The sequence below is a fragment of the Luteimonas sp. BLCC-B24 genome, from assembly GCF_028550595.1.
Classification (GTDB): Bacteria; Pseudomonadota; Gammaproteobacteria; order Xanthomonadales; family Xanthomonadaceae; genus Luteimonas.
Window position 1 is genome coordinate 1 of the sequence record NZ_JAQQGN010000005.1, and the last position, 115343, is coordinate 115343.

Genomic DNA, 115343 nt, shown 5'->3' on the forward strand with positions numbered 1-115343 from the left:
TCTTGCGCATGTCCGTCCTCTCTCGGTGACGGACTCTACCTAGCTTCGAGTGGTACGGCTCAGTGGGGGCAGGTCAATCGTGGCCTCGCCGGAGCTCGACGCGCCCAGCGCACGACAACTGGTGAATCTATACGAGATCGAACAGGGGTCAGAGTCGAATTTTTCCGCAGATCGATAAAAGACCACTCCGACCCCTGTTCTCATTTGCGTGCTGCCGGAGCAATAGTTGAGCCCTCAAGAAAAACTGAGGCAATTCTAAGCGTGGCCGAAGAAGCCAGGCCAGAGCACTGATAACAAACCCCGCCATCGCGGGGTTTTATTTTTCAAAAATCGAACCTTAAAGATCTTCCTCACTGCCCGGCATTATCAATCCATTGATCACTCCGTATTCGTGAAAATATTTAGCTTCAACCGATATTGTGACTCCAGAAGGACTTTTGACTAACGACAAAGTACACTTTTCGGATAACTCGTCAGGCGTAGCGGAATGCTCTACAAATCCACGGTGACAGAAGACGATTTTGCTCGCGAAGTTCTCGACGAGACGCCAACTACCAAGATCATGAAGCATCGGCTTCTGATAGCCCCTGGCTTCCATCTCAGCACCCAGGGAAATCGTACCCACGACTGCCGCCTTAGAACGCCGCGAGAAATCCGATATCGACAAGGCTATTGCGCGCTCATCTGCGCCGTCGCTGAAGTATTCGATTCCATCAAGCAGAACCAAATCAAAGCCTCCAGGCTCGGATTTAGCAAACTTCGCATCCAACTCTGCTGATGACCTCACGCGCTCATCGTCAATTGTTATGTCAGAGTCTTTGAGCATCCGGATAGACGAGGCCACCCTTGACCAGTCCTCATCATCCAGCTCGCCCCTAATAAACCTAAATCTAGAAATTCTTCCCAAGCTACACAGCAGACGGTTTGTAAATTGATTCGCAGTCAGCCTCTGACTTAGAACTAAAACTTTTAGCCCTCTCTTCAAGGCAGCATCAATCACTAGGGCGTGAGCCAGTTCAACGTGCCCGTGATCGGGACGACTAGCTATCGCCATGAACTCTCCAGGCCAGACCCCGTCCACAAAATCATCGAACTTTTCAAGGCCGAATCCAAATCGCGGAGACCGATACGCGTCAGGATCAGAGTATCGCTTCTGCAGCTGGTCGAACGCATCTGCGAGATGCACCTTCATCCGCTTCGTCTCGATGGCTTGAGCTGACGGCTGATCAGCTGGCGAGGACTCGAGAAGCTTTCGCACGCCAGACGCTACGCTCAGCCAAGCTTCGTCCGCGTTCGGCCAGGTAGTTACTGGCCGAGCGTCAGCGGGTAGCATTAACAACCTCGAAAAAGGTGCCCCATGCAGTTCTGTAGGACGAACAACTACAGGCACTACAACCGAACGGCCGTTCTCATGCCTCTCTAGAGCAATCTGAAGCTCCTTCTTGTAGCAATATTCAGATTCGATGAAATCCGGAGACACTAGAAGAAAAACTATGTCGGCCTCTTTCAACTGCGCGGCTATATGATCGTCAATGTGCTGGCCGGGCAAAATTTGATGGTCCGACCAGATTTTAAGCAATCCCCTGCGCACCATGTTCGATAGTGCGGTATGTAGAGACTTTCTATGAGTCTCATCCGCATGGGAGTAGCTGACAAGCGCCTTCTTTGCTGTCATCACCGCATCAACCGCACTTCGAATACCCGCAATTCAAACACGTCGCACACCCATCCATCAGCACCAGCGCCTTCGTGCTGCACTTGTGGCACATGGTTGCAGACGGCGGGAAGCTCGCGCCGTCGCCGGTGACGGCGATGTCCTCGGGGTGCGCGTCTGCACTGCCGGGCGCCTGCGGCGCCGCACTTATATCAGCGTTTTTTTTTGAGCCTTCGCGCTGCTCGACTTGCCTGCGCTTCTCGGCGATCAGCGCCTTCTGGGCGTCGCTCATCTGCGGGTCGTGCATCATGCCGATGGACTTCAGGTGGTCCTCGACGATCATGCCCAGCTCGGCGACCAGCGACGGCATGTACACGCCGCCGGCCTTGAAGTAGCCGCCTTTGGGGTCGAACACGGCGCGCATTTCCTCCACCAGGAAGGTCACGTCGCCGCCCTTGCGGAACACGGCCGACATGATGCGCGTCAGTGCGACGATCCACTGGAAGTGGTCCATCGACTTGGAGTTGATGAAGATCTCGAACGGGCGGCGCTGCTCGTGCTCGGAGCCGGCGTTGAGCACGATGTCGTTGATGGTCACGTACATGGCGTGCTCCACCAGCGGGGATTTGATCTTGTAGGTGCTGCCGATCAGCACCTCGGGGCGCTCGATGCGCTCGTGCATGTGGATCACGTCGGCCTTGGGCAGCTCGGCCTCGACGGTTTCGCGCGGCACGGACTGGCCTTCGACGGCGGCCTCGTCCGGCTTGACGACGGCGTACCCGGTGATTTTGCGATCGATCTTGACGGCCATGACGGTGTCCTGCGTGTGCGGATGTGCGGGTATGGGTGGAGGCGAACGCGCCGCCCCCTCTCCCCCCAACCCCCCTACCCCGGCGGGCACGTCGTCCCGCACGGGGAGAGGGGCTGGAGCGGAGCGGGTCAGCTGCGCTTGGCGGCGCCCTTCTTCGCGGCGACCGAGCGCTTGGCGGTCTTCGCGGTCTTCTTGGCGGCGCCCTTGCGGGCGGCGACGCTGCGCTTGGCGGTCGCGGTCTTGGCGGCAGCCTTCTTGGCGACCTTCTTCACCGCCTTCTTCGCGGTTTTCTTGGCGGCGGTGGCCTTGCGCGTGGTGGCGGCCTTCTTGCCGGCGGCGCTGCGGCTGGCGGTCTTCTTGGTCGCTGCCCTCTTCGTGGCGACCTTCTTGCTGGCCGTCTTCTTGGTCGCGGTCTTCTTGCTCGCGGCCTTCTTCGCGGCGGCCTTCTTGGCCGGCGCCTTCTTGGCGGTGGTCTTGCCGGCGCCCTTCTTCTTCAGCGCGGCGATCTCGGCCGCGGCGGCGGACTTGGCGGCCTCGAGCGTCTTGCGCGCGGCACTGACGCGCTTGCTGACGGCCTTGCTGGCCTTGGCGACGGTCTTGCTGGCGGTCTTGCTGACACGGGTGGCGCGCTGGGTCACCGATTTCTCGGCCTCCTGCGCGCTCTTCCTGGCCGACTGCACCGCGGCGCTGGCGCGCTCCTTGACGGTGGCGACGATGTCTTTGGCGGCTTCGGCGATGTCCCCTGCGGCGTTGCTCAGGGTCTCCGTGACCCCGTTCCCGTTGCTCATGGTGGTGTCCTCGTCAGTGATCGTGCGGAGCCCATCGCCCGCGGGCGAAATGTAGCGCGAAGAAAGTGCGTTGGTGCGAACCGGTTGCAGCCTGGACGCCGCGGCGGACCCGGTGTGCCGGCCCCGCCGCACGGCGTGCTCAGAACTTGCCGTAGTAGCCCTCCTTGAGGGCGTCGAACAGGTTGGCGGCGGTGTGCAGTTCGCCGTCGTATTCGATCTGCTCGTTGCCCTTGACCTCCAGCACCTCGCCGCCTTCGAGTTCGAAGCGGTAGGTGGTGTTCTCCAGGTCCGATTCCTTGACCAGCACGCCCTGGAACGCGGCGGGGTTGAAGCGGAACGTGGTGCAGCCCTTGAGGCCCTGGCGGTAGGCGTAGGTGTAGATGTCCTTGAAGTCCGCGTAGGGGTAGTCGGTGGGCACGTTGGCGGTCTTGGAGATCGAGCTGTCCACCCAGCGCTGGGCGGCGGCCTGCACGTCGACGTGCGCCTTGGGCGTGATGTCGTCGGCGGCGATGAAGTAGTCCGGCAGCTGCGCGCCGGGCTCTTCGGAGTACGGCATGGCCTTGGGGTTCACCAGCTCGCGGTAGGCCAGCAGCTCGAACGAGAACACGTCCACCTTTTCCTTGGTCTTCTTGCCCTCGCGGATCACGTTGCGGCTGTAGTGGTGCGCGAACGAGGGCTCGATGCCGTTGGAGGCGTTGTTGGCCAGGCTCAGGCTGATGGTGCCGGTGGGCGCGATGGAGCTGTGGTGGGTGAAGCGCGCGCCGGTCTCGGTGAGCTGCTCGACGAGCTCGGGCGCCACCTCGGCGATCTTCTGCATGTAGCGCGAGTACCGGGCGTGCAGCACCTTGCCGGGAATCTCCTGGCCCACCTTCCAGCCATCGGCCGCCATTTCCGGGCGCTTGCGCAGCATGGCGGCGGTGACGGTGAAGCGCTCTTCCATGATCGGCGCCGGGCCTTTTTCCTGGGCCAGCGCGAGGCCGGTTTCCCAGCCGGCGACGGCCATTTCGCGCGCGATGCGCTCGGTGAACTCGCAGCTGTCGGCCTCGCCGTACTTCATGCGCAGCATGGTCATCGTGCTGCCGAGCCCGAGGAAGCCCATGCCGTGGCGGCGCTTGCGCATGATCTCGTCGCGCTGCTGCTGCAGGGGCAGGCCGTTGACCTCGACCACGTTGTCGAGCATGCGCGTGAACACGCGCACGACTTCCTTGTATTCCTCCCAGTCGAAGCGCGCGCGCTCGGTGAACGGCTCGCGCACGAAGGTGGTGAGGTTGACCGAACCCAGCAGGCACGCGCCGTAGGGCGGCAGCGGCTGCTCGCCGCAGGGGTTGGTGGCGCGGATGGTCTCGCACCACCAGTTGTTGTTCATCTCGTTGACCTTGTCGATCAGGATGAATCCCGGCTCGGCGTAGTCGTAGGTGGAGACCATGATCATGTCCCACAGATGCCGTGCGCGGACGCTGCCGTAGACCTTGCAGGCCACCAGGCCGTCGTCGCGGGTGACGTAGCCCGCCGTCTGCGGCCACTCGCGCCAGACCACCTGGTCGGCGTTGTCCAGATCCACCTCGTGGGCTTCGGCCTCGGCCAGCGGAAACACCAGCGGCCAGTCGGCATCGGCGTCGACGGCCTGCATGAAGCCGTCGGTGATCAGCAGCGACAGGTTGAACTGGCGCAGGCGGCCGTCCTCGCGCTTGGCGCGGATGAAGTCGCGCACGTCGGGATGGCTGACGTCGAAGGTGCCCATCTGCGCGCCGCGGCGGCCGCCGGCGGAGCTGACGGTGAAACACATCTTGTCGTAGATATCCATGAAGGACATCGGGCCCGATGTATATGCACCGGCGCCGGCGACGAACGCGCCCTTGGGCCGCAGCGTGGAGAACTCGTAGCCGATGCCGCAGCCGGCCTTCAGCGTGAGGCCGGCCTCGTGGACCTTCTGCAGGATGCCGTCCATCGAATCGGTGATGGTGCCGCTGACGGTGCAGTTGATCGTGCTGGTGGCCGGCTTGTGTTCCAGCGCGCCGGCATTGGACGTGATGCGGCCGGCGGGAATCGCCCCGCGGCGCAGCGCCCAGAGGAAGCGCTCGTTCCAGTACTTCTGCTTCTCGGGCGTGGCCTCGGCCTCGGCCAGCGCGCGTGCCACGCGCTGGTAGGTGCCGTCGATGTCGGCATCCACGGCCGCGCCCTGCTTGGTCTTGAGGCGGTACTTCTTGTCCCAGATGTCGGTCGATGCGGGCTGCATCGGAATCTGCGGACCGGTTTCGCGTTTCACCGCCTCGAGGCGCACCGTGCTCATGCTGTCGGAATCTCCGTGGTGGTCACCGCCGGGCCGTGCCGGCAGCAGTCGATCGTGTGGGATGTGGGGCTAGTGCACGCCGCGGCGATGGCGGGAATGCGCGAATGTGCGGCGCGCATGGGCCGTGGCGGCAGGCAGGGGGACATGCGGCTCGTGCGCGCCTGCTGGCGGATCGTGCTGGAACAGCATCGTGTGCATCCCCTTTGCGTCGTAGCCTGCGGACCGTAAAGCCCTATCGGTAGGGCCGGACGGATTCACGTGCCCTAGATGTTGTGTCGAACGCGGGGCACAACGCTACGCCCGGGCCCGGTGGGTGTCAACGGCATGACAGGCCCGCGTGGGCCATCCTCCGCGGTGATGCCGCCCCGCTGCCGGCGCGCCCCTTGACGCCACGCCGTGCGGCCGCACATGAATGCGAACTTCAACACCGATTCAAACGGCGGCGGCGACACTGGCCCGCCCGCGCGGCGCAGGATTCACGGCCACGGCCGCATCGTGTGCGCAGCGCCGCCCCTTTCCATGCCGTCGTTGGTGACGGCCCCAGCCCAGGACTGCCTCCGATGCGCGCCAAGACCACGCTCCTCGCCCTGACCTGCGCCGCCGCGTTCGGCGGCTTCGCCGCCACCGCCCTGCGCGACGTGGTGCAGCAGCCGGCCGGCGCCGTCACACCCGCAGCCGTCGTGCCCATGGCCGCCGCGCTGCCCGCGAACGTCGAAGGCCAGGCGCTGCCGTCGCTGGCGCCGATGCTGCGCACGGTGACGCCGTCGGTGGTGTCGGTGCAGACCAAGCAGCGCGTGCGGGTGAGTCCGTTCGGCAACGACCCGTTCTTCCGCCGCATGTTTCCCGAGCTGTCGCAGGAGCGGATCAACGAATCCCTGGGCTCGGGCGTGATCGTCGATGCGCGCCAGGGCTACGTGCTCACCAACCATCACGTGATCGAAGGCGCCGACGACGTGTCGGTGACGCTGGCCGACGGTCGCACGGTGGAAGCGGAATTCATCGGCTCGGACGTCGACACCGACGTCGCGCTGATGCGCATCCAGGCCGACAACCTCACCGCGATTCCGCTGGCCCAGGACGCGAACCTGCAGGTCGGCGATTTCGTCGTCGCGGTGGGCAACCCGTTCGGCTTCGGGCAGACGGTGACGTCGGGCATCGTCTCGGCGGTGGGCCGCAGCAACGTGCCGGGCGTGGGCTTCCAGAACTTCATCCAGACCGACGCGTCGATCAACCCGGGCAACTCCGGCGGCGCGCTGGTGAACCTGCGCGGCGAGCTGGTGGGCATCAACACCGCCAGCTTCAACACGCGCGGCAGCATGGCCGGCAACATCGGTCTGGGCTTCGCGATTCCGATCGGCCTGGCGCGCAGCGTGATGACCCAGCTGGCGACAACCGGCAGCGTGCAGCGCGGCACCCTCGGCGTGGACACGCAGACGGTGGATGCGCGCATCGCCCAAGGCCTGGGCCTGGAGACGGCGCGCGGCGCGGTGGTCACGCGGGTCTACAGCGGCTCGCCCGCGGCAGGCGCGGGCCTGCGTCCGGGCGACGTGGTGGTGTCGGCCAACGGCCAGCGCATCGACAACAGCGAGGCGCTGCGCAATTTCCAGGGCCTGCAGACGCTGGATGCGCCGGTGACGCTGGAGGTGCTGCGCGACGGCCGCACGCTCAAGGTGGAGACGCGCCTGCGCGCACTGCCGCGCGACGGCGCGAGTTTCGATCCGCGGCTCACCGGCGCCACGCTGGCGGACATTCCCGAGGCGATCCGCCGGCAGAACGCACGCGCCGGCGGCGTGCTGGTGGAGCGCGTGGAGGCCGGCAGCCGTGCACACACGGCGGGCCTGCGCGACGGCGATCTGATCATTGCCGCGAGCAGTGGCGAGTTCCGTGATCTCGCCGGCTTCCGCGACGTGCTCGGCAACCGTCAGGGCGAGCTGCTGCTGCGCATTTCACGCGGTGGACGCATCTACAACGTGATCATGCGCTGACGCTTTTTTCCGCCATCGCTGTTCCGGCGAGGCGCGCCACCCCAACAGGAGCAAGCACCATGACCCCCACCTCGACCGATGCGGTGAAGAACAATCTTGGCGAAGCCGGCGCGCACCTGGCGCAGGCCGCACGTGACGCGGGCACCGCGGTGAAGAACGCCGCCAGCGTGGCGGGCGACGAGCTCAAGCTCGGCCGCGCGACGGTCAAGGCGGACCTCGCCGATTCGGCGATGGCCGGTCTGGCCGCAGTCGAGGACGGCCAGGCGGCCGCGAAGGAACAGTACGACGTGCTGCTGGACAAGGGCCGCGATCTCATCGACAGCGCCGCCGACCTGATCCGCGAGCGCCCGATCGCAGCCTTCGGGACCGCGTTCGCGGCCGGCTGGATCATCGCCAAGCTCGCGCGCAGCAAGTAAGCGTTCCGATGACCGAGCGCGTGACCGGGGATGACCCGCGCGAGGACGAACCGGCCGGCAGCGCGGAACGCGCGCCGGGCGAGACGCCGCATCTCGACGAGAGCATCCGCCGCATCCGTGCGGCGGCGAAGGAAACCGCCTCGTCGGGCCTCGACAGCGGACGCGCACTGCGCAAGCTGATTTCCGCCGATTTCGCGCTCGCGCGCAGTGCGCTCGGCCGTGGCCTCGCCTGGGCGGCGGTGTCGGTGGTCTTCGGCGCCTCGGCCTGGCTGCTGGCGATGGGCGCGGCGATCGCGCTGCTGCAGTCGTTCGGCCTGTCGTGGCTGGTGTCGATCTCGATCACGATGCTGGTGAGCCTGGTGGTGACCGGGCTCGCCGCGTGGCGCGTCTCGGTGTTCTTCGACTACGCGGGCATGCATGCCACGCGTCGTCAGCTCACCCGCCTGGGCCTGTTTTCCGAGACCAGTGGCGACGACGACGAGGATGACGACCTTCCCGCCCCGCCGCCGTCGGTGGCCACGACCGCGCCGGTCCCCGGCGGGAGCGTGCCGCGATGAATTTCGAAGGCCTGAAGAACCGCGTCGACCGCGCCGAAGCGCTGGTCGAAGGCCGGCTGATCCAGACCGGTGACCGCTACAGCGCGCTGAAGTCGAGCTGGCGCCAGGCGTGGACGCCGTCGCGGATCGTCATCGCCGGCCTGGTGGCCGGTCTGGTCGCCGGCGCCACCCAGCCCCAGCGCGCGCTGCGCCGGCTCGGCAAGCTCGGCGGGCCGAAGTCGTTGCAGATGATCAGTGCCGTGTCCGGCCTGATGACCTCGATCCAGGCCACGATTGCCGCGGCCACCGCGGAGAAGGCGGCCAAGACCGCCGACGAGGCCGCCGACACGGCGGACGATGCGGCCGAGACCGCCGGGGTCGCCGCGACCCAGGCGCAGACGCAGACCGCAGCGCCCGCCGCGGCCGGCACGCCGGCCCCACCGGCGGCCGTGGCGGCCCCGGCGGCGCCGGACGATGTCGCGGTGCCGGCAGCGGACCGGCGCCGCCCCGAGCCGGCCTATGCCGAGCAGCCCCGCCCGGCCGAAGCGGCCACCGAACTGTCCGAATCCGGTCGCTGAGCGCCGCGGCGCACGCCACCGGTCCCCAGCCTGCGTCGAGACGCCCCGATGAGTGTCCCCACCACTGCGCCGCCGGCCGACGACGCGCCGCTGCCGACACCCACTCCTGTCGAACCACGGCCGCGCGCGTCCACGGCGCTGGTCGTGCTGACCACGCTGGCGGTGCTGGTGATCCTGTGGGCGGCGCAGGGCGTGTTCCTGCCGGTGCTGCTGGCGATGTTCTTCGCGATGGTCGGCAACCCGGTGCTGCGCGGCCTGCGCCGGCTGTACGTGCCGCGTTTTCTCGGCGCGCTGCTGGTGCTCTGCGCCGGGCTCACGGCGGCGGGCGCCCTGGGCGTGCAGCTCTACGGACCGGCCAGCGAATGGGTGCAGCAGGCGCCCAAGCAACTGCGCACGCTGGCACCGCGGCTCAAGGCGATGACCCAGCCGGTGCACCAGGCCAACCAGGCCGCCGAATCCTTTGCGCGGGCCACCGAGAGCCGGCCGCAGCGCCGGGTGCAGCTGGTGGAAATCCAGGACAACGCCTCATGGCGCACGCTGGTCGCCACGCCGAAGATGCTGGCCTCGGTGCTGGCGGTGGTGCTGCTGACGTTCTTCTTCATGGTCTACGGCGAAAACCTGCAGCGCAATGCGATCGCGCTGTTGCCCGACCGCCAGCGCCGCAAGCTCACCGTCGACATCATGCTGTCGATCGAACGCGAGATCTCGCGCTACGTGCTGACGATCTCGATCATCAACACGCTGCTCGGCGCGACCTTCGCCGGCGTGCTGATGTGGATGGGCTTCTCGCTGCAGGACGCCCTGCTGTGGGGCACGCTGGTGGCGCTGCTGAACTTCGCGCCGTACGTGGGCCCGCTGATCGGCCTGCTGCTGATGCTGCTGATGGGCTTCATCAGTTACGACGGCGCCTGGCCCACGGCGGCCTGGGCGCCGCTGGTGCCGGCGGCGATCTACCTGCTGCTGCACACGATCGAGGGCCAGTTCGTGACCCCGATCGTGCTCGGCCGGCGCATGGCGCTGTCGCCGCTGCTGCTGGTGCTGGCGCTGCTGGTGTTCGGCTGGATGTGGGGCATCATCGGCCTGCTGCTGGCAGTGCCGCTGCTGGTGTGCGTGAAGCTGGTGCTGCAGCGCGTGGAAGGCTTCGAGGGCTGGGCGCGGCTGCTGGGCTGAGGCGATGCACGCGCCGCGCGCGGTTCCCCCCGGTCGCGGGCCGACGGGGCGCACTCGCTACAATGCCGCGATGACATTTCCGGTCCGCGCCATCACCCTCGATCTCGACGACACCCTGTGGCCGTTCGCGCCGATCGGCGCGCGGATCGAACGCACGCTCGATGCCTTCCTGCGCGAGCACAGCCCGCAGACCGCGGAGATGTTCCCGGTGGAGGCGATGCGCCGCCTGCGCGAGCGGGTGTTCGCCGACAACGCGCACCTGATCCACGACCTGTCGGCGCTGCGCCAGCTCACGATCGAACACGCCCTGCGCGAGAGCGGCGGTGACCTCGCCCTGCTGAACGCGGCCTACGAGGTGTTCTACGCCGAGCGCAACCGGGTGGAGTACTACCCCGACAGCCTGGCCGCGCTGGAGCGCATCGCCGCGCGCGTGCCGGTCGCCGCGGTGACCAACGGCAACGCGGATCTCGAACGCGTCGGCATCGCGCATCTGTTCGCCTTCAGCCTGGGCTCGCGCGAGCACGGCGCGGCGAAACCGCACGCGAGCATCTTCCGCGCGGCCTGCGATCGCCTCGGCTGCGCGCACGGCGACGTGCTGCACGTGGGCGACCACATCGAGGCCGACGTCGCCGGCGCCGCGCGCGCGGGCCTGCGCAGCTGCTGGATCAATCGCGAAGACCGCCGCTGGGAACATCCCGAGCTGGCGCCCGATCTCGAATTCGACACCCTGACCGCGCTCGCCGACTGGCTCGACACCGTGCCGACCGTCGCCGACCGCACCTGACCCGGGCCGACCTGCATGACCGACACCACGACCGATCTCTTCTCCACCGACGCCGCCGCGGCCCGCACGCTGCACGTGGTGACACGCGACGGCTGCGCCGCGTGGCGCGATGCACAGCCCGACGCCGTGCGCGCCTGGCTCGAGGCCCAGGCCTTCGACGCCGCGCCGGGCGCGCTGGTGCTGTTGCCCGGCGACGACGGCGTGGCCGGCGCCGCGATCGGCATCGGCGATCCGCGCGACCCGGACAGCTACGCCCACGCGCCCCACGGCCTGCCCGAAGGCGCCTGGCGCGTGACCGGCGCGCACGAGGCCGACGCGCTGCAGCTGGGCTGGGGCCTGGGCGCCTACCGCTTCACCCGCTACAAGGCCGCCGCCCGGCGCCCGGCGCAGCTGGCCGTCGACGCGGTCGATGCGGAGATCGTCGACCTGATCGCCGCGACCACGCGCGTGCGCGATCTGGTCAACACGCCGACCGAGCACATGGGGCCGGCGCAGATGGAGGACGTGGTGCGCGACATCGCGTCCACGCACGGTGCGCGCTTCGCCAGCGTCGTCGGCGATGCGCTGCTGGAGCAGAATTTCCCGGCGATCCACGCCGTCGGCCGCGCCTCGCACCGCGCGCCGCGCCTGCTGCAGCTGGCCTGGGGCGAGGCGGCGCATCCGCATGTCGCGATCGTCGGCAAGGGCGTGTGCTTCGACACCGGCGGGCTCGACATCAAGCCCGGCGACGGCATGCGCAACATGAAGAAGGACATGGGCGGCGCCGCGCACGCCATCGCGCTGGCCGAGCTGGTGATGGCGCGGAAGCTGCCGCTGCGCATCACGTTGCTGGTGCCGGCGGTGGAGAACGCGATAGCGCCGAATGCGTATCGCCCCGGTGATGTCATCGCCACGCGCAAGGGCATCCACGTCGAGATCGACAACACCGACGCCGAGGGCCGGGTGGTGCTGTGCGATGCGCTGGCCTATGCCGGCGAGCAGTCGCCGGACGTGATCCTGGATTTCGCCACGCTCACCGGCGCGGCGCGGATCGCGCTGGGGCCGGACCTGCCGGCGCTGTTCGCCAACGACGACGCCCTGGCCCGGGCCTGGATCGACGGCGGCGACTCGACGCGCGATCCGGTCTGGCGCATGCCGCTGTGGCGGCCCTACCTGCGCTATCTGGCCAGCAGCGTCGCCGACCTCGCCAACGCCGGCTCGCGCATGGCCGGGGCGGTGACCGCCGCGCTGTACCTCGAGCGCTTCGTGCCCGAGGGCACGCCGTGGGCGCACCTCGACACCTACGCCTGGAACGACAGCAGCCGCGCCGGGCATCCGCAGGGCGGCGAGGCGCTGGGCCTGCGCGCGGCATGGGCGATGCTCAAGGCACGCGCGGGCTGAGGCCGCCGCGGCGCGGCGGCCGGATCAGTCGGCGCCGGGCAACGCGAGCCCCAGAATCCAGTCGCGGACCTCGGCGATCCAGGGATCGCCGGCGCGGCGCTGCGGATACACCAGATGGAAGCCCGGGGCGTCCATGACCGGCCCGAAGGGCTGGACCAGCGCCCCGCTGCCGAGCTCGTCGGCGATCAGGGGCAGGCTCATCAACGCGATGCCCTGGCCGCCGAGCGCGGCCGAGATCACGTGGGTTTCGTCGGAGAACACCGGGCCCGCGCCCGCGGCCTCGTCCGGCAGGCCTGCGAGCCGGTGCCAACGGGGCCAGTCGATGACGCCCGACACCGACCCGGTGGGCGCGAAGTGCAGCAGCGTCACGGCGCGCAGATCCTCGATGCCGGCGATGCCCAGTGTCGGGCTGCAGACCGGCGCGAAGACGTTCGTGAAGAGCAGGTGCGCGGCGAGTCCCGGCCAGTGCCCGTCGCCGTAGCGGATGGCCAGGTCCGCGCCTCCGCCATCGAGCGCGACCGGGGCGTGCGAGACGTGCAGATGCAGGTCGAGTTCGGGGCAGGCCGTGGTCAACAGGTGCATGCGCGGCACCAGCCAGCGGGACGCGATGCCGGGCGTGACACTGAGCGTGAGCGCGCGCCTGGCGGGGGCGCGCAGACGCGCCACCGTGTCGGCGATGCCGTCGAAGGCGGAGGCGAGGGCGTCCTGCAGCTCGCGGCCCTCCGCGGTCGGCTCGAGCTGACGCGGCCGGCGCACGAACAGGCACAGCCCGAGTTGCTCTTCGAGGTTGCGGATCTGGTGGCTGATCGCGGCCGGCGTGACCGAGAGTTCGGCCGCCGCCCGCTTGGCACTGCGCAGCCGGGCGGCGGCTTCGAAGGCGCGCAGCGCGGACAGCGAGGGCAGGCGTCTGGACATGCGGTCTCCGGTTCGCACGGATGAATCCATTTCATCCATTCGGCAAGAAAACATCGTTTGTCAGCGTACGGGACGGTTCCCAGTATGTCCGACACGGCCTCTCGGCTGAACCTGACTCACCCGGAGACAACCATGACGACGCTTCTGCACCTCGATGCCAGTGCCCGCCCGGGCCTGGCCGGCCTTCACGTCCACGGCTCGCATTCGCGCGCGCTCAGCGCCCGCTTCGTCGAGCGCTGGCGCCACGCCGCGCCCGGCACCCGGGTGTTGCGTCGCGACGTCGGGCAGTCGCCGCCCGCCCACGTCGACCACGCCTGGATCGAGGCCGCCTTTACCGCACCGGCCGATGCCACCGACGCCATGCGCGCACGGCTGGCGGAAAGCGACCGGCTGATCGACGAGCTGTTCGCCGCCGACGTGATCGTGATCGGCACCGCGCTCTACAACTTCGGCATGCCGTCCACGCTCAAGGCCTGGGTCGACAACATCGTGCGCGCCGGCCGTACCGTCGACATCGACCCGTCCCAGGCCGACCCCTATACGCCGCGTCTGGCCGAGCCCGCGCGCACGGCCGTGATCCTGGCCGCGCGCGGCGGTCACGACCAGGACCCGGGCGGCGCCTGCGCGCACATGAACCACCTCGAGGCGCATCTGCGGACGGCGCTCGAGTTCGTCGGCATCCGCGACGTCCGTTGCGTTGCGGTCGAATACCAGGAGGCCGGCGGCACCTTGCTGGAAGAGTCGGTGGCGGCGGCGCAGCGCGCGGTCGATGCGCTGGTGGACCAGCTGGTGGCGAGCCGGCCGATGGCGCGGGTCGCCTGAGGCCCGCGCCGCGTCAGCGCAGCCAGCCGCGCCGCGCGGCGGTGCGCGCGAAGGCCCAGATCGCGAAGATCATCAGCAGCAGCACGGCCGACATCACCAGGCCGGCCATGCCGCTGACGGCCCACACCGGGGCCAGCGCATAGCTCGCGAGCGTCTGCACCACCGCGGCGAGCAGCGAGACCAGCAGCATCGGCGGTGCCCAGCGCCGCGCGATCAGCAGCGCGATCGAACCGGCGGTGCCGGCGATCACCGCCAGCCCGAACACGCCGTCGACCCAGGCCGGCAACGCCGCGTCGAGCACCTGCTGCTCGGGTGGCAACAGCGCGGCCTGCTCGGGCGTGACCGCGATGCGCAGCACGAACACCAGCAGGCCGAACAAGTTCCACAGCAGCGCGGTCAGCGCGATCACGCGGGCGCCCAGTGGCATCGGTGACGACATGGCAGCGGCCCGCGACGTGCCCGAGCGGCACGGCACGAGGGTAGCAGCCGCGCGCGCGCGGGCCGTGCGGCGGCGCGGCGCGCGTGATTCCCGGCGCCCGGCGCCGATGCCGTCGCGGCTCCGGTTTCCGCGCGGACGCGCGGCAGGCGAAAATGCACGGTCCGCCGGGCCGCGCCCGGTGCCAGCCCGGTTCCGATGTCCGCCTCCCCGCACCTGCACCTGCACCCCGACGAGATCCGCCATCTGTTCGCCCAGGCCATGTCGCGCATGTACCGCGACGAGGTGCCGCTGTACGGCGATCTCATGGACCTCGTGGCCGAGGTCAACGCCGCCACGCTCGGCGCCGATCCCGCACTCGCGGCCCGCCTGCAGCGCAGCGATGCGCTCGACCGCCTCGACGCCGAGCGCCACGGTGCGATCCGCGTGGGCACCGCGCGCGAGCTGGCCACGCTGCGCCGGTTGTTCGCGGTGATGGGCATGCAGCCGGTCGGCTATTACGACCTGGCCGTCGCCGGCGTGCCGGTGCACGCGACCGCGTTCCGTCCGGTCGAGGACGCATCGCTGGCGCGCAATCCGTTCCGGGTGTTCACCTCGCTGCTGCGGCTGGAGCTGATCGAGGATGCCGCGCTGCGCGAGACCGCCGCGGCGATCCTGGACGCGCGCGAGATCTTCACCCCGCGCGCGCTGGCCTTGATCGAGCGCTTCGAGCAGGCCGGCGGCCTGACCGCCGACGAGGCCGCCGAGTTCGTCGCCGAAGCACTGGAAACCTTCCGCTGGCACAGCGAGGCGACCGTGTCGCATGCGACCTACCAGGCGCTGCTGGCCGCGCACCGGCTGATCGCCGACGTGGTCTGCTTCCGCGGCCCGCACATCAACCACCTCACGCCGCGCACGCTGGACATCGACGCCGCGCAGGCCGCGATGCAGGCGCGCGGCATCGACGCCAAGGCGGTGATCGAAGGCCCGCCGCGGCGCCGCTGTCCGATCCTGCTGCGCCAGACCAGCTTCAAGGCGCTGCAGGAGCCGGTGCGGTTTCCCGCCGGCGACAGCGCCGATGCCGGCACCCACACCGCGCGTTTCGGCGAGATCGAACAGCGCGGCCTCGCACTGACGCCGAAGGGCCGTGCGCTCTACGACACCCTGCTCGCCCGTGCACGCGAAGCCGACGGCGCCGGCAGCACCGGCGATTACGCATCGCGTCTGGCGGCGGCGTTCACCGCGTTTCCCGACGACGACGACACGCTGCGCCGCGAGGGCCTGGGCTATTACCGCTACGCGCTGACCGAGGCCGGCCGTGCCGATCCGTCGGCGGTGACGCGCCTCGGCATCGACGCTGCGATCGCCGCCGGCCTGGTGAGCGCCGACCCGGTGGTCTACGAGGATTTCCTGCCGGTGAGCGCGGCCGGCATCTTCCAGTCCAACCTCGGCGGCGACGAACAGCGCGCCTATGCCGCGCAGGCGAACCAGGCGGCGTTCGAAGCGGCGCTGGGCGCGCCGGTGCAGGACGCTTTCGCCCTGTACGCGCAGATCGAACGGACATCGCTCGCGGCGGTCGGGCCGGCGCGCTGACGGGGCCGGGTCCGGGCCGGGCATGCGACGCGCCCGCCTGCGCGTTCTCGCTCCTCCCCGGTGCTTCGTTTGCGGGCGGAACGGCCCGATGCGGCCGGGCGCGGCATGCTGCGCCCGTCTACAGCCAGCCCTTCTGGCGCGCCAGGCGATAGGCCTCGATACGGTTGCCCACGCCCAGCTTGCCGATCGCCTCGGAGAGGTAGTTCCGCACCGTGCCGTGCGAGAGGTGCAGCTGCGCGGCGATTTCGCTGGCACTCATGCCCTGCCCCGCCAGGCGCAGGGCCTGGCGCTCGCGATCGCTGAGCGGGTCGGGTTCGCTCCAGGCATCGAGCGCCAGCTGCGGATCGATCGCGCGCCCGCCCGCATGCACGCGCCGCAGCGCATCGGCCAGCTGCTCCACCGGCGCGTCCTTGAGCAGGTAGCCGGCAACGCCCGCATCCAGCGCGCGGCGCAGGAAGCCGGCCCGCGCGAACGTGGTGACGATGACCACGCGCACCTGCAGTTCGTGGCGCTGGATGCGTTGTGCGAGTTCGAGCCCGTTCAGCCCGGGCATCTCGATATCGGTGAGCAGAAGATCGGGCGACAGCCGTTGCAGCTCGCGCCATGCGGTTTCGCCGTCGCCGGCGCTGCCGACCACGGTGAGATCGTCCTCGAGATTCAGCAGCGCGGTCAGCGCGCCGCGCAGCATGGCCTGGTCCTCGGCGATGAGGATGCGCAGGGGCGCGTCGGCAGTGGGCATGCGGGACATCGCGGCGACGTTAGCAGCCGCACGCGCGGATGGCGACGCCGCTCAGACCGGTCGCCCCTGCGCCGGTACGAACGCCTCGAGGCAGGTGCGTCCGGGCCGACCGTCGATCTGCAAGCGGCCCTCCAGCGCGGCCAGACGTTCGCGCATGCCGGCGATGCCGGTGCCCGGCACCATCGCGCCACCGCGTCCGTCGTCGACGACGCGCAAGCGAACCCCGCCGCCGTCGCGTGCGAGTTCGATCCGGGCACGGCGCGCCCGCGCGTGGCGCTGCACGTTGGTCACCGCTTCACGCAACACCAGCGCGAGTGCGCTCTCGGCGTCGGGGGCGAGATCCTCGCCCAGCGCGTCCTGCGCCACGGCGACGTCGAGCTCGATGCCGTCGGTCTCCAGCAGCAGACGCGCGGCGGCGAGTTCGGCCGCGATGCGCGCGGCACGGATGCCACTGACGGCCTGGCGCATCTGCGCGAGGGCATCGCGTGCGATGTCGCCGACCTCGCCGATCTCGCGCCCGGCCGCTGCCGCGTCGCGGTCGACCAGCTTCGCCGCCAGGTCGGCCTTCAAGGCCACCATCGCCAGCGTGTGGCCGAGCAGATCGTGGAGGTCGCGCCCGATACGCTCGCGCTCGGCCACGGCCGCCAGCCGCCGCACCTCGTCGTGCGACAGCCGCAGCGCGGCGTCCTGGCTCTGCTTCATCCGTTCCACGTGCACCAGCACGCCGATGACGAGCGTGGTCACCGGCATCCACGCCAGTGCCGTCCAGGGATAGCCCAGCCACCGGGCCCAGACCACCAGCAGCAGGTTGAGCGCGGCCAGCATCAGGAGATAGCGCCACAACGCGTTGCGGGTGACCGCGCCGAGAAACACGCACCCGAACACGAAATAGCTCAGGCCCGAGACATACCAGGGCAACAGCACGATGCACAGCGCGATCATCGCCAGCGCGCACCACGGCGCGCGCCGCCGCGGCCACAGCAACGCGCCGCAGAACAGCGCGAGGAAGACCGGATACGACAGCAACGTCAGCAACGCCCAGCGCAGGTCGTAGCCGTACGGCGAGAACATCGGCACGACGAACACCCACACCGACCACAGCGCGTGGATCAGCTCGCCCCATGCGGGCCGGCCCTGGGCGAGGGCCAGGCCGAGCACCGAATCCGGGGCAGGCCGGTGCGCGCGTGCCCACCACGTGGCGACGTGGCGATTCATTCCACCGCCACGTCGTCGAGCGCGAACTCGAATGCACCGGCCGGCACGCCCGCCGTCCATGCGATGCCGCGCACCCGGGTCAGATCGGCACCGGCGAAGTCCGCGAGCGACAGACGCACCTGCGTCCATTCCGGACCGGCGACGAAGGCCTGCACGGCCGGCATCGCAGCGTCCGGCGCGCCGGAGAACAGCATCGCGCTGTACGTGCGCCCGTCACCGCGCACGCGGAACACCAGCGTCTCGCGTGTCGACAGATCCACCGGCTGCATCGGCTGCGCGGCCGGGAAGAACATCATGCCCGACCACGGAAACGCGAAGCCCGGTCGCACCTCGCCGCGCACCTGCAGCGCGCCGTCGACGACGGTGTGGGCGACGATCGAGGCACCGCCGGCCATCTGGTCGGTCGTCGGCGTCCAGCTGCCGAAGCGCGCGGACAGGCCGTCTTCGAAATCACTGACCCGCCCGTGCGCCGATGTGACCTCGGCCCCGGCGGCCTCCGCGGCCGGTGCGTCGAGCGCCACCGCATGCCCGTTCTTCCACACGCCGGCGATGCGCCGCGTGGCGGTGATGTCCTGCAGCGGGTCGCCGTCGACGAGCAGCAGATCGGCACGCTGCCCGGGCGCGATGCGGCCGCGGTCGGTCAGGCCGAAGCGCTCGGCCGGCCAGGTGGTCGCCGCGGCCAGGGCCTCTTCGGGCGCCAGGCCGGCGCGCACCAGCAGGTCCAGCTCCGCGTGCAGGCTGGCGCCCTGGGCCGTGCCGGGGTTGGGCGCATCGCTGCCGGCGAGGATCGTGATGCCGGCGCCGTGCAGGCGGCGCACGCTGGCGATCGCGTCGTCCAGCCGCCGCGGGGCCGCGGGCAGCGGAAACGCCGCGTCGAGCGTGCCGCGCTGGGCGACCGAAAGACGGGGGGCGATCGCCGGATCGGCGCCGAGACGCGCCGCCTCGCCGGCGCCTGCCACCGAAGCGATCACCACCAGCGTCGGCACCACGAAGACATCGCGGCGCGCGAGCGCCTGGACCAGTCCGGGCTCGACCGGCGCATCGTCGAAGATGTGCACCAGGCCGTCGACGCCGGCCGCGACCACCGCCCGCGCACTGTCCTGCGTGGAGACGTGGGCGACGGCGAGGCGATCACGCGCGTGCGCCGCCCGTACGGCGGTCTGCACCTGGTCGGCATCGAGCGTGGGAATGCGCCGGTCGCCGTAGCCGCGCATGTCCTCGACGATGAGCTTGATGAAATCCGCACCTTCGTCGATGCGCTGCGCAGTGAACGCCTCGACATCCGTCTCGGCCGTGACCGCCGGCACCGCGAAGCCGTACTGCGTGCCGTGCCCGCCCTCGGCGGTGACCGCCGTCCCGGCCGCCCACAGGTCGGCGAGGCCCGCGTTGCCGAGGTCGTCGCGCTGCGCGCGCAGTGCAGCGAGCCGGTCGGACACGCCGTGCATGTCGAAACCGCTGGTGACGCCGAAGCGCAGCATGTCGGCCTGCGCCTCGCCCCAGGCGTGCACGTGCGCGTCGATCAGTCCGGGCAGCAGGGTGCGGCCGCGGCCGTCGATGCGGTCGATGCCGTCCGGCACGGCGACGTCCGCGTCGACCGCGGTGATGCGGCCGTCCTGCACGAGCACGGTGCCGCGTTCGATCACATCCGTGCCGTCGAAAATGCGCACGTCGCGAATCGCGAACTGCGGGCCGGCCCCGGCTCCGGGGGCCGCGTGTGCGTCCATCGCGGACGCCCCGCCCAGCAGCGTGACCAGGACGCCGGTCACGATGCTGCCCAGCACGTGCCGCCGTGCACGCGTCGTCTGTCTGTGCATGTCCGTCTCCCTTCCGTTGATGCGCGTGTGCGGCACGCGCGGCCGTCAACCCGCGCGCGTGAGTCGCCGCATCGCCAGCGCGGCAGCGCCGACGCCGACCCCCGCGAGCACCCCCGCATGCGCCCAGATCGCGCCCCCGCTGCCCTGCCCCACCACCTGCAGCGCGATCTGCGCCAGATGATAAGCCGGCCACACCGGCGCGAGCCGGGCGAACACGTCCGGCAGCATCGACAGCGGCAGCCACAACCCGGACAGGAAGGCCATCGGCAGGAACAGCAGGTTGACCCAGGCCGGCGCCGCGTTCGCGCTGGACACGCTGCCCAGCAGCAGGCCGATCGCACAGAACGGCAGCGCGCCCAGCACCGTCACCGTCCACAGCAGCGCCCACTGCGCCGCGGGCAGCGACACGCCGCCGAAAACGCTGGCCAGCAGCGCGAGCTCGAGCACGATGCAGAGCGCGAACAGCATCGCGATCAGCATCCGCGCCACCAGCCATGCGCTCGGCGGCGCCGGCAGCGCGCGGCGCAGGGCGAAGAAGCCGCGTTCGCGATCGATCGCCAGCGTGACCGAAAAACCGAACAGGCCCGCGCCCATCGCCCCGAAAACGCCGTAGGTCGCCAGCAGGTAGCGCGCCGCCTCGGCGCTGCCGCGCGCACCGAGCAGCAGGCCGAACATCGCGTAGAACAACGCCGGGAACACCAGCGTCGGAATGATGTACATGGGCTCGCGCAGCAGACGCAGCAGCTCGCAGCGCGTGTCGAGCAGATAGCAGCGCCACAGGGCGACGCGTGCGCCGGTGTCGATCGTCGCGTCCATCAGGCGGCCTCCCGGTCCGAGGTGGGCATGGTGTCGGCGGGCGCCGTCATCGCGACGAAGGCGTCGGCGAGACCGGCACGCTGCACGTCGAGATCCGCAAGCTGCGGGTCGGCGTCGAACAGCCGGCGCAGCACCGGCTCGGCCTGCTCCACGAGCGCGACGAGATGCCCGTGGGCGGTCTCGGCGCTGCGCACACCCGGCCAGCCCGCGACCACGTCGGCCGGCAGGTGCGTGACGCAGCGGATGCGCCGGTGCGCGACTTGGGCACGGATCGCGTCGACCCGGCCGTCGGCACACACCCGGCCTGCATGGAGCACGACGACACGATCGGCCAGTGCCTCGGCTTCTTCCAGATAGTGCGTGGTCAGCAGGATGCCGACGCCGTCGGCGACCAGGCTCCGGATCGCGCGCCACACCTGCCGGCGCGCGGCGATGACGAGGCCGGTGGTGGGTTCGTCGAGAAACAGCAGCTGCGGCCGTCCGCACAGCGCGAGCGCGAACTGCACCCGGCGCTGCTGTCCGCCCGAGAGCCGGCCGTACCGCCGGTCGAGCAGACCGTCGAGCCCGGCCAGCGCCACGCAATCGGCCACGCTGCGCGGCTGCGGATACCAGCTGCGCGCCAGCGCCAGCAGTTCGCCCACCTGGAGGCGCTCGGGCAGCTGCGCCTGCTGCAGCATCACGCCCACCCGCCGACGTGCCTGCAGTTCCGTCGGCGCGCGGCCGAACAGCGTGGCCTCGCCGCTGTCGGCCGGCTGCAGCCCGAGCAGGATCTCGATGGCGGTGGTCTTGCCGGCACCGTTGACACCGAGCAGCGCGGTCACGACGCCGGGGGCGAGGGTCAGGTCCACGCCGCCCAGCGCCTGCACGGTGCCCCGGCGGCGGTGGACGTCCCGCAGCCGCGCGAGCGGTTGCGGGTGGGCATCGGGACGGGATGTGGCTGGATGCATATCGGGTCCTCCGTGTGTGGCGGCCAGTGTCGGCAGGCGTGCGCGGCCCGGGCAGTCGCGGGTGTCATTGCGCTGGGGTGACAGTCGTCAGATGACCCCCGAAGCGGATGCGCGCAGACTGGCCCTCACCCGGCCGGCGCCGGCCGACGAAGTTGACTTCCGGCAGGTTGGATCGCCCGCAGCGCACGGTCACACTCGTGCCCGTTGTCCCGTCCTGCTCGACATGGAACCCATGAACACCAAGGCCGACCTGCTCAACGAACTCCGCATCGACCGGAAGGCGCCGCCCGAACCGCCGCGGCGGCGCGGCCTGTGGCTCGTGCTCGCAGGCGTCGTGCTGCTGCTCGTGCTGGTGGCCGGCTGGGCGCTGCTGGGACGCGACGGCGGCGTCGAGGTGCGTACCGCGCCGGTCGTCGCCCTCGGGGCCGGCGGCGCGAACGCCTCGGTGCTCGATGCCACCGGCTACGTCGTCGCCCGTCGCACTGCGACGGTGTCGGCGAAGATCACCGGCCGCGTGCGCGAGGTGCGGATCGAGGAAGGCCAGCGCGTCGAGGCGGGTGACGTCATGGCCACACTCGATCCGATCGATGCCGACGCGCAGCGCGCGCTCTCGGCCTCGCAGCTGGCCGCCGCGCGCAGCCAGACCGGCAGCGTGCAGGCGCAGCTGGCCCAGGCCGAGGCCGATGCGGCGCGGCTGGCGTCGCTGGTCGACCAGCAGCTGGTCTCGCGCGCCCAGTACGACCAGGCCGTCGCCCAGCGCGACGCGCTGCGCGCGCAGCTGGTCACCGCGCAGCGCAACGCGCGCGTGGCGGCGGATTCGCTCGCGATCGCGGATCTCGGTGTCGACAACACGGTGGTGCGCGCGCCGTTCTCCGGCGTGGTCACCGCCAAGGCCGCGCAGCCGGGCGAGATCGTCTCGCCGCTGTCGGCCGGTGGCGGTTTCACCCGCACCGGCATCGGCACGATCGTCGACATGGATTCGCTCGAGATCGAAGTGGACGTCGGCGAAGCCTTCATCGGCCGCGTGCAGCCGAAGATGCCGGTCGAGGCGACGCTCAACGCCTATCCGGACTGGAAGATTCCCGCCGAGGTCATCGCGATCATTCCCGCCGCCGACCGCGGCAAGGCGACGGTGAAGGTACGCATCGCGATCAAGGAAAAGGACGCGCGCATCGTGCCCGACATGGGCGTGCGGGTGAGCTTCCTGGAGGCGCCGAAGGCCGAAGCCGCCGAACAACCGCGCGGCGTGCGCGTGCCCGGCGCGGCCATCGTGCAGCGCGACGGCGCCGAAGTCGCCTTCGTCCTCGGCGAGGACAACACGGTCGCGCAACGCGCGCTCGAGACCGGCATCGCGCTCGGCAACGACCGCCAGGTGCTGTCGGGCGTCACCGCCGGCGAGACCGTCGTGCTCGACCCGCCCGACACGCTGGCCGACGGCGCGAGGGTGCGCATGGCCGACACCGCCGGCCGCTGAATCCACACATCCACCGAGCAGCATCCATCCGGAGTGCGCCATGTCGTCCCTCGTCAGCATCCGCAACCTGCACAAGACCTACCAGCGCGGCCCGGAGAAGGTCGACGTGCTGCACGGCATCGACCTCGACATCCCGCGCGGTGATTTCGTCGCGCTGATGGGCCCGTCGGGGTCGGGCAAGACCACGCTGCTGAACCTGATCGGCGGGCTGGACACGCCGACGTCCGGCGAGATCGAAATCGAAGGCGAGCGCATCGACCGCATGAGTGCCGGTCAGCTGTCGAACTGGCGCAGCCGCCACGTCGGCTTCGTGTTCCAGTTCTACAACCTGATGCCGATGCTCAACGCGCAGAAGAACGTCGAGCTGCCGTTGCTGCTCACGTCGCTGGGCGCGGCCCAGCGCAAGCGCAACGCCGAGATCGCGCTCACCCTCGTCGGCTTGGCCGAACGGCGCACGCACAAGCCCAACGAACTCTCGGGCGGCCAGCAGCAGCGTGTGGCGATCGCCCGCGCGATCGTGTCCGACCCGACCTTCCTGATCTGCGACGAACCCACCGGCGATCTCGACCGCCAGAGCGCGGAGGAGATCCTCGGCCTGCTGCAGGAACTCAACCGCGAGCACGGCAAGACCATCGTCATGGTCACCCACGATCCGAAGGCCGCCGAGTACGCCACCCACACGATCCATCTCGACAAGGGCGAGCTGGTCGACGCACCGCTCGGCGCGCACTGACCCGCCGCAATCCGGAGACGGCACGATGAAATACCTGTCGCTGGTGTGGGCCCAGCTGTTCCGCAGCAAGACGCGCACGCTGCTGACGCTGTTGTCGGTGGTGGCGGCGTTCCTGCTGTTCGGCATGCTCGACTCGGTACGCGTGGCGTTCAACTCGGGCGGCAGCGTCGACGGCGCCAACCGGCTGATCGTCGCCTCGCGGCTGTCGATCACCCAGTCGCTGCCGGTGCGCCTGCAGGCGGAGATCGAGGCGATCCCCGGCGTGCAGCAGGTGACGTACGCGATGTGGTTCGGCGGCATCTACCAGGACCAGCGCAATTTCTTTCCGAACTTCTCGGTCGCGCCGAATTTCTTCGACGTCTACGGCGAGTACGAGGTGCCGCCCGACCAACTGCGGGCCTTCCGCGACACGCGCGCCGGCGCGGCCGTCGGCGAGGCGCTGGCGAAGAAGTTCGGCTGGAAGATCGGCGACACGATTCCGCTGCAGGCGACGATCTTCCCGCGCGGCGGCAGCAACGACTGGCCGCTGGAGCTCAAGGCGATCTTCCGCGTCAAGGACCGCAGCAACGTCGGCGCCGAGAACCAGCTGATGATGAACTGGGCCTACTTCGACGAGTCCAACGACTACATCAAGAACCAGGTCAGCTGGTTCACCGTGCAGCTGGCGAACGCCGACCAGGCATCGCGCGTGGCCCAGGCCATCGATGCGCTCTCGGCCAACTCCGACCGCGAGACCAAGTCGCAGACCGAGTCGGCGTTCCAGCAGGCCTTCGCCAAGCAGTTCGCCGACATCGGCCTGATCGTCACCGCGATCATGGGCGCGGTGTTCTTCACCCTGCTGCTGCTCACCGGCAACACGATGGCGCAGGCGGTGCGCGAGCGCATTCCCGAACTGGCCACGCTCAAGACGCTGGGCTTCAGCGATGCGACGGTGCTGGTGCTGGTGATGGTGGAATCGGTGCTGCTGGTGGTGATCGGCGGCCTGGTCGGCCTGGGCCTGGCGTCGGCGATCATGCCCGGCGTCAGCGCGGCCAGCGGCGGCGTGATCGCCCTGCCCACGGTGCCGGCGCAGACCTGGCTGATCGGGCTGGCGCTGATGATCGGCATCGGCATCGTCGTCGGCGTGCTGCCGGCGCTGCGCGCGCAGCGGCTGAAGATCGTCGACGCGCTGGCGGGGCGCTGACGCCATGACCCTGCGCATTTCCTTCCGTGGCACGACGAACCGGATCGGACCGACATGAAAAGCCCGTGGCTCTGGAATCTGCTGTCGATCGTCGCGCTGATCGTCGGACTCGTGGTGTGGGTGCTGCTGCCCTGGTACGGCGTGCTGGCGATCGCGGTCCTCATCGCCCTGTGGCTGGTGCTCACGCGCGGCGGCCGCCTGGCGCTTGCGGCGGCGCGCATCGGGATCGGCAGCCTGCCCCAGCGCTGGGGCGCATCGTCGGTGATCGTGGTCGGCATCGCCGGCGTGGTCGGTGTGCTGGTGGCGATGCTGGCGATGGGTGAAGGCTTCAAGGCGACACTCGACAGCACCGGCGACGACACCTCGGCCATCGTGCTGCGCGGCGGCTCGCAGGCGGAAACCAATTCGGTGATCACCCGCGACCAGGTGCCACTGATCGGCACGCTGGCCGGCATCGCGCGGGATGCCCAGGGCCGTCCGCTGCTGTCGCCGGAGCTGTCGCAGGTGGTCAATCTGCCGTCGAGATCCGACGGCAGCGACGTCAACGCGCAATTCCGCGGCGTGGGCGAGGCGGCCTGGGCGGTGCGCGAGCGCGTGCGGGTGATCGAAGGCCGGCGGTTCTCCCCGGGCCTGCGCGAGATCGTCGTCGGACAGGGGGCACGCGGCCAGTTCCGCGGGCTCGACGTCGGCAGCACGCTCAACCTCGGCAACCAGCAGTGGACGGTCGTCGGCGTGTTCGCCTCGGGCGATGCGCACGACTCCGAACTGTGGACCGATGCCGAGACCCTGGCCTCGACCTACAACCGCAGCGCCTACCAGTCGATCACGGTGCGCACCGAGGGCACGGCCGGCTTCGCCGCGTTCAAGGCTGCGATGGATGCCGACCAGCGCCTGAAACTCGACGTCTCGACGACGCGCGCCTACTACGCCAGGCAGTCCGGCCAGCTCGCCACGCTGATCAACGTGCTGGGCACGGTGATCGGCGCGATCATGGCGGTGGGCGCGGTATTCGGCGCGCTCAATACGATGTATGCGGCGGTGGCGGGCCGCGCGCGCGAGATCGCGACGATGCGCGCGATCGGCTTCCGTGGCCTGCCGGTGGTGGTGGCCGTGATGCTCGAGACGATGCTGCTCGCGCTGCTCGGCGGCCTGCTCGGTGGACTGCTCGCGTGGAGCATCTTCAACGGTTACAGCGTCAGCACGCTGGGCAGCAACTTCAGCCAGGTGGTGTTCCAGTTCAAGGTATCGCCGGAGCTGCTGTGGAACGGGCTGAAGTGGGCGCTGGGCATCGGCCTCGTCGGCGGTCTGTTCCCGGCCCTGCGCGCGGCGCGTCTGCCGGTCACCGCGGCCCTGCGCGCGACATGAGCGGCGCAGCGCCCGAGACCCTGTCGAACGCCGAGATCGCGCGCGAGATCCAGGCGCTGCAGGCGCGTGCCTTCGAGCGTTACGAAGACGCCGCGCTGCAGGCCGAGGCCGATCCCGCGCGGTCCGAGGCCATCTACGCCCGCGCCGAACGCGAGACCGCGCCGTGGATCGCCCGCGCGACCGCGCTCAACGACGAACGTGTGGCCCGCTACCGCCGCCGCGCGCAGCGCTGGCGCAGGGCCGCGCTGTCGGTGGGGATCGTAGGCGCGTGCGTCGTGGTCTGGATGCTGTCGCGCACGGCCTGAGCATCCCGTGGCGCGCGCGCATCGGACGCGTGCGATTTCGCGGACAGCCCATCGCGCCTGCCCCCCGCTGCAGCGAGGCAGCCCGACATGCGATGCCCGGTCCGCGCCCCGGGCGACCGGGCGCGGGCGTCACCGCAGGCGCGGGCTTGCGCGCGAGCGCATGCCCGACAGGGCGATCGGACGCGACGCAAGGTGCGTCCACCGCCTCGCGCACCGGCGCACGGCCCCACACGGTGGCATCGACCGACGCCGCGACGCGATGGCGCACGGATGACGACGGGCCCTGCCCTCCCGCCATCCGCGAACGGGCGCGCGCGCGACGAGATGCGCGCACTGTCACGGGATGCGGCAACACCTCGCCGATCCCGCATCGCGGCGGACGCCCCGGCGCCTTCCGCCGCCGTGATCGCTCGGATCACCCGACGCCATCACGGGTCGCGATCGAGCAGGCCGTCCACCTGCGCCGCGCGCAGTGCCTCGGGCGTGTCGACATCGCGCGCCAGCGCGGGTTCGCGCAGGCGGAACAGCGCGTTCTCGGGCAACGCGGCGAGCAGCGCGCCGAACCCGCGGTCGCCTGCCAGCGCCTCCACCTGCGCGAACAGCGCCGGCGACAGCACGGCCGGTGCGCCGGGACGCGCGCCGTGCATCACCGCCCCGCAGCCGGACGGCGCGGCGCCTGCGCCCTCGAGCAGTGCGCGCAGATGGCGTGCATCGAGCGCCGGCTGATCGATGCCGGTGACCAGCACCGGGCCGCGATGTCCCCGCAGCGCGCGTCCCGCGGCGCGCAGGCTGGCCGACAGCCCCGTGTGCCAGTCCGCAACCGCGTGCAGTTCGGCATGCGGGGGCCACGCAGGCCGCGCGGCCGCCACCGCGTCGCGCGATGCGCCGAGCATGACCAGCAGCCGGCAGGGACCGGTGTCGCCGACCAGGCGCACGGCGCGTGCGACCAGCGTCTCACCGTCACGCCGCAGCAGTTGTTTGGGCTGCCCGAGCCGCGTGCTGCCGCCGGCGGCGAGCACGATCGCCGCATGCGGTGCGGTCACGTTCGACGACCGTGGCGCCAGGCCTGCAACTGCGCGGCGATGCTCAAGGCGATGGCCTCGGCGCCCCGTCCGCCGAGATCCAGCCCGACCGGCGAATGCAGGCGCGCACGCAGCGCCGCGTGCGGCGCGCTGGTCAGCAGCCGGAACAGATCCTCGCAGCGCCGTCTCGGCCCGAGCAGACCGACGAAGGGAACGTGCGTCGCGGACAAGGCGTCGAGTGCATCGAGATCGAGTTCGAAGTTGTGGTGCATCACCAGGGCAGCGTCGTAGGACGGCCCATCGACGAGTGCAGCCGCGACGCCGTCCGCGCGGTGCGTGTCCGCGAGCGCAGCGAGGGACTGCCAGCGTGCGCGCGCTTCGACGAGGGTGGTGCGCCATCCCAGGTCGCGCAGCAGCGGCAGCAGCATCGGCGTCTCGGGGCCACCGCCGCACAGCAGCAGCTGCGGCCGCGCGGCGGACGACAACGTCCAGGTCTCGACCGACATCCATCCGGGCGCGGCGGCGTCGAGGCGCCAGGCCTGGGCCTGCGCCCCGGCGCCGAGCGCGACGCGTCCGTCCTGCCCGATCGACCACCGCATGTCGCCGTCGCCGTCCAGCCACGCCTGCAGCGGCGCCTGCACACCCGGCAGCTGCGCGACCGGCAGCAGGGCCAGGCGCAGGCGCCCGCGGCAACCGAGCGCCGAGCCCGACAGCAGCGCGGCGTCGTCGCGGGTGTCGATCTCCATCCAGCCGATCCGCCCGCTGGCGGCCACCTCGCCGGCGCAGCGTGCGATCTCCGGCTCCAGGCATCCGCCGCTGAGCCAGCCCAGCTGGGTCGTCCCCGGCCCGAACCGCGCCATCGCCCCGGCCCCCGCGTAGGTGGACCCGTCGGTCTCGAGCACCAGCGCCAAAGTGGCGGGGCTGCCCGCGCCTGCGGCTGCGCAGACGGCGGCGGCGACGACGTGGGCGGGCGCGGGGCGTGGCTGCGGTTCGCCGAGCGAGTCGGCGTCGGGCGCGTGCGGATCGGCGGAGGCAGGCATCGCCGCACTCTGCCAGAGACGCCGCCCCGGCGGTGCCACGACGGCCCGGTCCGGCACTCCGATGAACGGCGCCCGGCTGTCATGCCACTGTCATTCGCCTGCGATAGCGCGGCCGCCGCCCCCGTCGTTAGCCTGCCCGGCCCTTCGCTGCCCCCGCCCATGCGCCGCCTCGCCGCCCTCGCCCTTCTCTGCCTGCTGCTGGCCGGTTTTTCCTCGTGGCCCGGGCTGCCCAACACGCTGGCCGCGCACCTGGTCGCGCCGTCGGGCGCGTCGCCGTTGCTGCCGGTGGATCGCATCGAAGCCGCCTACGCGCGCCTGCCCGCGCGCAGCGGCCACGTGACGACCTCGGCCGGCGTGCGGCTGTTCTGGCGCGCGCTCGATCCCGGCGACTACCGCATGCGGTACACCTGGTCGCGCCCGGCCGACGATCCGCACGGCATCGCGTTCGACCTGGATTTCGACACGCCCACCGTTCCTGCGCCGGCGCCGCGCGGCACGGTCCTGCTGCTGCACGGCTGGATGATGGACGGCGGCTCACTGCTGCCGTGGTCGCTGGCACTGGGCCAGGCCGGCTATCGCACCGTCGCGATCGACCTGCGCAATCACGGCCACTCCGGCCGGGGGCCGTCCGGCTACGGCACGCGGGAAGCACACGACGTCGTCGATGTCGTGGCCGCACTGCGCGCACGCGGCGAGATCACCGGGCCGCTGCATGTGTTCGGGGTGTCGTACGGCGCCGCGACGGCGCTGTTCGCCTCGGCCGATCCGCGCCTGGGCGCCGCGCGCATCGTCGCGCTGGAATCCTTCGACAACGCCGGCGCGGCGATCCGCGCCATGGTGCCGCACATGCTCGACGAAACCGGCGGCGCATGGACCGCCCGGCTCACCCGCACCTGGCTGCGCTGGCGCATCGATGCGCAGGTGGTGGATGCCGCCGTGGTCCGCGCAGGCGAAACGCTGGACCTGCCGCTGGACCAGGTGGACGTGGGCGCCGCCCTGGCCGGCACTCCGGCCTGCGTCCTGCTGGTGCACGGCAGCGCCGACCGCCACGTGCCGGTGGCCCACGGCCGCGCCCTGGCGGCGGCGGTGCCGGAGGCGCGCTATCTCGAACTGGCCGGCGAGGATCATCTCAGCCTGCCGATGCAGCTCGAGCGCCTGGCGCCGTCGGTGATCGACTGGTTCGGCGCGCCGGCCTGTCCCACCACGGCACGGGTGGCCGCCGGCTGAGGGCGCCGGCCTCAGGCCTGCTGCGCGACGATCCGGCGACGCGACTGCAGATAGCCGTCGACCGCGAACACCACCAGCCCGGCCCAGATGAAACCGAAGCCCGCCGCGCGGTCCACGCCGAAGGCCTCACCGAAGAAGAACACGCCCAGCAGCAGCTGCAGCGTCGGCCCGATGTACTGCAGCAGGCCGATCGTGGTCAGCGGCACGCGCCGCACCGCGTAGGCGAAACAGATCAGCGGAATCGCGGTCAGCGCCCCGCCCATCACCAGCAACAGATCGGTGACGCCGCCCCAGCGCAGCGAGAAAAACCCGCCGCCCCCCTGGCTCTCGAACCAGACCAGCGCCAGCACCGCCGGGCCGAACACGAACAGGTTCTCGACGCCGAGTCCCTGCACCGCTTCGACGGCCGCGAACTTGCGGATCAGGCCGTACAACGCGAACGAGGTCGCCAGGCACAGCGCGATCCACGGAAAGCTGCCGTAGTTGAAGGTCAGCCACAGCACGCCGCAGCCGGCCAGCACGACGGCGATCCACTGTGGCGGCGAAAGCCGCTCACGCAGGAACAGCACGCCGATCACCACATTGAGCAGCGGATTGATGAAGTAGCCCAGGCTGGCCTCGACCACGTGTCCACTGTTGACGGCCCAGACGTAGAGGCTCCAGTTCGCCGCGATCAGCACGCCCGACATCGCCAGCATGCCGGCCAGACGCGGCTGGGCGAGGATCTCGCGCAGCCAGCCGCGGCCCTGGCGGAGGGTGAGAAAGGCCGCCACCAGGATCGCGCACCAGATCGAGCGGTGCAGCACGATCTGCAGCGACGGCACATGCCGCAGCAGATGCCAGTACAGCGGCATCAGACCCCAGATGACGAACGCGGCGACCGCGATCCACAGCCCGCGGCGGCTCTGCGCAGCGTCGATCACGCCTCCTCTCCGGCGACCGCTGCCGCGGGCGTCGGTGCAGCTTTCCTGGCGCGTGCGCGGCCGAGCGTGATCGCGACCACCGCGAGCAGGATCACCGCCATCGCGCCGAGATCGTTGACGTGGAAGCGCTCGGCCGCCAGCCATGCCCCGAGCAGCACCGCGATCGCCGGATTGACGTAGGCGTAGCTGCCGGCCAGCGTCGGGCGCACGTTGTGCAGCAGCCAGACATAGGCGGTGAAGCCGATGATCGAACCGAACGAGGTCAGATAGGCCAGCGACAGCGCGCCCTTGAGCGTCGGCCACGCATGGAAGCGCTCACCGATCAGCAGCCCCGCGGCGAGAATGATCACTCCGCCGGCCAGCATCTGCGCCGCCGCGGCCATGAACGGCGACGGCAGATCACGGCCCCGGCTCCACACCGAGCCGAACGCCCAGGCCAGCGGCGCGATCAGCAGTGCGACCAGGCCCACCGGCGTGCCGGTCAGCGAGCTGCCGGCGTTGAGCCACAGCACCCCGACGAAGCCGATGGCCAGGCCCGCCCATTCGATCCTCGAAGGCCGGTCGCCGCGCATCGCCGAGAACAGCGCGATCCAGATCGGCGCCGAGGCGACCGCCACGGCGGCCAGGCCCGAGGACACGCTCTGCTCGGCGATGCAGACCATGCCGTTGCCCAGGCCCAGCAGCAGCACGCCCATCGCCAGCAGCGTGGGCCATTGCGCGCGTGTGGGTGCGGGCACACCGCGCAGGCGCAGCGCCGCATACATCAGGCCGCCGGCCACCACGAAGCGCGCGCCCGCCATCAACAGTGGCGGATACCCGCCCTCGAGCGCGAAGCGGATCGCCAGATACGTCGACCCCCAGACGAGATAGACCGCCCCCAGCGCCAGCGCGATGGACAGAACCGAGGCGGAACGGGACACCGGCGCGACGCTCATGGGGATTCCGGGGGAAGACGAGACACCCGCGCACGCGGGAGCGGAATTCTACGCCTGCGCCCTGTTGCACGGCTGGAACGGTGGTGTTGCAGCGGGATGGCGACGGGCGGGGTCGCGGCGCCGCCGCGCGCGCCGGACATGGAGACCGTTCCCTGCGAACGACGGCCCGCCGGTGGACGCGCGCACGCGCGAGGGGACCGGACATGCGCCATCCGTGGGAGCGCGCGCCCCTGCGAGGAGGACGTCGGGGCTCGGCGCGCATCGAAGCGACGGGATCGATGGGCGTTGCACACGCGATCGACTGCGTCCGACGCCGTGCCCCGCACCGCAGGAGCGCCCGCGGACCTCGGCTGAAACGCACCCTGGCGCACGCGGGGCCCGCCGGAGCGCGCGAGGGCGTTCCTGCGGGAGCGGGCATGGCGCACGAAAAAACCGCCGCGATCGCTCACGGCGGTTTCGACGTCACACGGCTGCTCGCTTCAGCGTGCCCAGCGTCCCGGTGCGGTCGACACCGGCAGCACCGTCGCCGACAGCTGGCGATCCGCATTGAGCAGGCGCACCGCGTCGGCCAGGATGGCGGCCGATTCCCGCAGCAGCGGGTCCGGGCGCTCTTCGGCGGCCTTCTCCAGCCGGTTCTGCTGGGCGATCGCACGCTCGCTGGCCTGCAGTCCATCGTCGCTGGAGTCGTCGGCCAGCGGATCGAGCTCGAGTCCCAGCGCGCGACGCTCTTCCTGACGCGCCTGGCGCCGCTCGGCCTGGCGGTCGCGCTCGGCGCGGCGCTCGGCCTCGTTGAGCGAGACGTACTTCTTCTCGCGCTCGGCGCGGAACTCGGCGATGTCCTCGGCCCACCACACGAACTCGCGGTCGGTGGCGACCCGCGCCTCGTGCGAGGCCTCCAGCTTCGGCAGCAGCGAGGAGAAATCGCCGTACTGCGTATGCGGCACCGCGGCGATGCGGGTCCACGGCAGCGCGTTGTCGTAAGTGCTTTCGCCGAACTCGGTCGCGTCCACGGTCACCGGGAAGTGGATATCCGGCTCGACGCCCTTGTTCTGCGTGCTGCTGCCGCCGGGCAGGAAGAACTGCGCGATCGTCAGCTTGACCTGGCCGTAGCGCTGGGTCTCGTTGGCGGGCCAGCGGTCGAGGTCGACGAGATTCTGCACGGTGCCCTTGCCGAAGGTGGTCTCACCGATGATCAGGCCCCGGCCGTAATCCTGGATCGCGCCGGCGACGATTTCCGAGGCCGATGCCGAGCCGCGGTTGATCAGCACGGCCAGCGGACCGTCCCAGGCCACGCCCGGATCGCGATCGGCCTGCACGCCGACGCGGCCGCCGGATTCGCGCACCTGCACCACCGGGCCCTGGTCGATGAAGAGGCCGGTCAGCTCGACCGCCTCGTTGAGCGAGCCGCCGCCGTTGTTGCGCAGATCCAGCACCACGCCGTCCACGCGCTTGGCCTTGAACTCCTCGAGCAGGCGCGCGACGTCACGGGTGGCCGAGGCATATTCGCCGTTACGGCTGCGACGGCCTTCGAAGTCCTGGTAGAACGCCGGCAGCTTGATCACGCCGATCTGCTTCTCGCGTCCGCCCGCCTCGTCGGCCGGCAGAGTCAGCGTCTGCGCCTTGGCGGCCTGTTCTTCCAGGCGCACGCGCGCGCGGGTGAGCGTGATGCGCACCGGCTCGCTGTCGAGCGTGGCCTCGGCCGGCACCACGTCGAGACGCACCTGGGTGTCCTTGGGGCCCTTGATCTTCTCGACCACGTCGTCGATGCGCCAGCCCACCACGTCTTCCATCGGCCCGCTGGTGCCCTGGCCGACGCCGACGATGCGGTCGCCGGGCTTGAAGCGGTTGCTCAGCGCCGCCGGGCCGCCGGCGATGACCTCTCGGATCACCACCACGTCGTCCTGCTTCTGCAACTGCGCGCCGATCCCCTCCAGCGACAGCGACATGTTCTGGTTGAACAGGCGCGCGGCACGCGGATTGAAGTAATCGGTATGCGGATCGATGGCACCGGTATACGCGTTGAGGAAGCTGCTGAACGCGTCCTCTTCATTGAGCGAGGCGACCGTATTGCCCATGTTGAGATAGCGCCGGTCGAGCGTCTTGCGGATGTCCTCCGGCGTCTTGCCGGCCAGCTGCAGGCGCAGCCAGTCGTTGCGCACCGACTGCCGCCACAGCGCGTCGAGCTCGGCCGGATCGGATGCCCACTCGGCATCCTTGCGGTCGTACTCCCAGCGGTCGTTTCCGGAGAAGTCGAAGATGTCCTGGCCGAGCAGGTCGCGCGCGTACTGGGTGCGTTCGGCCACGCGGGTCTTGTAGAGCGCGAAGATTTCCAGCGCCGGCGCGATCTCGCCATTGCGCACCGCGACGCCCATGCGCGAGCGCAGCGGCTCGAAGCGGCTCACGTCCTGGCGGGTGAAGAACAGCTTGCCCGCATCGAGGTTCTCGAAATAACTGTCGAAGATCTCGCTCGACATCGTCGCGTCCATCGCCCGCGGGCGGTACGCGTAGCGGCTGTCCGACAGCAGGCCGTAGACCAGCTTGGACGCGGCCACCTGGTCGGCGCTCGGTGCCGCCGGCACATCCGTGATCGCGTCCGGGCGCGCCATCAGGGCAAGCGGCACGGCCAGCGCCAGGGCGATCACGGAAGCGGAAACGACGCGGGAAGCTTTCATTCGGGATCCTGGAAAACGGCTGCGGTGATCATGCGACATGCGATCGAGCCTGTCGCGTGAACAGACTGCATGACAGTGCCGAAAGTTTCAGATCGCACGCATCCGACTCTACGGGCGCGGCGGGGCCGGGGTATGAACCGTGCCGATCCGGCCGACCGGCCGGCCCGCGTCGCGGCCGCCCTCAGGCGGCGACGCCGGCCCCGATGGCCTGCTGGTCGGCGTGGTAGGACGACCGCACCAGCGGACCGGACGCGACGTGGCTGAATCCCAGCGCCATGCCGTAGTCCTCGAGGGCCTTGAACTCCTCCGGCGTCCAGTACCGCAGCACCGGATGGTGGTGCGCGCTCGGCTGCAGGTACTGGCCGATCGTCACCATGTCGACGTCGTGCGCCCGCAGGTCGCGCAGCGTGCCCTGCACCTGCTCCATCGTCTCGCCGAGGCCGAGCATGATGCCAGACTTGGTCGGCACGTCCGGATGCTGCGCCTTGAACTTCTTCAGCAGATCGAGCGACCACTGGTAATCCGCACCCGGGCGCACGTTGCGGTACAGGTCCGGCACCGTCTCGACGTTGTGGTTGAACACGTCGGGCGGATCGGACTTGAGGATCTCCAGCGCGCGCTCCATGCGGCCCTTGCCGCGGAAGTCGGGCGTGAGGATCTCGATGCGGATGTGCGGCGACCGCGCGCGGGTCTCGCGGATGCAGTCGACGAAATGCTGGGCACCGCCGTCGCGCAGGTCGTCGCGGTCGACCGACGTGATCACCACGTACTTCAGACCCATGTCGGCGATGGTGTTCGCGAGGTTCAGCGGCTCGCGCGCGTCGGGCGGCTTCGGCCGGCCGTGGGCGACGTCACAGAACGAGCAGCGGCGGGTGCAGACCTCGCCCAGGATCATGAACGTCGCGGTGCCGTGGCCGAAGCACTCGTGGATGTTCGGGCAGCTCGCCTCTTCGCAGACCGTGACCAGGCGGTTTTCGCGCAACTTGGCCTTGAGCGCGGCGACCGCGCCGTTGGACGGGATGCGCACGCGGATCCACGAGGGCTTGCGCAGCACCGGCGCGTCGGCGAACTGCACCGGCGAGCGCGCGATCTTGTCGCCGGCCACCTGTTTGACGCCGGCCTGCAACGACGGCGGCGGCGCGGCCACCACCTGCAGCGGAATCGATTTGTCGGCGGGTCGGGACATGGCGCACCAGGGGACGGGCGGAGGGTCATTGTAGGCGCCCGGTCCGGCACTGTCTTGCCGGCGCCGGAGACGCTGCGTGTCATTCAGCCGGCGCGAGCACCGGTGCGGGCGCGTCGACGAGCGCGAGTCCGAACTGCGCGGCCAGGTGATCGAGCAACCGGGGCGCGACACCCTCGAGCGAGGACGGACCGCCCAGATCGCCCAGCGACACCACCTGCAGGCCCTGATAGCCGCAGGGATTGATGCGCCGGAACGGCTCGAGATCCATGGCGACGTTGAACGCGAGGCCGTGGAAGCTGCGGCCGCGGCGGACGCGGATGCCGAGGGCGGCGATCTTGGCGTCGGCGACGTAGACACCGGGCGCACCGTCGCGGCGCACGGCCTCGATGTTCCAGTCGCCCAGGGTGTCGATGATCGCCTGCTCGATCCGGCACACGTAGTCGCGCACGCCGATCTTCAGCCGCGGCAGATCCAGCAGCGGATACACCACCAGCTGGCCCGGCCCGTGGTAGGTCACCTGACCGCCGCGATCGACCTGGACCACCGGGATGTCGCCGGGCGCGAGCACGTGCTCGGGCTTGCCGGCCTGCCCCAGCGTGAACACCGGATCGTGTTCGACGACCCAGAGCTCATCGGGCGTCGCGGCAGCGCGCGCGTCGGTGAAGCGCTGCATCGCCCGCCACACCGGGACATAGGGCTGACGGCCGAGCCGGCGCACGTGCGCGGGGCGGATGTCGGGCGCCAGGCTCATCGCGCGTGCACCAGGCGAAGGCCGCCGGCGCCGTGTGCGTCGACCGGCTCGCCGCCCAGGAATGCGCGCAGGCTGGCGGCCACCGGATCGGCGCCCGCCCCCTCGAGCGCGCGCAGCGCGGCGTGATCGGTCTCGATGCCGACGAAGGCCAGGGCCCCGTCGCCGAGCGGCGCCTCGGCCCAGGCCATGCGCCAGTCGGGCAACAGCCGCGTCGCCCGCTCGCGGCGGATGACCAGTTGCACGCCGCAATGGCGCGGGTCCTGGACGATGCGCGAGTACAACGCCTCGACGGCGGTCACCGGCCCTTCGAGCAGCTGCATGAACAGCCCGTCGCGCAGGAGCAGCACGCCGCCGACATCGCAGCCCGCGTTGTGCGCACGCGACTGGTGCAGCAGACGGATCATGTCGGCCGCGGTGAATTCGTACAGCTGGCCGCTGCGGTAGAGCAGCTGGCGGATCATGCTGCGTGCACGGCGCCTACAGCGTCCATTTGACCTCGGGGTGTTCGCGCAGGGCGACGTGCGCCGCGTCGTACTGCGCGCGCGATTCGGCCTTGAAACTCAACTTGATCGACACGTAGCGGCCGGTGCTGGAGCCGCGCGCGGTGACCGTCTCGTGCAGCACGGTGAGGCCGGCAGCGACCAGCAGGCGCGGGATCTCGGCTTCGAGGCCGGCACCGGCCGGCCCCATCGCGGTGATCTCGAAGACCCCGGGAAACTGGAAGCCGTGCTCGGGATTGTCGGAAGAAATGTCCATCGGCGGATTATCGGGGCGTTGCCGCGTGAACCCAAGCGGGCGGAAACGACGGAGGCCGGCGAATGCCGGCCTCCGGGTGCAGCACGGGCCGCGCGGGCGGTCAGGACTTCCACCACATCAGGAACTCGTGCCACAGCCGCTTGAAGAAGCCGGCCTCCTCCACCGCCTCCAGCGCGACCAGCGGCCGTTCGGCGATGACCTTGCCGTCGAGCTCGACGCGCACGGTGCCGATCTGCTGACCCTTCTCGATCGGCGCGACGAGGGTCTGCGGAATGTCCATCGACGGCTTGAGCTGTGCGTACTTGCCGCGCGGCATCGACACCAGCATCGGCTCGGCGACGCCCAACTGCACCTCGTTGGTCTTGCCCTTCCACACCTGCTGGGTGGAGACCGCCTTGTCGGCGTCGTACACGGCGTGGGTTTCGAAGAAGCGGAAACCCCAGTTCAGCAGCGCCAGCGAATCGGTGGCGCGCTGCGCCTCGCTGGTCGACCCCATGACCACCGAGATCAGACGCTGGTCGCCGCGCAGCGCCGAGGCCATCAGGCAGTAGCCGGCGCCGGAGTGATGACCGGTCTTGATGCCGTCGACGCTGTCGTCGCGCCACAACAGCCGGTTGCGGTTGTGCTGGGTGATCGGGCCGACGGTGAACTCGCGGATCTTGTTGTGCGCGTACTCCTCGGGAAAATCGCGCACCATCGCGCGGCCGAGGATCGCCAGATCGCGCGCGGTCGAATAGTGCTCCGGGCCGGACAGGCCGGTGGCGTTGGTGAAGTTGGAATTCTGCATGCCGATGCGCTTGGCATAGGCGTTCATCAGCTGGGCGAACGACTCCTCGCTGCCGGCCACGTGCTCGGCCAGCGCGATCGCGGCGTCGTTGCCCGACTGCACCACCATGCCGATTTCCATGTCCAGCAGGCGCGCGGTCTGGTTGACCGGGAAGCCGCTGTAGCTGCCGTCGGTACCGGCGCCGCCCTTGCGCCAGGCGTTCTCGGTCATCATCACCTGGTCGTCGACGGTGATCTTGCCGGCGGCCAGTTCGGCGGCGATGACGTAGCTCGTCATCACCTTGGTGATGCTGGCCGGCTCGACGCGCGCGTCGACATTGTCGCCCGCCAGCACCTGGCCGGTGGCGTAGTCCATGACCAGCCAGGCGGTGCCGGTGACCGACGGCGGCGGTGGCGTGGGCAGATCGTCGCTGAGCGCGGGCGCGGCGCCGGCCTGGGCGGCGGGCGTCGGGGTCGCCGGGCGAGGCGTCGGCGCGGGATCCTGGGCGACGGCGATCCCCACCGTCGCGACGGCCACCGCGGCCAGCAGCATGCGCGAAACGACTACAGACACGTTCATCGGGTAGAGCACTCCGGAGGGCCGGCCGATCGGGCCGGCGAATGACGGGATATCGAGGTTCAGTCGCGCACGACGGTCGGGGCGCCGAAGCCCAGACCGGCGACGCGAGACGAGAGTTCGGCCACGCGCGCGGCGTCCACCGGTCCCACGCGCAGACGCCAGACCGGCTTGCCGGCCGCGGAGCCGTCGTGCAACTGGGCGGCCGTGATGCCGGCGCCGCGCAGGGTAGCGAGCGCGCGCTCGGCATTGGCGCGCGCACCGAAAGCGGCCACCTGCAGAGTCACGCTGCCGGTCGCGGGCGCGGCGGCCGGCGCCGCGGCGGCCACGGCGACCGGGGTCTGCGGAACGGCCGCCGGCGACGCGCCCGGATCGATCGGCACCTGGCGTCCGTTCTCGAGCTTGAGCCCACGGGCGGCGAGCCAGGCATCGAAATCATCGGCCGTCATCACCCGGCCGTTCTGGTACATGTTGAAACGCCCGTCCGCGGCGCTGGCCTGGGCCGGCGACGGCGCGGGGCGCTCACCGGCACGCGCGCTGGCGATCGGCAGGGCCTCGACAATGGCATCGATCGCGCTGCCGGCCGGAGTGGGCGCCGGCGCCGCGGCCACGGGGGGCGACGCGGCCCGCGTGCCCGAGGTGCGTGCGCGTCGCGCGGGAGGGGCCGCGGGCGCCGCGGCGACCGCGTCCCAGGTCTGGCGTGCGTTCTCGCCGGGGCTCAAGGCACGTACCTCGACCCGACCGGTGCCGGCGGGATGGATGCCGATCTTGACCGCCGCCGCGTAACTCAGATCGACGACGCGGCCCTCGTGGAACGGGCCGCGGTCGTTGACCCGCACGACCACCGACTCGCCGGTGTCGAGGTTGGTCACCCGCGCGAAGCTCGGCAGCGGCAGCGACTTGTGCGCCGCGGTGAACGCATACATGTCGTAGACCTCGCGGTTGGAGGTCAGGCGCCCATGGAATTTCGCCCCGTAGTACGAGGCGGTGCCGGTCTCGACGAACTCGCTGTGGTCGTCGAGCACGTGATAGGTCTTGCCCAGCACCTGGTAGGGACTGCGATTGCCGATCGGCGAGCGCGGCAGGTCGACGACCTCGGGCTCGGGAATCAGATCGACGTTGGGCAGGTAGTCGGGCAGGCTGTCGGGCACGCCGGGGCGATACAGGCCGCCGGCCGTGTAGTGACCGCGGGTGCTCGGATCTTCCTGCGCGGGGGCATACGGCGACACGCGACGCTGGCCGGGCGCCGGCGTTCCGGCCGCCGGCGGCGCCGACACGCGCTCACCGCCCCCCGCGGTCGACCCGGCCTTCTTCGGCGCACCGGCACATCCGGCGAGCACTGCCACCGCGCACAGCGGCAGCAGCCAGCGGATCAACGGCCCACTCCCGCGCGGATCGCCTCGGCCAGCTGGTGCACCGACAGCGAGTACATCGGCGAGCGGTTGTAGCGGGTGATCACGTAGAAATTGCGATAGGCCAGCCAGTACTCCATGCCGGCGGCACCGTCGAGCGACAGCAGCGTGGCGCCCTCGGCGGTCGGCTGTCCCGGGACCGGCGTGTAGCCGCGCGCGGCAAGCGCCTGCAGCGGATACACCGGCTCCCAGTTTTCGGGCTTGAAGTCGACCGCATCGGCCGCGCGCTGTGCGCGCGCGACGACCGGTCCCCCGCGCTGCCAGCCGTGGACGACGAAGTAGTTGGCGATCGATGCGAAGACGTCGGGCGTGTGGGTCAGCAGGTCGCGCCTGCCGTCACCGTCGCCGTCCTTCGCCCACAGCCGGTAGCTCGACGGCATGAACTGGCCCATGCCCATCGCGCCGGCATAGCTGCCCTTGAGCTCGGTGAGCTGCAGTTGCGGCTCGGCCTTTTCCAGTGCGAACAGCTGGGCCAGTTCGCCGGCGAAGAACGGCGCGCGCGGCGGATAGTCGAAGGCCAGGGTGACCAGCGCATCGAGCACCTTCCAGGTGCCGGTCACGCGGCCGTAGCTGGTTTCCACGCCGATGATCGCGACGATGTACTCGGCCGGCACGCCGGTCTCGGCGGCCACGCGCTCGAGCGCGGCGCGGTGCTCGCGATAGAACGCCACGCCGCCGTTGATGCGCGCATCGTTGATGAAGATCGGGCGGTAGTCACGCCACGGCCGCACGGCTTCGGCCGGACGGCTGATCGCATCGAGGATGCGCTGCTGCACCGTGGCCTGGCCGAGCACGCGCCGGATGTGCGCCGGGTCCACACCGTAGGTCTGTGCGGTGTAGGCGACGAAATTCTCGACGCGCTGCGCGCGCGGAATCGAGGCGTCGGTGACCGATTGGGGCGCCACGGGGCGCTCGGGCGGCTGCGGCACGGGAGGCAGCAGGGCATCGGTGGGCCGCCCGGCCTCGGGCAGCGGACGGACCGTGCGGGCGTCCTCCACCTGGACGTCGGAAGAATTGACAGGAGTCGCGCAGGCCGCCAAAGCGAGCGGCAGCGCGGCCACGGTTAGTCGTAGGAACGGGCGTCGGCTCATCGGCGGCGAGGGTAGCATGCGTGCCGCAGCGCCCAACACCTGCGACGCGTGCGCGGTTGCACGGCGCTCAGCGTCGACGTCGTGCGCTCGCCTGGATGGCCATCACCACACCGAAGCCCGCGAGCAACGACACGGCCGCGGTCCCGCCGAAGCTCAGCAGCGGCATCGGCACGCCGACCACCGGCAGCAGGCCGGAAATCATGCCGCCATTGACGATGACGTAGACGAACAGGGCCAGCCCGAGACTGCCCACCAGCAGCCGCGAGAAGCCGTCGCGCGCCTCGCTGGCGATCCACAGGCAGCGGCCCACGACGAACAGGTACAGCCCCAGCGTGACGGCCACGCCGATCCAGCCGAACTCCTCGCTGAGCACGGCGAAGATGAAGTCGGTGGTGTGTTCGGGCACGTAGTTGAGATGCGACTGCGAGCCGTCGCCCCAGCCCTGCCCGGCGAAGCCGCCGGAGCCGATCGCGATCTTGGACTGGATGATGTTCCAGCCCTCGCCCAGCGGGTCGGACTCCGGATCGAGGAACATCATGATCCGTGCCTTCTGGTACGGCTGCAGGTACCAGAGCCACGCCGCGGGCGCGAGCAGTGCGACCGACGCCGCGCCGCCGATGAACCACCACCACGACAGGCCCGCGAGATACAGCGCGAACACGCCACCCGACGCCACCAGCACCGCGGTGCCGAAGTCCGGCTGCAGCAGGATCAGGCCGGTGGGCACGCCGATGATCGCGGCGGCGACCGCGATGGTGTCCAGACGCGGCGGCGTGGCTCGCTGGCCCAGCCACCAGGCGGCCATCATCGGCAGCGAGAGCTTCATCAGCTCCGCGGGCTGCACGTAGAACACGCCGAGGTTGATCCAGTGCTGCCCGCTGCGCCCGGTGCCGAGAAACAGCACCGCGACCAGCGGCAGCAGCGAGGCGGCGTAGGCCAGCGGCGTGAACCGGCGCAGCTGCACCGCGGGAATGCGCGAGAGCACCCACATCGCGCCCAGGCCGACGACGAAGCGGCTGGCCTGCGAGGTCACCATCGCCATGTTCTTGCCGCTGGCGCTGTGCAGCACCGCCAGGCCGATGCCCATCAACGCCACCAGCGCGCCGAGCAGCGGCCAGTCGATGGTGCGCGCGAAGCGCAACCACAGGTCGAGCAGCCAGCGCAGGATGGTCTTCAACGCGGCACCCCGCCGTTGCCGGGGCCCAGGCGTGCCGGCGCCATCACGCGCACGCTGTCGACGACGGCGTCGAAGGAGACGTCGGGGCGCAGCACGGCCTGCGGGCCGGCGGCGGCCACGGCGGCCGGGGCGCCGGTGACCGGATCGATCTCGACCTCCGGCATCTTGCCCAGCAGCCAGGCGTCGAAGATCTTGCGAGCGATCGGGCCGGCGGTGGTGCCGCCGTAGCCGCCGTGCTCGACCGTCACCGCGATCGCGATGGTCGGATTCTCGGCCGGCGCGTAGCCGACGAACAGCGCCTGGTGGCGCAGGTGGTAGGGCAGATTGCGCGGATCGGTGCTTACGCTGCCGCGGCGGCTCACGCGCTGCGCGGTGCCGGTCTTGCCGGCCATGCGGTACTCGGCGCCGATCGCCATACGCGTGCCGGTGCCGCGGCCGTGAATGGTATTGACCATGCCTTCCTGCACCGCGCGCAGATGCGCGGGGTTGTCGGTGATGCGCGTCGGCGCCGGGCGCTCCACCGCGCGCCAGGGCGCGTCGAAGCCGTCGCGCCGTTCGGCGGCCAGATGCAGCGTGTGCAGGTCGCCGCCGCTGGCGATCGCCGCGGTGCCGCGCGCGAGCTGCAATGCGGTGGCGATCCAGTAGCCCTGGCCGATGCCGGCGATCACGGTCTCGCCGGCGTACCAGGGCTCACGCGAGCGCGTGGCCTTGAAACGCGGCGACGGCACGATGCCGGCGGTCTCGCCGAGCAGGTCGATTCCGGTCGGCTGGCCGAACCCGTAGCGCGCCATGTACTGGTCGAAGCGCTCGATGCCCATCTCGTAGGCGAGCTGGTAGTAGTAATAGTTGATCGAGCGCGCGATCGAGTCGCGCAGATCGGTCCAGCCCGCACCGCGCGCGGCGTCGCGATAGCCGCGGCGCTGGCCGGGGATGAAGAACTCGCCGGTCGAGAACACCCGCGATTCGGGCGTGCGCAGGCCGCTGTCGACACCGGCCAGCGCCACCAGCGGCTTGATCGTCGACCCCGGCGGCCCGCCGCCGAGCACGTTGCGGTTGAACAGCGGCCGCGCCGGATCGTCCATCAGCCGGCGGTAGTCGGTGTGCGAGATGCCGTTGACGAACAGGTTGGGGTCGAAGCTCGGCAGGCTGACCATGCCGAGAATGTCGCCGGTGGCCGGATCCACCGCCACCGCCGAGCCGTGCAGGCCGCCGAAGGCGAGCACCATCGCCTGCTGCAGGTCGGCGTCCACGCTCAGGCGCAGATCGGTGCCCGCGGTCGCCGGCTGCAGACCGAGCCGGCGCAGCGCGCGGCCTTCCACGTTGGTTTCGACCTGCTCGTAGCCGATCTTTCCGCGCAGCAGTTCGTCGTAGTAGCGCTCCAGACCCGTGCGCCCGGTTTGCGGAAACAGCAGGTGCGAGGCGCCGAAGCGGTCCACGTCGCCCTGGTCGGTCCGCCCCACGTAACCGACCACGTGCGCGAACAGGTCGCCGTAGGGGTAGTGCCGATTGAGGTACGGCACCACTTCGACACCCGGAAAGCGCCAACGGTCGAGCGCGAAGCGTGCCATCTCGTCCTCGCTCAGGCGCAGCTTCAGGGTGACCGCACGGAAGCTGCGCTGGCCCTTGCGTTCGCGGTCGAAGCGGGCGATGTCGTCGGGCGACAGCGCGATGATCCGCGCCAGGCCCGACAGCAGCTGGCGGATGTCGCCGGCCTCCTCGGGGGTGACGTCGAGGCGGTAGGCCTGCTCGTTCTCGGCCAGGATGCGGCCCTTGCGATCGAGGATCAGCCCGCGCCCGGGCACCACCGGCCGCGGCTTGATGCGGTTGGCTTCCGAGCGCTTGGCGTAGATGTCGTGGTCGACGACCTGCAGCTTGAAATACCAGCCGGCGAGCACGCCCAGTGCGACCACCACGACACCGAATCCGATCAGCGCACGCTGGCGGAACGCGGCCGCCTCGCCGGCGGTGTCGCGGATGTCGCTGCGTCGGCGGCGTCTGGCCATCCGGCTGCCGGCCTCAGGTCCGGCGCCCGAAGCGCAGCGCGTCCATCACCAGGAACAGCGGCACCCACAGCAGCATGCCCAGCAGCGGCGCCAGCCAGTACGTCCACGGCAGCTGCGGCACGCCGAGCGACAGGTGGATCGCCGCGCTGACCACGCGATCGTTGAGCAGCAGGCCGCCGATCGCCAGCGCCTGCTGGGCCACGGGGAAGAACCGCAACTGCGAGCGGAAGCGCTGCAGGATGAAGGTCATCACCACCAGCCGCAGCGCCTGCTCGCCGAGCAGGCCGCCGAAAGCGAGATCGGCCACCACGCCGACGCCGAAGGCGAACCCGAGGCCGGTGCGGTCCGGCGTTTCGATCACCCAGTAGGCGACGACCAGCGCCAGCCAGAACGGGCGGTAGGGCTGCAGTTCGGCAGGCAGCGGCAACAGGCCCAGCAGCAGGGCGACCAGCACGCTGGCCGGCAGCAGCCAGCGGTTGTGACGACGGCTCATCGCACAGGCTCCGGCGCCGGTGTCGGCACGGCTCCGGGGGCAGGTGACGGCACGGCCCCGGGCTCGCCGGCGTCGTCCGCCGCCTGTTCGCCGGCAGCGGCGGCCGCCGCCTCGGCTTCGGCTCGCTCGGCGGCCTCGCGCTCGGCGGCGGCGGCTTCGAGATCGGCCGTGGTCACCGGCACCACCACGTCGCGCAGCAACAGCACGTCGCGTCCGCGATCGACCTGCGCTGCCGGCGTCAGCCGTCCGGTCAGGAAGGCGCGGCTGTCGTCGGGCGCCAGCTCCGCGATCGTGCCGACCGGAAATCCGGGTGGGAACCGCCCGCCCAGGCCCGAGGTCACCAGCACGTCGCCCACCTCCACATCGGCCGACAGCGGCACGCTGCGCAGCGTGAGCCGGTCGGGATGGCCGCTGCCGTAGACCACCAGGCGCACGCCGTTGCGGGCGACGATCACCGGCACGGCGTGGTCGAGATCGGTCAGCAGCAGCACGGTGGCGGTGGACGGCGTCACCGCGATCACCTGGCCCAGCAGGCCGCCGGCATCGATGACGCCCTGGCCCTCGCGCACGCCGTTCCGGCTGCCGGCATCGAGCAGCAGGCGCTGACGCGTGGGGTCCTGGTCGACGTCGAGAATCGGCGCCAGCTGCACCTCGAGATTGCCCTGCTCCACCGCACCGAGCAGCCGGCGCAGGCGCGCGTTCTCGGTGGCCTCCACGCGCAGCCGCGCCTGGCCGGCGGTGAGCAGCAGCAGTTCATTGCGCAGGCGGCGGTTGTCCTCGGCCAGCTGGCTGCGGGTGGCCGCGTCGTTGCGCATGCTCGTGCCCAGCCGCGACGGCAGGCCGGCCAGCCACCACAGCGGCTGCACCGCCACACTGGCCTGGTGGCGCACCTCGCTCAGCCAGCTGCCGCGATGGTCCATCACCAGCATCACGCACGAGAGCGCCAGATACGCCAGCAACCGCAACGTGCCGGCGACATCGCCGGGGCGTGAGGGCGGAGAACTGGCAGAGGAGGACACTGGAGAGCCGGGATTCGGGATTCGGGAGTAGGGATTCGAAAAAGCCGGTGTCTGTACCAAGCGGGCCGGCCCTGGGCGACCGGGTCGCGACGCTAGACGGGCGCCTCATCGACCACGAACCACCCCATCTCCGCGAACCGGCTCACTCGGCGGCGAAGAACTCGTTGCCGTGCAGGTCCAGCAGCTCCAGCGCGCGGCCACCGCCGCGGGCCACGCAGGTGAGCGGGTCCTCGGCCACCTGCACGTGCAGGCCGGTGGCTTCGCTGAGCAGGCGGTCGAGATCGCGCAGCAGCGCGCCGCCGCCGGTGAGCACGATGCCGCGCTCGGCGACGTCGGCGCACAGTTCCGGCGGAGTCTGTTCGAGTGCCTGCTTCACCGCTTCGACGATGCCCGACAGCGGCTCGCGCAGCGCATCGAGCACCTCGGCCGAGCTGATCGAGACGATCTTCGGCACGCCCTCGGCCAGATGCCGGCCCGAGACCTCGATCTCGATCACCGGGTCCTGCGGGTAGGCGCAGCCGATCTCGAGCTTGATGCGCTCGGCCGTGGCGTCGCCGATCAGCATGCCGTGGTTGCGGCGCACGTAGTTGATGATGGACTCGTCGAAGCGGTCGCCGCCGATGCGGGCCGACTGCGAGTAGACGATGCCGTTGAGCGCGATGACCGCCACTTCCGTGGTGCCGCCGCCGATGTCGACGACCATCGACCCGCGCGCCTCGGTGACCGGCATGCCGGCGCCGATCGCGGCCGCCATGGGCTCCTCGATCAGCGAGACCTCGCGCGCGCCCGCCTCCAGCGCCGAATCCTTGATCGCGCGCTTCTCCACCTGGGTGGAACCGGCCGGCACGCAGATCAGCACGCGCGGGCTGGGCCGCAGGAAGCGCGACTTGTGCACCTTCTTGATGAAGTACTTCAGCATCTCCTCGGTGTAGGTGAAATCGGCGATGACGCCGTCCTTCATCGGGCGATGCGTGGTGATGTTGCCGGGCGTGCGACCGAGCATCTGCTTGGCCTCGGTGCCGACGGCGGCGACCACCTTCTGCCCGGCGCTGCGGTCCTGGCGCACGGCCACGACCGACGGCTCATTGAGCACGATGCCCTGGCCGCGGACGAAGATGAGGGTGTTGGCGGTGCCCAGATCGATGGACAGGTCGTTGGAAAACAGGCCGCGGAACTTCTTGAACATCGGAAAGGGGCGTCCGTCAGGGAGGCTGAAACAAGCGCGCTAGCCTAGCAAAAAAGCCGCCGCCCCGCGGCTCGGGGGCGCCCCGGATTGCGGCGGCCCAACGCGCCCCGATGCGGCGCCGGCCCGCCCCAGCGGGCGCCCGGTCCGGGCCGCCGGCCGGGGTGCCGTAAACTACCCGGCCATCTTCAAGCACGAGCCTCGCGCGATGTCTGCACTGATCTGCGGTTCCCTGGCCTACGACACCATCATGGTGTTCCCCGACCAGTTCAAGAACCACATCCTCCCGGACAAGGTGCACATCCTGAACGTCTCGTTCCTCGTGCCGCGCATGCGCCGCGAGTTCGGCGGCTGCGCCGGCAACATCGCCTACAACCTGAAGCTGCTGGGCGGCGACCCGATTCCGATGGGCACCGTGGGCCAGGATTTCGGCCCCTACCGCGAGTGGTTCCAGGAGCACGGGATCACCCTCGACCACGTGCGCGAGATTCCGGAACTCTTCACCCCGCAGGCCTTCATCACCACCGATCTGGACAACAACCAGATCACCGCCTTCCATCCGGGCGCGATGATGCGCAGCCACGAGAACCATGTGAAGGACGTGCCGGGCGTGACCATCGGCCTCGTCGGCCCCGACGGCCGCGACGGCATGCTGCAGAACGCCCGCGAATTCCACGAAGGCAAGATTCCCTTCATCTTCGACCCCGGCCAGGCCATGCCGCTGTTCAACGGCGAGGAGCTGCGCAATTTCATCGAGCTGGCCGACTACGTCGTCGTCAACGACTACGAATCCAACCTGCTGCAGGAGCGCACGGGCTGGGACGAGCGCGTCATCGCCGGCAAGGTCAAGGCCTATATCTGCACGCGCGGCCCCGAGGGCGTGGTCATCCATGCCGACGGCACCACCCACGACGTTCCGCCCGCGCACGAGCGCCGCGTCACCGACCCCACCGGCTGCGGCGACGCGTTCCGCGCCGGCCTGATCTTCGGCATCGAGAAGGGCTACGACTGGCTGACCATCGGCCGTATCGGCAACCTGATGGGCGCGCTGAAGGTCGAGCACCCGGGCACGCAGAACCAGCGCTTCGATTACGCGGAGTTTTCGCTGCAGTTCAAGCAGCAGTTCGGGTATTCGCTGGAGAGCAAGACCGTCTGATCCGCGCTGGATTGCGGAGTGTCGAGAACAGGGCGTCCTTCGGAGCGCCCTGTTTCGTTTGACCTGTCCAGCGCGAGCAGGAACCGCGGCCGGGATCGACACCGAGACGCGCCAGCCACCTCTCACTGCGTACGAACGCACGTGTCAAAAGGGAACGGAGTCCTGTTACACCTTCAAATCAGCGGGTGTAACTGTTACACCCGTATTTTCGTCGGATAACGCCGGACGGGCGGCCAGCTCGTTGCGACGCAAGCCATTGATTTCGCCGGCTGCCCACCCTTTTCACTTCGCCCAGCTTGCCGGATACTCGGTGCAACGCCGCGTTTTAGCGGTCCAATAGTTGTTAGGGCTCACAACGAATGGCATTGCAACGCCGAATTCTTCTTTCAGGCTGCGTCGGATCGATCCTCTACGCTGGGTTGTTGCTCTTGATTCTTGTATCGGGGAAGGCAAAACCTTTCAATCAAGCAGCCCCTGCGGCGTTGCTCGGGATAGCCATTGCGTTTTCGGCTGGCGCTCTTGTATTTGGTCTAGTCCCGCACTTTCTTGGCAAGTTCATGGAGCACTTTGTGGCAAACGCATCCAGCACCTTTGACATCTTAAACAAGGCGTCACTTGCTATAGCTCTTGTATCAATCCTAGTTGGAGTTTTTGCATCATTGCTGCTTATTTTTGGCATCTCACAGGGAGCCAAGCCATTGCTAGTCGCAATTACGCTATTCCTCGGCTCGGCTGCGACAATGTGCTCACTCAAGTTTTTCTTTGCCAACCGCAATAGCGAGTGAGCCCTAACAATTCATTCAAGCCGAACCCGCTTCGCGGGTCGGCTTAATTCTGGCGTTAGGCGGCTATGGAAGCACTTCTCTATCTGGCAGCATTTTTAGCAGCAACTCTCGGCGTCGCTCACTCCATTCTTGGCGAGAGATACATTCTTGTGCGGCTCTTTCGCCGGAACAATTTGCCCAAGCTCTTTGGCGGCACAGAGTTCACCACCCGCACGCTGCGCTTTGCATGGCATATCACCCCGTTGCGTGGTTCGGCTTCGCTTCGCTGCTTATCCACGCGGCTCGCGGCGACCTCAGCACATCTGGAGTGCTGAGGATCATCGGGGCCACCTTCATCATTTCCGGCCTTCTTCCCCTTTTCATCACTCGTGGCAGACATCTGTCTTGGCTGGTACTGTTCAGTATCGGCGGCATTGCATTCTGGTGCGCCGCCTAACAATTCATTCAAGCCGACGCCGCTTTGCAGCGCGGCTTAATTCAGGCGTTAGCCCTATGTCGCTGATTGCCGAAATTGAAACAGCCTTTTCCGACGCACGCCGTCCATCGGATGAAGAATTGTTTTCGTATGACGACGAAGGAGCACTTGACATTCTTCGTGGCCGACGTTGGCAAGATGTCCCCGACGACGAGTTGGACTATCACTCTTGCGCACTAGCAACGCTTTCTGCGCACGGGTTCGCGTACTTTCTTCCTGCGTTCATGCGCGCCGCGCTGCGACATCCTCATTTGGGAGTCTCAGACGCAGTAGTCCAGGCGCTGACTCCCCCGAACGACGATCCCGCGCGACCGAGCTTTGCTGCAAGATGGACGCTACTCTCCGTACCGCAGAGGACTGCAGCAGTTGCGTTCCTGCACGCTCAACAGTCCAGTCATCCCTTTGATCTGGGCCCAGCCATCTCTGCATTAGAACGGTCGTTGCGCATTGACCCTACTTACAACCACGCGGACCGAACGCCCCATGCGTAGGTCCAACGTTTGGTCTAACTTCGCGTTTCAGCGGAAACCGCTGCGCGGTTCCGCTGAACTTGGGTGTTAGGCCGCTAGGGAAAGCCCATGGATGTCGAAACGGTCAAAGAGCTTTGCTCCGCCTACCCAGGTGCCTCTTCAAAGCTTTACGGGCCGCCGAGCAACATCCTCGTGTACTACGTTGGTGGGAAGAAGTTCGCTTACTTCAAAACCAGCGAGCCCGAGCAGTGGCGCTTCAGCTTCCGCACATCGGTTGAACGCTTCCTTGAGCTCACCGATGTTCCCGGGTTCAAGCCGGCACGCTATATGGCTAGGTTCCACTGGGTCACGGTCGTCAATGTGGCTGCCGTCCCTGATGCAGAGCTCCGCGAGCTGATCACCTCTTCCTACGAGCTTGCGCTCACTAGGCCAAAGGGTCGGCGGTTCGGCATCAGCGGGTCGCGGCCTAACAATTCGTCCAAGCCGACGCCGCTTCGCGGCGCGGCTTAACTCAGGTGTTAGGCCGCACCGAACCTATGCTCAAGATCGTTACTGTAATCACCACTATCGCAGTCTCCATCATCCTCGTACCGCTTGGATTTCGGTTCTCGCCGCACCCGCTTTACTTAATGGTCTGTCTTGTCGCATCGCTGGTTACCCTAGGTCCCTTTCACCGGCATCTTTTGCGCTACTGGAATGCACGCATGGAAGTCCGAAAAGCGACCAGAATAAGGCCTTGGAATGTACTTGCTCAGGCGATTGCATTATCGGCTTGCGTATTTTTTCTATCTTGTTTTGCCATCGGTATCTTCTTCACTATGGCACTTGGCACCACTTCTGTAGAGCACGGTAAGGTGATCTCTTCATGGTCCTCGCGGCACTGTACAAACTTGACGGTCCAAACCGAAACGGCGGGCTTTGTGAGACTTTGCACTAGATCGCCCTTAGGGCTAGGTTCCTTTGCAACTGTTCGGGTCCGGCATTCCGTCCTTGGTCACTACGTTGAGTAGCGGCCTAACAATTCATTCAAGCCGACGCCGCTTCGCGGCGCGGCTTAATTCAGGCGTTAGGCGACTAATGGAAAAGGTTCCCTGCTTACAGTGTGGAGTCTGCATCTTGCCGATAACGGCAGAGAAGAATGGTGGGCTGTGCATGCCTTGCACAACTGGCATCCGCGCCAACCTTGAGAAGAGTAGGCAGTACTACAAAGCGCAGCGAGAACTTGATAAGACTGACCCTGTGCGCATTCACTGGCGCTCACTTCTAGATCGTTTACGCGCTGATAATGGCTACTCCGGGCTAAGTATTGCAGAGAAGCGCTACTTCGCTGTCACTGCTTTGAGTGGAGAAGTCCATAATGGGGGCTTTGGTCAGTATTTCTACAACACTGCTTCTGACCATTATCAGGATGCAGTTGAGGGTCTTGAGGAGATTGGTGCTTTAGCGTCGCTAGATCTTCTGTTGCGCGCAAAGCAGGTGCTTTTTGGCTTTGGTGAGGTTCCTGTCCTTACGTCTCGACGGCGTTTAACATCAGCGCGAACCTCGGATTCAAAAGCTAGTCGTCTCGATAAGCTGGATCGACTGTTCTGGACTGATCCGGATGGTCTCAGCAGCCGATTGGAGGCGCTTCTACTCAGGCACGGGCTTGTCTCGCACGTCGCCTAACAATTCGTCCAAGCCGATGCCGCATCGCGGCACGGCTTAACTCAAGCGTTAGAGCTTGCATGATCAAGCGTTTTCTCGGCTGGTTGTTCAAGTGGGACAGCTCTAGTTTCGTTGGCTCAAGGCGATTCTGGCTAATGGTCTCATTCGTCTTTCTGGTGAGTGCTTGGTTGGCCGTTTATTCTTCCTTGGACTTGCTCCAAGGCTGGCAGCACGGAGAGATCAAGCTGTGGTGTCGTGGTTGCGGGGGTCGTCCGCCAGTAGATGAACAGGATTATCCAGTTGTTTACTGGTTCAATATGATCAAGCGTGCTATCGCAGCTTTGGCTGGATCTGTCCTCTGTGCTGTCTGTGGGTGGGTGTACGTGAATCGCAGCAAGCTCTAACAATTCATTCAAGCCGACGCCGCTTCGCGGCGCGGCTTAATTCAGGCGTTAGGCCGCAGCAGGAGATAACCGCGAGCATGGACAAGCAGCAAGCTGAAGCAGTCGCCCAGGCGATCCTCGAGCCAGACTTACGGACGCAGGATGATCTGCGCAGGAAACGCGCCCTGGAAGCAGCGCGCCAGTCTCGAAAACGCCGAGTTGCTTGGTTCACTCTCATCGGTAGTGGCATCGGAGCTGCCATTGCTCACCTCCTTGGCGAACGCTTCACAAGCGGCGTGATCTGGCGCGGACTAGCAGGTTCCGCTATTGGTTGGCTGATCATGCGCCGGGCATGGGCCTAACCGAGAAGAGTAGGATCAGAGTGCAACTCCCGCGTATTCTGAGATTGCGCGCGGCTCAGGCGGCAGCGCGCTTGAACGATGCGTGCAGGCGCACTCGATATGGTGTCCACGCTTGCGTTGCCATTACCCACCGACCATCGCCCTCATGCGCCTGATCGCCGCCCTGATCGCCGTGTCTCTGCTCACCGGCTGCCTGCCCCGGCAGGTCGTCGTGCACGACGGCATCCGCGCGTCGGTGGTGGATGCGGAGTCGAAGGCGGCGATCGCCGGGGCCTTCATCTACGACCGTGTCGAGGCGGGGCGGCCGCGTGTGTTGGCACGGAGCGACGCCGATGGGCGGCTCGAGCTTGCGCCGAAGACGCGGCGCAGGATGACGCCGGTGATGGGCGAAGCCCAGGTCGTCCAGTCGCTGTGGATCTGCAGCGCGGGCTACGAGCCGACGCGCGTGTCGCAGCGTGCGGGCTGGAATGCGGACGTCGCCGCGGCCCGGGTGCATGCGCTCGGAACGGTCGAGCTGGCGCCTTCCGCTGTACGTGACGAGAACGGCTGTGCGCTCACGCATTCGGTGTCGCCGGACCGCGCGGATGACGGACCGCCGCCCGCACGCTGAGCGCGCGTTCCGGCGTCATGCGTCGGGCTGGGCCGCAAATGGGGATGCCGTATCCGCGCCTGTGCCCGTGGAGCGGGGAGACGCGGGGCATTGCTCGCGGCCGGGCACGAAGCGGCGTCGAATTGCGCGCCGTCACCGGTTCTGGTGTCATCCCGGCCTGCGCCGCTGACCGCGGGCGCGAACGTGGTCGCTGCGATCCCGACGCCGCTGCCGTCATGCGCGTCCGCGGTGTTGTCTCGACCACACCGCGGCGCGCGCGTTCCTTCCACACAGGTCCACTGATCCGATGACACGCTGTATGTTCGCCGTTCTGCTGCTCGCCTCCGGTCTGGCGACGGCCCAGCCGTCCGCGTCCACGACACAGGAGATCACGCAGCTGTTCGCGGCGCTCGAGACCTCGGGCTGCCGGTTCCAGCGCAACGGCAGCTGGCACGAGGCGCCCGAAGCGAAGGCGCATCTGCAGCGCAAGTACGACTATCTGCTGAAGAAGCGCCAGCTCACGACCACCGAGTCCTTCATCGACCTGGCCGCCTCGCGCAGCAGCGTGTCGGGCCGCGCATATCACGTGCAGTGCGGGCAGTCCGCGCCCGTGGACAGCGCGGCGTGGTTCACCGGGCGACTTTCGGCAATCCGCGCCGGCCGCTGACGCCACACGTGCCGACGCAGATGCGGCACCTGCCTCGCGTTCCTCACCGCACCGCGATCGGCATCCGGCTTGAATGCGCGGATGCCACGACGCCGCCCCGAGCCCCCTACCGCGCCCCGCGACCTCACCCGCGGGCCGATCGCTGCCACGTTGCTGGCGTTCGCGCTGCCGATCCTCGGCGGCAACGTGCTGCAGTCACTCAACGGCTCGATCAATGCGGTGTGGATCGGCCATCTGCTGGGGCCCGATGCGCTGGCGGCGATCGCCAATGCCAACAACATCCTGTTCCTGCTGCTGGGCGCGGTGTTCGGCGTGGGCATGGCGGCGACGATCCTGGTGGCGCAGGCGATCGGCCGCACGGACCTGCCCGGCGCGCGGCGGGTGATCGGCACCAGTGCGACCGTGTTCCTCGGCGCATCGGTGCTGGTGGCGCTGGCCGGCCTGCCGCTGTCGGGACGGATCCTGGCGTGGATGGACACGCCGGCCGAGGCGCTGCCGCACGCCGAGGCGTATCTGCAGATCATCTTCCTGGCGGTGCCGTTCCTGTACGCGCTGGCGTTCCTGTCGGCAATCCTGCGCGGCGCGGGCGATTCGCGCACGCCGTTCCTGTTCCTGCTGCTGGTGGTGGCGCTGGACATCGTGCTGGTGCCGTTGCTGCTGCTCGGCGTGGGGCCGTTGCCGGCGATGGGCATGGCCGGCGCCGCGGCGGCGAACCTCGTCGCCAATGCACTGGGTGTGGTGGCGATGCTGGCGTGGCTGCGGCACCGCAACCACCGCTTGTGGATCCATCGCGGCGAGCGCGCGTTGTACCGGCCCGACTGGACCATCGTGCGCGCACTGCTGACCAAGGGCCTGCCGATGGGGCTGCAGATGGTGATGCTGTCGGCGGCGATGATCGCGATGATCGCGATGGTCAACCGCCACGGCATCGTCACCGCCGCGGGCTACGGCGCCGCGCTGCAGCTGTGGACCTATGTGCAGATGCCGGCGATGGCGATCGGCGCGGCGTGCTCGACGATGGCGGCGCAGAACGTCGGCGCCGGGCACTGGGGCCGGGTGTCGCGCGTGGCCGGCACGGGGGTGGTGTTCAACCTGTTGATGACGGGCGTGCTGATCGCGGCGCTGATCCTGTTCGATCGTCATGTGCTGGCGCTGTTCCTGCCGGGCGGCGGCGAGATCCTGGAAACCGCGCGCCACTTGAACCGCATCGCCATCTGGTCGTTCCTGTTCTTCGGCGTGACCTTCGTGCTGTTCGGCGTGGTGCGCTCGACCGGCGCGGTGCTGCCACCGCTGCTGATCCTGGCGGTCACGCTGTGGGGCGTGCGCGTGCCGTTCGCGACGTGGCTGCAACCGGTACTCGGCGCGGACGCGATCTGGTGGAGCTTTCCGGCCAGTGCGATCTGTGCGATGGCGCTGGCGATCGGCTATTACCGCTGGGGCGGCTGGCGCAGCGCGCGCATGCTGCCGGACGCGGAGCCCGTGGCGATTCCGTCCGAAGTGCCGGCGCAGCCGCCGGCACCGATCGCGGGACTGTGCCCCGCTGATGAGGCATCGGAACGCGGCGCATCCGCGGCCGCGTTGCGCGGCGTCTGAGTGCCGAAGGATGAACCGGTGGCCAGCGCGCACGCACGTCCGCCTTGAACCTGGTCACCGGCGCAGTCATTTCTTCCGTTCCCGACATGCGCCCGCATGTGGCTCGATGGAGGTCTCATGCGCCGTGCCCTGCTGATGATCGGAATGCTCGCACTGTCCACGGCGACCACGGTTTCCGCACAGACGCTGCGCAATCCGGCCGACCCTCCGCCGCGCTCGAGCCTGCGGGCGGTCGAGCCGCCGCGTGAGCTTTCGCCCGATGTCACCCGCCCGGCCGCGCCGCTGCCGGCGCTCACCCCGCGGCAGCGCTGCCTGCAGAGAGCGGAGCGCATGGTGCAGCCGACATCGGACCAACGCATCGCGGCCGCGCAGCGGCGCCTGGCCGCGACCGATACCCGCCGCGCTGCGACGGGCGCCGATGCGGCCGACGTGACCGACCGCTCCGGGCTGCGTGCGCAGCGCGACATGCAGCAGCGCGCGATCGCGCGCGAGCGCAACGCCGCGGCGCAGCGGCTGGCGGTGGCGCAGGCCAACTGTCGCTGAAAGCACGCACGAGCCGCATCCGCGCGTCCTGGGGCGGATGTGCTCCCTGCAGACGGCCCGCCGGACGCGCCACGCCGGTCGCGCTTGCGCGCTTGCGCGCTTGCGCCCAAACGGGCTTGCACGCGAATGCGTCGTCGCGCGCCGCACGCCCCCTATGCCGATGCGCGCGAGCGCGCGTCGACAGGGGCCTCAGTTCCAGCCCGGCATGCGTGCGCGGTCGAGTCCCGCGACCTCGAACACCGCGGTGCGGGTGCCGCCGGCCTTGACCGGGAATTCGATCGCGACCGTCGTCGCGCCGTCGAGCAGCCGCCACAGTGCGCGCTCGTCGTCGATGAACATCGCGATGGCCTCGTCGGTCTGCGGGCGGTTGGCGGCCATGCGCCGCGGCTCGCCGTCGTCGACCCGCACCCGGACGCGGCAGCTCGGATAGCAGTCGAAATCGCCAGCGTCGAGCACGAGGTAGCTGCTGCGGCCCCACTCGGGGTGATCGCGGAAGATCAGGCGCACGCGCTTGGCGCCGCTGCCGTCGACGTCGACCGCGTCGCGGGCGTAGAGCATCGCCGACACCTGCTGGCCGCCGCCCGCCGGGCGCGTGTCGTAGCTCCACAGCGCGGCGGTGCGTGCGGTCTCGCGTTCGGCGTCGCCCTTGGCCTTGACCGCATCGAACTGCGCACGCACCCGGTCCGCCGCATCGGTGCCGGGGTGACGGGCCAGCAGCACGTCCGCCTGGGCCTTGGCCAGCGGCCAGTTCTCCGCGGCGACGGCCGCCTCGAAATCGCGTTCCGCGGCTTCGGCCGCCTGCTCGGCCGCGGCGGCCTGGGCCTGCGCCTGGGCGGCGGCCTGGGCCTCGCGGTCCTGGCAGCCGGTCAGGGGCAACAGCGCGCTGAGCAGCGCGGTGGCGAGCAGGGTGCGGGATGTCATGCAGGCGTCCTCGTTGGAAACGGATCAGTCGGCGGCCGCGGGCGGAATCGCGCCGGGCGCACGACGGTGGAGATCGCCAGCGTAGCGCGTGACGCCGCACGATCGAAGGAATGCGCCTCGGCGCCTGCGGATGGTGCGCGCCGCGCCGGCGTCATCGCGCGATGCGGATACCGCCGAGCGCCGTCATCGCAGCGCCCGGGACGATGCCGCCGTGGCCGCGCATGCGGCGGTGTGGAACGCCGCAGACCGGCGAGCACGCACGCACAAGACCCGACGCCCGAGCATCCGACGCGGGCAGCAGTGCGCTCGGTCATTGCCCTCCCCTGCACAACCGAGGCCGGCGAAGCGCGCATCGCTCGACCCGGCGCGCCGGCGCGTCGCGTCCGGAACGGGCTGAACGCGTGTCTTCGATGGAAGCGGCGTCCGCCTGACGCGCGGCAGGCCACGGCGAGCGAGGCCGCGACCACGACCGCTAGGCCGGGTGGAACCGGCCCGGCGTCCCGGCAAGGCCCCGATGCCCGGACTGCGAAACGGCCGCCCGGGGGCGGCCGTTCGCGTGCTGCATCGACGTGCGATCAGTTCGCGGGCGCAGCCGCCGCGTCGTCGGCCGGCGGCACTTCCGTCGGCGCGGGCGCCGGTGCCGGTGTCGCCCCGGCGATCACCGCTTCAACGGAGGCAGTCGTGATCGGGTGATAGCCCGGACGTGCGCGCGCGAAGATCTCCTTCGCCATCGCCAGACCGGGCTCGGTCTGCACCAGCGCGGTGTAGATCGGCATGATCAGCTTGCGGCGGCCGACACGAGCGGTGAACTCCGCCAGCGCCTCGTTGGCCTGGGTGTAGCCGCTGCGCACGGCCAGCGGATACCAGCGCATCGCGATCTCGCCGTTGTCGGTGCCGGTGAATCCGTAGGCGGCGTCGAGCTGGGCCAGCTGCTCGACGGTCAGCGTCTGCGGCAGGCTGTCGAGGAAATGCAGCCACTCCTGCGTGGACCACGCATCGGTGATCTGGCGCGGCGGCAGGTTGGGGCTGCCGAGCCAGGCCAGGCGCGCGGAGTCGACGATGCCGAAGTTGCGCGACATCACCTGCGGCGCATACGACGGGATGCCCGGTGCGTACACCCACTCCTGGATCTCGGCGTCGGTCACGGTGTCGGGATACGTGTCGAACAGGTTGGCCTTGGCGTAGTCCAGGAACTGCTCGGTGGTGATGCTCTGGAACGCGAAGTGGTCGAAATAGCCGCGCAGGAACGCATCGAAGTTCTCGCGGCCGAAACGCTGCTCGAGGAACTGCAGGAACCAGGCGCCCTTGTCGTAGGCGACCGCGCTCAAGGCGTCGTCGGCATCGAGCTCGGTGCCCGGCTTCACCGCCAGCGCCTGCGTGGCCTCGGGCATGCCGGCGATGCTGTCGCGCAGCGCGTTGCGCGCGATCACGTACTCCATGTCGCTGACGTCCTTGCCGTACACCGATTCGACGATGCGGTTCTCGACGTAGCTGGTGAAGCCTTCATTGAGCCAGCCGTGCTTGGCGCTGGCGAAGGTGACCAGATTGCCGGACCAGCTGTGCGCGAGTTCATGGGCCACCAGCGACACCAGCGACTTGTCGCCGACGATGACGGTGGGCGTGATGAACGACAGGCGCGGATTCTCCATGCCGCCGTAGGGGAACGACGGCGGCAGGATCAGCAGGTCGTAGCGCTCCCAGCGGTACGGGCCGTAGAGCTGCTCGGTCACCTCGATCATCTTCTCGGTGTCGGCGAACTCGGCCACGGCGCGATCGACCATCGCCGGCTCGGCCCACACGCCGGCACGGCCGGAGATCGGCTTGAACACCAGGTCGCCGGCGGCGATCGCCATCAGGTAGGACGGGATCTTCTGCGGCATCGAGAACGTGTATTCGCCGGTGCGCTGCGCGGCCGGATCGTTGTCGGCGCTCATCAGCACCATGACGTCCGGGCGCGAGGTGACGCGCGCGGTGTAGGTGTAGCGGATCGCCGGCGTGTCCTGCAGCGGCACCCACGAACGCGCGTGGATCTGCTGCGACTGGCTGAACATGAAAGGCAGCTGCTTGCCTTCGGTCATCTCCGGCGTGAGCCACTGCAGGCCCGACGCCTCCGGCGAGGTGACGTAGGTCACGCGCACCCTGGCATTGCGCTCGGGGGTCTCGATGGTGAGCTTGCTGCCCAGCGTGGCGTCGGCATCGGCCAGCGTGTACTGCAGCGGCTGCCAGCTGCCGCCGGCTTCGCCCTCGACCTTCGAGATCGTCAGGTCGCGCGTGTCGAGCACCAGCTGCGTGGCGGTCTGGTCCTTCCACTGCAGCGTGTAGGTGGCGGTGCCGGCGATGGTGCGGGCATCGAAGTCGAGCGCGAGGTCGAGCGCGAGATCGTCGGTGACGACCTTGGCCGGTTCGGCATAGGAGTGCTCGTCGCGGTCGCCGACCTCGGCCGGCGCGCCACCGCCCGCAGCGGCGGCCGGTGCGGTCTCGGCGTCGCGCTGGCAGCCGGCGACGAAGATCGAGAGTGACAACAGCAGCAGGGGGGCCAGCTGCGGAAAACGGAACGGGGAAACGCGCATCACGGGCCATGCTCCCGGGGGAAGGACATCCGCGCAGTCTACCGCGGCGGCGCATCTGCACGGCGCCGGCACCGCGCACGCGGCAGGATCGGCCGATGACGACGGACTTCGATTTCGACGGCTGGGATGGCAGCGTGGCTGACGCGCGGGCGCGGCAGACGCACCTGGCGGCCGGGGTGGTGCTGGAGGACCGGCTGCCGCCCGAGGTGCGCATGCTCGCCGGCTTCGACGTGGGCTTCGAGGACGAGGGCCGGACCACGCGCGCGGCCGCGGTATTGCTGGACGCGGACAGCCTGGCGCCGATCGAATGCCATGTCGCGCGGGTGCCGACGTCGATGCCCTACGTACCGGGCCTGCTGAGCTTCCGCGAGCTGCCGGCGCTGCTGGCGGCGCTGGCCGCGCTGTCGCAGCCGCCGGATCTGGTGTTCGTCGACGGTCAGGGCATCGCGCATCCGCGGCGGCTGGGCATCGCGGCGCATTTCGGCGTGGTCACCGGGCTGCCGAGCATCGGCGTGGCAAAGAAGCGCCTGCACGGCCGGTTCGAGGCACCGGGGCCGGCGCCCGGCGAGCGCAGCCCGATCACCGATCGCGGCGAGGTCATCGGCTGGGCACTGCGCAGCCGTGCCCGCTGCAATCCGCTGATCGTCTCGCCCGGGCACCGGGTGTCGGTGGACGGCGCGCTGACGTGGACCCTGCGCTGCCTGCGCGGTTACCGGCTGCCCGAGCCGACCCGGCTCGCCGACCGGCTGGCATCGCGGCGCGGCGCGATCGACGTCGCGCCGTCGCTGTTCTGAGGGCCGGGCCGGATCGCGCGCCCATCCAGCGCCGTACATACAGGCACTCAGGTCGATCGGCTTCCGCGGGCGCGCGCCAGCGCGCTCCTGCAGCGGCGGCGAGGGAACGACGGCGCGCGCGGCGGCCGACGCCCGCGCCGCGGGCACTCAGGCCTTGAAGCCGTCGTGGATGGCGACGATGCCGCCGCTGAGGTTGCGGTACCTGCAGCGCGCGAAGCCCGCCGTTTCCATCATCGCCTTGAGTTCGTCCTGCGGCGGATGCTTGCGGATCGACTCGGCGAGGTACTGGTAGCTGTCGCTGTCGCGCGCGAACAGCTGGCCCAGCCGTGGCAGGATCTTGAACGAGTGGAAATCGTAGATCGGCTTGAACCAGTCGGCCTTCACTTCCGAGAACTCCAGCACCCGCGCCTGACCGCCGACCTTGAGCACGCGCAGCATCTCGCGCAGCGCGGCGGCCTTGTCGGTCACGTTGCGCAGGCCGAAGGCGATCGTCACCAGGTCGAAACTGGCATCGGGGAACGGCAGCGTCTCGGCATTGCACTGCACGTACTCGAAGCCGCGCACGTGGCCGCGGTCGGTCATGCGGTCACGGCCCACGCGCAGCATCGCGGCGTTGATGTCGCCGAGTACCAGTTCGCCGGATTCGCCCACGCGATCGCGCAGCAGCGCGGCGATGTCGCCGGTGCCGCCGGCCAGATCGAGCACGCGATCACCGGTACGCACCTGGGCGGTGGCGACGAAGTAGCGCTTCCACACGCGGTGGATGCCCAGGCTCATCAGGTCGTTCATCAGGTCGTAGTTGCCCGCGACCGAGGAGAACACCTGACCGACGAGCTTCTGCTTCTCGCCCGTGGGCACGTCGCGGAAGCCGAAATGGGTGGTGCCGGACTTGCTGGAATCGTCGTTCATGGGCCGATTATCCCTCATCCGCCCGCCGGCGCCGCGTGCATGCGGCTCGACCGCACGGGCCGCGACGGTCAGACTCGTCGGCCGTCCCCCGCTGCGCCCGCCCATGATCGCCACGCCCGACTATCGCGCCCTGCTCGACACCGCCATCGCCGAAGCCCGTCAGGGCCTGGCCGAAGGCGGCATCCCGATCGGCGCGGCGCTGTATCACCGCGACGGCCGACTGCTCGGCTGCGGCCACAACCGCCGCGTGCAGGAAAGCGACCCGTCGATCCACGGCGAGACCGACGCGTTCCGCAAGGCCGGGCGCCAGCGCTCGTATCGCGACACGATCATGGTCACCACGCTCGCGCCGTGCTGGTACTGCAGCGGCCTGGTGCGCCAGTTCGGCATCGGCACGGTGGTGGTGGGCGAATCGCAGACCTTCCAGGGCGGCATCGACTGGCTGCGCGAGGCCGGCGTCGAGGTGATCGACCTGCAGAGCCAAGCGTGCATGGACCTGCTCGGCGGCTTCATCGCCGCGCATCCGGACGTGTGGAACGAGGACATCGGCGAGGACTGAGGCCGGCCGCTGCGCGACAGCCGCCCCCTGCCGGGCTACACTGCGCGTCCTGCACGCGCCGCGATCCCCGCGGCCTGCACGCCCGAAGTGCCCATCTCGATGACGATCACGCCGCCCTAGCACCCGACGCCTGCCGCTGAGGCGGCGGTCTCCTGCTGGCTGCTGTTCGATCTCATCCCCCCGGATCCGTGTCCGGGCGACTCAAGGGTATTGCTGTGATTCGTTCTCCCACGCTGCGCCAGGAATGGTTCGGCAACGTCCGCGGCGATCTGCTGTCCGGACTCGTCGTCGCGCTGGCGCTGATTCCCGAAGCGATCGCGTTCTCGATCATCGCCGGTGTCGATCCGAGCGTCGGCCTGTACGCCTCGTTCTGCATCGCGGTGGTCATCGCCTTCACCGGCGGCCGGCCGGGCATGATCTCGGCCGCCACCGGCGCGATGGCGCTGGTGATGGTCACGCTCGTGCGCGACCACGGCCTGCAATACCTGCTGGCGGCCACATTGCTGACCGGCGTGCTGCAGATCGTCGCCGGCGCACTGAAGCTCGGCGCGCTGATGCGCTTCGTCTCGCGCTCGGTGATCACCGGCTTCGTCAATGCGCTGGCGATCCTGATCTTCATGGCGCAGATTCCCGAACTGATCGGCGTGCCCGCGCTGGTCTATCCGATGGTCGCGCTGGGGCTGGCGATCATCTACGGCCTGCCGTGGCTGGGGCGGCGGACGTTCCCGGGCGTCGGACTGGTGTTGCTGGTGATCGGCTTGGCGCTGACCTTCGGCAGCATGGACGCTCGCCTGCTGTATCCGGTGGCGATCGTCGGACTCGGCGCTGCGGCCGTGCTGTTCCGCTGGACCCGGAATCTGGTGATTCCCGCGCCGCTGGTCGCGATCGTGCTGCTCACGGGCCTCGCGCTGTATTTCGGCGCCGTGGTGCCGACCGTCGGCGACAAGGGCGCGCTGCCCGACAGCCTGCCGGTGTTCCTGTTCCCGGACGTGCCGCTGACGCTCGAGACGCTGTGGATCATCCTGCCGGTCTCGGCGACGCTGACCGTCGTCGGCCTGCTGGAATCGCTGCTGACGGCGCAGATCGTCGACGATCTCACCGACACGCCCAGCAACAAGAACCGCGAATGCGCCGGCCAGGGCGTGGCCAACATCGCGGCGGGCTTCCTCGGCGGCATGGCCGGCTGCGCGATGATCGGGCAGTCGGTGATCAACGTGAAGTCCGGCGGCCGCGGGCGGCTGTCGTGTCTGGTCGCCGGTGTGGTGCTGCTGATGCTGGTGGTGTTCGCCGGCCCGTGGGTGGCGACGATTCCGATGGCGGCGCTGGTCGCGGTCATGATCATGGTCTCGATCGGCACCTTCAGCTGGAGCTCGATCCAGCAGCTGCGCACGCATCCGGGCACGTCGAGCATCGTGATGCTCGGCACCGTGATCGTCACCGTCGCCACCCACGACCTCGCCAAGGGCGTGCTGACCGGCGTGCTGCTGTCGGCGCTGTTCTTCGCGCGCAAGGTCAGCCGCGTGCTGCATGTCGGCTCGCATGCGCATGCGGAGGGCACTGCGCGCACGTACATGGTCACCGGCCAGGTGTTCTTCGCCTCGGCCGAGCGGTTCGTCTCGGCCTTCGATGTCCGCGAGGCATTGGAGCGCGTGACCATCGATGTTTCGGCCGCGCACTTCTGGGATCTCAGCGCCGTCGGCGCGCTCGACAAGGTGGTGCTGAAGTTCCGCCGCGAAGGTGCGCAGGTCGAGATCGTCGGTCTCGACGCGGCCAGCGCCACGATGGTCGACCGCCTCGGCGTGCACGACAAACCCGATGCCGAACGCCTGATGGGCGGCCACTGAGGACATGCCGATGACGTCACCTCCCCTGATCCCCGCCGGCGGCCGCGTGCTGGCCGCCATCGACGGATCCGCACACGCCCGCGGCGTGGCCGACCTTGCGGCGTGGGCCGCGCAGCGGCTCGGTGTGGGGCTCGACGTGATGCACACGATCGAGCGCGACGCCACGGTCGCGCCGCCGGCCGATTTCAGCGGCAGCCTGTCACTGGGCAGCCAGGAAACCCTGCTGGCCGAACTCGCCGCGCACGACGCACAGCGCGGCCAGCTGGCCCAGCGCCACGGCCGGGCGCTGCTCGACCAGGTGCGTGCGCACCTGCGCGAGACGGCCGGCATCGAGGCCGAGGCACGCCTGCGTCATGGTGCGCTGGTGGACGCACTGACCGATGTCGAACCGGATGTGCGCCTGTTCGTTCTCGGCCGACGCGGGGCGGACGACGACGGCGCACCGGGCCACCTGGGGCGCAACCTGGAGCATGCGATCCGTGCCGTGCGTCGCCCGGTGCTGGTCGTGACCCGGCCGCAGACCACGGTCGCCGCATTCGCCGTCGCCTTCGACGGCAGTGCCACGGCGCAGCGCTGCGTGGACCTGGTCGCGGCCAGCCCTCTGCTGCGGGGACTGCGCTGCCATCTGGTGACGGTCGGCCACGACGACCGCCACGCCGCTGCACACGCGGCTGCGGTGGCCACGCTGGAGGCCGCGGGCTTCACCCCGCAGGTGATCGCGCTCGCCGGCGCGCCCGACGAGGCCCTGGTCACCCACGTGACGGCCGAGCATCTCGACCTGCTGGTCATGGGTGCCTACGGCCACTCGCGTATCCGTCATCTGCTGGTCGGCAGCACGACCACCCAGGTGCTGCAGACCACACGCGTGCCGGTGCTGCTGCTGCGCTGAGCCGTGCACGCGCCGACGCGTGCGGCCGGCTCGGGTCAATCGGCAGTGCGCCAGAGGCTCGGCCAGTCGCCCGGCGCGGCGCCGCCGCAGCGGCGCAGCGCCGCGTAGCTCGCCAGATGGAAGGCCTGGCCGTCGTAGCGCCAGGTGGCGGCTTCGCCGCAATCCCCGAGGCCCCGTCCCTTGGCCAGGTGCGACAGCGTGCCGGTGGCCGGGACGTAGCCGGCGTTGGTGAGCAGCGTGAACCCCGACGCCGCAACCACGGCATCGAGGCCGGGCGGTGACGGCAGGACCAGCGCCTCGGCCGCCCCGTCGGCGCGTGCCACGCGGAACGGCATGCTCGCGGTCTGGTAGGCGCCGCTGTAGCAGGCCACGAACACGAGCACGTGGTCCGCATCGAGCGGATGCGCATCGTCGTGGCGACGGATGTCGTAGGCGTCGCGCGGCGCGTCGCAGTCGCGCGCGCGCAGGGCGTCGGCCTGGCGTTCGCGCACGCGGTCGGCGAAGGTGCGCACCTCCTCGCCGGTCAGCGACGGCGGCGGTGCCGGCGCGGGCGGCAGACGGGGCAACGACGGTGCCCGTGGCACCGCGGCGGCGCTGCGTTCGCCGGGCCGCGCCCAGGCCTCGGGCGTGTCGAGGCGTTGCTGGTGGTCGTCGATGAGCAGCAGCGCGGCGGCGAGGCCCGCCAGCGAGACCTCGGCGCGGGCGTTGCCGGCGCCGCTCGACAGACGCGCACCGTTGCGGACCCGGGCGATCAACTCGGCGATCGCGGCCGGGTCGTCGAGCACCAGCGCGCCGGTGTCGGTATCGCTGCGCCACGGCAGGCCGCGCAGCGGCGCGGAGGCCTGGCCGTCGAGTTGCAGTGTGGCCGGGTCCATGCGCCCGTCGTACGTGCCCAGCCGCACACGCTGCGCGCCGTCCGGCCCGGCGCCGCGCGAAAGGCGGAGGGTCAATCCGAACCGCGCATCGTCGGCCACGCCGATCGCTTCGCAATGACGGCCGTTGTCGCAGGCGACGAGAAAATCGCGCAGCTCGCGGTACAGCGGCGCCGCCGCGGGGCCGGGCGCGGTGGCCGCGCTCGGCGTCACCGCATCGGAGGCCGTGTCCGGGGAGACGGGCGCCGCGGTGGGCGCGTTCGACGCCGAGTCGTTGCTGCAGCCTGCGACCAGCAATGCCGTCGCGAAAAGGGAAAGCAGCGCACGGGTCGGTCGGATCATCGGCACGTTCTGGAGGGGGAACCGACCTCCATGGTGCGGCACGCCGCGCTGCACGCGGTGAAGGGTCAGCCGCGCAGCGCGGCGCCGAGCAGCGGCTGCGCCCATGCCGGCGTGGCCTGCAGCGCGTCCGCGTCGTCCGCGGCCGGCCTCACCAGGCGGCCGCGGACCATGTCCAGCAGCAGGCGCGGATCCGGCACCGACGCGCCGCGGCCGACGTCGCGGCTGTTGTCCCAGACCTGCAGACGCGCGAGATGCGGCATCAGCACCACCAGGTTCTCGCGGGCCCGCACCCAGCGCGTGCGGATGGCGGTCTCGGGAATCGCGTGGCCGCCGACGGCGACCCGGGCCGCAACCCGCGCGATGTGCTGTTCCACCGAGGCCAGTCCGCAGAACCACATCAGCACGTCGTGCGTGCGTGCAGCCAGCGCGATCTTCGCCGGCACGGTGTTGCCGCCCAACGTGGTCTCGAAGGCGTGGTCGTGACCGGCGGCCAGCGCGACCTCGAGCCGGCGCATGCCTTCCTGCCACGCGGCGCCGTTGGCCTCGGGCATCGTGCAGCCGGTGCGCGCGGCGAGCGCGCGGGCGAAGTCATCGGGGTTGAACCAGCTCAAGCCGGCGCGGGCGAGCAGATGGCCGCCGACCGAACTCTTGCCGGCCCCGTTCACGCCCGCCAGGACGTACAACACCGGGCGGACTGGCGGCGCAGCGGCGCCGGATGCGGCGCGCGCCGCCGGGGCCGACCTGCGCCGGCTCAATGGGAGGCGCCGGCCTTGACCTTGCCGCGCAGTGCCACAGGGCCGTCCATGACCGCGCGCAGGCGCCCACCCGCGTCTGCGCTGCGCAGAGCGGCGAGCGTGTTGTCGAACTCGGTCTGCAGCGCCTCCAGTGCCGAGCGCTGCGGGGCGCTGGCCGCCTCCAGCGCCTGCAGGATCGCGGCATAGGCCTCGGCCGAGAGGATCACCGCTTCCGGCGTGTCGTGATGGGTGACCAGCACCTGGCCCTCGCGGGCGACCGACTTCATCACGCCCCGCCAGCCCAGCTTTTTCACATCGGACGCCGGGGTGCGCGGCAGCGCGTCGAGGGCATCGAGCTTGAGGGCGAGCGTCATGGCGAAGCCTCCGGAAAACGAAGGGCCAATATACCCAAATTGGCCCTTCGCCCTGTGAAGGCGCCGGTGCGGCCGGTGTGCGCTGCCCGCGCCGGTCAGAGGATGTAGCGGCTGAGGTCCTGGTCCTGGACCAGCTCGCCCAGATGCGCGTCGACGTAGGCACGGTCGATCACGACTGTCCCACCGGTATCGGGTGCCTCGAAACTCAGCGTGTCGAGCAGGCGTTCCAGCACGGTGTGCAGGCGACGCGCGCCGATGTTCTCCTGGCGCTCGTTGACGTGCGCGGCGATCTCGGCGAGCCGCTCCACGGCATCCGGTGCGAACGTCAGGTCCACGCCCTCGGTGCGCAGCAGCTGCACGTACTGCGTGGTCAGCGCCGCCTTGGGCTCGGTGAGGATGCGGACGAAATCGGCCTTGGTGAGTGCGGTGAGCTCGACCCGGATCGGAAAGCGGCCCTGCATTTCGGGAATCAGATCGCTGGGCTTGGCGAGATGGAACGCACCCGACGCGATGAACAGGATGTGGTCGGTCTTCACCGAGCCGTACTTGGTGCTGACCGTGCTGCCTTCGACCAGCGGCAGCAGATCGCGCTGCACGCCTTCGCGGCTGACGTCGGCGCCGCTGCTGCCGCCCTCGCTGCGCTTGGCGACCTTGTCGATCTCGTCGATGAAGACGATGCCGTGCTGCTCGCAGGCCTCGATCGCCGCCTCGCGCACGTCGTCCTCGTTGACGAGCTTGCCGGCCTCGTCCTCGATCAGCTGCGGGCGTGCGGCGCGGATCGTGAGCTTGCGCTTGTGGGTCTTGCCGCCGCCGAGGTTGGCGAACATCTGCCGCAGCTGCTGGCCCATTTCCTCCATGCCCGGCGGGGTCATGATGTCCATGCCCTGCCCGGCGCTGAGTTCGAGTTCGATCTCGCGCTCGTCGAGCTCGCCGGCGCGCAGCTGACGACGCAGCTTCTGCCGCGTCTCCGATTCCTTCGACGACGGCTCGGCGCCGATGTCGACGGTCGCGGTCTGCGCGCCGAAGCCGAATGCCGGCTGCGGGGGCTCGCGCCTCGGCAGCAGGGCGTCGAGGATGCGGTCCTCGGCGCGCTCCTCGGCCTGCGTGCGCACGCGGACCTTGGCCTGCTCGCGATACAGCTTGACCGCGGTGTCGGCGAGGTCGCGGATGATCTGCTCGACGTCCTTGCCGACGTAACCGACCTCGGTGAAGCGCGTGGCTTCGACCTTGACGAACGGCGCGTTGGCGAGCGTCGCCAGGCGGCGCGCGATCTCGGTCTTGCCGACGCCGGTCGGACCGATCATCAGGATGTTCTTGGGCATGACCTCGTTGCGCAGATCGTCACTGAGCTGTGCGCGGCGCCAGCGGTTGCGCAGCGCGATCGCGACCGCGCGCTTGGCCGCGGTCTGGCCGACGATGTGGCGGTCGAGTTCCTGCACGATCTCGCGCGGGGTCATGGTGGAAGAGTCGTGATTGGTCATTTGTGATTCGTGATTCGCAAAAGCGGAATTGAGCGGCGGGCAGGACTCGGCGGTGATCCGGCTGTTTCGAATCACGAATCACCAATCACGAATCACAGTTCTTCGACCACCACATTGCGGTTGGTATAGATGCAGATGTCACCGGCGATGTTCAGCGCCTCGGTCGCGACCGTGCGTGCATCGAGATCGGTATGCGCGAGCAGCGCGCGCGCGGCCGACAGCGCGTAGGAGCCGCCCGATCCGATCGCGATGATGCCGTCGTCGGGCTCGATGATGTCGCCGTTGCCGCTGATGATCAGCGAGGTGTCGGTGTCGGACACCGCGAGCAGCGCCTCGAGCTTTCCGTAGCGGCGATCGGTACGCCAGTCCTTGACCAGCTCCACCGCCGCGCGCACCAGCTGGCCGCCATGCTGCTGCAACTTGCCTTCGAACAGCTCGAACAGGGTGAACGCATCGGCTGCCGCGCCGGCGAATCCCGCGAGCACCTTGCCCTCGCCCAGGCGCCGTACCTTGCGCGCATTGCCTTTCATGATGGTGTGGCCGAGCGTGACCTGGCCATCGCCGGCGACGACCACCTTCCCGCCCTTGCGGATCGAGACGATCGTCGTGGCGTGGAATACGTTGGGATTCTGGCTGGGGTCCATGCGGCCTCCGTGGATCGAATCCACTGGATGGGGCCGGCCGGCGGCGGATCAAGCGGGGGCGGCAGGCCGCCGCTCAGGCTTTGCGCTTAGCCCGCGGATGCGCGGCGTCGTAGACCTTGGCCAGATGCTGGAAATCGAGGTGGGTGTAGATCTGCGTGGTCGCGATATCGGCATGGCCCAGCAGCTCCTGCACGCCGCGCAGGTCGCCCGAGGATTCGAGCACGTGGCTGGCGAAGGAATGCCGCAGCAGGTGCGGATGCACCCGCTTGAACAGCCCCTGACGCTGGGCCAGCAGCCGGATCCGCAGCTGCACCGCGCGCGCGGTGATCGGGCCACCCCCGCGCCCCGGGAACACGGGGGCCTGCGCCGCGCCGCCGCTGTCGGCGCGCCAGTCCGCCAGCGCCCGGCAGGCGTGGCTGCCCACCGGCACGCTGCGCTGCCTGCTGCCCTTGCCGAGCACGGTCACCAGCCCGGCATCGAGATCCAGATCGCGCCAGCGCAGCGCCACCAGCTCCGACAGACGCAGGCCGGAGGAATAGAAGAGTTCGAGCAGTGCGCGGTCACGCAGGCCGAGCGGCGCCTCGACCGGCACCTCGACCAGCTGGGTGGCCTCGTCGACATCGAGCACCTGCGGCAGATTGCGCGGCGCCTTGGGACCGCGCACGCCCGCTGCCGGATTGGCGGCGATATGGCCGTGCTTGAGCAGCCACTGGTAGAAGCTGCGGCAGGCCGAGAGCCGGCGTTGCAGGCTCTTGGGCGACAGGCCGCCGCGGTGCCCGGCGGCGACGAAGGCACGGATGTCGTCGCCCTGCAGCGCGCGCAGTTCACGGCGGCCGGCCGCCTCGGTCCAGGACACGAGCGCGGCCAGGTCGCGGCGGTAGGCATCGAGCGTGTGCGCCGACATCCGCCGCTCGACCTGCAGGTGCGCGAGGAAGGCGTCGACGTCGCCGTGCATGGTCGGGCTCAGGCGGCGAAACGCCGCATCGCGGCTGCGAAGGCCTCACCCATCATGCGCAGGAACAGCGTGCCCATGCCGGGATAGAAGCGATTGGCGTCGCGACTGCCGACGGCGACCAGACCGATGCCGGCCAGTGGCAGCAGTGCGCTCGACTGCACCTCGTCCACGCGCGGCCCGTAGAGCAGCGACTGCTTGTCCGGATGCAGGCGGCCGCACAAGGGCTCCTCGTCCTTGAGGCAGTCGGTGAACGGCTGCAGCGCGCGGTCGTCGCGCGCGACGATCTGCACCCAGTCCTCCTCCAGCCCGGGCACCGGCGCGAACAGCACGATGCGCACCAGATCGCCGTTGAAATCCTCCGCCAGCGTCGCGGCCAGTGCACGCACCGTGGACGCCGGGTCGGACTGGCGCATCAGCGCCAGCGTCAGCTGGTGCGTGCGCACGGCGAGGCGCTCGTTCTCCTGGGAAATCGCGTAGAGATCGCGCAGGCGCTTGGACAGCTCGCGGTTCTTGTCGCGCAGGACTTCCAGCTGGTAGCTGGCCAGCGAGGCCGCCGGCCCGTCCTCGCGCGGGACCACGAGTGTCAGCGCCAGGTCGGGGAACTGCTGCAGGAACTTCGGCTGGCGACGCAACCACGCTGCGACTTCGTGGGCACCGAGGGTCTCGGTCGTCTCGCTCATGCGTGCATCCTCATGTCCACCACTCCCCTTCGAAAACGAATGCCGCCGGCCCGGACATCGTCAGCGTGGCGGTGTCGGCCGGCCAGTCGATGTCGAGCGTGCCGCCCGGCAAGGCCACCGCGACCGAGCGCGCGCAGCGCCCCCGTCGCACCAGCACCGCCACCGCCGCGCATGCGCCGCTGCCGCAGGCCAGCGTTTCCCCGACGCCACGCTCGAACACGCGCAGGCGCACGTGGCCGGCATCGAGCACCTGCACGAAGCCGACGTTGACCGACTCGGGAAACCAGGCGGAGGCCTGCACGGCACGGCCGATGCGCTCGACCTCGGCGACCTCGATGTCGTCGACTTCGAGCACCGCATGCGGATTGCCCATCGACACCGCACCCAGGGCCAGCGTGCCGACACCGTCGACCGGCAGCGCGTACAGGGCCTGCGCCGCATCGACGCCGGCCATCGGAATGCGCGCCGGTGCGAACTCGGGCACCCCCATCGCGATGCGGAACGCATCGCCATCACGGCTCACCGGATGACGACCGGCGGGGCTGTCGAGCGCGAAGGTCTCGTCCGCGACGCCGTCGCGCACCAGCCAGGCCGCCACGCAGCGCGCGCCGTTGCCGCATTGCTGCGAGGCCGACCCGTCCGCGTTCCAGATGCCGTAGCGCGCGACCGCGCCGGCCGCCGACGGCGGCTCGATCGTGAGGATCTGGTCGCAGCCGACGCCGGTGTGGCGATCGGCCAGCGCGCGGCACAGCGCGGCGTCCGGGGCGGGCGCGCCGTGGCGCAGGTCCAGCACGACGAAATCGTTGCCGGCTCCGTGCATCTTGGTGAAGCGCATTGACGGTCGTGACGGCGACATCGGACTGCGATCGGGCGCGGGACGCGCGGCGCCCGCCTGCTCAGGGCGTGCCGGTGGCGGCGGGCACGTCGCGGATCAGCGGCACCGGCGGCGCGGCCGCCGGCTCGACGGTCTCGTCGGTCGTATCCGCGTCCTCGTCGTCCCAGCCCGCGTCCTCCTGGGCATCGAGCTGTTCCCGGGTCGGAATCGAGCCCTTGAAGATGTAGCGGCCCCGGTCCTCGGGCGGCACCTGGGAGGGCTGCAGGAGATCGGCCTTGTTGCCGCAGGCGGAGAGCAACAGCGCGGCGGCGAGGAGCATCGGAAGACGGGTATGCATGCGGCGGAGTGTACCCGGCGCCGGCGCGCAGGACATCTCCGCGCGCCGCGTCGCAGGCCGTGCGGAGGCCCGTGCACCAAGGGTCGCCCCCAGATTGTGGGCACGGCTCGCGCTGCCGACACTGGCGCCGTCTCCCCCGGCAGAACCGACGATGGGCATTCTCGATGGACTGGGCAACGCCGCCGCGCAGGCCGGCGGGTTCTTCAAGGGGGCCGGCGAGGTGCTCTGGGAGACCGGCGAAGGTGTGGTCACGCTCGGCGGCAACGCGCTCAAGGCCGGGTACGACCTGAGTCCGGCGGGTTACGCCGTCGACGGCGTGGCCGGCCTCTACGCACGCGCCACCGGCGATACCCTCGATGCGCCCGACTGGCTGCCTTCGGCCGCGCGCGGCGGCGAGCGCATGGAAGCGGCCGCGGAGGTGGTGGTCACGCTGGCCCGCAATCCGGAGCTGCTGGTGGACGCGGTGGTCGATCCCATCCAGGCCGACTGGCAGGCCGGTCACTATGGCGAGGCCATCGGCCGCGGCGCCACCGAGCTGGTACTGGCGCTGGTCGGCACCAAGGGCATCGACAAGGCGGCCAAGGGCGCGAAGGTCGCCGATGCGGCCGACACCGCCGCCGATGCCGCGCGCGTGGCCGCGCAGGCCGACGATCTCGGGGATGCAGGCCGCACCGCGGCACGCACCGCGGACGACGCGGACCTGGCGAAGATCGTCGCCGATGCCGAAACCGGCCGCACCGTCGGCGGCCGCCCGGTGCTGGCCTTCGAATCGATGGACGACTTCAACGTCGCGGCGAATGCGGCGCGTCCCGACACCGTCTACGAGTTCGGCACCTATCGCTGGACCACCGACGACCAGGCGCGCGTGATCCGCGCCGAGGGCCGGGTCGACCTCGAACCGGTCGGTCGCAACGATCCCGGGCTGCAGCGCGACATCGGCAACGAGGGCAGGCCCACCGACGTCGGCTTCCACGTGATCGCCGACCGTCTCGGCGGACCGACCAATCGCCTCAACGTCGTGCCGGGCAACGGCAAGCCGATCGGCGATGGCCTGCCCAACCTCAACAACGGCGACTACAAGCGCTTCGAAAACGAACTCGCGCGCCTGGCCGAGGCCGGGCACGAAGTGGATATGCGGGTATCGCCCCAATACAATCCGGGCAATACCAGCAACCGCCCCGACGCGTTCGTTGCCGAATACCGGGTGGATGGTGGCGACTGGATCGACCAGACCTTCCCCAACAAGTGATGCGACCGCCCCATGGATGATCTCAACGCCGCCTACGCCGACACCGTGCGGGAAGTCGCCGCCTGCGTGCGCGACGTGAACGACGGCGAATGGGGCACGCGCGACTGGCTGCGCCTGGTGGTGGACTTCGAGACCGAAGGCGGCGAATCGCCCCGCACCAGTAGCATCTCGTTCGCGATCGCGCGCGACGGCGATGGACCGCTCGAAAAGGTGGCCTTCCGCCTGTCACCCGCGGCCAAGGCGGGCTTTTCGCGGATCGCCCGCATCATGCAGGCCCAGAAGGGCCAGGCCTGGAGTACGAGCACGCTGGTGGTCGAGCGCGACGGCCGCTACGACTTCCAGTTCGCCTATACCCCGCCCTACCGGCTGTCGGGCCATCTCAACGACACGCGCTACCGCGATTATCTCGAGCGGTACAAGGCCGAAACCGGGACGCCCTGAGCCCGCAGGCGCCGCGCATCGCGCGGCGGGAACAGGCCGGAACGAGCAAACGCCAAGACGACCGCGTCGTGGGCGCGTGCCCACGCGTCACGTGCTGTGCCGGCCACACGCGCGCTCGCGCGTTTCCGCGCGGGCCGGTCGGTACACCCGATGCGCGTCGGTACACCCGATGCGCGCCAGCCTGCGCCGAGCCGCCGCACACCTACGGCGCCGGCGGCTCCGGCCGCAGCCACAGCCACGTCGCCACCGCCGCCATGCAGGCGATCGGCAAGGCGGTCATCCACCCGCGATGCGCCGGAATCAACAGCATCAGTGCGAGCAGGACGACCGCGCACGCGGCCATCGTGGCGGACGCCATCCACTTCGCGCGACGGCTGACCGCGCCGTGCGCCTGCCAGTCGCGGATCGACGGGCCGAAGCGCGGGTGATCGACCAGCCAGCGGTGCAGACGATCCGAACCGCGTGCCGCGGCCCAGGCGGCGATCAGCACGAACACCGTCGTCGGCATGCCCGGCACGAACACACCCACGATGCCGAGGCCGAGACTGGCATAGGCCAGCAGCCACCAGGCCCAGCGGAAGCGGGTACGCCCTTGCATGGCGCGCATTCTATGCGGCGGGGTGGCACGCGGCTGTGCAGCAGGCCGCGCCCCTGGACGCCCGCACGCCCCTCCACTCGCGGGATGGGGCGAGGTCGACGTCCGGGATTCTGCAGATCGGACGCGGCCTCAGGCGCCGTCGCCCGGGTCGGCCGGCCGCTCGACGCCTCCCGCGCGGCCTTCCGCCGCCCGGAAGGCCCCGGCTTGGGTCATTCGATGCTGCGCGCGTCCGGCACCCGCGACGGGTCCGCCGCCGACTGCGGCACGCGACGGATCTTGGAAATGTCGTAGCCCAGCGCCTCGATGCGCTGCATATGCGCGGCGTAATCCGCATCCGGAATCGACGGGGTGCGCGCCATCAGCCACACGTAATCGCGCTTGCTGCGGCCGACGATCGTCTGCTGGTAGTCGTCGTCGACGTAGACGATCACGTACTCGGCCTTGATCGGCCACACGAACTGCATGCCCCAGATCGCGTTGCCGGTGCCCTCGCGCACGGTGCCCGTGGGGTGCAGCGTCTTGATCTTCTCGTCGAATCCGCCGTCGCGATAGCGGAACGTGGTGTCGACCTTGCCGTCGTCGCGCAGGGTGTAGGTCTCGACCGAATCGTAGGCCTCGCGCTCGAGCCGGGTGGGGATCTGCGCGATCACGTACCAGTCGCCCATGAAGCGGGGCACGTCGACGTACGGCACGGGGGGAATCGGGTCTTTCACGTTGGCGCCTCCGCAGGCCGCGAGCATGCCGGCGGCGATGCCCGCGAGGATCAGGCCGGCGGCGTGTCGCCGGTTCGTTGTGGTCATGGAAACGCTCCTGTCGTGGATGCGACGTCGTCGACGACTCAGGCGTCGCGGGCGAAGCGGTAATGCGCGACCAGCCACTCGCGCCCGTGGTCGTAGCCGAACAGCTCCGCGCACGACATCCAGAACATGCGCCAGCGCTGGAACCAGAGCTTCGCGCCGTCGGTGCCGTACGCCTGGTCGAGCACCGCCATCACCGCGTCGCGGTGACGGTCCTGGTTGGCCAGCCAGTGGTTGGAGGTCTTCTCGTAATGGGTGCCGTCGAGCAGCCAGCGCTGCTGCAGCGACAGCCCCTGCTGGAAGTGCAGCAGCGTGTCGGCCGCCGGCATCAGCCCGCCGGTGAAGAAATGCCGGCCCATCCAGTTGTCCTCGCCCTCGGTTTCGTAGGGATACATCAGCGTGCGATGGGCGAAGATGTGCACGAACAGCTGCCCGCCCGGCTTGAGCCAGCTGCGGATGCGCTGCATCAGGATCTGGTAGTTGCGCATGTGCTCGAACATCTCGACCGAGACCACGCGGTCGAAACGCGCGGCGTCGAGCTCGAGCTGGTTCACGTCCCGGGTGATCACCGACACGTTGTGCAGGCCGCGCTCACGGCACTGGGCCTCGATGTGCTGGCGCTGCGGCGTGGAGTTCGACACCGCGGTGATGCGTGCGTTCGGAAAGCGTTCGGCCATCCACAGGGTCAGCGATCCCCAGCCGCACCCCAGCTCGAGAATCTCCTGGCCGTCGGCGAGCGCCGCACGCTCGCCGTACAGGGCGAGCATCGCGTCTTCGGCCTCGTCCAGCGTTTCCTCGCCCGTGGGGTAGTAGCAGCTGCTGTACTTGAACCGCCGCCCCAGGCACAGACGGAAGAACGCGGGCGGCAACTCGTAATGCTGGGCATTGGCGGCGTCGGTGTGGATCGCCACCGGGCTGGTGCGCAGCGATTCGACCAGCTGCGCATAGCGGCGCGATTGCGCCTCGAGACCGCCTGCGCGCTCTTCGGCCAGACGCTGCGCGCACAGCCGGCGGATGCCCTGCCGCAGCAAGGCATCGGGCACCAGCCCACGTTCGGCCAGGCCGAGGACACCGGGGGCGGGCGCGTCGTGCGCCAGTTCGGCGCGGGCGATCGTGGTCATGCGGAACGTCCTTTCGAATGCTTGGGAAACCACGGGAACAGCATCGGCGTGGTGCGCTGGTACTCGCGGTAGTCGTCACCGCGGCTGCGCACCGCCTGCTGCTCGGTATAGGGAATGCCGCTGACGTAGCGCAGGAACAGGTACATCACCACCGGCCCGGCCAGTGCCAGCCACCACAGCGGCGACCCCGCGGCCAGAATCACGTAGGTCAGCCAGTGCAGCCATTCGAAGAAATAGTTCGGGTGACGCGAGTAGCGCCAGAGACCGTCGCGACAGGTCTTGCCGCGGTTGCGCGGATCGGCGCGGAAATCGGCCAGCTGCCGGTCGGCCACCGCCTCGCCGCCGACGCTGATCAGCCACATCGCGATCGCACCCAGCAGCCACGGTGTGTCCGAGGGATTGGCGGCCACTGCGAGAAACGGCAGCGAGAACAGCGCGATCAACAGCGCCTGGGCCTGGAAGAACAGGAAGAACTTGCGCTGGTCGCCGTTCCAGTGCGCACGCAGGTACGCGTAGCGGCCGTCCTCGTCCTCGCGGCGGACGCGCTTCCACAGATGCACGGCCAGACGTGCGCCCCACAGCAGACCGAGCACCGCGAGCAGTGCGCGCGGCAGCGGCGCCCCGTCGCCCAGCGCCGCGGCCAGCACCGCCGCCACACCCACGCCGGCCGCCCAGACCACGTCGACGATGCCGGCATTGCGGCGCGTGCGCTGCCAGCGCCAGGCGAGCGTCATCGCGATCGCGGCCGCGATCCAGACCAGCAGCAGGGTCAGCCACGGCGTGCTCATGCCGCACCGCCAGGCGCGCGCACGTGACCGGGCTTGCCGAGCAGCAGATGGGCCACGCCGATGGAGCGCTCGCGAAACCCCCCCTCGCAGTACGCGAGATAGAACTCCCACATGCGCACGAAGCGCGCATCGAAACCCTGGGCGCGCACCTCGGGCAGACGCGCCAGGAAGCGCTCGCGCCAGAGCTGCAGCGTGCGCGCATACGACGGACCAAAGTCCTCGAGCTGCAGCAGTTGCAGATCGCTGGCTGCGGTCTTGGCCTGCAGCATGGCCGACACCGAGGGAATGAAGCTGCCCGGAAAGATGAAGCGCTTGATGAAATCCACCGAGTCGCGCGCCTGCACGTAGCGGTGATCCTCGATCGTGATCGCCTGCACCAGCGCGATGCCGTCGGGCTCGAGCAGGGCGCCGAGCTTGCCGAAATAGGTGTCCAGGTACTGCGCGCCGATCGCCTCGATCATCTCGATCGACACCAGCTTGTCGTAGGTGCCTTCGAGATCGCGGTAGTCCTGGAGCAGCAGGGTCACCCGGTCCTCGAGGCCGGCCTCGGCGATGCGTGCGCGGGCCAGGGCGTGCTGCTCGCGCGAGATCGTCGTCGTGGTGACGTGGCAGCCGTAATGCTTGGCCGCGTGCAGCGCGAAGCCGCCCCAGCCGGTGCCGATCTCGATCACGCGGTCACCGGGCGCCAGCGCGAGCGCGCGGCAGATGCGGTCCAGCTTGCGGGTCGACGCGACCTCCAGCGTGTCGTCCTCGTGCGCGAACAGCGCGGACGAATACATCAGGTCCGGGGAGAGAAACAGCTGGAAGAACGCATTGCCGAGGTCGTAGTGCGCGGCGATGTTGCGCCGGCTGCCTGCATGCGTGTTGCGGCGCATCGCGTTCCAGGCGCGCAGCGCGAGCCCACCGACGCGCGCGAGCCCGGTTTCCATGCGGTCGAGCAGGTCGCGGTTGCGCACCAGAAGACGCACCAGCCCCACCAGGTCGTCGCAGTCCCAATGGCCGTCCATGTAGGCCTCGCCCGCGCCCACGCTGCCGCTGGCCGCGGTCATCCGGTAGAAGGCGGGCGCGTGCACGCGCACGGTGACGGGACGCCCCGCGGACGCCTCGCCAAAGCTGCGCGTGCCCAGGCCGTCCTCGACCCGGAGGGCGCCCCCGCGCAGCTGCGCGAAGGTCTCCAGCAGGCGGGTGCGAAGCACGCGATCCAGCGCGCCGTAGGGGGAAGGCGCCATGTCGGCGACGAGGTCATTCATTGGGGGAAGTCCGAGCGAGGCGCGGGTGATCGTGCACCGGGGTGCGCTTGAGCCAGAGTTTCAGGGCCTGCCAGTGGATCGCGCCGACGACCTGGGCGGTCATCGCCGGATACCGCCACAGCACCCGCGCCAGCGACGCGCCGTCGAGCGGTCGCCGGCGCAGGCTGAGCGTGGCGTCGAACTCCGGCGCACCGTCGTGCAGCACGTCCATGTGCACGTGCAGGTCCTCGGCCGGCGCGGTGAAGCGCCAGCGGTACGCACGCGCCATGGCCATGAACGGCGAGACGTGGAAGCTCTTGTCGAAGTGCCACTGCAGGGCGCGCCCGCGCCGCTGGGCGGCGTCCACCGGCAGCACGTAGGCGTGGCGTTCCTTCCACGGGGTATTGGTGATTTCGGCGACCACGGTGTCGAGCGTGGTGCCGTCGGCGTGGTAGCAATAGTAGAAGCTGACCGGATTGAACACGTGGCCGAAATAGCGCAGATGGGTCAGCAGCCGGATCGGGCCGTCGGGCACACGCCCCGTCGCACTCTGCACGCGCCCGCGCACCGCATCGGCCAGCGACAGCGATGCGGGCCCCATGTAGTCGCTGCGCCGGAACTGGGCGAGGTTGGCGCGCCGGCTCGACCACAGCCAGCGGCGGTCGAACACGTGGTCCACCTCGTCGAGGTCGAGCCAGAGCTGGGCCATCCGGTAGCGGAACGCATGCGCGCGCGGCAGATGCCGGCGATGGCGCACGACGCCTTCGTACACCGCGCTGACGGTGGCGGTCGCGTCGCGATGGGGGGTCAGGCCGACGCCCACGACGCCTCCGGTGAAATTGCGGGCGGCGAGCGTGTCAGGGCGGCCGTCTGCACGGCGTCCACGTTCGGCCCGAGTCCGAAGGCCGCGGCCACCCGGGCCGCGCTGCGGATGCCGTCTTCGTGGAAGCCCCAGCCCCAGTACGCACCCGCGAACCAGGTATTGCGCACCCCCTGGATCTCGTCCGCACGTTGCTGGGCGGCGACCGCGGCGGCGTCGTGTACCGGATGGGCGTAGCGCATGCGGCGCAGGATCCGCTCCGGGTCGATCGCCTCGCTCCGGTTGAGGGTGACGATCAGCGGCTCGGGCGCATCGAGCCCCTGCAGCAGGTTCATGCAGTAGCTCACCGTGCAGGCCTGGGCCGGTGATGCCGGCACGTGTGCGTTCCACGCGGCCCAGGCCTTGCGCCGGCGTGGCAGCAGCCGCGCGTCGGTGTGCAGGACGACGTCGTTGGGCTGGTAGCGGATCGCACCGAGGATCGCGTGCTCGGACGCATCGGCATCGGCCAGCAGCGCCAGCGCCTGGTCGCTGTGGCAGGCCAGCACCACGCGGTCGAAGCGCCCGGTGCCGGCCGCGGTGGTGATCTCCACGCCGTCCGCGTCGCGGCGCACGGCCTGGACCGCGCAGCCGACGCGTTCCTCGACCCGCCAGCGCGCGCGCAGCGCGTCGATGTAGCGGGACGAGCCGCCCTGCACCACGCGCCATTGCGGCCGTCCCTCGACCTGCAGCATCTGGTGGTTGGCCATGAACTGCACCAGATACCGCGCCGGGAATTCGAGGATGCGCTGTGACGGCGACGACCACAGGGCCGACGCCATCGGCACCAGGTGCTCGTCGCGGAACGCGGCGCCGTAGCGCCGGGACTCGAGCCAGTCACCGAGCGACGGACCCGGGCCGGGACCGTCGAGCAGCGCCGGCGCCTCGCGGTAGAAGCGCGTGAGATCGCGCAGCATGCCGAGGAAGCGCGGCGAGAGCAGATTGCGCCGCTGGCAGAACAGGCCGTCGAGCGAGGTCGCGTTGTACTCCACGCCGCTCGCTTCGCTGTGGACCGAGAAACTCATCGTCGTCGGCATCGAGGCCACGCCGAGCGTGTCGAACAGGCCCGACAGCAAGGGGTAATGGTCCGGGTTGAAGACGATGAAGCCGGTGTCGACCGCGTAATCGCGTCCGCCGAGGTGGATGTCGTGGGTGTGCGTGTGCCCGCCGATCCGCGACTCGACCTCGAAAAGGGTCACCGCATGCCGTTGCGACAGCCACCACGCGCTGGCGAGACCGGCGATGCCGGAGCCGACGACCGCGATGCGCAGGCTCATGCGCGTGCCTTCGCGTGCACCCAGGCCGGCACGGGTTTGAGATCACGCACCAGTCCACACCAGGACAGCACGGTCAGGCCGTACCAGGTCAGGTCGATTTCCCACCAGCGGAAGCCCTGGCGCACGGTGCCGGGAAAGAAGTGATGGTTGTTGTGCCAGCCTTCGCCGAAGGTCAGCAGCGCCAGCCACAGGTTGTTGCGGCTGTCGTCCCCGGTGTCGAACCGGCGGCTGCCGTAGCGGTGCGCGAGCGAATTGATCGTCACCGTGGCGTGGAACAGCACCGTGGTCGAGATGAAGAAGCCCCAGACCAGCATCTGCGCGCCCGTCGTGCCGAGCCCGGGCGCGACGCGCTCGAGCAACGCGCCGAGCCCGTAGAGACCGAGTGCCAGCAGCACCGGCACCAGGGTGTCGAACCGGTCGAGCCAGCGCAGTTCCGGGTACTTCGCCAGGTCCGGGATACGCGACCAGTCGGTGCGGAAGCCCTCGCGCGTCAGGAACCAGCCCATGTGGCTGCGCCAGAACCCGTGCACGCGTGGCGAGTGCGGATCGCGCGCGGTTTCGGTGTGGCGGTGATGGTTGCGATGGTGCGCCGCCCACCACAAGGGGCCGCGCTGCACGCTGGCGGCGCCGATCAGCGCGGCGAGGAACTGCACCGCGCGCGAGGTGCGGAACGTGCGATGGGAGAAGTAGCGATGATAGAAACCGGTGATCGCGAACATCCGCAGCGCATACAGCGCGACCGCGACCAGCACGGCGACCGGGGACACACCGACCCAGAACACTGCAAGACAGGCCAGGTGCATCGCCAGGAACGGCACCGCACGCAGCCAGTCGATGCGGTCGTCCTCGCGTCCCTCGGGCACCGCCGCATCGGTATCGAACCAGCGGCGCACGTCGGCCCGGAGCGTACGCGGCGAAGACGGCGGGCTGCCGGCGTGCGGGTCGGGCATGGGGGTTCCTGCGGGGGGGCGTTGTGCATACCTTACGGCGCAGGCCGACATTCGGATGCAGCGGGCAGGCTGACCGGGTCGCCCCCCGGTACGCAGGCGGCGACGCGGACGCTCGCGGTCGATGCATCGATACGCGTCGGGCTTCAGGCATCGGCGACGATTGCCGCGCCGGCGGTCACCCTCGACAATGCGGCATGGATATCTTCAAGGTCTTCACCCTCGAGGCCGCGCACCGGCTGCCCAACGTGCCTCCGGGCCACAAGTGCGCGCGCCTGCACGGGCATTCGTTCCAGGTGGAGGTCCACGTCTCGGGCACGCCCGGCGCCGACAGCGGCTGGATCATGGACTTCGGCGACCTCAAGGCCGCATTCGCCCCGCTCCACGCACAGCTCGACCATCACTATCTCAACGACATCCCCGGGCTCGAGAATCCCACCAGCGAGATGCTCGCCATCTGGATCTGGGACCGGCTCGCCCCCACCCTGCCCGGCCTGAGCGCGATCGTCATCCGCGAGACCTGCACCTCGGGCTGCCGCTACACCGGCCCCGGCCAATCCGGCTAAGTCCCTGATCCGGAAGCGGAACTGGCCTGTTTACTGAACAGGCACCGACCGCTCGTCGGCATTTTGTTGCACTGCACCATGAGTGCATTATGCTGCACCGCACAAACCCGGCAGTCCGCCGGCCCACGCAGGTAACCGCCATGTCCTACCAGTTCAACGAGCAGTTCACCGCCGCGTCGCGCCAGTTCGCCGATGCCGCCGCTCACATCAACCACATCGCGCTGCAGAACGTCGAGAAGATCGTCGGCGTGCATCTGTCGACCCTCAGCGAGAACGCCAACGCCACGTTCGCGTTCGCCAACGAGGCGATCGACGTGCGTGACCTCGACGGCCTCAAGGCCCTGTGGCCGAAGGGCGCACAGGTCGCGCGCGAGAACGTCGAGCGTCTCGTCAGCGCCAGCCAGGAAGTCATGGGCCACACCGTCAAGACGCACGAGGCGATCGCCGAACTCGCCAAGGCCCAGATCGAGGCGACCACCGCCGACGTCCGCGCCGAGGCCGAAAAGGTCGCGCGCAGCGCCGCCAAGGCCACCAAGCGCTGAGTGCAACGCGGGGCATCGCCCCGTGGATCGAACAGCCGGGCGCTCCCTCCCTCGCCCGGTTCGAACCCGGCAGCCACGTGCTGCCGGGTTTTTTTATGCGCCGACCGGCGGCGCCGGCGGCCGCACCATCCGCGCCAGCAGTCGCTCGCACAGTCCGTCGGGATCGCGGGTCCGCCCGGTGTGCACCGGCGAGACCTGGATGATCGAGCTGCGCCGTGCGGTCAACCAGTGGAAGCGCGCACGCGCCGGCAGCGCGGCGATCGGCCCGCCGTCGGCATCCCCGCGACAGATCCGCACGATCGCGTCGAGATGGCGTTCCACCGTGTCGACGTCGACATGCGGATCGAGCGCGCGCAGGCGTGCCGGGTCCAGCGCCATCGCCGCGGCCAGCGTGCGCGTGGCCTGGCACGAGATCAGCACGCCCGCATTGATGAACTCCTCGCGCTCGACCCGGGGCACGACCCGGATCACCGCGTAGTCATAGACGACCGGCGTGCGCACGTCGTGCCTCCTCGACGAAGACGGCGCGCTGCGCCAGCCGCTGGCAGAAGAAACTGACGTAGGCCTCGCGGTGTGCCGCGCGGTCGGCGAATCCCGGCTCGCTGCCGAGCCAGGCATCGGGCACCAGGCCGACGATGCGCCGGATGTCGTCCTCGCCGATGCGCGCCGACAGCTCGGCGTCGGCCGATGCCAGTGCCGCGGCGAACGGCAGCAGCACGTGATCGGCGATCCGGGTGAACGGCGACACCGCGATCCGCGCCGCACTGTCCCAGTCGTGGTGGAAGTACAGCGCCGCGCCGTGGTCGATCAGTGTCAACCGGCGATGCCAGACCAGCAGATTGGTATTGCGCGGCGTGCGGTCGACATTGCAGGTGAACGCGTCGAACCAGACGATCCGCGACGCCAGCGCCGCATCGGGCGCATCGACCGCGGGATCGAAGTTGATCGCCCCGGGCAGATAGTCGAGCGCGAGATTGCAGCCGGCGCTGGCGCGGATCAGGTGCTGGATTTCGGAGTCGGGTTCGGTCGCGGCCATCGCCGGGTCGAGATCGATGAACACGATCTCCGGAATCGGCAGGCCGAGCAGGCGCGCGAACTCGCCGGCGACGAGCTCGGCGACCAGCGCCTTCGCGCCCTGCCCGGCGCCGCGGAACTTCATCACGTACATGCCGTCGTCGTCGGCCTCCACCACCGCCGGCAGCGAGCCGCCCTCGCGCAACGGGGTGACGTACCGCGTGGCCTCGACGCTGCGGATCACGTGGCGAGTTCCGAGCGCATCGGCAGCGACCAGTCGATCGGCGCGATCCCGCGCGTGCGCAGGAAGCTGTTGGCCTTGGAGAAGTGTCCACTGCCGAGAAAGCCGCGATGGGCCGACAGTGGCGAGGGATGCGTGGTGCGCAGCACGCAGTGCCGGCGGGCGTCGATGACCTTGCCCTTGGCCTGGGCGTAACTGCCCCAGAGCAGGAACACCAGATCCTCACGCTCGCGGCCGAGCACGTCGATGACGTGATCGGTGAAGCCCTCCCAGCCCTTGCCCTGGTGGGCGCCGGCCCGGCCCTCTTCGACCGTCAGCACCGCGTTGAGCAGCAACACGCCGCGCTGCGCCCACGGCATCAGCCAGCCGTGATCGGGACGCACGAAGCCGGTGTCGCGCTGCAGCTCCTTGTACATGTTGTCCAGCGACGGCGGCACACGCACGTCGGGCCGCACCGAGAAGCACAGACCGTGGGCCTGGCCGGCGCCGTGATACGGGTCCTGCCCGAGAATCACCACCTTGACCGCATCGAACGGCGTGGCCTCGAAGGCGGCGAAGATCTCCGGGCCCGGCGGGAAGATCCGCGCGCCGGCGGCCTTGCGTTCGCGCAGGAACGCCGACAGCGCGCGCATGTCGTCACGCAGCAGCCAGTCGCCGACGCGCGCCTTCCACGACGGTTCGAGCCTGATCTCGGACATGCGGATTTCCAGCGCGGGGGCGCACAGGGTACCGGCCGCGGCTTGTGCGCCCAAGCGCACCGGGCCGTCAGCCGGCGGCCTGCATCGCCGACAGCCGCAGCTGGAACAGGGCCTTGCTCGCCAGCACGCGCTCGTCGGCCGGCTTGACCACCAGATCGTTGGCGCCGGCGTGCAGCAGATCGATCTGGTTGTCGCGATTGCCGTCGCCGGTCATCACCAGCACCGGCAGCCGGCGCTTGCCGTAGCCGAAATCGCGGCGCACCGCGCGCAGCAGGTCGTGTCCGCTGAGATCGCCCTTCAGATAGACGTCGGTCAGCAGCAGATCGGCGCCGGGCGCGCCGGCCGTGTCGCGATAGGCGTCCAGATAGGCCAGTGCATCTTCCGCGCTCACGACGTGGGTGACACGCATCTGCTGCGCCTCGAGCATGCGCCGGGTGGCCAGCGCGACCGTGCGGCTGTCCTCGACGTAGAGCACGTGGGCGTCCGGAATCGGCGCCGGGTGCACGTAACCGCGCACGAATTCGGCCAGCGCCCGATGCCCGAGCGCCTTGTCGAAATGATCGGTGATGTCCTCGTTGAACCGCCGCGCTTCCAGATGCGCCTGGGCATCGCCCGACACCACGATCACCGGCACGTAGCGCTGGCCGGCGGCCTCACGCACCGCGCGTGCCAAGTGCAGCCCTTCGCCGTCGGGCAGCAGCAGCGAGGTGCTGACCAGATCGACCGGCGCGCGCGCCAGCGCGGCGCGTGCGTCCTCGAGCCCGCCGCATTCGACGATCTCGACCTCGCTCAGCGCCTGGCGCAGCACGTCGCCGATCAGGCGACGCACGAGCTTCGAGCCGTCCACCACCATGATGCGTGGCGACGCGCTGACGACGTGGCGGAAATCCTGCACGGGCATCGGAGGGCTCAGGTGTCGGTGGGGCGCGTCTGACGCAGGAAATGACCGGTCACCAGGCCCGCGCCAAGCCAGCCCAGCGCCGTCGCGCCGCCGAGCACCGCCGCCAGGCCCAGCGGCCCGAAGCCGCGCAGGGCGAAGCCGGCGCCGTAACTCGCGGCGAGTTCGGCCAGCGGCGCCTGCAGCGCGTAGGCGGCGCCGGCCAGCAGAGCCAGCGCCACCGCACCGGCGGACAGGCCGTACCAAGCGCCGAGGTAGAGGAACGGCCGCCGGATGAACCCGTCGGTGGCACCGAGCAACTGCAGCACGCCGAGTTCCTCGCGTCGCGCCTGGATGTCCAGACGCACGGTGTTGCCCACGACCAGCAGTGCGCCGAGCCCGAGCAGCGCGCCCAGCACCCAGACCACGCGCCCGCCGAAGCGCAGCCAGCCGTCCAGCCGCTGGCGCCACTCGGTGTCGTGCTGCACGAGTTCGGCCTCGGGCAAGGCGCGCAGCGCGTCGACGAGCAGGCGCTCGTCGCCCGACGGCGTGAGGATCAGCACGTGCGGCAGCGGATTGGCGTCCAGCGCGTCGATCGCATCGCCGAACTGGCCGCGTTCACGCAGCTCGGCCAGGCCCTCGTCCGGCGTGCGATGGACCACGCTGCCGACATCGGCGCGGCCGCGCAGTTCGCCGGCCAGCGCCTGCGCACGCCCGGCCTCCACCTCCTGGTCGAGAAACACGCTGATCTCGCGCGAGGCATCGATGCTGCCGCCGAGGCGGCCGAGGTTGTCGAGCACCAGCCACAGGCCCAGCGGCAGCGCGAGGGCGACCGCCATCACGCCGATCGTCAGCGCGGTCGACCACGGACGGTGGAACAGGCGGCCGAGGCTGGCGACCACGCTGTAGGCGTGGTGGTCGGCCCAGGTGCCGACCGGCGAGGCGGCGGCACGTGCCGGTGCGTTGCGGGGCGCCTCAGGCATCGGCGAGGTCCTCCGGCGCGATGTCGTCGGCCAGCGTGCCGTGATCGAGCACCAGCGTGCGCTTCTTCATGCGCTTGACCAGGCCCAGGTCGTGACTGGCGATCAGCACGCTGGTGCCGCGCTCGGGCAGCTCGGCGAACAGGGTCATGATTTCGGCCGACAGCGTCGGGTCCAGATTGCCGGTGGGCTCGTCGGCGACCAGCAAGGTGGGTTCGCCGACGATCGCGCGGGCGATACCGACGCGCTGCTGTTCGCCGGCCGAGAGCTGGGTGGGCAGCGCGCGCTCGCGGGCGCCGAGCTCCAGCCGCTCGAGCATCGCGCGCACACGCTTGCCGATCTCCGGCCGACGCATGCCGCGCAGGATCAGCGGCAGGGCGATGTTGTCGAACACGCTGCGGTCGGGCAGCAGCCGGTGGTCCTGGAACACCACGCCGACCTCGCGCCGGTGCAGCGCGACCTTGCGCCCGCGCACCTTCAGCAGGTTGCGCTCGGTGAACAGCACCGCGCCGCGGCTGGGCCGCTCGGCCAGATGGATCAGTTTGAGCAGCGTGCTCTTGCCCGCGCCGGAGTGGCCGGTGACGAACAGCATCTCGCCGGCGGCGACATCGAACGTCACATCCGACAGCGCGACGTGACCGCCCGGATACTGCTTGCTGACATTGTCGAATCGCAGAACGCTCATGCGCGCAAGTATCGCAGGGAATCGCGCATGCACGACGTCATCCGGCCCGTGCGAGCGGCGGAGTGCGACGCACCGCGCACACAAAAAGGCCCCGCCGGAGCGGGGCCTTCGTGCAACCGCCGCGCTCAGCGCGTGTTGCCACCGGAGACCAGACGGCGCAGGCCGCGGCCGATGCGGCTGAGCAGCGACGGACCGGCGTCCTTGGGCGCGGCGGCGGGCGCCGGACGCTGGCTCGGCCGCACCTCGCGTGGCCCGGCCTTCGCCGCGGTCCGCGCCGGCGTCGCGGGCGCGCCGGACGTCGCGTCGACGGTCGGCGTGGCGGCCGTCTCGCCGCCCTCGATCTTCTTGCCGCCACGCCGGCGACGGCGCTTGCGCGGCGGACGCGACTCGTCCGGCATCGCGGCCGCCACGGCGCCGGCCGCGTCGATGACCGGAGCAGCGACGGGCGCGGATGCGGCGACCGCGCCGGCGTCACCGGAGGCCCCGTCGGCCGCGCCGCGCGGCTTGCGCGGCCCGCGTCCCTCGCCGCCGCCCGACCGCGAACCACGCCCGCCGCCCGGACCACCGCGACCACTGCCGCTGCGGCCGCCGCCACGCTTGGCGTCCTCGGCCGCGCGCGCCTCGCGCACTTCCTTGAAGATCTCGCCGATGCTTTCGCCGTCCTCGGCCTCGGCCTCGACACCCTCGCGCGGGGCGCGCGGCAGCGGCGTCAGCAGCTCCTGGGTGACCGGCTCGGACGGAATCTTCTGCTCGATGTAGGCCTCGATGTCCGGCAGCGACATCGCGTAACGCTCGCAGGCGAAGCTGATCGCGTCGCCCTCGGCGCCCAGGCGCGCGGTGCGGCCGATGCGGTGGACGTAGTCTTCGGCGTCGAACGGCAGGTCGTAGTTGAAGACGTGGGACACGCCGTCGATGTGCAGACCGCGCGCGGCGACGTCGGTGGCCACCAGTAGTTCGAGCTGGCCGGCCTGGAACTTCTTCAGCAGGCTCTCGCGCTTCTTCTGCGGCACGTCGCCCGACAGCACGCCGACGCGGTAGCCGGCCTTGTCCAGCGCGCGGGCAACGCGTTCGACGAAGGCCTTGGTGTTGACGAACACCATCGTGCGCGCGCCCTCGCTGCGCGACAGCAGGCCGATCAGCAGTTGCAGCTTCTCGTCGTCGGCCGGGTAGTAGAGCTTCTGGCGCACACGCGCAGCGGTGATCGACTCGGTCTCGACGACCAGCTTCTCCGGCTCGTTCATGTGCTCGTAGGCGAGCTCGAGCACGCGGTGGCTCAGCGTGGCGGAGAACAGCAAGGTCTGACGCTCGGTGCGGATCGGCATGCGCCGCAGCAGGAAGCGGATGTCCTTGATGAAGCCGAGGTCGAACATGCGGTCGGCCTCGTCGAGCACGCACATCTCGCAGGCGTGCAGGCTGACGACCTTGTGCTGCTTGACGTAGTCGATCAGACGGCCGGGCGTGGCGATGATGACGTCGGCGCCGTCCTGGAGCATCTGGCGCTGCTTGTCGTAGTCGACGCCGCCGTAGACCAGCGCGAACTTCAGGCCGAGCTGGCTGCCGAATTTGACCGCGTCCTTGTGGATCTGGATGGCCAGCTCTCGGGTCGGCGCCAGGATCAGCGCGCGCGGGTCCTCGGGCTTGCGCTCGGCCAGCGCCGGTTTCGACAGCAGGCGGTTGATGACCGCCACCAGGAAGGCCAGCGTCTTGCCGGTGCCGGTCTGGGCCTGGCCGGCGACATCGCGGCCGTTGAGGGCCAGCGGCAGGGTCAGCGCCTGGATCGGCGTGCAGCGGGTGAAGCCCGCGCTCTCCAGCCCGGCGAGCAGCGCCGGATGCAGGTCGAACGATGAAAAGGTGAGGTCGGTTAAGGGTTTATCGCTCATGCGGAATATTGAGAACCGTGTCCGGGCGTCGCCGGGTGCGGGCGCCGCGTGCTTGCGTGGGCGGCATCCGCGACGCAGACTGCCTGGAGCGGGACGCGTGGGTCATCCCGCGGTGCGCCGCCTTGATTCCGGCGGACGATCCCCCATTTTACCATCCATCCCGGCGCCGCTGCCGATGCCGGCGCCATCCCCACCGGAGACCTCCGTGAGCAATGCCGTCATCCACGCCACCGATGCCGACTTCGAGACCACCGTCCTGCAGTCCGATGTGCCGGTGCTGGTCGATTTCTGGGCCCCGTGGTGCGGCCCCTGCAAGATGATCGCCCCGGCCCTCGACGAGCTGGCGGGCGACTACGCCGGCCGCGCGAAGGTGGTCAAGGTCGACGTCGACCAGAACCAGGCCACCGCGCTGAAGTACCACGTGCGCTCGATTCCGATGCTGCTCGTGTTCAAGGGCGGCCAGGTGCACGGCACCCAGATCGGCGCCGTCGGCAAGCCGCAGCTTGCCCAGCTGATCGACAAGGCGCTCTGAGCGCCGCGGGCGGCGCCGTGCCGACGCCGGCACGCACGCCGACGCCCGCCGCGTCGCTGCGTGGCTCGCTGCGCAGCGGCTGAATCGCAGGCCTCGCCCCGCTTGCCGGCGCCGGGCCGGCGGTGCTAGGTTTGCCCACTCCGGCATGCGTATCGCCTGCCGCACCCATCTGGTCGCACCTGCCGGGCGCTGTTTCCCGGCTCTGCCGTCTCCAACCTTCCGCCCGGTTCCGGGCGCTCGCAGCGAGCGAGGATTCTCCTCTTGTCCGACAACACCCCCGACGATTCCGGCGCGCCGACCGGCGATGCAGCCGTGAAACGCGTCCGCAAACCCCGCGTGGCGAAGAAGCCCGCCGATACCGCCTCCGAGACCGCGCCCCAGCCGCAACTTCAGCTTCCGCCGCAGGAGGCCGCCGCACCGCGACCGCCGGCCCCGCCGACCGAGCCGACGCGCGATGCAGGCAGCAAGCCCGCCGCCGATGCGCCGCCGCAGGACGGTGGCCAGCGCAGCAACAACGGCGAGCAGCGGCCGCCCCAGCAGGGTGGCCAGCCGCAGGGTCAGAACCAGAACCGTCAGGACCAGAATCGCCACGATCAGGGCCGACAGGACCAGGGCGGCGAGCGCGGCAACCGGCGCGACCGCTTCAAGAACAACCGCCGCGATCGCCAGCGCGGCCGTGACGACGGCCTGCCGCAGGACGGTGGCAACGACCATGCGCAGCGCCTGCCGCCGCCGAACGTCCCGGAAGGCTTCCCGCAGTATTCGTTGAGCGACCTCAAGCGGATGCCGGCGCACAAGCTGCTCGACATCGCCGACCAGCTCTCGATCGAGGGCGTCGCCCGCGCCCGCAAGCAGGACGTGATCTTCGGCCTGCTCAAGGTGCTCACCCGCTACGGCGAGGGCGTCGTCGCCGACGGCGTGCTCGAGATCCTGCCCGACGGTTACGGCTTCCTGCGTGCGGCCGAGGCGAGCTATCTCGCCGGCCCGGACGATGTCTACATCTCGCCCAGCCAGATCCGCCGCTTCAATCTCCGCACCGGCGACCATCTGTCCGGTCGCATCCGCTGGCCCAAGGACGGCGAGCGTTACTTCGCGCTGTCGGTGGTGGACACGATCAACGGCGAGCCGCCGGAGGCCAGCAAGGGCAAGGTGCTGTTCGAGAACCTGACCCCGCTGTTCCCGCGCAAGCGCTTCAAGCTCGAACGCGGTGACGGCTCCAGCGAGGACATCGCCGGCCGCATCCTCGATCTGATGGCGCCGCAGGGCAAGGGCCAGCGCGCGCTGATCGTCTCGCCGCCGAAGGCCGGCAAGACGATGATGATGCAGCAGATCGCCAGCGCGATCACCTACAACCATCCCGACGTGCACATGATCGTGCTGCTGATCGACGAGCGTCCGGAAGAAGTGACCGAAATGCAGCGCACCGTGCGCGGCGAAGTCATTTCCTCGACCTTCGACGAGCCGGCCGCACGCCACGTGCAGGTGGCCGAGATGGTGATCGAGCGCGCCAAGCGCCTGGTCGAGCACAAGAAGGATGTCGTCATCCTGCTCGACTCGATCACCCGCCTCGCCCGCGCCTACAACAACGTCGTGCCGAGCTCCGGCAAGGTGCTCACCGGCGGTGTCGACGCCAATGCGATGCATCGCCCGAAGCGCTTCTTCGGCGCCGCGCGCAATGTCGAGGAAGGCGGTTCGCTGACCATCATCGCCACCGCCCTCGTCGATACCGGCAGCGCGATGGACAAGGTGATCTACGAGGAGTTCAAGGGCACCGGCAACTCGGAAGTGCACCTCGACCGTCGCATCACCGAGAAGCGCGTCTACCCGGCGATCAACGTCAACCAGTCGGGCACGCGTCGCGAGGATCTGCTGATCGAGCCGGACCTGCTGCAGCGCATCTGGATCCTGCGCAAGCTGCTCCATCCGATGGACGAGATCGCCGCGATGGAATTCCTGCTCGACAAGATGAAGAGCACGAAGTCCAACGACGAGTTCTTCTCGTCGATGAAGCGCTGATTCCCTAGCGCGAGAAGGAAAAAAGCCCCGCGGATGCGGGGCTTTTTTCTGGGCGTCGCTCCTCAGCCCTCGATCGGCGTCAACAACTTGAAACGGGACGACTCGGGTGCGACCTCCCCTGCCATCAGGGTGTCGGGGCTGAAACCGGCCGGCGTCGGTGCAGCCCAGTCGGGATGGTTCTCGCGCCCCGGGTGGTAGGCCGCCCATTGACCGTAGGCAGGCTCACGCTGTCCTTGCAGAAAATAGGACACCGGCGTCCGGACAACCCAGTAGTCGCGAGCTGCCTCGTCCCCCTCGGTCGGAGGTACGAACCTCCACCGCTTTGCCCCGGCGATCGCGGACTTCGCCAGCGAGGACCGGATCGATTCCATCTGGCGCGCGGTTCCCAGCGCGGTGAGGTTGACCTGCTCCGCGATGACGTCTTCAGGCAGGCCATCGCGGTTGATCTTGAGGAGCAGATAAACAACCCCGGTCCCACCCATTCGAGCGACGTCGACCGGATAACGGGGCGGCAGCATCGAGTCCGCACGGACACGGCCCGGGTCGTCTGCATCGTTCTCGTCCCCGAAATGCGCGCTCGCGATCCGAACATTCATCGTCCCACCCTCGGAAGGCGTGGCGATCAGCCTCAAACGCATCTTCGCCCGAGCGAGCGCCGGCACGCCGTCGACCAGAATCGGATCGAATCGCATGCCGGACGCGGAGCGCTCGACCAGATCCACGACGTATGACGGCAGCTTTTCGGGCTGGTCGAGGACATGCCCGGTCACCGTGCCGTCGCGATCGATATCCACGTGCCCCGTCACCAGCATGGAGGCCTCGACCTCGTGACGCGCCTGACGCGCGGTCTGGGCGTCGGCGTCAGGCGCGGCGGCGGTCAGAAAAGCGACGGCGAGCAGCGCCCTGCAGAGAACGGGGCCCGACTGTGCCGGGTGCACGCCGCGGCGACAAGCCCCCGGGTATCCCCGAGATCAGCGCTCGCGCAGAAACCGCGCCATCGACACCCCGTCGCCGCCCGGCGCCGGGGCGAACTCGGCGGCGACGTCGACGAAGCCGCGCATCACCGCGATCTCGCGCGGCGTGCGGTTGAGCGTGTCGCGCAGGTCGGGGTCCGCGCCGGCGCGCAGCAGGCGACGGGCCAGACGCAGCTGGCCGTGCAGGCCGGTCAGGTGCAGGGGGCCGAAGCCGCGCGGGTCCTGGGCGTCGAGCGCAACGCCTTCGTCGAGCAGGTGCTCCATCGCCGCCAGCACCACATCCTCGTCGCAGGCGGTGCCGGGCTCGGCGCGCGCGCCCAGCAGCAACAGCAGCGGTGTCACGCCGCCCGCGGCCGGAGCATCGACCTCGGCGCCGGCCAGCAGCAACGTGTCGAACAGCGCCAGCAGACGGGGCCGATCGCGCGAGGTGAAGCCGTAGAGCGCAGCGCAATGCAGCGGCGTCAGCCCCTGGGCATCGGTGGCGTGGATGTCCGCGCTGGCCGTCAGCAGACGCGCGGCCAGATCCGGCAGGCCGAGCGCGGCCGCGAGCATCAGCACACTGACTTCGCCGGGCAGGCGCTGGTCGAGATCGGCGCCGGCCGCGAGCAGGCGCTCGACGACGGCACCGTGACGCATGCTGACCGCCGCCGACAGCGGCGTGGCCCCGGACTGCGCGGCGCGGGCGGTGTCCGCGCCGCGGGTCAGCAGCAGGTCGACCACGGCCAGATGGCCACCGCCCGCCGCACGCAGCAGCGCGGTACAGCCCTGGCTGTCGGCCGTATCGATCGGCAGGCCCAGATCCAGCAGCCGACGCACGGCCTCGGCATCGCCGGTCATTGCCGCGGCCGGGAGGTCGCCCGCTTCCAATGCACGCCGGGGCGGCGCCCAACCGCGCCAGTCGAGCCAGTCGGCCAGATCGCGTCGTCCCGCTGCCAGCGCTACGCCCAGCGGCGTCTGGCCGTCCGCAGCGCGCGCCGAGGCCGACGCGCCGTGGCGCACCAGGGTCTTCAGGGCGGCCTCGCGTCCGAGCGCAGCCGCCAGATGCAACGCGGTCATGCCGCGCGAATCGCGAGCATCGAGGTCCACCCCGATCGCGACCAGCTGCTCCAGCAGGCGCGGCCAGCCCAGCCGCACCGCGAGCGACAGCACGGGGTCGCCGTCGGCCGACGGCGCGAACGCATCCGCGCCGCGCGCGAGCAGATCCAGCGCGGTGCGCTCGAACACGCGCGCCGCCTGGTCGTGCTCGGCGCAGGCGACGAGATAGCGCGCCAGTCCGCCCGCGCCCGCCGGCGACGCACCGTGACGCAGCAGCGCCTGGAGGACGGGCAGCGCCTCGGGCGCGCGCGACAGCAGCGAGGCGAGCAGCGTGTCGCCCGCCTCGTCGCGCATCTCCGGATCGGCGCCGTGCGCGAGCAGCCATTCGACGCGCTCGAGCGAGGGCGGCCCGTCGGCATCGTGCAGCAGGCGACCCAGATCAGCCGGCGTGAGCAGGCGCAGCACGCGGTCGAGACCGTCGAACCGGCCATCGCGCAGGCTGTCGCGCAGCAGCACGAGGGGTGTCCGCGCATCGGTGTCGAGGGCGTCGTCGGCGCCGACATTGCCGGGCAGTGGATAGGCCGGATCGAGCGCGCGCACCAGCGCCCAGCGCCCGGCTTCGGCCGCGCGGTCGGCGGGACGCTTGCCGTCGGGGCCGGTCACGTCGGCGGGCACGCCGAGCGCGAGCAGACGCTGCACCAGCGCCACCGAGGGCGCATCCGCCGCGCAGGCGAGCACGATCGCATTGCGGCCGCTGATGTCGACAGCCGCGACATCGGCGCCCGCGGCCACCAGGGCCTCCACGGCCGCGAGCCGGCCGCCGCGCGCCGCATCGAGCAGCGGCGTGCGTCCGTCGTTGTCGCGGGCACGCACGTCGGCCCCGGCCGCGAGCAGGGCCGCGAGGATCTCGGTATGACCGTTGAACGCCGCCACGTGCAGCGCGCCGCGCCGGGCGGGATCGCGGGCGTCCACCCGTGCCTTGTGGCGGATCAGCAGTTGCACGCCGGCCGCATCGTCCTCGTCACCGCCGGCCGCGCCGAGCAGGGCCGGGGTGCCGCCCTCGGCATCCGCGCGCGCGCCGCGTTCGAGCAGGAACTTCGCCAGCCGCCAGTTGCCCGCGGCGCAGGCCACGCCCAGCGGGGTCAGGCCGTCGTGATTGCGTGCTTCGAGATCGGCGGCCGCATCGCCGAGCAGTGCGGCCACGCCCGGATCGGAACTGCGCGCGGCCAGGTGCAGCGGCGTGTTGCCGTCGCGATCGGTCACCCGCGGATCGGCACCGTTCGCGAGCAGGGTCATCACGGCTTCCGGACGCCCGTGCCAGCTGTCGCGGGTGGCCGCGAGCAGCGGGGTCATGCCCGCATGCGCGCCGTTGACGTCGACGCCGCGCGCGATCAGCGCACGCAGCAGGCGCAGATCCGGCAGGACCGCGGCGAGCACCGGCAGACTGCGCTGGTCGCGCTCGTCGGCGAGCGGCAACGCATGCACGTCCGCGCCGGCATCGATCAGCGCCAGCGCCCGATCCACCCGGCCGCCGCGCGCCGCGGCGTACAGCGCGACGTCCGGTGCCGCATCGGCGGGTTCATCGAACAGCGCCGCGGCCGGATCGCCCGGCATCTCCACCACCTGCATGCCGGTCGGCGCCGGCGGCGCCAGCCGTTGCAGGGCGACGTGCAGCGCGGGCCAGGCGAGTGCCGCGCCGGCGACCAGCACCGCGCGCAGCCCCGCGCCGACCGGCGGTATCCAGGCCAGCATCAACACCAGCGCCACCACCGCCGCGACGCACGCGGCGGCCGCGGCGCCGCGCCAGCGCCCGGTGTCGTGGTCGGCGAGCGCACGCCAGTGCTGACGCAGATCGCCGCCCTCGTGCTCCACCGCGTGCCACACGGGCCAGGTGCGCCAGAAGCCGATCACGGCCAGCCCGATGACCACGCTCGTCGCCAGTGCGGCGCCGAGTTCGCCCCCCTGGCGCAGGGCCTGCACGGGCCAGGCGATGCCCAGCCCGGCGAACACCACCGCCGCACCCCAGACGGCCAGCAGGGCCAGCGCATCGCGGCGCAGCGACGCCGGTTCGAGCGGCACGCCGGCGCGATGCGCTCGCACCGCGAGCGCGACGACCGGCTGGGCCAGCACGCCGGCCAGGGCCGCCACGAAGCCGCCGATCGCGGTCAGCGCCGTCAGCGCGAGCGCAACCAGCGCCAGACCGGTTGCCGAATGCAGCAGGACACGCGGCCCGCGACGCGCAGTCTCAGGCATCGGTGCCCCAGTCCCCGGTCAGCGGATCGGCGGCCAGCGTGGCGGGCAACTGCAGGTGGAAGCCGGTGCGCTGCAGGTGGTCACGCACCACCTCGGGATTCTCGCGGGCCAGGCGACGGCCCGGCACCAGCGCCACGTCGAGCACGAACGTCAGCACGCCGAGGCGCTCGCGCACGGGCGCGGGCAACACATCGAAGGCATCGCGCTGCGCCAGGTAGACGTAGGTGTCCGCCTTGCGCTGGCTTTTGTAGACGTAGGCGTGCATGGCCTGGAACACCGCGGAAACACCGGTGATTGTGCGGCAAAAGGCCGGCCGTGGGTATCGCGATCCTGCGCCCGCGCCGCGGCATTTCCACGCCCGGTTCAGTGATAGCCGACGTCGGCCGCCACCTTGCCGCGGAACACGTGGTAGGCCCAGGCGGTGTAGCCGAGGATCAGCGGCAGCAGCACGATCAGGCCGACCAGCACGAACCCCTGCGACGACGGCGGCGAGGCGGCCTCCCAGATGCTCAGCGACGGCGGCACGATGTTCGGCCACATGCCCAGCACCAGACCGGCGAACCCGAGCCCGAAGAAGCTCAGCGTCAGCAGGAACGGGCGGGCGTCACGCCCTTCGCGCATCGCCGCGCGCCACAGCAGCACCACGTTCGCCAGCGCCAGGACCGGCACCGGCGACAGCCACCAGAAATTTCCGTCTTCGAACCAGCGCGCCATGATCCGCGAATCGAGAAACGGCAGCCATGCGCTCACCAGCCCCATGAACGCGGCCACCACCAGCACCAGCGGCCGGGTCAGCGTGCGCGCAATCCGCTGCAGGCGGCCCTCGGTCTTGAGGATCAGCCAGGTGCTGCCGAGCAGCGCATAGCCGAACACCACGGCCGCGCCGGTGAGCATCGAAAACGGGCTGAACCAGTCCAGCGCCCCGCCGGCGTACTTGCCCTCCTCGAGCGGCATGCCCTCCACCAGCGCGCCGAGGATCACCCCCTGGGCGAAGGCGGTGAACATCGAGCCCAGCGCGAACGCGGCGCCCCAGAACCGCCTGCCGCGGCGGGCCTTGAAGCGGAATTCGAAGGCCACGCCGCGGAACACCAGGGCGATGAGCATCAGCAGCACGGGGAGATACAGCGCCGAGAGCACGATCGCATAGGCACGCGGAAACGCCGCCAGCAGGCCGACGCCGCCCAGCACCAGCCAGGTCTCGTTGCCGTCCCAGATCGGTGCGGCCGTGTTCATCATGTGGTCGAGTTGCTGTCCGTCCTCGGCGAACGGCGCCAGTACGCCGAGGCCCAGCACGAAGCCGTCGAGCAGCACGTACATCAGCACGCCGAAGCCGATCACGCCGAACCACGCCACCGGCAGTACGGTTTCCAGGTCCATCAGTCGTCTCCCACGGGGCCGTCGGCCGCGGAAATCGGCCGCATCGGCGTGCGCTCGCCTTCATCGTGATCCGGACCGTCGTCGAACGGCTGCGGCCCCTTGCGGATCATCTTGAGGATGTAGCCGCCGCCGGCGCCGAACACCACCGCGTACGCCATCACGAACGCACTCAGCGAGATGATCACGCTGGTACGGTCGATGTCGCTGACCGCATCGGCGGTGCGCAGCAGGCCCTGGATCACCCAGGGCTGGCGCCCGATCTCGACGACGAACCAGCCGGCGAGCACGGCCACGAACCCGCTCGGCGCCATCAGCCGCCAGCTGTCGAGCAGCCAGCGCGATTCGAACAGCCAGCGCCGCCGCCACGCCCACAGCGAGACGGCCGTGAGCAGCAGCATCGCCATGCCGATGCCGACCATCACCCGGAACGCATAGAACACCGGCGCGACCGGGGGCCGCTCGTCGCGCGGCACCGCGGTCAGCGGCGCGATCGTGCCGTCCCAGCTGTGGGTCAGGATCACGCTGCCCAGGCGCGGAATCGCGAGCTCGTAGTCGTTGCGCTCCGCGTCGGCGTTCGGCACCGCGAACAGCACCAGCGGCACGCCTTCACCCGGAGCGCCGTCGTGCCAGTGCGCCTCCATCGCGGCCAGTTTGACCGGCTGCACCTCGCCGGTCTTCAGGCCGTGCAGGTCGCCGACGACGACCTGCGTCGGCACCGTGAGCGCGGCGAACGCCACCGCGAGCTTGAGCATCCGCGTCGCCGCCTCCACGTGCTCGCCGCGGCGCAGATACCACGCCGCCACGCCGCCGATGACGAAACACGTGGTGACGAACGCCGCCAGCACCATATGCGCCAGCCGGTAGGGAAACGACGGGTTGAAGATGATCGCGAGCCAGTCGGCGGGATGGAACACGCCGTCGATCAGCTCGTAGCCGGCCGGCGTGTGCAGCCAGCTGTTGGCCGAAAGAATCCAGAAGGTCGAGATCAGCGTGCCCACGGCGACCAGGCAGGTCGACAGGAAATGCAGCGTCTCCGACACCCGGCCCCAGCCGAACAGCATCACCCCGAGGAAGCTCGCCTCGAGAAAGAACGCCGTCAGCACCTCGTAGCTCAGCAGCGGTCCGAGGATGTTGCCGGCCTGGGCACTGAGCACGGACCAGTTGGTGCCGAACTGGAAACTCATCACGATGCCCGACACCACCCCCATGCCGAAGGACACGGCGAAGATCCGCATCCAGAAGAAGAACAGCTCGCGCCACACCGGATCACGCGTGCGCAGCCAGCGCCATTCCAGGAACGCCAGCCAGCTCGACAGGCCGATCGTGAAAGCGGGAAACAGCACGTGGAAGGAGATCACGAATCCGAACTGGATCCGCGACAACAGCAAAGCGTCCAAGAGGGCTCCAGAATCCGGCGCGGCGCCAGTCTGCGTGCGCCGGCGTGAAAACCACATGCGGCGCGAGGCCGCACCCCGCCGATGGCCGTGACGCGTGCGACCCGATGCATGACCTTCGCCAGAGCGGTGCGCGCGCCCGCGTCGGTACACTGCGCGCTTCCCTTCGTTCCACGGATCCGCCGATGCGTCGACTGCCGCTGCCCTGGGTGCTGGCCTGCGCCCTCGTTTCGCCTCTCACCCTCGCCCCGGCGCTCGCCCAGCCCGCGCAGCCGCTGACGATGGCGCGGATCATGGACGACCCCGACTGGATCGGTCCGCCGGTCGAGTCGACCTGGTGGAGCTGGGACGGCCAGCGCGCGTATTTCACGCTCAAGCGCGAGGGCGCGACGATCCGCGACACCTGGGTGCAGCCGATCGCCGGCGGCCCTGCGACACGGCTCGACGATGCCGCGCGTGCCGACCTCGACGCGCAGAACCCGATCTACGACGCCACCCGCACGCGCATGGCCTTCGTGCGCAACGGCGACCTGTTCGTGCGCGACCTGCGCACGGGTGCACTCTCCCAGATCACCCGCACCGAGGCCCCCGAGGCCCAGCCGCAGTGGACGCCGACCGGCGGCCTGGTCTGGCGCGCGGGGACCGACTGGTACGGCTGGGACCCGCAGCGCGGAACCGCGCAGATCACCAGCCTCAAGGCCGAGGACGACCCGGCCAAGCCGCCGCCGGCCGACGATCTGCGCGAACGCCAGTTCCGCATGATCGAGACGCTGCGCACCGAGCGCGACCGCCGCGATGCCCAGCGCGCGCAGACCGAGCAGTGGCGTCGCGTCGACCCCACCCGCACGGCGGCGCCGGCCTTCCTCGGCAAGAACGTCACCATCGCCGGCAGCGCGCTCTCACCGGCCGGCGACCGCCTGATCGTCGTCACCGCGCCCAAGGGCGGCAACGAAGGTCAGGCCGGCAAGATGCCGCGCTACGTCACCGAATCCGGGTACGAGGAGTTCGAGGACGTGCGCACCCGCGTCGGTCGCAATGATCCGCTGCCGCACACGCTGTGGCTGGTGGACGTGGCCAGCGGCCAGGTCCGCGAGCTGAAGACCGATGGGCTTCCGGGCATCGGCACCGACCCGCTGGCCGGCCTGCGCCGCGCCGCCGGCAAGGACGCGCTGGGCGGCAACCGCCCGGTGCGTCTGGAACTTGACGGCCGCGGCGGCGGTGGCGGCGCGATCCGCTGGAGCGACGACGGTCGCTCGGTCGCCATCTCGATCCATTCGGTCGACAACAAGGACCGCTGGCTCGCGAGCGTCGACCTCGATGCCGCGGCGCTGCAGCCGCGTCACCGGCTGACCGATCCGGCCTGGATCAACTGGGACTTCAACGAGTTCGGTTGGCTGCCGGACAACCGCACGCTGTGGTTCCTGTCCGAAGAGTCGGGCTACTCGCATCTCTATCTCAACGACGGCAGCCGCTCGCGCGCGCTGACCTCGGGGCGCTGGGAGGTCTCGTCGCCGGTGATGTCGCGCGACGGCAGCCGCTTCTTCTTCATGTGCAACCGGCAGTGGCCGGGGCGTTACGAGGTCTGCAGCGCATCCGGCGGTGACGTGGCCGAAATCACCTCCAGCGGCGGCATCGAGGACTTCGTGCTCTCGCCCGACGAGAGCCGCCTGCTGCTGCGGCACTCGTCGAGCTACACGCCGCCGCAGGTGGCGGTGGCCGACGTCAACGGCGGTGCGCTGCGCGTGCTCACCGACACCCGCACCGAGGCCTTCAAGGCCCATGACTGGCTGCAGCCCGAGTACGTGCAGATTCCGTCCAAGCACGGTGCGGGCACGGTCTGGGGCAAGTTCTACAGGCCCGAGACCTACGAGCCGGGCCGCACGTACCCGGTCGTGCTGTTCGTGCACGGCGCCGGCTACCTGCAGAACGTGCACGACCGCTATCCCACCTATTTCCGCGAGCAGATGTTCCACAACCTGCTGGTGCAGCAGGGCTACATCGTGCTGGACCTCGATTTCCGCGCGTCCAGCGGCTACGGCCGCGACTGGCGCACCGCGATCTACCGGCAGATGGGCCATCCGGAACTCGAGGACTATCTCGACGGCATCGACTGGCTGGTCGACAACCACCAGGCCGACCGCGACCGCGTCGGCATCTACGGCGGCAGCTACGGCGGCTTCATGACCTTCATGGCGCTGTTCCGCGCGCCCGGCACGTTCAAGGCCGGCGCCGCGCTGCGTCCGGTCACCGACTGGTCGCAGTACAACCACGCCTACACCGCCAACATCCTCAACACACCCGACATCGATCCCGAGGCCTACGCGAAATCCTCGCCGATGGAATACGCCGATCGCCTGCAGGACCACCTGCTGATCGCGCACGGCATGATCGACGACAACGTGTTCTACAAGGACTCGGTGATGATGGCCCAGCGCCTGATCGAGCTGCGCAAGGACAAGTGGGAGCTGGCGAGCTATCCGCTCGAGCGCCACGCCTACCAGCACCCGGCCTCGTGGTACGACCAGTACCGCCGCATCTACGAGCTGTTCGAGCGCACCCTGAAGTGACCGGAGCCGGCCCCCTGCCGGCCGTCGAGTTGCTGCGGCCGTCGCCGTGGAAGCCACTCGCACTGCTGGCGGTCTCGGCCGGCCTGGTCTGGGCGGCGATCGTGATCGGCGATCGCCACCCGTTGATCGCATGGACGGGCGGCGGCGTCTTCGCCGCGCTCGGCCTGCTCGCAGCGGTCGCACTGCTGCCGGGCGCGAGCCAGTTGCGGCTCGATGCCGACGGCCTCGAAGTGCGCGCGCTGTTCCGCGTGACCCGCTGGCGCTGGTGCGACGTGGTGCGTTTCGGCGCCACGCGCGTCGGTCTGCATGCGACGGTGGGCATCGACTTCGCCGAACACGTCCACGCCGCGGCGCGCCTGCGGCGCGTCAATCGCGGGCTGAGCGGCTTCGACGGTGCGCTGCCCGACACCTACGGGCAGCGGGCCGCGGATCTCGCGGCCAGACTCGAGACGTGGCGTCGCGCCTTCGGCTGACGGCTCGGCGGGCGTCCGCGCCGGCACGGGCTTCGCGCAGGTGCCTCACGGTCGGCTGACGCGATCGAACGCCGGATCCGAGACCGGGCCTCGCGCCGCGGCACGCAGGCGCCCGGGGCCGGACGGCGGATGGCAGCGGCCCCTGCGCCCCCGGCGCGCATGCAGAAGCCGCGCCGGGCAGGGTGACGGGGCAGCACGGCCGCAGCGACGATTGATCAGGATCAATGTCGCCGCAGGTGCCCCGCCTACAATGGCGCCATGACCCATTTCGACAGCGTTCGCGAGTATCTGACCGGTCTGCAGGACCGCATCTGCCACGCCATCGAGCAGGCCGACGGCCAGGCCCGCTTCACCGAAGACCTGTGGCAGCGCGCCGAGGGCGGCGGCGGCCGCACACGCGTGCTGCGCGACGGCGCGGTGTTCGAGCAGGCCGGCATCGGCTTCTCCGACGTCTCCGGCACCGCGCTGCCGCCTTCGGCCAGCGCCAACCGGCCCGAGCTGGCAGGCGCCTCGTGGCGTGCCTGCGGGGTGTCGCTGGTGTTCCATCCGCGCAATCCCTACCTGCCGACCACGCACGCCAACGTGCGTCACTTCCATGCGGTGCGCGACGGCGAAACCGTCGCCTGGTGGTTCGGCGGCGGTTTCGACCTGACCCCGTTCTATCCGGTCGACGAGGACGTGCGCCATTGGCACCGAACCGCACGCGCACTGTGCGAACCCTTCGGCGGCGCTGCCCGCTACGACGCCCACAAGCGCTGGTGCGACGACTATTTCTTCCTGCGCCACCGCAACGAAACCCGCGGCGTCGGCGGCCTGTTCTTCGACGATCTGCATGACGACTTCGACACCGATTTCGCCTACCTGCGTGCGGTCGGCGACGGCTTTCTCGATGCCTATCTGCCGATCGTCGAACGGCGCAAGGACACACCCTACGGCGAACGCGAACGCGAATTCCAGCTCTACCGGCGCGGCCGCTACGTGGAGTTCAACCTGGTCTACGATCGCGGCACGCTGTTCGGGCTGCAGTCGGGAGGCCGCGCCGAATCGATCCTGATGAGCCTGCCGCCGCGGGTGCGCTGGGAATACGGCTACGCGCCCGAGACCGGCAGCGACGAGGCACGGCTGCTCGACTACCTGCGCCCGCGCGACTGGCTGTCCGAACCCGCCTGAACACGTCCACCGCGCCCGCCGTGCATCCCGATGTCGTCCCCGACTGCCTGCGGTGCCTGCACGCCGATGCGCATCTGCTCGCGTTCGACAAGCCCACGGGCCTGCTGTCGGTGCCCGGGCGCGGCGCCGACAAGCAGGACAGTCTGGCGACCCGTGCCCTGGCCCAGTGGCCGGACGCCCGCGTGGTCCATCGCCTGGACATGGCGACGTCGGGCGTCATCGTGCTGGCGCGGGGCCTGGAGATGCAGCGGGCTCTCGGCGGCGCATTCGCCGACCGCCGCGTCGACAAGCGCTACGAGGCCATCGTTGACGGCTGGCCGGATGCGGACAGCGGCGAGATCGATCTTCCGCTGGGCGCCGACTGGCCCAACCGCCCGCGGCAGCAGGTGGACCCGGTGGCCGGCAAGCCCTCGCTCACCCGCTGGCGCGTGCTCGCGCGCATGGTCGGGCCGCACGGCGCACCACGCACCCGGTTGGCACTGCGCCCGGTGACCGGCCGCAGCCACCAGCTGCGGGTGCACCTGCAGGCGGTCGGCCATCCGATCCTCGGTGATCAGCTCTACGCGCCGCCCGCCGCAGCCGCCGCGGCGCCGCGCCTGCTGCTGCATGCCGTCTCGTTGAAGCTGCCGCATCCGCTCGACGGCCGCGCACTGCAGCTCGAGGCCGATCTTCCGTTCTGAGCGCTCCGCCCGCGGTGCGACCGCGGACGACCCGACGTCACAAGGGAGCGGCCCGGCCGGGAGCTGCGGACATAAAAAAGCCCCGTAGGCAGGGGGGGCCTACGGGGCTCGGGAACCGGGCGCGGGGAGACGCCTGTTGGTTCCGGTCGATCACTCCAGGGGAAGGGAGGGATCTGCGACAGACCTTGCATCTGTCGAGGGTTATGAAAGCACCCGGCGGATGGATGGATCGTGAAGATTCCGGTTAATTTTTTGTTGGATTCAGGTCACATTTACTCCGTGCGCCGGATGGGCGAATGCGCATGACGTGCGCACGGATTTCGCAAAGTCCGGCCTCCGGTTCACGTGCCGGCGCCGGATCCGCACGCGGCCCCTCACCGGCCGAAAGATGACGCGCGGCGGCGCATCACCCCCGGCCGTGCCGGGGTCAGTGGGCCTCGTCCCAGTTGTCGCCGACGCCGCTGTCGACCACCAGCGGCACCCGCAGATCCGCGGCTGCTGTCATGCGGGTCGTGACCTCGGAAAGCAGCGTGTCGACGAAGTCCGCGTCGGCCTCGAACACCAGCTCGTCGTGGACCTGCAGGATCATCTTCGCCCGGTCGGCGTGGCCGGCGATCCAGGCGTCGATGGCGATCATCGCGCGCTTGATGATGTCGGCCGCTGTGCCCTGCATCGGCGCGTTGATCGCCGCACGCTCGGCGCCGGCGCGCTGCGAGGCGTTGCCCTTCTGGATGAAGTCCAGGGTGAGCCGGCGCCCGAACACGGTTTCGACATGACCGCTCGCGCGGGCCTGTTCGCGGGTGCGGTCCATGAAGTCGCGCACGCCGGGGTAGCGCGAGAAGTACAGCGCGATGTAGTCCTGGGCCTCGCCGCGGCCGATGCCGAGGTTGCGCGCCAGGCCGAAGGCGCTCATGCCGTACATCAGGCCGAAGTTGATCGCCTTGGCCGCGCGGCGTTCGTTCGCGGTGACCTCGTCGAGCGGACGCGCGAAGACCTCGGCGGCGGTCGCACGGTGCACGTCGACGCCCGATTCGAACGCGCCGATCAGACCGGGGTCTTCGGAGAGATGCGCCATGATCCGGAGTTCGATCTGCGAGTAGTCGCACGCCACCAGCTTGCGGCCCTGTGGCGCGACGAAGGCGCGCCGGATGCGACGCCCGTCCTCGGTGCGGATCGGAATGTTCTGCAGGTTGGGATCGGACGACGACAGGCGTCCGGTGGCCGCCCCGGCCTGGTGGTAGCTGGTGTGCACGCGGCCGGTGTCGGGATTGATCATCTCCGGCAGCTTGTCGGTGTAGGTGCCGCGCAGCTTGGCGAGGCTGCGGTAGTCGAGGATCACGCGCGGCAGCTCGTGCTGGTCGGCGATGGCCTCGAGCGCTTCCTCGTTCGCGCTGGGCTGTCCCTTGGGCGTCTTGACCACGGCCGGTAGACCCAGTTCGTCGAACAGCAGCGCGCAGACCTGTTTGGGCGAATCGAGATTGAAGCTGCGCCCGGCCAGTTCGGTCGCCTTCTGCTGCGCGGCGAGCATGCGCCGGGACAGGTCGGCGCTCTGCCGGCGCAGTTCGTCGATGTCGACGCGCACGCCGTTGGCCTCGATGCGGGCCAGCACCGGCACCAGCGGTATCTCGATGTCCTCGTACACCCGGGCGAGCCCGGCATCGGCCTCGATCCGCGGCTTCAGCACCCGGTGCAGGCGCAGGGTGATGTCGGCATCCTCGGCGGCGTAGCGCGTGGCGTCGTCGATCGCGACCTGGGCGAAGGAGATCTGCTTGGCGCCCTTGCCGGCGACGTCCTCGAACTTGATCGTCTCCATGCCGAGATGGCGCCGGGCCAGCGAATCCATGTCGTGGCGGGCGATGCCGGCGTCGAGCACGAAGCTCTCGAGCAGGGTGTCGTCGGCATAGCCCCGCACGTCGATACCGTGGCGCCGCAGCACGTGGATGTCGTACTTGCCGTGCTGGCCGAGCTTGCGCTTGGCGGGATCCTCCAGCACGCCGCGCAGCGCCTCGAGCACCTGCGCGCGATCGAGCTGCGCGGGGACACCCGGGTAATCGTGGCCAACCGGAATATAGGCCGCGCGTCCCGGCTCCACCGCGATGCTCAGGCCGACGAGCCCGGATCGCATGGCATCGAGCGCATCGGTCTCGGTGTCGAACGCGAACTCATCGGCCGTCTGCAGCCGGGCGAGCCACGTGTCGAGCTGCTCGGACGTCAGCACGGTTTCGTATTCGCCCTGGACGGTCAGGGCCGGATCCACGGACGCGGGCGCGACCGGCGCGGCGTCCGCGCTCGCGGGGGCCGCCGCCGTCGCTGCCGCCCCGTTGCCGGACTCGAGATCGCGCAGCGCCTGGGTGAAGCCGTAGCGCGCGTACAGCACGCGCAGGGTCTCGGCATCGCAGGGGCGGAGCACCAGCGTCTCGGGGCCGCCGTCGAGCGGAACATCGACCCGGATCGTCGCCAGCTCCCGGCTCAGCGGCAGCTGGTCCAGCGCGGCACGCAGGTTGTCGCCGATCTTGCCCTTGATCCCGGCCGCGCCCGCGATCACCCCGTCCAGCGATTCGTACTCGGCCAGCCATTTGGCGGCCGTCTTGGGCCCGCATTTGGGCACGCCCGGAATGTTGTCGATGCTGTCGCCCATCAGCGCCAGCATGTCGACGATCTGGTCAGGGCGGACACCGAACTTGTCCAGCACCGCCGCCTCGCTGTCCAGGCGGCTGCCGCTCATAGTGTTGACCAGGGTGATGCCGGGCCGCACGAGCTGGGCGAAATCCTTGTCGCCGGTGGAAATGGTGACGTCGATACCCGTCTCGCTGCCCTGCACCGCCAGCGTACCGATCACATCGTCGGCCTCGACGCCCGGCACGCGCAGGATCGGAAAGCCCAGCGCCTCGACGATGGCGCACATCGGCTCGACCTGGGCACGCAGATCGTCGGGCATCGGCGGCCGGTTGGCCTTGTAGCCGGCGTAGAGGTCGTCGCGGAAGGTGCGCCCGGGCGCGTCGACGACGAAGGCCGCGTAGTCGGGCGCCTCCTTCAGCGTCGCCCGCAGCATGTTGACCACGCCGAACAGCGCGCCGGTGGGTTCGCCGTCGGCGTTGGACAGTGGCGGCAGCGCGTGGAACGCGCGGTACAGGTAGGAGGAACCGTCGATCAGGACTAGGCGTTTCATCCGCCGATTCTACCGCCGGGCCGGTGACGGGCCGGGTGCGGAGGCGACGCAGCGGCCTCCACGTCGGTCTGTCGCGGACGGCCGCATACTGGCCGCCCGTCCGCAGGAGTTCCGCCATGTCCGCCCCGCGCACCGCACTCGTTCTCGCCGCCCTGCTGGGCCTGTCCGCCTGCGCGACGACCGACGGGATGTCGCCCGACGGCATTCCCGCCGATGCGGTGGAAACCACCCGCGTCGAAGCCAACGGCGACCGCATCACCGAGTTCCGCGTCGCCGGGCAGCTGCGCGCGGTGCGGGTGACGCCGTCGCGCGGCGTGACCTATTACCTGTACGACCGCGACGGCGACGGCAGCATCGACAGCGATCGCGACAGCGTGCCGCAGACCTACTTCAAGCTCTTCGGCTGGTGAAGCGGCCGCTGCAGCTCGCGCTGGTCGGTTACGGCCTCGCGGGCAAGGTCTTCCATGCTCCACTGATCGCCGCGACGCCGGGGCTGGTCCTGCACACCGTGGTCTCCAGTGACGCGGACAAGGTGCATGCGGACCTGCCCGACGTGTGCGTCGTCGGCGATGCGCGGACGGCCTTCGCCGATCCGGCGATCGATCTCGTCGTCGTCGCGTCGCCCAGTGCCACCCATGCGTCGCTGGCGACGGCCGCCTTGCAGGCCGGCCGCCATGTGGTGGTCGACAAGCCGTTCGCGATCGACCTGGCCGAAGCGGAGGCGGTCGCCGCTGCGGCCCGGGCCGGCGACCGGCTGCTCGCCGTGTTCCACAACCGGCGCTGGGATGCCGATTTCCTCGCGTTGCGTGCACTGCTGGCCGATGGCGCACTGGGCGAGATCGCCGAGGTGCATTCGCATTTCGACCGGTTCCGCCCGGTGGTGCCGGATCGATGGCGCGAGCGGGCGGGTCCGGGCGCCGGACTGTGGCTCGATCTCGGTCCGCATCTGGTCGACCAGGCGCTGCAGCTGTTCGGCCTGCCCGACGCGGTACAGGCCGATCTCGCGATCCAGCGCGCCGGCGCCGAGGTCGACGATTTCTTCCACGTCGTGCTGCGCTACCGGCGGCTGCGCGTGGTGCTGCATGCCGGTGCGCTGGTGCCTGGCGCCGGACTGCGATTCGCCGTGCACGGCACCGGTGGCAGCTGGTTCAAGCACGGCCTCGATCCGCAGGAGGCCGCGCTGCGGGCCGGCAACGTACCCGGCACCGCGGATTGGGGGCGGGACCCGGCGCCGGGACGACGGCGGCGCGTCGATGCCGACGGCACGGTGCACGATGCGCCCTCCCCGAATCCGGCGGGCGACTATCGCGCGTTCTATGCCGGCATCCGTGACGCGATCCGCGACGGCGTGCCGCCGCCGGTGCGCGTGGAGGAGGCCCTTGATGTCATGCGCGTGCTGCAGGCGGGCGTCGACAGCGCGGCGAGCGGGCGCGTGGTGACGCTGCGCCGGGGAACGGAACGCGACCCACCGGCGTAGCGCGTGTCCGGGGAGTCGGCCCGGACCGCGTTTCCGGCCGACCGGGTTGCCGCACGCGTCGACACCGGAAGCGCGAACGGCGCCCCGTGACCGGGACGCCGTCCGTGCGACGCACTCGGGATGCGCTTACTTCTGCAGCAGCTCGTCCACCAGCGTGTCGGCGCCGTACACCGATTTCAGCGATTCGATGATCGCCGCGCTGTGCACCGACACCGTGCGGTTGAGCGTCGGGTCGTACCAGAAGTTGCCGCCCAGCGAGTGGATGTTGCCGTCGAATGCCAGCCCGACCACCCGTGCATCACGGTTGATCACCGGGCTGCCGGAATTGCCGCCGATGATGTCGTTGGTGCTGACGAAATTGAACGGCGTGTCCTGTGCGATGCGGTCCTGCGCGTCCAGCCAGCGCCTGGGCAGCGCATACGGCTCGGCGCCCGTGTTGCGTGCGAAGACGCCGCCCATCGTGGTGAACGGTTCGATGGCCCTGCCGTTTTCCTCCCAGCCCGCGACATCGCCATAGGACAGGCGCAGGGTGAAGGTCGCATCCGGATAGACGGTGGTGCCGAGCTTGTCGAAGCGCACCCGGGCGATCTGCGTCGCCGCGCGCGACTCGATCGATGTCACCTCCGCTTCCTGACGCTGACGCACCGCGCGCGCCGGGGGATCGACCGCGCGGGCCAGACGGATGAAGGGATCGTCGGAGGCGTCCACCGCCGCGGCGCCGCCATTCCACAGACGCTCACGCGTCGCCACATCGGCCAGCGCGGAGCCCTCGACCAATGCCCGGGCCAGCTGCGCGGGCGACTGCGTCCCGAGGACCGACTTCACCAGCGGATCGTCGGTGCCCAGCAGTTCGCGGAACTTGGTCAGCGACCACGTGAGCTTGGCGATTTCGTATTCGGGATACACCGGCGCACTGCTCAGCAGCGTCTGGCGCAGGCGCCCTTGGCCGGCATCCTGGTACTCGGGCAGGCGCGTGTCGTTCGGCTTGGCGCGTTCCGCGGCGCCGCGCACCAGCGTGCGCGCGATGCCGAACAAGCGCGAGTCGAAGCCGCGGCCCTGCTCGAGCAGCATGTAGGGCACGGCGAGCTGGCGCGCGACGACCTGCGCGGCGTCCACCTCGTTCCACGGCGCCGCATCCACGCCCTCGCGCAGACGCGCCTCCTCGGCGCGCTTGCCGGCGAAGACCTGCGGATCGAGCAGTGCCTGCAACTGACCGCGCACCACCTTGTAGCTGTTGTCGGTGAAGGTGAGATCGGACTGCGCCTGGCGCGTGGCCTCCTCGCTGATGCGGCCGTACTGGCCGAGCATCGCGCGCCGTTCGGCCAACCACAGCAGGGTGTTGATCAGGGTGACATCGCGCACGGTCTCGAGCTGGGCGACGGTGAGCTGGCGCTGGGTGCGCCCCGGATGGCCGGTGACCATGACCAGCTCGCCGGCCTGCGCGCCCTCGGGCTCGAGCGTGAAATGGTGCTCGACCTGCGCCGGCCTGCCGTCCTCGTAGGCGCGCAGCAGGGCGGCATCGAGGTTGTAGCGCGGGAAGTTGAAATTGTCGGGATCGCCGCCGAAGAAGCCCACCGAGTACTCGGGCGTGAACACCAGTCGCACGTCGGAATAGCGGTGATAGCGGTAGAGATGCTGCTGGCCGCCGTTGTAGAGCTCGACGACGTCGCAACGCGTCTTCGCCGCGTCGTCGCCGACGCATTCCGATTCGATGCGGCCTTTTTCCGCATTGCGGGCATCCACGTAGGCCTGACCCTGCTTGCCCTCGGCGGCCGCACGCACGCGCCCGCTGACGTCGGTGATCGCGCGCAGTACGTTGAGTTCCTCGGCCGGGCATTGCAGCTCTTCGCCGCGCGCATCGGCCACGAACCCGTCGTTCTGCAGATCGCGCTGTGGCGAGGACAGGCCCTGCACGCAGCCGACCACGCAATGCGCATTGGTCAGCACCAGACCATCGGGTGACACGAACGATCCCGAGCAGCCGCCGGCCAGGCGCACCGAGGACTGCATCGCATGATCCACCCAGGCCTGGTCGGGGGCGAAGCCGTATTGCGACTGCAACGCCGCCCTGGGCAGGTTGTCGAGCGTCCACATGCCCTCGGCCGCGTGTGCGGAGGTGCAGGTGATGGCGGCGCCGGCAATGACCAGCCACGCGGACACGCGCGGAGCGCGCGCGGTATGTGAAGTGCGGAGCATGCAGCACCCTGGAGTCGTACCGGCCGGCTGGCCGTGGACCTGCAAGCCTAATCCGCCCGGACCCGCCGCGCCCGGGCGGAAGGTCACGGCCCTCCGCTCGCGTTGGCCGACCCCGACGCATTCACGTAGCATGCCCCCCGACCCGTACGGAGGCGCGCGGCCTTCGTCCGGACGGACCCGAGGATCGAATGGACACTTCAGACCGACGCCGCCCGCAGCCTCAGGACGACGCCAGCCTGCGCGCCGGCCTGACGCCCGAGCAGACCGCCGCCATCGCCACGCTGGAAGCGCTGGGCTGGTCGCTGGAGTTCGTGCGCCGCCCGCTCTTCCGCGACCCGGTGCCGGTGCTGTTCCAGACCGGCGGCGCGCGCTGGATCGCGGTCGAGGGCGACGGCACGCTGGACGAGAACCCGGCGTTCGCGATTCGCGAATAGCGCCGCCGCGGGCCGGCATGAATACGCACGGCCCTCACAACCGGGGGACTAGGCTCCGCGGCGTCGCCCATCCTGGAGCCCTCCGATGTCCTCCTTCGCCCTGTACATCTTCGGCATGCTCGTGCTGATCGGCGGTCTCGCCTACGGCGCGCATCTGGCCGGCCTCGCCCCGCAGTGGATCGCCGTCGGCGTGATCGTGCTTCTCGGCCTCGGCATCGTGAAGGCGGTGGCCCGCACGCGCCGGCCGGACCCGCCGGCGCACTGAACCTGCGGCCGGCGCATGCCGCCGGTCGTCGCTGGCCGCCGGAACGCCTCGCATGCGGCGTGCGCGCACCCGGCGCTGGCCGTGTGCATGGCGCGGCGATGCACGGCAGGCGCGACGCGCGGCGCGTCGCGTGAGTCGTCCGGGTCTCGCGTCGCGCTTGGATCAACCCGCGCATCCGCCCGCCGTACACGCGCCGGCCATCGGGCGTCAGGCCCGACGCGCGCGGGCCGCGGCCGTGATCACGTCGGCCACCGCGCGCGTCCGCACCCGTCAGGCAGGCTGCAGGTTGGCGTAGGCCAGCACCAGCCACTTGCTGCCGGCGTCGTCGAAATTGACCTGCACCCGGGCGTGCGGGCCGTCGCCCTCGATGTCGATCACCGTTCCGGCGCCGAACTTCGCATGGGTCACGCTCTGGCCGATGGCCACGCCGACCGCCGGTGCCAGGCTCGCGTGGCCATACACCGGGCGCTGCCTGGGTGGAAACGATGCGCGCACCGGCTGCACTTTCGGCCTGACCTCGCGCAACAATGCCGGCGGAATCTCGCGCAGGAAGCGCGAGGGCACACCGAACATGTCCTGACCGTGCAGACGACGCGCCTCGGCATAGGTGAGCACCAGCGTCTGGCGCGCGCGGGTGATGCCGACATAGGCCAGGCGCCGCTCTTCCTCGAGCCGCCCGCTTTCCTCGGCGGTGCGGGCGCTCGGGAACAGGCCCTCCTCCAGGCCCACGAGGAACACCAGCGGAAATTCCAGCCCCTTGGCGCTGTGCAGGGTCATCAGCTGCACGCCGTCCTCGCCGGCCTGGGCCTGGCCCTCGCCGGCCTCGAGCGCGGCATAGGCCAGAAACGCGACGAGCTCGGTGAGCTGGGCGCTTTCCTCGTCGTCGCCACGCACGAAGCGCGAAGCCACCGATACGAGTTCGTCGAGGTTCTCGACCCGCGAATCCGCACTGCCCTTGGATTCGTTGGCGTAGTGCACGCGCAGGTTGGAACGCGCGAGCACGTGATCGATCTTGTCCTTGAGCGGCAGTTCGGCGGTTTCGGCGGTCAGCGCGTCGATCAGCTGCACGAATCCGGTCAGCGCATTGCGTGCACGCCCGGCCAGCACGTTGCCCTGGGCGTTGCGGATCGCCGCCTCCCACAGCGGGATGCCGTGTTCGCGCGCGGTGCGGCGGACCTCGTCGAGCGTGCGCTCGCCGATGCCGCGCGGCGGTGTGTTGACGGCGCGCTCGAACGCCGCGTCGTCGTCGCGACTGGCCACCAGGCGCAGATACGCCAGGGTGTCCTTGATTTCCGCGCGCTCGAAAAAGCGCACGCCGCCGTAGACGCGGTACGGCACCTGCTCGGCGACGAGTTGTTCTTCCATCGCGCGTGACTGCGCGTTGCTGCGATAGAGGATGGCGATGTCGCCGTGGCTGCCGCCGTCACGCACCCATTGCAGTGCACGCTCGACCACATAGCGCGCCTCGTCGATCTCGTTGTAGGCGGCGTAGAGATCGATCGGATCGCCCTCGCCGCTGTCGGTCCACAGCTGCTTGCCGAGACGCTCGGGGTTGTGTGCGATCACCGCGTTCGCCGCGCCGAGGATATTGGCCGTGGAGCGGTAGTTCTGTTCGAGGCGGATGGTTTCGGCGCCGGCGTAATCGTTGAGAAAACGCTGCACGTTCTCGACCTTGGCGCCGCGCCAGCCGTAGATCGCCTGGTCGTCGTCGCCGACGACGAACACCTTGCCGCCATCCGCGCCGTCGCCGGCCAGCACGCGGACGAAGGCGTACTGGATGGCGTTGGTGTCCTGGAATTCGTCGACCAGCAGGTGCCCGAAGCGCCGCCGGTAATGCGCGAGCAGCGCCGGGGTGTCGCGCAGCAGCTCGTGGGCGCGCAGCAGGATCTCGGCGAAATCCACCAGGCCCGCACGGTCGCAGCGCTCCTGGTAGAGCGCGTAGGCCTTGAGCATCGCGCCGGACCACTCGTCGCCGGCGTCCTGGATGTGCTGGGGCCGGCGGCCCTCGTCCTTCTGCGCGTTGATCCACCAGGCGATCTGCCGCGGTGGAAAGCGCGCGTCGTCGAGTTCGAGCTGCTGCACCACCCGCTTGACCAGACGCAGCTGGTCGTCACTGTCGAGGATCTGGAAGCCCTCGGGCAGCTTCGCATCCTGCCAGTGCAGACGCAGCAGCCGGTGGGCCAGGCCGTGGAAGGTGCCGATCCACATGCCGCGCGCGCCGCCGCGCAGCTGCGCGTCGACGCGGTGCCGCATTTCCGCCGCCGCCTTGTTGGTGAACGTGACCGCGAAGATCCCGTGTGCGGGCACGCCGAGCACTTCGTTGAGCCAGGCGATGCGGTGGGTGAGCACGCGCGTCTTGCCGCTGCCGGCACCGGCGAGGACGAGGTAGTGGGAATCGGGGGCCGAGACGGCCTGGCGCTGGGCCGGGTTCAGCCCGTCGAGCAGGTGCGAGACATCCATCGGCACATTCTACGCGCGGGCCTGTCGCGCACGGTGCGACGACCGCGTGCGCAGCCCGTGATCGGTGTCGATCGGGCGCGGAATTCCGGCGCGCGCGCTGCGCGCCGGCATGTTGCGATGCGCAAAAAGCCCAAGCTGAAGAGGCGGTGCCACGCGACACGGCAATTGGGGGGCTGCGCTCGCCCGGGGAAAATTGACAGCGTTGTCAAAACCTCTGTACAAGCGTCGCTCTTTTCGTCGCCCCACTTGGCGGCACCTTCGACCCTGGGGAGGGACACATGCCCGTTCGACACCTGCCTCTACACACCCTGAGCTGCGCCATCGCATCGGCATTGCTGCTTTCGGCCCTGCCTGCCTCCGCCCAGGACAGCGCCAACGCCGAGTCCGACGCCGCGCGCACACTGGATGCCGTCATCGTGACGGTCGAGCGCCGCGAACAGGATCTGCAGAAGTACGCCGGCACGGCGCAGGCGATCACCGCCGAGGACGCGCGCGCGCTCGGCATCAACAATGAACTGCGCAACATCCAGGCCCTGGTGCCGGGCCTGAGCATGGCCAACCAGGAAGGCAACCTGGAAATCTTCATCCGCGGCGTCGGTTCGGCCAACAACACCGAGCTGGGCGATCCGGGCGCCGCGCCGCACATCAACGGCGCCTACATCGCGCGGCCGCGCGGCCTCGGCGGCATGTTCTACGACATCGAGCGCGTCGAGATCAACAAGGGTCCACAGGGCACCCTGCGCGGCCGCAATGCATTGGCCGGCTCGCTCAACATCGTCACCAAGCGCCCGGATCTCGAGCAGTTTGGTGGCTACGCGCAGGTCGAAGCGGGCAACCGCGACCATCGCGCCGGCGAGTTCGCGCTCAACCTGCCGCTGGGCGGCTGGGCCGCGCTGCGCTTCGCCGGATATTCGGTGGAGAAGGACAGCTCGTTCCGCAATGCCGGTGATCCGCGCCTCGATCCGGCCGGTATCCAGGACGAGAAGGGCGGCCGCGTGTCGTTCCTCTACCAGCCCGACGACAAGCTCAGCGTGTTCGCAATGGCCGACATGGGCAAGGAAGGCGGCACCGGCTATCCGGGCGCGAACATCTGGAGCGCGGCCTGCGGCAGCGCCGATCCCGACACCTGCCCCAACAGCCCCGGCCTGGCGCCCGAGGATCTGGACCTGCGCAACGTCGTCTACCGCGGCGCGCAGGGCACCCTCGACAGCACCAACTGGGGCGCGATGGCGAACGTGAGCTACGACTTCGGCCCGATCGTCGCCGAGTACAACACCAGCTACCGCGACGTGGACTACCGCCAGACCAATGCCGCGAGCGAAGGCATCCTGTGGCCGGGCCGCGACGTCAGCCCGCGCGGGCCGGGCAATCCGGACGGCTTCGACTACGACAACTTCTCCACCCAGTACTGGCAGACGCTGTCGCAGGCGACCACGCACGAGCTGCGCCTGTCGTCGTCGGGCGACGGCCCGTTCCAGTGGACCGGCGGCGCATTCCACTTCAACGAGGACCAGCAGGTCGGCTACCTGTCGCTGACCGACAAGGGCACCTGGTTCTCCGGCACCGAGTTCACGATGCCGCGCGTCAATGGCCGTTCCACCGCGCTGTTCGCCGACGGCACCTTCGAGGTCAACGACCGCACCCGCCTCAAGGCCGGCGTGCGGCGCACGCGCGAGGCCAAGTCGCGCTACGGCATCGGCGGCAACTGGGCGCTGGGCCTGCCGGGCCAGGGTGGCGACTTCGCCACGCGGCTGGGCACTGAAGGGTTTGCGCCGGCGTTCCAGAAGCGTCCGAACTTCGACGTGACCGGCCTGACCTCGCAGGCGGACATGGCCCGCTTCCTGCTCGAGGGCATCCTGCGCGAAGGCCAGCGCGACACGATCGGCCAGCAGATCGGCGATGTCGCCAACGGCGGCGCGTTCGGCTGTGTGGACCGGCCCGACATCGGCGGCGACACCATCGACTGCCCGTACGAGTCATGGGTGCAGGTCAATTCGATCCCCTCGCAGCAGTTCGGTGAAAGCCGCTTCCAGTTCAACGACTGGCGCACCGGCGTGGAGTTCGACCTCACCGACGACCACATGCTCTACGCCACCGTGTCCACGGGTCACAAGTCGGGCGGTTTCAACGACACCTTCGACGTCAACGTGATTCCGGAGACCTTCAGCCCCGAGTCGATCAAGGCCTACGAGATCGGCAGCAAGATGAGTCACCGCTGGTTCGGCCGGCCGGGCACGTTCAACGTCAGCGCGTTCTACTACGACTACACCGACCAGGTGTTCCAGGACCTGACGGTGATCTCACTCAACAACGACGGCGAACCGGCCGGTTACTCGCTGGTGAACCGCAACATCGGCCGCTCGGCGATCTATGGCATCGAGGCCGAAAGCGTCACGCGCTTCGGTGCCGGCTTCATGCTGCACCTCAATGCGCTCGCGCTCGACAGCGAGATCAAGGAAGGCGTCGTGGGCGACGCCCGCAGCCAGAACTACGGCGCCGGCGGCGTGACGTCGCTGATCGACCTCACCGGCAACGAACTGCCGCTGGCGTCGCGCTTCACCGGCAACGTGCGCCTGCAGCAGTTCAGCGAACTGCCGTTCGGTTCGCTCGACTGGCAGCTGCTGGCCTCCTACCGCTCGGCGTACTACCTCACCCAGTACAACAACCGGGACGTGGTGTACGTGGACCAGGCCGGTGACTTCGTGCGTCAGGAAAGCG

General features: G+C 69.9%; 106 protein-coding genes and 1 pseudogene (1 of these 107 running past the window's edge). 44 read left to right on the forward strand and 63 right to left on the reverse strand.

Going from position 1 to position 115343, the window contains the following annotated elements:
- Positions 1-337 precede the first annotated feature (337 nt).
- The 4 genes from PQS31_RS11090 to PQS31_RS11105 form a co-directional block, all read right to left on the reverse strand.
- Positions 338-1675, reverse strand: coding sequence for a DnaB-like helicase C-terminal domain-containing protein (locus PQS31_RS11090; RefSeq protein ID WP_272762791.1), 1338 nt, complete (start codon positions 1673-1675; stop codon positions 338-340).
- A 7-nt stretch (positions 1676-1682) separates the two neighbouring features.
- Positions 1683-2465: an NrdJb gene (locus PQS31_RS11095; protein WP_272762792.1), complete on the reverse strand. Its 783-nt coding sequence runs from the start codon at positions 2463-2465 to the stop codon at positions 1683-1685.
- A gap of 128 nt (positions 2466-2593) precedes the next feature.
- A complete protein-coding gene (locus tag PQS31_RS11100) occupies positions 2594-3253 on the reverse strand; it encodes a histone (protein WP_272762793.1) in 660 nt (219 codons plus the stop codon).
- Positions 3254-3392: 139 nt separating this feature from the next.
- A complete protein-coding gene (locus PQS31_RS11105; protein ID WP_272762794.1) occupies positions 3393-5543 on the reverse strand; it encodes an adenosylcobalamin-dependent ribonucleoside-diphosphate reductase in 2151 nt (716 codons plus the stop codon).
- A gap of 560 nt (positions 5544-6103) precedes the next feature.
- On the opposite strand from PQS31_RS11105, the gene PQS31_RS11110 reads away from it, so the two are divergent.
- The 7 genes from PQS31_RS11110 to PQS31_RS11140 all read left to right on the forward strand — a co-directional run bounded on the left by PQS31_RS11110 (position 6104) and on the right by PQS31_RS11140 (position 12392).
- The gene (locus PQS31_RS11110) at positions 6104-7528 is read left to right on the forward strand and encodes a Do family serine endopeptidase (RefSeq protein ID WP_272762796.1); all 1425 of its coding nucleotides are present in this window, start codon (positions 6104-6106) and stop codon (positions 7526-7528) included.
- 59 nt (positions 7529-7587) lie between these two features.
- On the forward strand, positions 7588-7944 hold the full coding sequence (locus tag PQS31_RS11115) for a hypothetical protein (protein ID WP_272762797.1): 357 nt from the start codon (positions 7588-7590) through the stop codon (positions 7942-7944).
- A gap of 8 nt (positions 7945-7952) precedes the next feature.
- Entirely contained in the window at positions 7953-8501 is a 549-nt protein-coding gene (locus tag PQS31_RS11120) for a phage holin family protein (RefSeq protein WP_272762798.1), read from the forward strand.
- A complete protein-coding gene (locus PQS31_RS11125; RefSeq protein ID WP_272762799.1) occupies positions 8498-9058 on the forward strand; it encodes a protein sip-5 in 561 nt (186 codons plus the stop codon). Before PQS31_RS11120 ends, PQS31_RS11125 begins: the two co-directional genes overlap by 4 nt.
- A gap of 48 nt (positions 9059-9106) precedes the next feature.
- Complete coding sequence (locus PQS31_RS11130) at positions 9107-10228, forward strand: AI-2E family transporter (protein ID WP_272762800.1); 1122 nt, start codon at positions 9107-9109, stop codon at positions 10226-10228.
- A gap of 70 nt (positions 10229-10298) precedes the next feature.
- Positions 10299-11012, forward strand: a complete 714-nt coding sequence (locus tag PQS31_RS11135; RefSeq protein ID WP_272762801.1) for an HAD-IA family hydrolase — start codon at positions 10299-10301, stop codon at positions 11010-11012.
- 15 nt (positions 11013-11027) lie between these two features.
- Positions 11028-12392 (forward strand): leucyl aminopeptidase family protein, encoded by a 1365-nt coding sequence (locus tag PQS31_RS11140; RefSeq protein ID WP_272762802.1) that lies wholly within the window; start codon positions 11028-11030, stop codon positions 12390-12392.
- 24 nt (positions 12393-12416) lie between these two features.
- Here PQS31_RS11140 and PQS31_RS11145 read toward each other — a convergent pair whose 3' ends face one another.
- Complete coding sequence (locus PQS31_RS11145) at positions 12417-13307, reverse strand: LysR substrate-binding domain-containing protein (RefSeq protein WP_272762803.1); 891 nt, start codon at positions 13305-13307, stop codon at positions 12417-12419.
- Positions 13308-13439: 132 nt separating this feature from the next.
- On the opposite strand from PQS31_RS11145, the gene PQS31_RS11150 reads away from it, so the two are divergent.
- Complete coding sequence (locus PQS31_RS11150; protein ID WP_272762804.1) at positions 13440-14129, forward strand: NAD(P)H-dependent oxidoreductase; 690 nt, start codon at positions 13440-13442, stop codon at positions 14127-14129.
- Positions 14130-14142: 13 nt separating this feature from the next.
- On the opposite strand, the gene PQS31_RS11155 is transcribed toward PQS31_RS11150, so the two are convergent.
- Entirely contained in the window at positions 14143-14568 is a 426-nt protein-coding gene (locus PQS31_RS11155; RefSeq protein WP_272762805.1) for a hypothetical protein, read from the reverse strand.
- A gap of 195 nt (positions 14569-14763) precedes the next feature.
- Here PQS31_RS11155 and PQS31_RS11160 point away from each other — a divergent pair, with 195 nt between their 5' ends.
- Positions 14764-16137, forward strand: a complete 1374-nt coding sequence (locus PQS31_RS11160) for a VOC family protein (RefSeq protein ID WP_272762806.1) — start codon at positions 14764-14766, stop codon at positions 16135-16137.
- Between the two features lie 118 nt (positions 16138-16255).
- Here PQS31_RS11160 and PQS31_RS11165 read toward each other — a convergent pair whose 3' ends face one another.
- Genes PQS31_RS11165 through PQS31_RS11185 form a run of 5 tightly spaced genes read right to left on the reverse strand, consistent with a single transcriptional unit; the run spans position 16256 to position 21668 of the window.
- Entirely contained in the window at positions 16256-16876 is a 621-nt protein-coding gene (locus PQS31_RS11165) for a response regulator transcription factor (protein WP_272762807.1), read from the reverse strand.
- 51 nt (positions 16877-16927) lie between these two features.
- Positions 16928-18091: a histidine kinase gene (locus tag PQS31_RS11170; protein ID WP_272762808.1), complete on the reverse strand. Its 1164-nt coding sequence runs from the start codon at positions 18089-18091 to the stop codon at positions 16928-16930.
- A complete protein-coding gene (locus PQS31_RS11175) occupies positions 18088-19905 on the reverse strand; it encodes a CIA30 family protein (protein WP_272762809.1) in 1818 nt (605 codons plus the stop codon). The genes PQS31_RS11170 and PQS31_RS11175 overlap by 4 nt, the downstream gene beginning before the upstream one ends.
- A gap of 45 nt (positions 19906-19950) precedes the next feature.
- Positions 19951-20721, reverse strand: a complete 771-nt coding sequence (locus PQS31_RS11180) for an ABC transporter permease (protein WP_272762810.1) — start codon at positions 20719-20721, stop codon at positions 19951-19953.
- A complete protein-coding gene (locus PQS31_RS11185) occupies positions 20721-21668 on the reverse strand; it encodes an ABC transporter ATP-binding protein (RefSeq protein ID WP_272762811.1) in 948 nt (315 codons plus the stop codon). The genes PQS31_RS11180 and PQS31_RS11185 overlap by 1 nt, the downstream gene beginning before the upstream one ends.
- 232 nt (positions 21669-21900) lie before the next feature.
- Here PQS31_RS11185 and PQS31_RS11190 point away from each other — a divergent pair, with 232 nt between their 5' ends.
- From PQS31_RS11190 to PQS31_RS11210, 5 genes are read left to right on the forward strand one after another with little or no spacing between them, the layout of a single operon-like run.
- Entirely contained in the window at positions 21901-23142 is a 1242-nt protein-coding gene (locus PQS31_RS11190; RefSeq protein WP_272762812.1) for an efflux RND transporter periplasmic adaptor subunit, read from the forward strand.
- Between the two features lie 40 nt (positions 23143-23182).
- Positions 23183-23875, forward strand: coding sequence for an ABC transporter ATP-binding protein (locus tag PQS31_RS11195; RefSeq protein WP_096210694.1), 693 nt, complete (start codon positions 23183-23185; stop codon positions 23873-23875).
- Between the two features lie 25 nt (positions 23876-23900).
- Complete coding sequence (locus tag PQS31_RS11200) at positions 23901-25058, forward strand: FtsX-like permease family protein (RefSeq protein WP_272762814.1); 1158 nt, start codon at positions 23901-23903, stop codon at positions 25056-25058.
- 54 nt (positions 25059-25112) lie between these two features.
- Positions 25113-26423, forward strand: a complete 1311-nt coding sequence (locus PQS31_RS11205; RefSeq protein WP_272762815.1) for an ABC transporter permease — start codon at positions 25113-25115, stop codon at positions 26421-26423.
- Positions 26420-26728, forward strand: coding sequence for a hypothetical protein (locus PQS31_RS11210; RefSeq protein ID WP_272762816.1), 309 nt, complete (start codon positions 26420-26422; stop codon positions 26726-26728). The genes PQS31_RS11205 and PQS31_RS11210 overlap by 4 nt, the downstream gene beginning before the upstream one ends.
- 428 nt (positions 26729-27156) lie before the next feature.
- Here the strand turns inward: PQS31_RS11210 and PQS31_RS11215 are convergent, their stop codons facing one another.
- On the reverse strand, positions 27157-27771 hold the full coding sequence (locus PQS31_RS11215) for a nucleotidyltransferase family protein (RefSeq protein ID WP_272762817.1): 615 nt from the start codon (positions 27769-27771) through the stop codon (positions 27157-27159).
- The gene (locus PQS31_RS11220; protein WP_272762818.1) at positions 27768-28790 is read right to left on the reverse strand and encodes an XdhC/CoxI family protein; all 1023 of its coding nucleotides are present in this window, start codon (positions 28788-28790) and stop codon (positions 27768-27770) included. The genes PQS31_RS11215 and PQS31_RS11220 overlap by 4 nt, the downstream gene beginning before the upstream one ends.
- A 159-nt stretch (positions 28791-28949) precedes the next feature.
- Between PQS31_RS11220 and PQS31_RS11225 the strand changes: the two genes are divergently transcribed.
- Positions 28950-30017 (forward strand): alpha/beta fold hydrolase, encoded by a 1068-nt coding sequence (locus PQS31_RS11225; protein ID WP_272762819.1) that lies wholly within the window; start codon positions 28950-28952, stop codon positions 30015-30017.
- Between the two features lie 11 nt (positions 30018-30028).
- Here the strand turns inward: PQS31_RS11225 and rarD are convergent, their stop codons facing one another.
- The 15 genes and pseudogenes from rarD to PQS31_RS11300 form a co-directional block, all read right to left on the reverse strand.
- Entirely contained in the window at positions 30029-30940 is a 912-nt protein-coding gene (rarD, locus tag PQS31_RS11230) for an EamA family transporter RarD (RefSeq protein ID WP_272762820.1), read from the reverse strand.
- Positions 30937-31875, reverse strand: a complete 939-nt coding sequence (gene yedA / locus PQS31_RS11235; RefSeq protein ID WP_272762821.1) for a drug/metabolite exporter YedA — start codon at positions 31873-31875, stop codon at positions 30937-30939. The genes rarD and yedA overlap by 4 nt, the downstream gene beginning before the upstream one ends.
- Before the next feature lie 479 nt (positions 31876-32354).
- Positions 32355-34547: a carboxy terminal-processing peptidase gene (locus tag PQS31_RS11240; RefSeq protein WP_272762822.1), complete on the reverse strand. Its 2193-nt coding sequence runs from the start codon at positions 34545-34547 to the stop codon at positions 32355-32357.
- Between the two features lie 181 nt (positions 34548-34728).
- Positions 34729-35733, reverse strand: a complete 1005-nt coding sequence (gene lipA, locus PQS31_RS11245) for a lipoyl synthase (RefSeq protein WP_272762823.1) — start codon at positions 35731-35733, stop codon at positions 34729-34731.
- Between the two features lie 79 nt (positions 35734-35812).
- On the reverse strand, positions 35813-36484 hold the full coding sequence (lipB, locus tag PQS31_RS11250; protein ID WP_272762824.1) for a lipoyl(octanoyl) transferase LipB: 672 nt from the start codon (positions 36482-36484) through the stop codon (positions 35813-35815).
- Complete coding sequence (locus PQS31_RS11255) at positions 36481-36945, reverse strand: BLUF domain-containing protein (RefSeq protein WP_272762825.1); 465 nt, start codon at positions 36943-36945, stop codon at positions 36481-36483. Before PQS31_RS11255 ends, lipB begins: the two co-directional genes overlap by 4 nt.
- Positions 36946-36961: 16 nt before the next feature.
- Positions 36962-37240 carry a DUF493 family protein gene (locus PQS31_RS11260; protein ID WP_272762826.1) on the reverse strand — a complete coding sequence of 93 codons (279 nt, stop codon included), beginning with the start codon at positions 37238-37240 and terminating at the stop codon, positions 36962-36964.
- 100 nt (positions 37241-37340) lie between these two features.
- Entirely contained in the window at positions 37341-38558 is a 1218-nt protein-coding gene (locus tag PQS31_RS11265; RefSeq protein ID WP_272763043.1) for a D-alanyl-D-alanine carboxypeptidase family protein, read from the reverse strand.
- A gap of 86 nt (positions 38559-38644) precedes the next feature.
- Positions 38645-39958: a septal ring lytic transglycosylase RlpA family protein gene (locus tag PQS31_RS11270; RefSeq protein ID WP_272762827.1), complete on the reverse strand. Its 1314-nt coding sequence runs from the start codon at positions 39956-39958 to the stop codon at positions 38645-38647.
- Positions 39955-41085, reverse strand: coding sequence for a lytic murein transglycosylase B (gene mltB, locus PQS31_RS11275; protein ID WP_272762828.1), 1131 nt, complete (start codon positions 41083-41085; stop codon positions 39955-39957). The genes PQS31_RS11270 and mltB overlap by 4 nt, the downstream gene beginning before the upstream one ends.
- A 67-nt stretch (positions 41086-41152) precedes the next feature.
- Positions 41153-42262 carry a rod shape-determining protein RodA gene (gene rodA, locus PQS31_RS11280; RefSeq protein ID WP_272762829.1) on the reverse strand — a complete coding sequence of 370 codons (1110 nt, stop codon included), beginning with the start codon at positions 42260-42262 and terminating at the stop codon, positions 41153-41155.
- A complete protein-coding gene (gene mrdA, locus PQS31_RS11285) occupies positions 42259-44265 on the reverse strand; it encodes a penicillin-binding protein 2 (protein WP_336314349.1) in 2007 nt (668 codons plus the stop codon). Before mrdA ends, rodA begins: the two co-directional genes overlap by 4 nt.
- Positions 44266-44278: 13 nt before the next feature.
- The gene (gene mreD / locus PQS31_RS11290; RefSeq protein WP_272762830.1) at positions 44279-44758 is read right to left on the reverse strand and encodes a rod shape-determining protein MreD; all 480 of its coding nucleotides are present in this window, start codon (positions 44756-44758) and stop codon (positions 44279-44281) included.
- Positions 44759-44949: 191 nt separating this feature from the next.
- A pseudogene (gene mreC / locus PQS31_RS11295) lies at positions 44950-45777 on the reverse strand (rod shape-determining protein MreC); the annotation flags it as partial.
- Between the two features lie 142 nt (positions 45778-45919).
- Positions 45920-46963 (reverse strand): rod shape-determining protein, encoded by a 1044-nt coding sequence (locus PQS31_RS11300; protein ID WP_272762831.1) that lies wholly within the window; start codon positions 46961-46963, stop codon positions 45920-45922.
- A 205-nt stretch (positions 46964-47168) separates the two neighbouring features.
- Between PQS31_RS11300 and PQS31_RS11305 the strand changes: the two genes are divergently transcribed.
- From PQS31_RS11305 to PQS31_RS11350, 10 genes are all read left to right on the forward strand, one after another.
- On the forward strand, positions 47169-48116 hold the full coding sequence (locus tag PQS31_RS11305) for a carbohydrate kinase family protein (RefSeq protein ID WP_272762832.1): 948 nt from the start codon (positions 47169-47171) through the stop codon (positions 48114-48116).
- A gap of 359 nt (positions 48117-48475) precedes the next feature.
- The gene (locus PQS31_RS11310; protein ID WP_272762833.1) at positions 48476-48901 is read left to right on the forward strand and encodes a hypothetical protein; all 426 of its coding nucleotides are present in this window, start codon (positions 48476-48478) and stop codon (positions 48899-48901) included.
- Between the two features lie 65 nt (positions 48902-48966).
- Complete coding sequence (locus tag PQS31_RS11315; protein ID WP_272762834.1) at positions 48967-49215, forward strand: hypothetical protein; 249 nt, start codon at positions 48967-48969, stop codon at positions 49213-49215.
- A 739-nt stretch (positions 49216-49954) separates the two neighbouring features.
- The gene (locus PQS31_RS11320; protein WP_272762835.1) at positions 49955-50356 is read left to right on the forward strand and encodes an MmcQ/YjbR family DNA-binding protein; all 402 of its coding nucleotides are present in this window, start codon (positions 49955-49957) and stop codon (positions 50354-50356) included.
- A 567-nt stretch (positions 50357-50923) separates the two neighbouring features.
- Positions 50924-51511, forward strand: a complete 588-nt coding sequence (locus PQS31_RS11325; RefSeq protein ID WP_272762836.1) for a DUF4375 domain-containing protein — start codon at positions 50924-50926, stop codon at positions 51509-51511.
- 460 nt (positions 51512-51971) lie between these two features.
- Positions 51972-52235, forward strand: a complete 264-nt coding sequence (locus tag PQS31_RS11330; protein WP_272762837.1) for a hypothetical protein — start codon at positions 51972-51974, stop codon at positions 52233-52235.
- Positions 52236-52380: 145 nt separating this feature from the next.
- On the forward strand, positions 52381-52845 hold the full coding sequence (locus PQS31_RS11335) for a hypothetical protein (RefSeq protein WP_272762839.1): 465 nt from the start codon (positions 52381-52383) through the stop codon (positions 52843-52845).
- Positions 52846-53143: 298 nt separating this feature from the next.
- Positions 53144-53491 (forward strand): DUF5329 domain-containing protein, encoded by a 348-nt coding sequence (locus PQS31_RS11340; RefSeq protein ID WP_272762840.1) that lies wholly within the window; start codon positions 53144-53146, stop codon positions 53489-53491.
- Positions 53492-53572: 81 nt separating this feature from the next.
- Positions 53573-55084 carry an MATE family efflux transporter gene (locus PQS31_RS11345; protein WP_272762841.1) on the forward strand — a complete coding sequence of 504 codons (1512 nt, stop codon included), beginning with the start codon at positions 53573-53575 and terminating at the stop codon, positions 55082-55084.
- Between the two features lie 117 nt (positions 55085-55201).
- Complete coding sequence (locus PQS31_RS11350; RefSeq protein ID WP_272762842.1) at positions 55202-55627, forward strand: hypothetical protein; 426 nt, start codon at positions 55202-55204, stop codon at positions 55625-55627.
- Between the two features lie 189 nt (positions 55628-55816).
- Here the strand turns inward: PQS31_RS11350 and PQS31_RS11355 are convergent, their stop codons facing one another.
- Together PQS31_RS11355 and PQS31_RS11360 are read right to left on the reverse strand one after the other, a co-directional pair.
- Positions 55817-56548, reverse strand: a complete 732-nt coding sequence (locus PQS31_RS11355; protein ID WP_272762843.1) for a hypothetical protein — start codon at positions 56546-56548, stop codon at positions 55817-55819.
- 575 nt (positions 56549-57123) lie between these two features.
- Positions 57124-59118 carry a M1 family metallopeptidase gene (locus PQS31_RS11360; protein ID WP_272762844.1) on the reverse strand — a complete coding sequence of 665 codons (1995 nt, stop codon included), beginning with the start codon at positions 59116-59118 and terminating at the stop codon, positions 57124-57126.
- A 95-nt stretch (positions 59119-59213) separates the two neighbouring features.
- On the opposite strand from PQS31_RS11360, the gene nfi reads away from it, so the two are divergent.
- Positions 59214-59912, forward strand: coding sequence for a deoxyribonuclease V (gene nfi / locus PQS31_RS11365; protein WP_272762845.1), 699 nt, complete (start codon positions 59214-59216; stop codon positions 59910-59912).
- Positions 59913-60059: 147 nt separating this feature from the next.
- Here nfi and ubiE read toward each other — a convergent pair whose 3' ends face one another.
- Positions 60060-60821 carry a bifunctional demethylmenaquinone methyltransferase/2-methoxy-6-polyprenyl-1,4-benzoquinol methylase UbiE gene (gene ubiE / locus PQS31_RS11370; protein ID WP_272762846.1) on the reverse strand — a complete coding sequence of 254 codons (762 nt, stop codon included), beginning with the start codon at positions 60819-60821 and terminating at the stop codon, positions 60060-60062.
- A gap of 103 nt (positions 60822-60924) precedes the next feature.
- Here ubiE and PQS31_RS11375 point away from each other — a divergent pair, with 103 nt between their 5' ends.
- The 3 genes from PQS31_RS11375 (at position 60925) to PQS31_RS11385 (ending at position 64113) form a co-directional block, all read left to right on the forward strand.
- Entirely contained in the window at positions 60925-61380 is a 456-nt protein-coding gene (locus PQS31_RS11375) for a nucleoside deaminase (RefSeq protein WP_272762847.1), read from the forward strand.
- A gap of 218 nt (positions 61381-61598) precedes the next feature.
- Entirely contained in the window at positions 61599-63224 is a 1626-nt protein-coding gene (locus PQS31_RS11380; protein WP_272763044.1) for a SulP family inorganic anion transporter, read from the forward strand.
- 10 nt (positions 63225-63234) lie between these two features.
- Entirely contained in the window at positions 63235-64113 is an 879-nt protein-coding gene (locus PQS31_RS11385) for a universal stress protein (RefSeq protein WP_272762848.1), read from the forward strand.
- 35 nt (positions 64114-64148) lie between these two features.
- On the opposite strand, the gene PQS31_RS11390 is transcribed toward PQS31_RS11385, so the two are convergent.
- The 9 genes from PQS31_RS11390 to PQS31_RS11430 form a co-directional block, all read right to left on the reverse strand.
- Positions 64149-65327, reverse strand: coding sequence for a DUF1176 domain-containing protein (locus PQS31_RS11390; protein WP_272762849.1), 1179 nt, complete (start codon positions 65325-65327; stop codon positions 64149-64151).
- A gap of 65 nt (positions 65328-65392) precedes the next feature.
- Positions 65393-66013, reverse strand: coding sequence for an AAA family ATPase (locus PQS31_RS11395; RefSeq protein WP_272762850.1), 621 nt, complete (start codon positions 66011-66013; stop codon positions 65393-65395).
- Between the two features lie 65 nt (positions 66014-66078).
- On the reverse strand, positions 66079-66435 hold the full coding sequence (locus PQS31_RS11400; protein ID WP_272762851.1) for a type II toxin-antitoxin system prevent-host-death family antitoxin: 357 nt from the start codon (positions 66433-66435) through the stop codon (positions 66079-66081).
- Positions 66436-66530: 95 nt separating this feature from the next.
- On the reverse strand, positions 66531-67916 hold the full coding sequence (gene hslU / locus PQS31_RS11405; RefSeq protein WP_272762852.1) for an ATP-dependent protease ATPase subunit HslU: 1386 nt from the start codon (positions 67914-67916) through the stop codon (positions 66531-66533).
- Between the two features lie 92 nt (positions 67917-68008).
- Positions 68009-68560: an ATP-dependent protease subunit HslV gene (gene hslV, locus PQS31_RS11410; protein WP_272762853.1), complete on the reverse strand. Its 552-nt coding sequence runs from the start codon at positions 68558-68560 to the stop codon at positions 68009-68011.
- Positions 68561-68633: 73 nt separating this feature from the next.
- The gene (gene xerC, locus PQS31_RS11415) at positions 68634-69515 is read right to left on the reverse strand and encodes a tyrosine recombinase XerC (RefSeq protein ID WP_272762854.1); all 882 of its coding nucleotides are present in this window, start codon (positions 69513-69515) and stop codon (positions 68634-68636) included.
- Between the two features lie 8 nt (positions 69516-69523).
- On the reverse strand, positions 69524-70195 hold the full coding sequence (locus PQS31_RS11420) for a DUF484 family protein (protein ID WP_272762855.1): 672 nt from the start codon (positions 70193-70195) through the stop codon (positions 69524-69526).
- Between the two features lie 10 nt (positions 70196-70205).
- Positions 70206-71051, reverse strand: coding sequence for a diaminopimelate epimerase (gene dapF, locus PQS31_RS11425; RefSeq protein ID WP_272762856.1), 846 nt, complete (start codon positions 71049-71051; stop codon positions 70206-70208).
- Between the two features lie 40 nt (positions 71052-71091).
- Positions 71092-71367 carry a hypothetical protein gene (locus tag PQS31_RS11430; RefSeq protein WP_272762857.1) on the reverse strand — a complete coding sequence of 92 codons (276 nt, stop codon included), beginning with the start codon at positions 71365-71367 and terminating at the stop codon, positions 71092-71094.
- A 151-nt stretch (positions 71368-71518) separates the two neighbouring features.
- Between PQS31_RS11430 and PQS31_RS11435 the strand changes: the two genes are divergently transcribed.
- Positions 71519-72616: a DNA/RNA non-specific endonuclease gene (locus PQS31_RS11435; protein ID WP_272762858.1), complete on the forward strand. Its 1098-nt coding sequence runs from the start codon at positions 71519-71521 to the stop codon at positions 72614-72616.
- Positions 72617-72628: 12 nt separating this feature from the next.
- Positions 72629-73057: a hypothetical protein gene (locus tag PQS31_RS11440; RefSeq protein ID WP_272762859.1), complete on the forward strand. Its 429-nt coding sequence runs from the start codon at positions 72629-72631 to the stop codon at positions 73055-73057.
- A 202-nt stretch (positions 73058-73259) separates the two neighbouring features.
- On the opposite strand, the gene PQS31_RS11445 is transcribed toward PQS31_RS11440, so the two are convergent.
- The 8 genes from PQS31_RS11445 to PQS31_RS11480 form a co-directional block, all read right to left on the reverse strand.
- Positions 73260-73655 (reverse strand): YbaN family protein, encoded by a 396-nt coding sequence (locus tag PQS31_RS11445; RefSeq protein ID WP_272762860.1) that lies wholly within the window; start codon positions 73653-73655, stop codon positions 73260-73262.
- 209 nt (positions 73656-73864) lie between these two features.
- The gene (locus PQS31_RS11450; RefSeq protein WP_272763046.1) at positions 73865-74395 is read right to left on the reverse strand and encodes a lipocalin family protein; all 531 of its coding nucleotides are present in this window, start codon (positions 74393-74395) and stop codon (positions 73865-73867) included.
- 98 nt (positions 74396-74493) lie between these two features.
- Entirely contained in the window at positions 74494-75573 is a 1080-nt protein-coding gene (locus tag PQS31_RS11455) for a cyclopropane-fatty-acyl-phospholipid synthase family protein (protein ID WP_272762861.1), read from the reverse strand.
- Positions 75570-76361, reverse strand: coding sequence for a DUF1295 domain-containing protein (locus PQS31_RS11460; protein WP_272762862.1), 792 nt, complete (start codon positions 76359-76361; stop codon positions 75570-75572). Before PQS31_RS11460 ends, PQS31_RS11455 begins: the two co-directional genes overlap by 4 nt.
- A complete protein-coding gene (locus PQS31_RS11465) occupies positions 76358-77611 on the reverse strand; it encodes a cyclopropane-fatty-acyl-phospholipid synthase family protein (RefSeq protein ID WP_272762863.1) in 1254 nt (417 codons plus the stop codon). The genes PQS31_RS11460 and PQS31_RS11465 overlap by 4 nt, the downstream gene beginning before the upstream one ends.
- Positions 77604-78413, reverse strand: coding sequence for a DUF1365 domain-containing protein (locus PQS31_RS11470; RefSeq protein WP_272762864.1), 810 nt, complete (start codon positions 78411-78413; stop codon positions 77604-77606). The genes PQS31_RS11465 and PQS31_RS11470 overlap by 8 nt, the downstream gene beginning before the upstream one ends.
- Positions 78398-79717 (reverse strand): FAD-dependent oxidoreductase, encoded by a 1320-nt coding sequence (locus tag PQS31_RS11475; RefSeq protein ID WP_272763047.1) that lies wholly within the window; start codon positions 79715-79717, stop codon positions 78398-78400. The genes PQS31_RS11470 and PQS31_RS11475 overlap by 16 nt, the downstream gene beginning before the upstream one ends.
- 2 nt (positions 79718-79719) lie before the next feature.
- Entirely contained in the window at positions 79720-80673 is a 954-nt protein-coding gene (locus PQS31_RS11480; protein ID WP_272762865.1) for an acyl-CoA desaturase, read from the reverse strand.
- A gap of 194 nt (positions 80674-80867) precedes the next feature.
- Between PQS31_RS11480 and queD the strand changes: the two genes are divergently transcribed.
- Together queD and PQS31_RS11490 are read left to right on the forward strand one after the other, a co-directional pair.
- Positions 80868-81236 (forward strand): 6-carboxytetrahydropterin synthase QueD, encoded by a 369-nt coding sequence (gene queD, locus PQS31_RS11485; RefSeq protein WP_272762866.1) that lies wholly within the window; start codon positions 80868-80870, stop codon positions 81234-81236.
- 140 nt (positions 81237-81376) lie between these two features.
- Entirely contained in the window at positions 81377-81778 is a 402-nt protein-coding gene (locus PQS31_RS11490; RefSeq protein WP_272762867.1) for a phasin family protein, read from the forward strand.
- 93 nt (positions 81779-81871) lie between these two features.
- Here PQS31_RS11490 and PQS31_RS11495 read toward each other — a convergent pair whose 3' ends face one another.
- The 7 genes from PQS31_RS11495 to rhlB form a co-directional block, all read right to left on the reverse strand.
- Positions 81872-82279, reverse strand: coding sequence for a DUF3037 domain-containing protein (locus tag PQS31_RS11495; protein ID WP_272762868.1), 408 nt, complete (start codon positions 82277-82279; stop codon positions 81872-81874).
- Complete coding sequence (locus tag PQS31_RS11500) at positions 82257-83033, reverse strand: HipA family kinase (protein ID WP_336314351.1); 777 nt, start codon at positions 83031-83033, stop codon at positions 82257-82259. Before PQS31_RS11500 ends, PQS31_RS11495 begins: the two co-directional genes overlap by 23 nt.
- Positions 83033-83731: a uracil-DNA glycosylase gene (gene ung, locus PQS31_RS11505; RefSeq protein WP_272762870.1), complete on the reverse strand. Its 699-nt coding sequence runs from the start codon at positions 83729-83731 to the stop codon at positions 83033-83035. Before ung ends, PQS31_RS11500 begins: the two co-directional genes overlap by 1 nt.
- 67 nt (positions 83732-83798) lie before the next feature.
- Entirely contained in the window at positions 83799-84632 is an 834-nt protein-coding gene (locus PQS31_RS11510; protein ID WP_272762871.1) for a response regulator, read from the reverse strand.
- 8 nt (positions 84633-84640) lie between these two features.
- Positions 84641-85591 carry a permease-like cell division protein FtsX gene (gene ftsX / locus PQS31_RS11515; protein WP_272762873.1) on the reverse strand — a complete coding sequence of 317 codons (951 nt, stop codon included), beginning with the start codon at positions 85589-85591 and terminating at the stop codon, positions 84641-84643.
- Positions 85584-86273: a cell division ATP-binding protein FtsE gene (gene ftsE / locus PQS31_RS11520; protein WP_272762874.1), complete on the reverse strand. Its 690-nt coding sequence runs from the start codon at positions 86271-86273 to the stop codon at positions 85584-85586. Before ftsE ends, ftsX begins: the two co-directional genes overlap by 8 nt.
- A gap of 125 nt (positions 86274-86398) precedes the next feature.
- Positions 86399-88153, reverse strand: a complete 1755-nt coding sequence (gene rhlB / locus PQS31_RS11525; RefSeq protein ID WP_272762875.1) for an ATP-dependent RNA helicase RhlB — start codon at positions 88151-88153, stop codon at positions 86399-86401.
- A 205-nt stretch (positions 88154-88358) separates the two neighbouring features.
- Between rhlB and trxA the strand changes: the two genes are divergently transcribed.
- Positions 88359-88685, forward strand: coding sequence for a thioredoxin (gene trxA, locus PQS31_RS11530; protein WP_272762876.1), 327 nt, complete (start codon positions 88359-88361; stop codon positions 88683-88685).
- Positions 88686-88946: 261 nt separating this feature from the next.
- Positions 88947-90701, forward strand: a complete 1755-nt coding sequence (rho, locus tag PQS31_RS11535) for a transcription termination factor Rho (RefSeq protein WP_272762877.1) — start codon at positions 88947-88949, stop codon at positions 90699-90701.
- Positions 90702-90763: 62 nt separating this feature from the next.
- Here the strand turns inward: rho and PQS31_RS11540 are convergent, their stop codons facing one another.
- From PQS31_RS11540 to PQS31_RS11560, 5 genes are all read right to left on the reverse strand, one after another.
- Positions 90764-91639, reverse strand: a complete 876-nt coding sequence (locus PQS31_RS11540) for a hypothetical protein (protein WP_272762878.1) — start codon at positions 91637-91639, stop codon at positions 90764-90766.
- Positions 91640-91672: 33 nt separating this feature from the next.
- A complete protein-coding gene (locus PQS31_RS11545) occupies positions 91673-94963 on the reverse strand; it encodes an ankyrin repeat domain-containing protein (RefSeq protein ID WP_272762879.1) in 3291 nt (1096 codons plus the stop codon).
- Entirely contained in the window at positions 94956-95228 is a 273-nt protein-coding gene (locus tag PQS31_RS11550; protein WP_272762880.1) for a YcgL domain-containing protein, read from the reverse strand. Before PQS31_RS11550 ends, PQS31_RS11545 begins: the two co-directional genes overlap by 8 nt.
- Before the next feature lie 98 nt (positions 95229-95326).
- Entirely contained in the window at positions 95327-96340 is a 1014-nt protein-coding gene (gene cydB, locus PQS31_RS11555; RefSeq protein WP_272762881.1) for a cytochrome d ubiquinol oxidase subunit II, read from the reverse strand.
- Positions 96340-97737: a cytochrome ubiquinol oxidase subunit I gene (locus PQS31_RS11560; RefSeq protein ID WP_272762882.1), complete on the reverse strand. Its 1398-nt coding sequence runs from the start codon at positions 97735-97737 to the stop codon at positions 96340-96342. Before PQS31_RS11560 ends, cydB begins: the two co-directional genes overlap by 1 nt.
- A gap of 182 nt (positions 97738-97919) precedes the next feature.
- Here PQS31_RS11560 and PQS31_RS11565 point away from each other — a divergent pair, with 182 nt between their 5' ends.
- The 4 genes from PQS31_RS11565 (at position 97920) to PQS31_RS11580 (ending at position 102624) form a co-directional block, all read left to right on the forward strand.
- A complete protein-coding gene (locus PQS31_RS11565) occupies positions 97920-100301 on the forward strand; it encodes a S9 family peptidase (RefSeq protein WP_272762883.1) in 2382 nt (793 codons plus the stop codon).
- Complete coding sequence (locus PQS31_RS11570) at positions 100298-100774, forward strand: PH domain-containing protein (protein ID WP_272762884.1); 477 nt, start codon at positions 100298-100300, stop codon at positions 100772-100774. Before PQS31_RS11565 ends, PQS31_RS11570 begins: the two co-directional genes overlap by 4 nt.
- A 258-nt stretch (positions 100775-101032) precedes the next feature.
- Positions 101033-101944 carry an oxygen-dependent coproporphyrinogen oxidase gene (gene hemF / locus PQS31_RS11575; RefSeq protein ID WP_272762885.1) on the forward strand — a complete coding sequence of 304 codons (912 nt, stop codon included), beginning with the start codon at positions 101033-101035 and terminating at the stop codon, positions 101942-101944.
- Positions 101945-101964: 20 nt separating this feature from the next.
- Entirely contained in the window at positions 101965-102624 is a 660-nt protein-coding gene (locus PQS31_RS11580; RefSeq protein WP_272762886.1) for an RluA family pseudouridine synthase, read from the forward strand.
- Positions 102625-103051: 427 nt separating this feature from the next.
- Here the strand turns inward: PQS31_RS11580 and polA are convergent, their stop codons facing one another.
- Positions 103052-105793 carry a DNA polymerase I gene (polA, locus tag PQS31_RS11585; RefSeq protein WP_272762887.1) on the reverse strand — a complete coding sequence of 914 codons (2742 nt, stop codon included), beginning with the start codon at positions 105791-105793 and terminating at the stop codon, positions 103052-103054.
- 116 nt (positions 105794-105909) lie between these two features.
- Here polA and PQS31_RS11590 point away from each other — a divergent pair, with 116 nt between their 5' ends.
- Positions 105910-106203, forward strand: coding sequence for a DUF2782 domain-containing protein (locus PQS31_RS11590; RefSeq protein WP_272762888.1), 294 nt, complete (start codon positions 105910-105912; stop codon positions 106201-106203).
- Complete coding sequence (locus PQS31_RS11595; RefSeq protein ID WP_272762889.1) at positions 106200-107270, forward strand: oxidoreductase; 1071 nt, start codon at positions 106200-106202, stop codon at positions 107268-107270. Before PQS31_RS11590 ends, PQS31_RS11595 begins: the two co-directional genes overlap by 4 nt.
- Before the next feature lie 126 nt (positions 107271-107396).
- Here PQS31_RS11595 and PQS31_RS11600 read toward each other — a convergent pair whose 3' ends face one another.
- Complete coding sequence (locus PQS31_RS11600) at positions 107397-109430, reverse strand: S46 family peptidase (RefSeq protein ID WP_272762890.1); 2034 nt, start codon at positions 109428-109430, stop codon at positions 107397-107399.
- 224 nt (positions 109431-109654) lie between these two features.
- On the opposite strand from PQS31_RS11600, the gene PQS31_RS11605 reads away from it, so the two are divergent.
- Both PQS31_RS11605 and PQS31_RS11610 read left to right on the forward strand, forming a co-directional pair.
- The gene (locus tag PQS31_RS11605) at positions 109655-109900 is read left to right on the forward strand and encodes a hypothetical protein (protein WP_272762891.1); all 246 of its coding nucleotides are present in this window, start codon (positions 109655-109657) and stop codon (positions 109898-109900) included.
- Positions 109901-109985: 85 nt separating this feature from the next.
- The gene (locus tag PQS31_RS11610) at positions 109986-110165 is read left to right on the forward strand and encodes a hypothetical protein (protein ID WP_272762892.1); all 180 of its coding nucleotides are present in this window, start codon (positions 109986-109988) and stop codon (positions 110163-110165) included.
- A 270-nt stretch (positions 110166-110435) separates the two neighbouring features.
- Here the strand turns inward: PQS31_RS11610 and uvrD are convergent, their stop codons facing one another.
- Entirely contained in the window at positions 110436-112625 is a 2190-nt protein-coding gene (gene uvrD, locus PQS31_RS11615) for a DNA helicase II (RefSeq protein WP_272762893.1), read from the reverse strand.
- A 278-nt stretch (positions 112626-112903) separates the two neighbouring features.
- Between uvrD and PQS31_RS11620 the strand changes: the two genes are divergently transcribed.
- Positions 112904-115343, forward strand: the 5' portion of a protein-coding gene (locus PQS31_RS11620; RefSeq protein WP_272762894.1) for a TonB-dependent receptor. 218 nt of this gene lie beyond the right edge of the window; only the first 2440 of its 2658 coding nucleotides appear in the window; the start codon lies at positions 112904-112906; the stop codon falls past the right edge of the window.

Coding starts and splice junctions, on each gene's coding strand:
- PQS31_RS11090 (WP_272762791.1), bottom strand. CDS start 1,675: ATGACAGCAAAGAAGGCGCTTGTCAGCTACTCCCATGCGGATGAGACT.
- PQS31_RS11095 (WP_272762792.1), bottom strand. CDS start 2,465: ATGGCCGTCAAGATCGATCGCAAAATCACCGGGTACGCCGTCGTCAAG.
- PQS31_RS11100 (WP_272762793.1), bottom strand. CDS start 3,253: ATGAGCAACGGGAACGGGGTCACGGAGACCCTGAGCAACGCCGCAGGG.
- PQS31_RS11105 (WP_272762794.1), bottom strand. CDS start 5,543: ATGAGCACGGTGCGCCTCGAGGCGGTGAAACGCGAAACCGGTCCGCAG.
- PQS31_RS11110 (WP_272762796.1), top strand. CDS start 6,104: ATGCGCGCCAAGACCACGCTCCTCGCCCTGACCTGCGCCGCCGCGTTC.
- PQS31_RS11115 (WP_272762797.1), top strand. CDS start 7,588: ATGACCCCCACCTCGACCGATGCGGTGAAGAACAATCTTGGCGAAGCC.
- PQS31_RS11120 (WP_272762798.1), top strand. CDS start 7,953: ATGACCGAGCGCGTGACCGGGGATGACCCGCGCGAGGACGAACCGGCC.
- PQS31_RS11125 (WP_272762799.1), top strand. CDS start 8,498: ATGAATTTCGAAGGCCTGAAGAACCGCGTCGACCGCGCCGAAGCGCTG.
- PQS31_RS11130 (WP_272762800.1), top strand. CDS start 9,107: ATGAGTGTCCCCACCACTGCGCCGCCGGCCGACGACGCGCCGCTGCCG.
- PQS31_RS11135 (WP_272762801.1), top strand. CDS start 10,299: ATGACATTTCCGGTCCGCGCCATCACCCTCGATCTCGACGACACCCTG.
- PQS31_RS11140 (WP_272762802.1), top strand. CDS start 11,028: ATGACCGACACCACGACCGATCTCTTCTCCACCGACGCCGCCGCGGCC.
- PQS31_RS11145 (WP_272762803.1), bottom strand. CDS start 13,307: ATGTCCAGACGCCTGCCCTCGCTGTCCGCGCTGCGCGCCTTCGAAGCC.
- PQS31_RS11150 (WP_272762804.1), top strand. CDS start 13,440: ATGACGACGCTTCTGCACCTCGATGCCAGTGCCCGCCCGGGCCTGGCC.
- PQS31_RS11155 (WP_272762805.1), bottom strand. CDS start 14,568: ATGTCGTCACCGATGCCACTGGGCGCCCGCGTGATCGCGCTGACCGCG.
- PQS31_RS11160 (WP_272762806.1), top strand. CDS start 14,764: ATGTCCGCCTCCCCGCACCTGCACCTGCACCCCGACGAGATCCGCCAT.
- PQS31_RS11165 (WP_272762807.1), bottom strand. CDS start 16,876: ATGCCCACTGCCGACGCGCCCCTGCGCATCCTCATCGCCGAGGACCAG.
- PQS31_RS11170 (WP_272762808.1), bottom strand. CDS start 18,091: ATGAATCGCCACGTCGCCACGTGGTGGGCACGCGCGCACCGGCCTGCC.
- PQS31_RS11175 (WP_272762809.1), bottom strand. CDS start 19,905: ATGCACAGACAGACGACGCGTGCACGGCGGCACGTGCTGGGCAGCATC.
- PQS31_RS11180 (WP_272762810.1), bottom strand. CDS start 20,721: ATGGACGCGACGATCGACACCGGCGCACGCGTCGCCCTGTGGCGCTGC.
- PQS31_RS11185 (WP_272762811.1), bottom strand. CDS start 21,668: ATGCATCCAGCCACATCCCGTCCCGATGCCCACCCGCAACCGCTCGCG.
- PQS31_RS11190 (WP_272762812.1), top strand. CDS start 21,901: ATGAACACCAAGGCCGACCTGCTCAACGAACTCCGCATCGACCGGAAG.
- PQS31_RS11195 (WP_096210694.1), top strand. CDS start 23,183: ATGTCGTCCCTCGTCAGCATCCGCAACCTGCACAAGACCTACCAGCGC.
- PQS31_RS11200 (WP_272762814.1), top strand. CDS start 23,901: ATGAAATACCTGTCGCTGGTGTGGGCCCAGCTGTTCCGCAGCAAGACG.
- PQS31_RS11205 (WP_272762815.1), top strand. CDS start 25,113: ATGAAAAGCCCGTGGCTCTGGAATCTGCTGTCGATCGTCGCGCTGATC.
- PQS31_RS11210 (WP_272762816.1), top strand. CDS start 26,420: ATGAGCGGCGCAGCGCCCGAGACCCTGTCGAACGCCGAGATCGCGCGC.
- PQS31_RS11220 (WP_272762818.1), bottom strand. CDS start 28,790: ATGCCTGCCTCCGCCGATCCGCACGCGCCCGACGCCGACTCGCTCGGC.
- PQS31_RS11225 (WP_272762819.1), top strand. CDS start 28,950: ATGCGCCGCCTCGCCGCCCTCGCCCTTCTCTGCCTGCTGCTGGCCGGT.
- yedA (WP_272762821.1), bottom strand. CDS start 31,875: ATGAGCGTCGCGCCGGTGTCCCGTTCCGCCTCGGTTCTGTCCATCGCG.
- PQS31_RS11240 (WP_272762822.1), bottom strand. CDS start 34,547: ATGAAAGCTTCCCGCGTCGTTTCCGCTTCCGTGATCGCCCTGGCGCTG.
- lipA (WP_272762823.1), bottom strand. CDS start 35,733: ATGTCCCGACCCGCCGACAAATCGATTCCGCTGCAGGTGGTGGCCGCG.
- lipB (WP_272762824.1), bottom strand. CDS start 36,484: ATGAGCCTGGCGCCCGACATCCGCCCCGCGCACGTGCGCCGGCTCGGC.
- PQS31_RS11255 (WP_272762825.1), bottom strand. CDS start 36,945: ATGATCCGCCAGCTGCTCTACCGCAGCGGCCAGCTGTACGAATTCACC.
- PQS31_RS11260 (WP_272762826.1), bottom strand. CDS start 37,240: ATGGACATTTCTTCCGACAATCCCGAGCACGGCTTCCAGTTTCCCGGG.
- PQS31_RS11265 (WP_272763043.1), bottom strand. CDS start 38,558: ATGCTGCTGGCCGCGGTGGCCGTCGCGACGGTGGGGATCGCCGTCGCC.
- mltB (WP_272762828.1), bottom strand. CDS start 41,085: ATGAGCCGACGCCCGTTCCTACGACTAACCGTGGCCGCGCTGCCGCTC.
- mrdA (WP_336314349.1), bottom strand. CDS start 44,265: ATGGCCAGACGCCGCCGACGCAGCGACATCCGCGACACCGCCGGCGAG.
- mreD (WP_272762830.1), bottom strand. CDS start 44,758: ATGAGCCGTCGTCACAACCGCTGGCTGCTGCCGGCCAGCGTGCTGGTC.
- PQS31_RS11300 (WP_272762831.1), bottom strand. CDS start 46,963: ATGTTCAAGAAGTTCCGCGGCCTGTTTTCCAACGACCTGTCCATCGAT.
- PQS31_RS11305 (WP_272762832.1), top strand. CDS start 47,169: ATGTCTGCACTGATCTGCGGTTCCCTGGCCTACGACACCATCATGGTG.
- PQS31_RS11310 (WP_272762833.1), top strand. CDS start 48,476: ATGGCATTGCAACGCCGAATTCTTCTTTCAGGCTGCGTCGGATCGATC.
- PQS31_RS11315 (WP_272762834.1), top strand. CDS start 48,967: ATGGAAGCACTTCTCTATCTGGCAGCATTTTTAGCAGCAACTCTCGGC.
- PQS31_RS11320 (WP_272762835.1), top strand. CDS start 49,955: ATGGATGTCGAAACGGTCAAAGAGCTTTGCTCCGCCTACCCAGGTGCC.
- PQS31_RS11325 (WP_272762836.1), top strand. CDS start 50,924: ATGGAAAAGGTTCCCTGCTTACAGTGTGGAGTCTGCATCTTGCCGATA.
- PQS31_RS11330 (WP_272762837.1), top strand. CDS start 51,972: ATGGACAAGCAGCAAGCTGAAGCAGTCGCCCAGGCGATCCTCGAGCCA.
- PQS31_RS11335 (WP_272762839.1), top strand. CDS start 52,381: ATGCGCCTGATCGCCGCCCTGATCGCCGTGTCTCTGCTCACCGGCTGC.
- PQS31_RS11340 (WP_272762840.1), top strand. CDS start 53,144: ATGTTCGCCGTTCTGCTGCTCGCCTCCGGTCTGGCGACGGCCCAGCCG.
- PQS31_RS11345 (WP_272762841.1), top strand. CDS start 53,573: ATGCCACGACGCCGCCCCGAGCCCCCTACCGCGCCCCGCGACCTCACC.
- PQS31_RS11350 (WP_272762842.1), top strand. CDS start 55,202: ATGCGCCGTGCCCTGCTGATGATCGGAATGCTCGCACTGTCCACGGCG.
- PQS31_RS11355 (WP_272762843.1), bottom strand. CDS start 56,548: ATGACATCCCGCACCCTGCTCGCCACCGCGCTGCTCAGCGCGCTGTTG.
- PQS31_RS11360 (WP_272762844.1), bottom strand. CDS start 59,118: ATGCGCGTTTCCCCGTTCCGTTTTCCGCAGCTGGCCCCCCTGCTGCTG.
- nfi (WP_272762845.1), top strand. CDS start 59,214: ATGACGACGGACTTCGATTTCGACGGCTGGGATGGCAGCGTGGCTGAC.
- ubiE (WP_272762846.1), bottom strand. CDS start 60,821: ATGAACGACGATTCCAGCAAGTCCGGCACCACCCATTTCGGCTTCCGC.
- PQS31_RS11375 (WP_272762847.1), top strand. CDS start 60,925: ATGATCGCCACGCCCGACTATCGCGCCCTGCTCGACACCGCCATCGCC.
- PQS31_RS11385 (WP_272762848.1), top strand. CDS start 63,235: ATGACGTCACCTCCCCTGATCCCCGCCGGCGGCCGCGTGCTGGCCGCC.
- PQS31_RS11390 (WP_272762849.1), bottom strand. CDS start 65,327: ATGATCCGACCGACCCGTGCGCTGCTTTCCCTTTTCGCGACGGCATTG.
- PQS31_RS11400 (WP_272762851.1), bottom strand. CDS start 66,435: ATGACGCTCGCCCTCAAGCTCGATGCCCTCGACGCGCTGCCGCGCACC.
- hslU (WP_272762852.1), bottom strand. CDS start 67,916: ATGACCAATCACGACTCTTCCACCATGACCCCGCGCGAGATCGTGCAG.
- hslV (WP_272762853.1), bottom strand. CDS start 68,560: ATGGACCCCAGCCAGAATCCCAACGTATTCCACGCCACGACGATCGTC.
- xerC (WP_272762854.1), bottom strand. CDS start 69,515: ATGCACGGCGACGTCGACGCCTTCCTCGCGCACCTGCAGGTCGAGCGG.
- PQS31_RS11420 (WP_272762855.1), bottom strand. CDS start 70,195: ATGAGCGAGACGACCGAGACCCTCGGTGCCCACGAAGTCGCAGCGTGG.
- dapF (WP_272762856.1), bottom strand. CDS start 71,051: ATGTCGCCGTCACGACCGTCAATGCGCTTCACCAAGATGCACGGAGCC.
- PQS31_RS11430 (WP_272762857.1), bottom strand. CDS start 71,367: ATGCATACCCGTCTTCCGATGCTCCTCGCCGCCGCGCTGTTGCTCTCC.
- PQS31_RS11435 (WP_272762858.1), top strand. CDS start 71,519: ATGGGCATTCTCGATGGACTGGGCAACGCCGCCGCGCAGGCCGGCGGG.
- PQS31_RS11440 (WP_272762859.1), top strand. CDS start 72,629: ATGGATGATCTCAACGCCGCCTACGCCGACACCGTGCGGGAAGTCGCC.
- PQS31_RS11445 (WP_272762860.1), bottom strand. CDS start 73,655: ATGCAAGGGCGTACCCGCTTCCGCTGGGCCTGGTGGCTGCTGGCCTAT.
- PQS31_RS11450 (WP_272763046.1), bottom strand. CDS start 74,395: ATGCTCGCGGCCTGCGGAGGCGCCAACGTGAAAGACCCGATTCCCCCC.
- PQS31_RS11455 (WP_272762861.1), bottom strand. CDS start 75,573: ATGACCACGATCGCCCGCGCCGAACTGGCGCACGACGCGCCCGCCCCC.
- PQS31_RS11460 (WP_272762862.1), bottom strand. CDS start 76,361: ATGAGCACGCCGTGGCTGACCCTGCTGCTGGTCTGGATCGCGGCCGCG.
- PQS31_RS11465 (WP_272762863.1), bottom strand. CDS start 77,611: ATGAATGACCTCGTCGCCGACATGGCGCCTTCCCCCTACGGCGCGCTG.
- PQS31_RS11480 (WP_272762865.1), bottom strand. CDS start 80,673: ATGCCCGACCCGCACGCCGGCAGCCCGCCGTCTTCGCCGCGTACGCTC.
- queD (WP_272762866.1), top strand. CDS start 80,868: ATGGATATCTTCAAGGTCTTCACCCTCGAGGCCGCGCACCGGCTGCCC.
- PQS31_RS11490 (WP_272762867.1), top strand. CDS start 81,377: ATGTCCTACCAGTTCAACGAGCAGTTCACCGCCGCGTCGCGCCAGTTC.
- ung (WP_272762870.1), bottom strand. CDS start 83,731: ATGTCCGAGATCAGGCTCGAACCGTCGTGGAAGGCGCGCGTCGGCGAC.
- PQS31_RS11510 (WP_272762871.1), bottom strand. CDS start 84,632: ATGCCCGTGCAGGATTTCCGCCACGTCGTCAGCGCGTCGCCACGCATC.
- ftsX (WP_272762873.1), bottom strand. CDS start 85,591: ATGCCTGAGGCGCCCCGCAACGCACCGGCACGTGCCGCCGCCTCGCCG.
- ftsE (WP_272762874.1), bottom strand. CDS start 86,273: ATGAGCGTTCTGCGATTCGACAATGTCAGCAAGCAGTATCCGGGCGGT.
- rhlB (WP_272762875.1), bottom strand. CDS start 88,153: ATGAGCGATAAACCCTTAACCGACCTCACCTTTTCATCGTTCGACCTG.
- PQS31_RS11545 (WP_272762879.1), bottom strand. CDS start 94,963: ATGCCTGAGACTGCGCGTCGCGGGCCGCGTGTCCTGCTGCATTCGGCA.
- PQS31_RS11550 (WP_272762880.1), bottom strand. CDS start 95,228: ATGCACGCCTACGTCTACAAAAGCCAGCGCAAGGCGGACACCTACGTC.
- cydB (WP_272762881.1), bottom strand. CDS start 96,340: ATGGACCTGGAAACCGTACTGCCGGTGGCGTGGTTCGGCGTGATCGGC.
- PQS31_RS11565 (WP_272762883.1), top strand. CDS start 97,920: ATGCGTCGACTGCCGCTGCCCTGGGTGCTGGCCTGCGCCCTCGTTTCG.
- hemF (WP_272762885.1), top strand. CDS start 101,033: ATGACCCATTTCGACAGCGTTCGCGAGTATCTGACCGGTCTGCAGGAC.
- polA (WP_272762887.1), bottom strand. CDS start 105,793: ATGAAACGCCTAGTCCTGATCGACGGTTCCTCCTACCTGTACCGCGCG.
- PQS31_RS11590 (WP_272762888.1), top strand. CDS start 105,910: ATGTCCGCCCCGCGCACCGCACTCGTTCTCGCCGCCCTGCTGGGCCTG.
- PQS31_RS11605 (WP_272762891.1), top strand. CDS start 109,655: ATGGACACTTCAGACCGACGCCGCCCGCAGCCTCAGGACGACGCCAGC.
- PQS31_RS11610 (WP_272762892.1), top strand. CDS start 109,986: ATGTCCTCCTTCGCCCTGTACATCTTCGGCATGCTCGTGCTGATCGGC.
- uvrD (WP_272762893.1), bottom strand. CDS start 112,625: ATGGATGTCTCGCACCTGCTCGACGGGCTGAACCCGGCCCAGCGCCAG.